At 40.7% G+C, this 103332-nt stretch carries 99 protein-coding genes and 1 pseudogene; 50 read left to right on the forward strand and 50 right to left on the reverse strand.

Going from position 1 to position 103332, the window contains the following annotated elements; translation table 11 throughout:
- Positions 1–99 precede the first annotated feature (99 nt).
- The 4 genes from minC (at position 100) to FTT92_RS11775 (ending at position 2546) form a co-directional block, all read left to right on the forward strand.
- Positions 100–819: a septum site-determining protein MinC gene (gene minC, locus FTT92_RS11760; RefSeq protein WP_078193110.1), complete on the forward strand. Its 720-nt coding sequence runs from the start codon at positions 100–102 to the stop codon at positions 817–819.
- A gap of 65 nt (positions 820–884) precedes the next feature.
- Positions 885–1697 carry a septum site-determining protein MinD gene (gene minD / locus FTT92_RS11765; RefSeq protein WP_067670152.1) on the forward strand — a complete coding sequence of 271 codons (813 nt, stop codon included), beginning with the start codon at positions 885–887 and terminating at the stop codon, positions 1695–1697.
- A 2-nt stretch (positions 1698–1699) separates the two neighbouring features.
- On the forward strand, positions 1700–1972 hold the full coding sequence (gene minE / locus FTT92_RS11770; protein WP_078190039.1) for a cell division topological specificity factor MinE: 273 nt from the start codon (positions 1700–1702) through the stop codon (positions 1970–1972).
- Positions 1973–2258: 286 nt separating this feature from the next.
- Positions 2259–2546, forward strand: a complete 288-nt coding sequence (locus FTT92_RS11775; protein WP_067766167.1) for a PA4642 family protein — start codon at positions 2259–2261, stop codon at positions 2544–2546.
- Between the two features lie 83 nt (positions 2547–2629).
- Here FTT92_RS11775 and FTT92_RS11780 read toward each other — a convergent pair whose 3' ends face one another.
- Positions 2630–3532: an AEC family transporter gene (locus FTT92_RS11780; RefSeq protein ID WP_180172202.1), complete on the reverse strand. Its 903-nt coding sequence runs from the start codon at positions 3530–3532 to the stop codon at positions 2630–2632.
- 104 nt (positions 3533–3636) lie between these two features.
- Here FTT92_RS11780 and FTT92_RS11785 point away from each other — a divergent pair, with 104 nt between their 5' ends.
- Positions 3637–4533 carry a LysR family transcriptional regulator gene (locus FTT92_RS11785; protein ID WP_180172242.1) on the forward strand — a complete coding sequence of 299 codons (897 nt, stop codon included), beginning with the start codon at positions 3637–3639 and terminating at the stop codon, positions 4531–4533.
- A 41-nt stretch (positions 4534–4574) separates the two neighbouring features.
- Here FTT92_RS11785 and FTT92_RS11790 read toward each other — a convergent pair whose 3' ends face one another.
- The gene (locus FTT92_RS11790) at positions 4575–7688 is read right to left on the reverse strand and encodes a DNA translocase FtsK 4TM domain-containing protein (protein ID WP_180172203.1); all 3114 of its coding nucleotides are present in this window, start codon (positions 7686–7688) and stop codon (positions 4575–4577) included.
- Between the two features lie 253 nt (positions 7689–7941).
- Between FTT92_RS11790 and trxB the strand changes: the two genes are divergently transcribed.
- From trxB to FTT92_RS11805, 3 genes are all read left to right on the forward strand, one after another.
- The gene (gene trxB, locus FTT92_RS11795) at positions 7942–8895 is read left to right on the forward strand and encodes a thioredoxin-disulfide reductase (RefSeq protein WP_111885274.1); all 954 of its coding nucleotides are present in this window, start codon (positions 7942–7944) and stop codon (positions 8893–8895) included.
- A gap of 111 nt (positions 8896–9006) precedes the next feature.
- On the forward strand, positions 9007–9738 hold the full coding sequence (gene aat, locus FTT92_RS11800) for a leucyl/phenylalanyl-tRNA--protein transferase (RefSeq protein ID WP_180010019.1): 732 nt from the start codon (positions 9007–9009) through the stop codon (positions 9736–9738).
- Positions 9739–9759: 21 nt separating this feature from the next.
- Positions 9760–10575: an arginyltransferase gene (locus tag FTT92_RS11805; RefSeq protein ID WP_111885276.1), complete on the forward strand. Its 816-nt coding sequence runs from the start codon at positions 9760–9762 to the stop codon at positions 10573–10575.
- A gap of 85 nt (positions 10576–10660) precedes the next feature.
- On the opposite strand, the gene rimI is transcribed toward FTT92_RS11805, so the two are convergent.
- From rimI to FTT92_RS11840, 7 genes are all read right to left on the reverse strand, one after another.
- Complete coding sequence (gene rimI, locus FTT92_RS11810; protein WP_180172204.1) at positions 10661–11119, reverse strand: ribosomal protein S18-alanine N-acetyltransferase; 459 nt, start codon at positions 11117–11119, stop codon at positions 10661–10663.
- 117 nt (positions 11120–11236) lie between these two features.
- A complete protein-coding gene (locus tag FTT92_RS11815) occupies positions 11237–12118 on the reverse strand; it encodes a metal-dependent hydrolase (RefSeq protein WP_078193116.1) in 882 nt (293 codons plus the stop codon).
- Between the two features lie 216 nt (positions 12119–12334).
- Positions 12335–13525, reverse strand: coding sequence for an elongation factor Tu (gene tuf, locus FTT92_RS11820; protein ID WP_180077405.1), 1191 nt, complete (start codon positions 13523–13525; stop codon positions 12335–12337).
- 93 nt (positions 13526–13618) lie between these two features.
- Positions 13619–15754: an elongation factor G gene (gene fusA / locus FTT92_RS11825; RefSeq protein ID WP_111885035.1), complete on the reverse strand. Its 2136-nt coding sequence runs from the start codon at positions 15752–15754 to the stop codon at positions 13619–13621.
- Positions 15755–15885: 131 nt separating this feature from the next.
- Complete coding sequence (rpsG, locus tag FTT92_RS11830; RefSeq protein ID WP_005011815.1) at positions 15886–16356, reverse strand: 30S ribosomal protein S7; 471 nt, start codon at positions 16354–16356, stop codon at positions 15886–15888.
- Between the two features lie 178 nt (positions 16357–16534).
- The gene (rpsL, locus tag FTT92_RS11835) at positions 16535–16909 is read right to left on the reverse strand and encodes a 30S ribosomal protein S12 (protein WP_000246374.1); all 375 of its coding nucleotides are present in this window, start codon (positions 16907–16909) and stop codon (positions 16535–16537) included.
- A gap of 155 nt (positions 16910–17064) precedes the next feature.
- Positions 17065–18525 carry an EcsC family protein gene (locus FTT92_RS11840; RefSeq protein WP_180172205.1) on the reverse strand — a complete coding sequence of 487 codons (1461 nt, stop codon included), beginning with the start codon at positions 18523–18525 and terminating at the stop codon, positions 17065–17067.
- A 272-nt stretch (positions 18526–18797) separates the two neighbouring features.
- Here FTT92_RS11840 and FTT92_RS11845 point away from each other — a divergent pair, with 272 nt between their 5' ends.
- Both FTT92_RS11845 and hemJ read left to right on the forward strand, forming a co-directional pair.
- Positions 18798–20027 (forward strand): beta-ketoacyl synthase N-terminal-like domain-containing protein, encoded by a 1230-nt coding sequence (locus FTT92_RS11845; RefSeq protein ID WP_111885033.1) that lies wholly within the window; start codon positions 18798–18800, stop codon positions 20025–20027.
- Positions 20028–20095: 68 nt separating this feature from the next.
- Positions 20096–20548: a protoporphyrinogen oxidase HemJ gene (gene hemJ / locus FTT92_RS11850; protein WP_180022661.1), complete on the forward strand. Its 453-nt coding sequence runs from the start codon at positions 20096–20098 to the stop codon at positions 20546–20548.
- Positions 20549–20776: 228 nt separating this feature from the next.
- Here the strand turns inward: hemJ and FTT92_RS11855 are convergent, their stop codons facing one another.
- A complete protein-coding gene (locus FTT92_RS11855; protein ID WP_078194219.1) occupies positions 20777–21487 on the reverse strand; it encodes a GntR family transcriptional regulator in 711 nt (236 codons plus the stop codon).
- Between the two features lie 22 nt (positions 21488–21509).
- On the opposite strand from FTT92_RS11855, the gene lhgO reads away from it, so the two are divergent.
- Both lhgO and FTT92_RS11865 read left to right on the forward strand, forming a co-directional pair.
- Positions 21510–22718 (forward strand): L-2-hydroxyglutarate oxidase, encoded by a 1209-nt coding sequence (gene lhgO / locus FTT92_RS11860; RefSeq protein WP_180172206.1) that lies wholly within the window; start codon positions 21510–21512, stop codon positions 22716–22718.
- 32 nt (positions 22719–22750) lie between these two features.
- Positions 22751–24058, forward strand: coding sequence for an MFS transporter (locus FTT92_RS11865; RefSeq protein ID WP_180172207.1), 1308 nt, complete (start codon positions 22751–22753; stop codon positions 24056–24058).
- Positions 24059–24167: 109 nt separating this feature from the next.
- On the opposite strand, the gene lysM is transcribed toward FTT92_RS11865, so the two are convergent.
- From lysM to FTT92_RS11895, 6 genes are all read right to left on the reverse strand, one after another.
- Positions 24168–24641: a peptidoglycan-binding protein LysM gene (lysM, locus tag FTT92_RS11870; protein ID WP_078190053.1), complete on the reverse strand. Its 474-nt coding sequence runs from the start codon at positions 24639–24641 to the stop codon at positions 24168–24170.
- A 191-nt stretch (positions 24642–24832) separates the two neighbouring features.
- Entirely contained in the window at positions 24833–25069 is a 237-nt protein-coding gene (gene acpP / locus FTT92_RS11875) for an acyl carrier protein (RefSeq protein WP_078190054.1), read from the reverse strand.
- A gap of 85 nt (positions 25070–25154) precedes the next feature.
- Positions 25155–25889, reverse strand: coding sequence for a 3-oxoacyl-ACP reductase FabG (gene fabG, locus FTT92_RS11880; RefSeq protein WP_078190055.1), 735 nt, complete (start codon positions 25887–25889; stop codon positions 25155–25157).
- Positions 25886–26866 (reverse strand): ACP S-malonyltransferase, encoded by a 981-nt coding sequence (gene fabD / locus FTT92_RS11885; RefSeq protein ID WP_078190056.1) that lies wholly within the window; start codon positions 26864–26866, stop codon positions 25886–25888. Before fabD ends, fabG begins: the two co-directional genes overlap by 4 nt.
- A 205-nt stretch (positions 26867–27071) precedes the next feature.
- Positions 27072–27254: a 50S ribosomal protein L32 gene (gene rpmF, locus FTT92_RS11890; protein ID WP_004279227.1), complete on the reverse strand. Its 183-nt coding sequence runs from the start codon at positions 27252–27254 to the stop codon at positions 27072–27074.
- 77 nt (positions 27255–27331) lie between these two features.
- Positions 27332–27889, reverse strand: coding sequence for a DUF177 domain-containing protein (locus FTT92_RS11895; protein WP_078194223.1), 558 nt, complete (start codon positions 27887–27889; stop codon positions 27332–27334).
- Between the two features lie 97 nt (positions 27890–27986).
- Here FTT92_RS11895 and FTT92_RS11900 point away from each other — a divergent pair, with 97 nt between their 5' ends.
- From FTT92_RS11900 to FTT92_RS11910, 3 genes are all read left to right on the forward strand, one after another.
- Entirely contained in the window at positions 27987–28649 is a 663-nt protein-coding gene (locus tag FTT92_RS11900; RefSeq protein WP_180129891.1) for an elongation factor P hydroxylase, read from the forward strand.
- A gap of 89 nt (positions 28650–28738) precedes the next feature.
- Positions 28739–29356, forward strand: a complete 618-nt coding sequence (locus tag FTT92_RS11905) for an L-threonylcarbamoyladenylate synthase (protein ID WP_078190059.1) — start codon at positions 28739–28741, stop codon at positions 29354–29356.
- 103 nt (positions 29357–29459) lie between these two features.
- Positions 29460–29786 (forward strand): hypothetical protein, encoded by a 327-nt coding sequence (locus FTT92_RS11910; protein ID WP_180172208.1) that lies wholly within the window; start codon positions 29460–29462, stop codon positions 29784–29786.
- Between the two features lie 14 nt (positions 29787–29800).
- Here FTT92_RS11910 and FTT92_RS11915 read toward each other — a convergent pair whose 3' ends face one another.
- Positions 29801–30520 carry a GNAT family N-acetyltransferase gene (locus tag FTT92_RS11915; protein WP_180172209.1) on the reverse strand — a complete coding sequence of 240 codons (720 nt, stop codon included), beginning with the start codon at positions 30518–30520 and terminating at the stop codon, positions 29801–29803.
- 339 nt (positions 30521–30859) lie between these two features.
- Between FTT92_RS11915 and FTT92_RS11920 the strand changes: the two genes are divergently transcribed.
- The 3 genes from FTT92_RS11920 to rluB are packed head-to-tail and all read left to right on the forward strand — an operon-like array spanning position 30860 to position 33407.
- The gene (locus FTT92_RS11920) at positions 30860–31654 is read left to right on the forward strand and encodes a ScpA family protein (RefSeq protein ID WP_180172210.1); all 795 of its coding nucleotides are present in this window, start codon (positions 30860–30862) and stop codon (positions 31652–31654) included.
- Positions 31651–32247: an SMC-Scp complex subunit ScpB gene (gene scpB / locus FTT92_RS11925; protein ID WP_180172211.1), complete on the forward strand. Its 597-nt coding sequence runs from the start codon at positions 31651–31653 to the stop codon at positions 32245–32247. The genes FTT92_RS11920 and scpB overlap by 4 nt, the downstream gene beginning before the upstream one ends.
- 41 nt (positions 32248–32288) lie before the next feature.
- The gene (rluB, locus tag FTT92_RS11930; RefSeq protein ID WP_180085370.1) at positions 32289–33407 is read left to right on the forward strand and encodes a 23S rRNA pseudouridine(2605) synthase RluB; all 1119 of its coding nucleotides are present in this window, start codon (positions 32289–32291) and stop codon (positions 33405–33407) included.
- 51 nt (positions 33408–33458) lie between these two features.
- On the opposite strand, the gene FTT92_RS11935 is transcribed toward rluB, so the two are convergent.
- The 6 genes from FTT92_RS11935 to FTT92_RS11960 all read right to left on the reverse strand — a co-directional run bounded on the left by FTT92_RS11935 (position 33459) and on the right by FTT92_RS11960 (position 42905).
- Positions 33459–35198 carry an ABC transporter ATP-binding protein gene (locus tag FTT92_RS11935; RefSeq protein WP_180172212.1) on the reverse strand — a complete coding sequence of 580 codons (1740 nt, stop codon included), beginning with the start codon at positions 35196–35198 and terminating at the stop codon, positions 33459–33461.
- A 13-nt stretch (positions 35199–35211) separates the two neighbouring features.
- The gene (locus FTT92_RS11940) at positions 35212–36351 is read right to left on the reverse strand and encodes an ABC transporter permease (protein ID WP_078194230.1); all 1140 of its coding nucleotides are present in this window, start codon (positions 36349–36351) and stop codon (positions 35212–35214) included.
- Between the two features lie 7 nt (positions 36352–36358).
- A complete protein-coding gene (locus FTT92_RS11945) occupies positions 36359–37297 on the reverse strand; it encodes an ABC transporter permease (RefSeq protein WP_078190067.1) in 939 nt (312 codons plus the stop codon).
- 10 nt (positions 37298–37307) lie between these two features.
- Complete coding sequence (locus FTT92_RS11950; RefSeq protein WP_078190068.1) at positions 37308–39323, reverse strand: M3 family metallopeptidase; 2016 nt, start codon at positions 39321–39323, stop codon at positions 37308–37310.
- Between the two features lie 23 nt (positions 39324–39346).
- On the reverse strand, positions 39347–41110 hold the full coding sequence (locus FTT92_RS11955; protein ID WP_373683697.1) for an ABC transporter substrate-binding protein: 1764 nt from the start codon (positions 41108–41110) through the stop codon (positions 39347–39349).
- A 67-nt stretch (positions 41111–41177) separates the two neighbouring features.
- Entirely contained in the window at positions 41178–42905 is a 1728-nt protein-coding gene (locus tag FTT92_RS11960; protein ID WP_180121335.1) for an ABC transporter substrate-binding protein, read from the reverse strand.
- A gap of 773 nt (positions 42906–43678) precedes the next feature.
- Between FTT92_RS11960 and FTT92_RS11965 the strand changes: the two genes are divergently transcribed.
- The 5 genes from FTT92_RS11965 (at position 43679) to FTT92_RS11985 (ending at position 49013) form a co-directional block, all read left to right on the forward strand.
- Complete coding sequence (locus FTT92_RS11965) at positions 43679–46390, forward strand: TonB-dependent receptor (protein WP_078194235.1); 2712 nt, start codon at positions 43679–43681, stop codon at positions 46388–46390.
- A gap of 148 nt (positions 46391–46538) precedes the next feature.
- Positions 46539–47249, forward strand: coding sequence for an energy transducer TonB (locus FTT92_RS11970; protein WP_180172213.1), 711 nt, complete (start codon positions 46539–46541; stop codon positions 47247–47249).
- Positions 47250–47277: 28 nt separating this feature from the next.
- Positions 47278–48141: a MotA/TolQ/ExbB proton channel family protein gene (locus FTT92_RS11975; protein WP_078194237.1), complete on the forward strand. Its 864-nt coding sequence runs from the start codon at positions 47278–47280 to the stop codon at positions 48139–48141.
- A gap of 14 nt (positions 48142–48155) precedes the next feature.
- A complete protein-coding gene (locus tag FTT92_RS11980; protein ID WP_078190074.1) occupies positions 48156–48581 on the forward strand; it encodes a biopolymer transporter ExbD in 426 nt (141 codons plus the stop codon).
- An 18-nt stretch (positions 48582–48599) separates the two neighbouring features.
- A complete protein-coding gene (locus FTT92_RS11985; protein ID WP_078190075.1) occupies positions 48600–49013 on the forward strand; it encodes a biopolymer transporter ExbD in 414 nt (137 codons plus the stop codon).
- A 103-nt stretch (positions 49014–49116) separates the two neighbouring features.
- On the opposite strand, the pseudogene FTT92_RS11990 reads toward FTT92_RS11985, so the two are convergent.
- From FTT92_RS11990 to FTT92_RS12015, 6 genes and pseudogenes are all read right to left on the reverse strand, one after another.
- A pseudogene (locus tag FTT92_RS11990) lies at positions 49117–49575 on the reverse strand (nucleoside deaminase).
- A 39-nt stretch (positions 49576–49614) separates the two neighbouring features.
- Positions 49615–50259: a dethiobiotin synthase gene (gene bioD / locus FTT92_RS11995; RefSeq protein ID WP_180172214.1), complete on the reverse strand. Its 645-nt coding sequence runs from the start codon at positions 50257–50259 to the stop codon at positions 49615–49617.
- Positions 50256–51044: a malonyl-ACP O-methyltransferase BioC gene (gene bioC, locus FTT92_RS12000; protein ID WP_180172215.1), complete on the reverse strand. Its 789-nt coding sequence runs from the start codon at positions 51042–51044 to the stop codon at positions 50256–50258. Before bioC ends, bioD begins: the two co-directional genes overlap by 4 nt.
- Positions 51045–51051: 7 nt before the next feature.
- Entirely contained in the window at positions 51052–52209 is a 1158-nt protein-coding gene (locus tag FTT92_RS12005; RefSeq protein WP_180172216.1) for an 8-amino-7-oxononanoate synthase, read from the reverse strand.
- On the reverse strand, positions 52206–53498 hold the full coding sequence (gene bioA, locus FTT92_RS12010) for an adenosylmethionine--8-amino-7-oxononanoate transaminase (RefSeq protein WP_180172217.1): 1293 nt from the start codon (positions 53496–53498) through the stop codon (positions 52206–52208). The genes FTT92_RS12005 and bioA overlap by 4 nt, the downstream gene beginning before the upstream one ends.
- An 86-nt stretch (positions 53499–53584) precedes the next feature.
- A complete protein-coding gene (locus tag FTT92_RS12015; RefSeq protein WP_180172218.1) occupies positions 53585–54316 on the reverse strand; it encodes a YqiA/YcfP family alpha/beta fold hydrolase in 732 nt (243 codons plus the stop codon).
- A 223-nt stretch (positions 54317–54539) separates the two neighbouring features.
- Between FTT92_RS12015 and FTT92_RS12020 the strand changes: the two genes are divergently transcribed.
- Positions 54540–55073, forward strand: a complete 534-nt coding sequence (locus FTT92_RS12020; protein WP_372491124.1) for a peroxiredoxin — start codon at positions 54540–54542, stop codon at positions 55071–55073.
- Between the two features lie 58 nt (positions 55074–55131).
- On the opposite strand, the gene bfr is transcribed toward FTT92_RS12020, so the two are convergent.
- The 3 genes from bfr to FTT92_RS12035 form a co-directional block, all read right to left on the reverse strand.
- Complete coding sequence (gene bfr, locus FTT92_RS12025) at positions 55132–55596, reverse strand: bacterioferritin (protein WP_067762676.1); 465 nt, start codon at positions 55594–55596, stop codon at positions 55132–55134.
- 361 nt (positions 55597–55957) lie between these two features.
- Positions 55958–56932, reverse strand: a complete 975-nt coding sequence (rlmF, locus tag FTT92_RS12030) for a 23S rRNA (adenine(1618)-N(6))-methyltransferase RlmF (RefSeq protein WP_078194245.1) — start codon at positions 56930–56932, stop codon at positions 55958–55960.
- Between the two features lie 364 nt (positions 56933–57296).
- Positions 57297–59132 (reverse strand): DUF4209 domain-containing protein, encoded by a 1836-nt coding sequence (locus tag FTT92_RS12035; protein WP_180172219.1) that lies wholly within the window; start codon positions 59130–59132, stop codon positions 57297–57299.
- Between the two features lie 427 nt (positions 59133–59559).
- Here FTT92_RS12035 and FTT92_RS12040 point away from each other — a divergent pair, with 427 nt between their 5' ends.
- On the forward strand, positions 59560–60624 hold the full coding sequence (locus FTT92_RS12040) for an aldehyde reductase (RefSeq protein WP_180172220.1): 1065 nt from the start codon (positions 59560–59562) through the stop codon (positions 60622–60624).
- Positions 60625–60689: 65 nt separating this feature from the next.
- Here the strand turns inward: FTT92_RS12040 and FTT92_RS12045 are convergent, their stop codons facing one another.
- Together FTT92_RS12045 and omp38 are read right to left on the reverse strand one after the other, a co-directional pair.
- Positions 60690–62867 (reverse strand): TonB-dependent siderophore receptor, encoded by a 2178-nt coding sequence (locus FTT92_RS12045; protein ID WP_180172221.1) that lies wholly within the window; start codon positions 62865–62867, stop codon positions 60690–60692.
- Positions 62868–63298: 431 nt separating this feature from the next.
- A complete protein-coding gene (gene omp38 / locus FTT92_RS12050; RefSeq protein ID WP_180129926.1) occupies positions 63299–64348 on the reverse strand; it encodes an outer membrane protein Omp38 in 1050 nt (349 codons plus the stop codon).
- 378 nt (positions 64349–64726) lie between these two features.
- Here omp38 and FTT92_RS12055 point away from each other — a divergent pair, with 378 nt between their 5' ends.
- The 3 genes from FTT92_RS12055 (at position 64727) to FTT92_RS12065 (ending at position 67193) form a co-directional block, all read left to right on the forward strand.
- A complete protein-coding gene (locus FTT92_RS12055) occupies positions 64727–65248 on the forward strand; it encodes a GspH/FimT family pseudopilin (RefSeq protein WP_180172222.1) in 522 nt (173 codons plus the stop codon).
- Positions 65249–65361: 113 nt separating this feature from the next.
- Positions 65362–66537, forward strand: a complete 1176-nt coding sequence (locus FTT92_RS12060) for a thiolase family protein (RefSeq protein ID WP_111885014.1) — start codon at positions 65362–65364, stop codon at positions 66535–66537.
- 206 nt (positions 66538–66743) lie between these two features.
- The gene (locus tag FTT92_RS12065) at positions 66744–67193 is read left to right on the forward strand and encodes a VOC family protein (RefSeq protein ID WP_180172223.1); all 450 of its coding nucleotides are present in this window, start codon (positions 66744–66746) and stop codon (positions 67191–67193) included.
- A 69-nt stretch (positions 67194–67262) separates the two neighbouring features.
- Here FTT92_RS12065 and FTT92_RS12070 read toward each other — a convergent pair whose 3' ends face one another.
- The 5 genes from FTT92_RS12070 to FTT92_RS12090 form a co-directional block, all read right to left on the reverse strand.
- On the reverse strand, positions 67263–67748 hold the full coding sequence (locus tag FTT92_RS12070) for a DUF934 domain-containing protein (protein WP_168379542.1): 486 nt from the start codon (positions 67746–67748) through the stop codon (positions 67263–67265).
- Entirely contained in the window at positions 67741–69384 is a 1644-nt protein-coding gene (locus FTT92_RS12075) for a nitrite/sulfite reductase (RefSeq protein WP_078190090.1), read from the reverse strand. The genes FTT92_RS12070 and FTT92_RS12075 overlap by 8 nt, the downstream gene beginning before the upstream one ends.
- A 265-nt stretch (positions 69385–69649) precedes the next feature.
- Positions 69650–72055, reverse strand: coding sequence for a glucose/quinate/shikimate family membrane-bound PQQ-dependent dehydrogenase (locus tag FTT92_RS12080; RefSeq protein ID WP_180172224.1), 2406 nt, complete (start codon positions 72053–72055; stop codon positions 69650–69652).
- Between the two features lie 171 nt (positions 72056–72226).
- Positions 72227–73465: a carbohydrate porin gene (locus FTT92_RS12085; RefSeq protein WP_257231705.1), complete on the reverse strand. Its 1239-nt coding sequence runs from the start codon at positions 73463–73465 to the stop codon at positions 72227–72229.
- A gap of 216 nt (positions 73466–73681) precedes the next feature.
- Positions 73682–74803 carry a CaiB/BaiF CoA-transferase family protein gene (locus tag FTT92_RS12090; protein WP_180172226.1) on the reverse strand — a complete coding sequence of 374 codons (1122 nt, stop codon included), beginning with the start codon at positions 74801–74803 and terminating at the stop codon, positions 73682–73684.
- A gap of 210 nt (positions 74804–75013) precedes the next feature.
- On the opposite strand from FTT92_RS12090, the gene FTT92_RS12095 reads away from it, so the two are divergent.
- Positions 75014–76024: an AraC family transcriptional regulator gene (locus FTT92_RS12095; protein ID WP_180005120.1), complete on the forward strand. Its 1011-nt coding sequence runs from the start codon at positions 75014–75016 to the stop codon at positions 76022–76024.
- A gap of 50 nt (positions 76025–76074) precedes the next feature.
- Here FTT92_RS12095 and FTT92_RS12100 read toward each other — a convergent pair whose 3' ends face one another.
- On the reverse strand, positions 76075–76344 hold the full coding sequence (locus FTT92_RS12100) for a hypothetical protein (RefSeq protein WP_180022851.1): 270 nt from the start codon (positions 76342–76344) through the stop codon (positions 76075–76077).
- 206 nt (positions 76345–76550) lie between these two features.
- Here FTT92_RS12100 and FTT92_RS12105 point away from each other — a divergent pair, with 206 nt between their 5' ends.
- The 3 genes from FTT92_RS12105 (at position 76551) to FTT92_RS12115 (ending at position 80423) form a co-directional block, all read left to right on the forward strand.
- Complete coding sequence (locus FTT92_RS12105) at positions 76551–77756, forward strand: acetyl-CoA C-acetyltransferase (protein ID WP_180172227.1); 1206 nt, start codon at positions 76551–76553, stop codon at positions 77754–77756.
- An 11-nt stretch (positions 77757–77767) separates the two neighbouring features.
- The gene (locus FTT92_RS12110; RefSeq protein ID WP_180172228.1) at positions 77768–79900 is read left to right on the forward strand and encodes a 3-hydroxyacyl-CoA dehydrogenase NAD-binding domain-containing protein; all 2133 of its coding nucleotides are present in this window, start codon (positions 77768–77770) and stop codon (positions 79898–79900) included.
- Between the two features lie 184 nt (positions 79901–80084).
- Entirely contained in the window at positions 80085–80423 is a 339-nt protein-coding gene (locus FTT92_RS12115) for a hypothetical protein (RefSeq protein ID WP_180172229.1), read from the forward strand.
- Positions 80424–80500: 77 nt separating this feature from the next.
- Here the strand turns inward: FTT92_RS12115 and FTT92_RS12120 are convergent, their stop codons facing one another.
- Entirely contained in the window at positions 80501–80926 is a 426-nt protein-coding gene (locus FTT92_RS12120) for a GNAT family N-acetyltransferase (protein ID WP_257231701.1), read from the reverse strand.
- 11 nt (positions 80927–80937) lie between these two features.
- Entirely contained in the window at positions 80938–82161 is a 1224-nt protein-coding gene (locus tag FTT92_RS12125) for an SAM-dependent methyltransferase (protein WP_180172231.1), read from the reverse strand.
- 107 nt (positions 82162–82268) lie between these two features.
- Here FTT92_RS12125 and FTT92_RS12130 point away from each other — a divergent pair, with 107 nt between their 5' ends.
- Both FTT92_RS12130 and FTT92_RS12135 read left to right on the forward strand, forming a co-directional pair.
- Positions 82269–82910, forward strand: coding sequence for a hemolysin III family protein (locus tag FTT92_RS12130; protein ID WP_180172232.1), 642 nt, complete (start codon positions 82269–82271; stop codon positions 82908–82910).
- 145 nt (positions 82911–83055) lie between these two features.
- A complete protein-coding gene (locus FTT92_RS12135) occupies positions 83056–84369 on the forward strand; it encodes an MFS transporter (RefSeq protein WP_078194265.1) in 1314 nt (437 codons plus the stop codon).
- A gap of 291 nt (positions 84370–84660) precedes the next feature.
- Here the strand turns inward: FTT92_RS12135 and FTT92_RS12140 are convergent, their stop codons facing one another.
- A complete protein-coding gene (locus tag FTT92_RS12140) occupies positions 84661–85671 on the reverse strand; it encodes a metallophosphoesterase (RefSeq protein ID WP_180011627.1) in 1011 nt (336 codons plus the stop codon).
- A 104-nt stretch (positions 85672–85775) separates the two neighbouring features.
- Between FTT92_RS12140 and FTT92_RS12145 the strand changes: the two genes are divergently transcribed.
- The gene (locus tag FTT92_RS12145; RefSeq protein ID WP_228144793.1) at positions 85776–87395 is read left to right on the forward strand and encodes a phospholipase D family protein; all 1620 of its coding nucleotides are present in this window, start codon (positions 85776–85778) and stop codon (positions 87393–87395) included.
- A 44-nt stretch (positions 87396–87439) separates the two neighbouring features.
- Here the strand turns inward: FTT92_RS12145 and FTT92_RS12150 are convergent, their stop codons facing one another.
- Positions 87440–88264, reverse strand: coding sequence for a 1-acyl-sn-glycerol-3-phosphate acyltransferase (locus tag FTT92_RS12150; protein ID WP_180050341.1), 825 nt, complete (start codon positions 88262–88264; stop codon positions 87440–87442).
- Positions 88265–88674: 410 nt separating this feature from the next.
- Here FTT92_RS12150 and hflX point away from each other — a divergent pair, with 410 nt between their 5' ends.
- From hflX to FTT92_RS12180, 6 genes are all read left to right on the forward strand, one after another.
- Positions 88675–90009, forward strand: coding sequence for a ribosome rescue GTPase HflX (gene hflX, locus FTT92_RS12155; RefSeq protein ID WP_180172233.1), 1335 nt, complete (start codon positions 88675–88677; stop codon positions 90007–90009).
- A 43-nt stretch (positions 90010–90052) separates the two neighbouring features.
- The gene (locus tag FTT92_RS12160; protein WP_180172234.1) at positions 90053–90424 is read left to right on the forward strand and encodes a hypothetical protein; all 372 of its coding nucleotides are present in this window, start codon (positions 90053–90055) and stop codon (positions 90422–90424) included.
- Between the two features lie 10 nt (positions 90425–90434).
- Positions 90435–91109 carry an LrgB family protein gene (locus FTT92_RS12165; protein WP_078190106.1) on the forward strand — a complete coding sequence of 225 codons (675 nt, stop codon included), beginning with the start codon at positions 90435–90437 and terminating at the stop codon, positions 91107–91109.
- Between the two features lie 248 nt (positions 91110–91357).
- The gene (locus tag FTT92_RS12170) at positions 91358–91810 is read left to right on the forward strand and encodes a DUF2147 domain-containing protein (protein ID WP_180116501.1); all 453 of its coding nucleotides are present in this window, start codon (positions 91358–91360) and stop codon (positions 91808–91810) included.
- 60 nt (positions 91811–91870) lie between these two features.
- Positions 91871–92320 carry a DUF2147 domain-containing protein gene (locus tag FTT92_RS12175; protein WP_078190108.1) on the forward strand — a complete coding sequence of 150 codons (450 nt, stop codon included), beginning with the start codon at positions 91871–91873 and terminating at the stop codon, positions 92318–92320.
- Between the two features lie 140 nt (positions 92321–92460).
- Positions 92461–92907: a DUF2147 domain-containing protein gene (locus FTT92_RS12180; protein ID WP_180172235.1), complete on the forward strand. Its 447-nt coding sequence runs from the start codon at positions 92461–92463 to the stop codon at positions 92905–92907.
- A gap of 57 nt (positions 92908–92964) precedes the next feature.
- On the opposite strand, the gene FTT92_RS12185 is transcribed toward FTT92_RS12180, so the two are convergent.
- From FTT92_RS12185 to FTT92_RS12205, 5 genes are all read right to left on the reverse strand, one after another.
- Positions 92965–93810 carry a symmetrical bis(5'-nucleosyl)-tetraphosphatase gene (locus FTT92_RS12185; RefSeq protein WP_180172243.1) on the reverse strand — a complete coding sequence of 282 codons (846 nt, stop codon included), beginning with the start codon at positions 93808–93810 and terminating at the stop codon, positions 92965–92967.
- Between the two features lie 6 nt (positions 93811–93816).
- On the reverse strand, positions 93817–94629 hold the full coding sequence (gene rsmA / locus FTT92_RS12190) for a 16S rRNA (adenine(1518)-N(6)/adenine(1519)-N(6))-dimethyltransferase RsmA (RefSeq protein ID WP_180024991.1): 813 nt from the start codon (positions 94627–94629) through the stop codon (positions 93817–93819).
- Positions 94630–94659: 30 nt separating this feature from the next.
- Positions 94660–95469: a pilus assembly protein PilJ gene (locus FTT92_RS12195; protein WP_180172236.1), complete on the reverse strand. Its 810-nt coding sequence runs from the start codon at positions 95467–95469 to the stop codon at positions 94660–94662.
- A gap of 69 nt (positions 95470–95538) precedes the next feature.
- Positions 95539–96522 (reverse strand): 4-hydroxythreonine-4-phosphate dehydrogenase PdxA, encoded by a 984-nt coding sequence (gene pdxA / locus FTT92_RS12200; RefSeq protein WP_180172237.1) that lies wholly within the window; start codon positions 96520–96522, stop codon positions 95539–95541.
- Positions 96523–96612: 90 nt separating this feature from the next.
- Positions 96613–96993: a hypothetical protein gene (locus FTT92_RS12205; RefSeq protein ID WP_180157875.1), complete on the reverse strand. Its 381-nt coding sequence runs from the start codon at positions 96991–96993 to the stop codon at positions 96613–96615.
- A 191-nt stretch (positions 96994–97184) separates the two neighbouring features.
- On the opposite strand from FTT92_RS12205, the gene rplM reads away from it, so the two are divergent.
- Entirely contained in the window at positions 97185–97613 is a 429-nt protein-coding gene (gene rplM / locus FTT92_RS12210) for a 50S ribosomal protein L13 (protein ID WP_004722943.1), read from the forward strand.
- A gap of 12 nt (positions 97614–97625) precedes the next feature.
- Complete coding sequence (gene rpsI / locus FTT92_RS12215) at positions 97626–98012, forward strand: 30S ribosomal protein S9 (protein ID WP_078190115.1); 387 nt, start codon at positions 97626–97628, stop codon at positions 98010–98012.
- Between the two features lie 63 nt (positions 98013–98075).
- Here the strand turns inward: rpsI and FTT92_RS12220 are convergent, their stop codons facing one another.
- The gene (locus FTT92_RS12220; protein ID WP_078194276.1) at positions 98076–98387 is read right to left on the reverse strand and encodes a hypothetical protein; all 312 of its coding nucleotides are present in this window, start codon (positions 98385–98387) and stop codon (positions 98076–98078) included.
- Between the two features lie 88 nt (positions 98388–98475).
- Between FTT92_RS12220 and FTT92_RS12225 the strand changes: the two genes are divergently transcribed.
- From FTT92_RS12225 to FTT92_RS12255, 7 genes are all read left to right on the forward strand, one after another.
- Entirely contained in the window at positions 98476–99129 is a 654-nt protein-coding gene (locus FTT92_RS12225; protein ID WP_180024986.1) for a glutathione S-transferase N-terminal domain-containing protein, read from the forward strand.
- A 27-nt stretch (positions 99130–99156) separates the two neighbouring features.
- Positions 99157–99585 carry a ClpXP protease specificity-enhancing factor gene (locus tag FTT92_RS12230; protein WP_078194278.1) on the forward strand — a complete coding sequence of 143 codons (429 nt, stop codon included), beginning with the start codon at positions 99157–99159 and terminating at the stop codon, positions 99583–99585.
- Between the two features lie 18 nt (positions 99586–99603).
- A complete protein-coding gene (locus FTT92_RS12235; protein ID WP_180172238.1) occupies positions 99604–100245 on the forward strand; it encodes a hypothetical protein in 642 nt (213 codons plus the stop codon).
- A gap of 426 nt (positions 100246–100671) precedes the next feature.
- On the forward strand, positions 100672–101031 hold the full coding sequence (locus tag FTT92_RS12240; RefSeq protein WP_180022868.1) for a roadblock/LC7 domain-containing protein: 360 nt from the start codon (positions 100672–100674) through the stop codon (positions 101029–101031).
- 86 nt (positions 101032–101117) lie between these two features.
- Complete coding sequence (locus FTT92_RS12245; RefSeq protein WP_180172239.1) at positions 101118–102092, forward strand: hypothetical protein; 975 nt, start codon at positions 101118–101120, stop codon at positions 102090–102092.
- A gap of 15 nt (positions 102093–102107) precedes the next feature.
- Positions 102108–102653 carry an ATP/GTP-binding protein gene (locus FTT92_RS12250; protein ID WP_180172240.1) on the forward strand — a complete coding sequence of 182 codons (546 nt, stop codon included), beginning with the start codon at positions 102108–102110 and terminating at the stop codon, positions 102651–102653.
- Between the two features lie 10 nt (positions 102654–102663).
- Positions 102664–103074, forward strand: a complete 411-nt coding sequence (locus tag FTT92_RS12255; protein WP_180172241.1) for a roadblock/LC7 domain-containing protein — start codon at positions 102664–102666, stop codon at positions 103072–103074.
- Positions 103075–103332: the final 258 nt, after the last annotated feature.

A 103332-nucleotide genomic window follows, 5' to 3' on the forward strand; every position in this document is an offset into this window, starting at 1 on the left:
TCCGCTAGAGTATTCATACAAATTGTTCTAGGATTTGCTCTATTTACAACATAACTACTTCGGCACAAAAGTAATAGTTAGAAGTCTCAAGGATTCAATATGGCTGATATACGGATAAAAGGCAAAATGGTCAATGCGATTCGCATTCACCTCGATACCAATGATCATGATGCGATCCGCCAGCAACTTACTCCAATGTTCCAAAAGGCTTTTCCACCCGGAACATTAGCCGTGATTGAAAGTACGGTTGATCAAGAACTAATTGCACTGATTCAACTACTTATTAGTATTGAAATTCAACCGATTGGTGTCACTGAAGGTCCGCTATCGGACCAAGCACGTGCTATCCAATTTCCCGTAGTTCCTGCAGATCGCAAACTACAACAAGTTAAACCGACACGCGAACAAGTGGTTGAAGAACCCGCGCCTGCAGAAGAAAAAACCGAAGATAAAATTGCTGCAGTCGAAGTACCGACCATTCGTCATGCTACGTCGTATCACAATGAAATCTTACGTACAGGTCAATGTTTAGTCCAAGACCATGGCGATATCATTATTAATGCTGGGATTAATAGTGGTTCAGAAGTAATTGCTTCAGGAAATATACATATTTATGGTAGTGCTCGTGGTAGAGTCATTGCCGGAGCTGGTGGGAACACGGCTGCACGTATTTTCTGCCATTCATTAGAAGCTGAATTGGTTTCAATAGCAGGGACTTACTGTGTCGCTGATGATATTCCACCTCATGTGGTCAAACAGCCAGTACATATTTATTTGAATGACCAGCAAGAGCTAGTATTTGAAGCTTTGCAATTTTAATGTATAAATAATCACCAAACCCCTAATTAAAAAAGGGGATTTAAACCATAACAGGAGTGGATTCGGTGGCGAAAATTGTTGTCGTAACATCAGGTAAAGGTGGCGTAGGTAAAACAACTACAAGCGCATCTTTTGCAACAGGTTTAGCCCTTCGCGGCCACAAAACTGTTGTGATCGACTTTGATGTGGGTTTACGTAACCTTGACTTGATCATGGGCTGTGAACGCCGCGTTGTATATGACTTTGTAAACGTTTTGAATAACGAAGCTCGATTACAACAAGCGCTTATTCGCGATAAAGATATTGAAAATCTCTACATTCTGCCAGCATCTCAAACACGTGATAAAGACGCGTTAACAGATGAAGGTGTAGCTCGTGTAATGGACGAACTTTCTCAAGAGTTTGATTACATTATTTGTGACTCACCTGCGGGTATCGAACGTGGTGCAATTTTAGCAATGTATCATGCTGATGAAGCGATCATTGTGACGAACCCAGAAATTTCTTCGGTACGTGACTCTGACCGTATTATTGGTATGCTCGACAGCAAAACCAAAAAAGTAGAACAAAACGAAGGTCGTATCCGTAAGCATCTCTGTATTACACGTTTCAATCCAGAACGTGCGGATAAGCAAGAGATGTTGACGATTGATGACATTTCAAAAGATATATTACGCGTACCGACTTTAGGTGTTATTCCTGAATGTAAAAGCGTTCTACAAGCATCAAACGAAGGTAAACCAGTGATTCTCTTTACAGAAGAAGCGGCTGGCCAAGCGTATGATGATCTTGTTGCACGTTTCCTTGGTGAAGAGCGCCCTTACCGTCATATTACGGTAAAACCTAAGGGTTGGTTAGCACGTCTATTTGGAGCGTAATCATGGCAGGATTCTGGAGCAAACTTTTTAGCAGCGACGAGAAACCGTCAAGCGCACAAACGGCAAAAGACCGTTTAAAAGTCATCGTGGCATCTGAAAATGGTTTAGGTAAACGCCTCAGCCAAGATAAGATTGACATGATGAAAAAAGAAATCATGCAAGTGGTAAACCGCTATGTTCGTGGTGTAGATGAGCAACATATTCAAATGTCTGTTCGTTCTGAAGCGAATATTGAAATGCTTGAAATGAATATCAATTTGCCTGAAGAACGTTAATCTGAATTCTGATTAGCCAAGTAAATTGAATCAAGGCAAAATGTGAGGCTGGATCAGTAAAGCGCTGCTTTACCCAGCCGCAAGATGAGAAGCTTTGCTTCGAGTGGGCTGGATTAGTTTTATTCCTGTGTTAGATCAAAAGCTTTGCTTCGAGTAAACGGGATAAAAAAATAACTTTAGATCCAACCATAAAATGAGTCGCTTAACTTAGAGATGGCGAATAAAACCATTTTACTTGCGTACTCATTTTTGCCTTTTTGTATTTTAAACCAGCAAGGAGATTGCGATGGCATTATCTCAGCCAGCAACGTTCAACGAAGAATGGTCAGATGAGCGTGTTTTTGCCTACCTTACTCAGCTTCCTCCTGAAGGAGTGAATGGCGACTTTCACGTGCTTTACCATGCTTTCAAACATATGCGTCCAAATGACTATGAGCGTCTTTTGACTCAATTCGTTGCCGATGGCCGTGATGTGAACGCAACTAATCCTGAAGGTCAGCGTATTCATGACGTGATTGCTCAATACCCACGTCAAAGCGCAGGTTTCCTCGAAGTATTGGCAAAATTTGCTTAATTTCGAGTACCGAAAAAAAAAGCCCGCATGATGTGGGCTTTTTTTATCTTATTTAAAATCAGCGTGATAGTATTTCAGCATGATTAATGCACGATCAACATGAGCAATGGAAACATCAAGCCAAAACCAATGGTTTGTACACTAATAATGGCCGCCATCAGTTGTGAATCACCTTGATAATAGCGTGTCAAAATATAAGACGATGATGCAGTTGGCAAAGCAAAAAAGACCACTAAAATCATTCGCTCAAAATCAGTCAGACCCATCCAAGTACTCAATAGATAAGCAATACATGGCATTAACATGAGACGCCCTATCGTATTGAAACTTAAACGACGTAGATCGGCACGCATTTGCTGAAACTGTAATGCTGCCCCAACAGAAAGTAGTCCGAGCGGTAAACTCATGGCTGCCAATATTTTTAATAATTCAGGTAAGCCTTTAAATAGACTCAAGCCTGATAAATTAAACAACACCCCTACAACACAGCCTAAAATTAAGGGATTTTTTGCGATTGACTGACAGGTCTGCCTCAATTGCTTCACACTTAAATTTGAGAAGGCCAATACTGAAATAATATTGACTAAGGGCACTGCAACGGCAATTAACATGGCAAACATCTGCATGCCTGTGGAGCCAAATAAAGCGCCCATAAGGGATAAACCAATATAGGTATTAAAACGGATATGACTTTGGATATACACGCCAAAACGCTGCACGGGGATATGCATAAACTGCTTGATCCCCCACAACACAATGCTGATCAAACAGGTGCCCGCAACCAGTACTGTCAACATTCGTGAAACCGTGTTCATATCCAATTGCACGGCTGATACATTCAAAAAAAGCAGCACAGGAAATAAAACGTAGTAATTGAGTTTTTCTGAATTTGCCCAAAATTCATCCTGAACAAACTGTGTGTATTTAAGCACATAGCCCATTACGATTAATGTAACGAGGGGAAACAATGCGACGACGATATTCATGCTGTACGCCTTGAAATAAACAAGCTATTTCATCTTTAACCATTTATGTAGCACAATATAATCCTCATCTAGACTCATAACAAAATGAGTAATTACTCATGGCAATGACATTTTCTCAGCTTGAAATTTTTATTAAAGTCGCAGAACAACAAAGCTTTACTCTCGCTGCTCGGCAGCTGGGAATTACTCAGTCAGCTGTCTCGCATGCCTTAAAAAGTTTAGAGCAACATTGGAATGTCAGCTTATTTAGCCGTGAACAAGGCGAAATTAGCCTGACCCACATTGGTCAGCAGTTATTGCTGCATGCCAAAGAAATCATCAATACGGCACAAATCATGCAACAAGAAGTGCATGCCGCACATGGTATTCAACAAGGAACGCTGAGAATTGGCTCTTTTGGTTCTTCTAGTTCGATTCATCTGCTTCCAGAGCTATTAAAGGCATATAGAGAGCGCTATCCACACATTGAAATCTATGTCGAAGAAGGTACCGATGCAGAAGTGTCTCGTTGGATTTCTGAACGTCAGATTGATGTTGGTTTTGCCGTACTCCCCAAGCCGCAGCTGTTCACCTTCCCCTTAATTCAAGACATTTTCATTGCCTTGATTCCAGATAGTTATTCAGTTTCCAAACACAGTCATTTAAATATCCAAGACCTACAAAACTACCCCTTTATTATGACCCGTGCAGGCAGCCAGTCCCATGTCGAAAAATTGCTTAAACAACACTACATACAACCTAAAATTACCTATCAAATGTCGCAACTGTTAACCATTTTAAACATGGTGAATTTACAGGAAGGGATTGCTATCGTTGCGGATATGGCTATGCCTGCTGAGCTGTTGGCGCTACATCCACATGTGGTTAAACGTCCACTCTTTCCAAATACCCAACGGCAGATTGGACTCGCCGTAAAAAATCAAAAACTCATGAGCCCTGCCTGCAAAGCCTTTATCGAACTGGCCCAGTCCATGTTCTACCAAGATGAGTTCTCAATCTAAAAATAAAAAAACCTGCCGAAGCAGGTTTTTTGTTTTAGAACTTAGACCAAGATATCTCGTTTACCATTTGGCCCCATACTACTTACGATACCATTTTCTTCCATTTGGTCGATGATACGTGCAGCACGGTTATAACCGAGGCTAAATTTACGTTGCAGCGAAGAAGTAGAAGCTTTACGAGTTTCCAAAACGAAACTAACACATTGATCATACAGCGCATCACGGTCTGATCCACCATCACCATCTTCAAAACCGCGAGATGTCGGCTCTTCATCATAAGGCGTTAGGATTTCATCGACATAATTCGGTTCACCGCGCTCACGCCATGCATCACAAATACGGTTCACTTCATCGTCTGAAATAAACGCGCCATGTACTCGTTCAGGCTCAATTTTACCCGGTCCGAGGAACAACATATCACCATGACCCAGTAAGTCTTCCGCACCACCAGCATCTAAGATAGTACGTGAATCCAGTTTACTGTTAACACGTAGCGCAGCACGCGTTGGAATATTGGCTTTGATCAAACCTGTGACCACATCTACGGTTGGACGCTGCGTCGCCAACAGCAAATGAATCCCTGCTGCACGTGATTTTTGTGCAAGACGGGTAATCATTTCTTCTGCTTTTTTACCCACTTGCATGATCATGTCAGCAAATTCGTCGGCAACAATTACGATCAACGGCATCGGCTGTAAACGTGGCGCACGACTTTGCGTTGCAGAGTCATCTGGCTTCCAAGTTGGATCAATGAGATCTTCACCATTGGCCATTGCTTCTTCAATTTTGCGGTTAAAGTCAGTCAGCTTACGCACTTTCATCAAAGACATCAGCTTATAACGGCGCTCCATTTCATTCACACACCAGTTCAATGCACTCACCGCATCTTTCATGTCGGTTACAACAGGCGTTAACAAATGTGGAATATCGTTATAGTTGGCAAGTTCCAACTGTTTCGGGTCAATCATGATGAGACGCAGTTGCTCAGGTGTATACTTCAATAACATCGACAACAACATGGCATTTACTGCGACTGACTTACCAGAACCCGTAGTACCTGCCACCAACATATGCGGTGCTTTCGCCAAATCTGCCAAGACAGGATTGCCGGAAATGTCTTTACCCATCGCCATACTAAGTAAGGCATTTGGATCACGGTATGCCGGCGTTTCTAACAGCTCAATAAGTCGAACCATTTCACGTGAACTATTCGGAACTTCAATCCCGATATAGGGTTTACCTGGAATCACTTCCACCACACGTACAGAGGCCATAGACATTGAACGCGCCAAGTCACGTGAAATATTGGTCACTTTTGACGCTTTTACACCGGGTGCCAAGTCTAGTTCAAAACGTGTCACGACAGGGCCCGGCTGTGCCTCTACAACTTTAGCTTTGACATTAAACTCTTGCAGCTTAATTTCTAACAGTTCAGACAAACGAGACAATTGCTCTGCAGTGAAATTAACTTTCTTATTCGGATCTACAGGATCTAATATTTCCAATCCCGGCAAAGTCGGTAAATCCAAACGTTTTTGTGCCACTTGCATCGCACGAGACATTGGACGACCAGAGGCATCGGTTAAAGGCGCATCAAAGTCAAAATCATCTTCGAGATCTAAACCAATGTCTTCAGGTTTACCCGCCGTTTCTTGCCACACTTCACGGAATGCATCTTTATTCGAGCTGATTAAGGCTTTTTCATCATCAGATACAAAAGTCTGCGGCTGTGTATTGATTTCAGCACGAACCAAAGGCGTAGATTGCGCATAACTACTGGTTGTACGAACCGGTTGTGACTGTTCAATTGCTTGCTCTGCTTCTTCAACCAGCAAATCATCGAGATCATTAAATTCAGCTTCAGCACTGATATTTTTCGGTGTGGTGAGCGTTGTCGTTTGTGCAGCTGCCACACCTAATCCTACAACAGTTGCAGCAGTAGCTGTTGCAAAATCATTTGAATGCGTTGCAGGACTTTCACTTTGTGCTGTATTAAATGGGCTATGCACATCAGTCGCTGTTTTACCATTTGGAACAGCGGCTAACAGCTCATCGAAGATCTCATCATCATCCCAATCCACTGATTTTTTAGCAGGTTGCAACGCTTCTGTCGGAGAAGTCGAATGCACATCCGCTGCTTTGTTGAAATATTCAGTTTGATTGGCAGGCTGCTCTTCTTCTGCAGCTTTCAGTAAAGCATCAATATCTTGTTTGTGCCGTTGGTCATCATTTGAATGCAAGGCACGCCAAACCTCTCCCGTCGCAACAACACGTTGTTGATCTTGCTCAAGCTGACGCACTTTCGCCAAAGTATGTTCAAAATCTTCATCGGATGGTGTAGCAGTCTCCATCGAATCTACCGTAGATAAATGCTGTACATTGCCTTCTTTGTCTGCCCATTCTTTATCAGCAATATCATCAAATAAACGCTCAGCAACACGATCGCGTACTACAGGGTCAACCTCTACAGCATGATGCTCATGGGCGGGTGTAACTGGTGCAACCACTTTTGATGCATGCGCAGCAGCACTCTCTTTTTTAGTCGTTGGTACTGTACGGTCAAATGCGGTGTCGCCTTCAGGCACATTGCGATAGAACAAATCTTGCAGATAAGCCGGTGTGGACTTCATGGTTGCCCACGTCTTATTCCACTTGATACCAAAGACCAAAGTGAACAACATGATCCAAAATGCAATGAGAAATACTGCTGCACCATAGACCGTTAAAATTTGTTCAAGACTTTGACCCAGTTCATAACCAATAATCCCGCCCGATGCATTTTCTAAAGTATCTTCGGGAACATTCCAAAACAGGAAAAGTAAACTTGAAGTTGCCAACAAAATAAAGAACTGAGCGGCATAGCGAAATGGACGGTTTAGAAAACTACGCGGCCACCATACTTGAATTGCTTCGAGAAATAAATAGACAGGTATCAGCAGACTTGCCCAACCTAAAAATCCATAGAGTAAGTCAGCTATCCATGCGCCTGCGACGCCGCTGGCATTTGAAACTTGCTGAGTATCACTGGATAAATGCATCCATCCCGGATCAAATGGCGTATATGTGACTGTTGCAAGGAACAGATATATCCCAAATGAAACAAGGAATAATGTCATTATTAAGCGCTGTGCATATGCACCCGACACCGCTGTCATATACGTTCCTGTAACCAATTCTTCATGAATGTTTTTGTCATTACCCACAACAAAAATGGGCTGAATCTAAACCTGTTATTATGCACCTGTTCAATAAAAAAGATGCAAGATAATTTAAGTATAGTTGTTAACTTTATTCTATATAGCTCAAAACGATTTCGATGATCAATAATATCGACTTTAATCTCACACAATCGTTTCAAACTTTGACGTATAATTCCACAAATTATCATATAAAAAAAGGATTCTACGGATGAGCGCTCGTCACTCACGTCTAATTATTTTAGGTTCTGGTCCTGCAGGTTATAGCGCTGCGGTATACGCTGCCCGTGCGAACCTGAAACCGACACTCATCGCAGGTATTCAATTAGGCGGTCAATTGACTACAACGACAGAAGTAGACAACTGGCCAGGTGGTGCAGAAGGTTTAACAGGCCCTGCCCTAATGGAACAAATGCAAGCGCATGCTGAACGTTTTGGCACAGAAATAGTGTATGACCATATTAACGAAGTTGACCTCAATGTTCGTCCATTCGTACTTAAAGGCGATATGGAAGAGTTCACTTGTGATGCATTGATTATTTGTACAGGTGCAACTGCGCAATACTTAGGTCTTGAATCTGAAGCTGCATTTATGGGTCAAGGTGTAAGTGCTTGCGCAACTTGTGATGGTTTCTTCTACAAAAACCAAAAAGTAATGGTTGTCGGGGGCGGTAATACTGCTGTGGAAGAAGCGCTTTATCTTTCAAACATTGCTTCTCATGTCACTCTTGTACACCGTCGCGACACTTTACGATCAGAGAAAATTCTGCAAGATCATCTTTTTGCAAAAGAAAAAGAAGGTAAAATCAGCATCATCTGGAATCACCAAGTGGATGAAGTGATTGGTGATACGACGGGTGTGACTTCTGTACGTATTAAATCTACGCAAGATGATTCAACTCAAAATGTTGATGTCACTGGTATGTTTGTGGCTATTGGTCACAAACCAAACAGCGGTATTTTTGAAGGCCAATTAAACTTACGTGACGGCTACATCCAAGTTCAAAGTGGCACCGCAGGTAACGCAACACAAACGTCTATTCCCGGTGTATTTGCTGCGGGTGATATTGCCGATAGTATCTACCGTCAAGCGATTACTTCTGCAGGTTCAGGCTGTATGGCTGCACTCGATGCTGAAAAATACCTTGATGCACTCGGCGAATAATCTTTTGCTTCATTCATTTGCTTAGCTAAATAGTTTTAAAAAATTAGCCGACCTGATGGTCGGCTTTTTTATGTATGATAAATATCCGTGTACCTCAATAAGAAGCTTGGCATGCCGATACTCCCTCCTTCTGAATTTACTTTCCCCGATCCTGTTGAATGCGATCCCGAAGGTGAAGGCTTAATTTGCATCGGTGCTGACCTCTCCCCTTCCACACTGTTTGAAGCCTATAGTCACGGTCTTTTCCCATGGTTCAGTGAAGGTGATCCGATTTGTTGGTGGTGTCCTGAACCCCGCTGCATTATTCGACCGCAGGACTATCATCCGAGCAAATCGTTATTACGCAGCATGAAAAAAATGGACTATAAGATCACCATTAATCGTGCGTTTGAAACTGTGATTCTCTCATGTTCACTGCCACGTAGTTATGCCAATGAAACATGGATTTCAGAAGATATCATTCAGGGATATTCTGCGCTATTTGAAGCAGGCTATGCTTATAGCATTGAAGTTTGGGAAAATGAGACTGTTGTCGGAGGCCTCTATGGCGTCAATATTGGCCATGGCTGCTTTGGTGAGTCTATGTTCAGTACACGAACAGATGTCTCTAAAATGGCGTTTTACACCTTAATGCTCATCGGGCAAGAGAATCAGCTCCCATGGATCGATTGCCAATTGGTCAACGATCACCTCTTAAGCTTAGGTGCGAGTACACTTTCTCGCCAACAATACCTTAATTCGTTACAAGATGTTGTGAAACAACCCTCTATCGATTGGAAAAAGTATCAGGACAGTGTATTTTCAAGTAAAACAATAGCGCAATGGGCAAGTCTCAGCGCATGACAATAAAAGAGGGATATTACGATGAATTCCTATCAACCGAAGTCCCTGTTGAACGAATTACAGTACTACATCACGCCTCCGCATGATTGTAGCTACTTAGAAAATAAATCTGCCCGGATGGTCTTTCTTGATCCTGTCCATCGTATTGATGTGGTCACGTTATCTGAACTTTCCCGCATGGGTTTTCGTCGTAGTGGGGATTTTGTCTACCGCCCTGAATGTCATCTTTGTCGTCAATGTCTATCCTCTCGCGTTCCTGTTCATGAATTTCAAATGAACAGCGTGCAAAAAAAAGCGTGGAAACGGAATCAAGATTTAACGGTGAAAATTTGCCGTCCTCAAGATGCCGATGCAATGCATTATGCCTTGTATGAACGCTACATCAATGAACGACATGCTGATGGTGATATGTACCCACCTAGCCAAGATCAATTTGAAAAATTTTTAATTAATAGCTGCACTGACAGTTTCTTTTTAGAGCTATGGTTGGATGAGCAACTGATCAGTGTATCTACCTGTGATCCACTTGATGATGGTATTTCAGCGGTATATACCTTTTTTGATCCTGATGAAAGCCGTCGCTCACTAGGTACTTTTGCCATTCTGAAACAAATTGAGCATGCACAAAAGCTTGGACTGCAATATGTCTACTTGGGCTATTGGGTACCCGATTCGCAAAAAATGAATTATAAATCTCAGTACATTCCACTGGAACTTCTGCTTGATGGACAATGGCGTCGACTCAATCGACCACTGACCCAAGAAGAAATTAGCCAACTGGGGGATTCCCTGATGACCACCTTACCTTCCGGCTGGAACAATCCTATTATTAAATAAAAGTAATCAAACAAAAGATATTCAATAAAAAAGCATCCGTTTATTCACGAATGCTTTCTTTAAATCTGATTACGCTTCACCGCTTTTATTTAAATAAAGCTGCAAAATCATCAATACAAGCCTTCACCATAATAATGGCATGTTCTCGTGTTCCATCGGCATTTGGATAATAATTCTTTCGCAAATCGATTTGGTGAAAATCCGCTTTTTCATATAAACGGATCGCTGGTTGATTACCTTCTCGCACTTCTAAGAAGATTTGAATGGGGTTATTTTTGAGTAAGGCAATAGATTCATCAAGCAATTGAAAACCTAATCCTTTGCCTTGCTGGCTCGGATCGATCGCCATTAACAATAAATTTGCTTCATCTAAAACGGGTTGTAAAATGCAAAAACCTACAACTTTTCCTTGTCGCTCAATCACCGTACTTTGATAGGCAGCAATCGATTCTTGAAATTGTTTTATGGTCCAAGGATGGCTTTGTACGCGGCGCTCGATATCGTAAACCTGCTGGACATCAGCGTCTTGCATCAAACGAATCATCTTCGTTTATCTTTCTATAGCTAGGGTATGAGCATTATAAAAAGTTTGTCTATAAAGTTGAATAAAAAAAAGAGCGATTTACATCGCCCTTCTGAAAAAGTCACCACAGCGCTGTGATTAGAGACCCAAATATGCTTTCCACGTTTTTAACAAACCAGAAGTATCTAAATCATTCGGGTGAAAACCTGGTTTAAAATACATCAGCATTTCTTTACCCATACCAGTGATGATGCCTTTTGAAGGGCTATAACCATAGGTATAAATATCTTTTAATGCTTCAAAATTAAGCTTGTTATCTTCTTTTAATAAACGAGCGACAAAATAACTTTGTACGAAGAATAATGTCACCATTGCGCCAATCAATGAACCTGTACGGAGTGCGTAGGCCTTTATTCCCTGACCAAAGACACCTTCAAATACATCATAAGCTACGGCTTTATGCTCATTTTCTTCAATCGCATGCCATAACCACATATTTTTCATGGTTTCATCAGTCATTAAGGCTTGAATATGTGGGTTTACCAATAACTGTGAAGCAATCGTTGCAGTGAAATGCTCAAGTGCCGTAGTTGCAGTAAGATCCACCATTTCTTGAGTAATACCAACAGGTTTACCAATACGTGCAAAGACTTTGCGCACACCTTGGATAACACGACCCGTTGCCTTATCAAGTGTTTCGACATCATGACCGTATTTTTGTGCAGAAGCATTAAAACCCTCATGCTCTTGCGTATGCATTGCTTCTTGACCAATGAAAGCACTAATTTCTTTTTGTAGGGCTTCATTATTTGCGATCGCGGGGTGTTTACGTACTGCACGCACACTATCAATAAAGAACATTTCACCCGCGGGAAATAAAGCAGACAATGCGGTCATAAAATGTGTCAAACCTGCTGAGCCATTCATCCAGTACTCTGGTACCGCATCAAAATCAAAATTCATGCGACGTACAGGGAAACTTGCACCTGCTCGATTAGTAATCTTTACTTTAGCGTTCATGCCTAACTCCTTTTTGAGTTATGAAATACTCAAACTTTTATTGGTTTTCTTGAGTTCATATTACGGTTTTATTGACACGTAATTATTTCAGTTAAGGACAGTGAATTATCACTAAAGGACAGCTTTAAAAAATATTGTCAGACAATTTCCCTATCACATTGAATAAGCATAAAAAAAAGCGCCTCAAAGAGGCGCTTTTTTACACACATTTAGTGATTATGCAGTTACTTTAGAAACTACACCCGCACCAACTGTACGACCACCTTCACGGATCGCAAAGCGTAAGCCAGCGTCCATTGCGATTGGGTGGATTAATTCTACTGACATTTCTACGTTGTCACCAGGCATAACCATTTCAACGCCTTCTTTAAGCGAGATCGCACCAGTTACGTCAGTTGTACGGAAGTAGAACTGTGGACGGTAACCGTTAAGGAATGGAGTATGACGGCCACCTTCGTCTTTAGAAAGTACGTATACTTCTGCGTCGAATTTAGTATGCGGTTTGATTGTACCTGGTTTAGCAAGTACTTGACCACGTTGAACGTCTTCACGTTTAGTACCACGTAGAAGAACACCACAGTTCTCGCCCGCACGACCTTCATCAAGAAGTTTACGGAACATTTCTACGCCAGTTACAGTTGTTTTAACTGTATCTTTAATACCAACGATTTCAACTTCTTCGCCTACTTTCACGATACCAGTTTCAACACGGCCAGTTACTACTGTACCACGACCTGAAATTGAGAATACGTCTTCGATTGGCATAAGGAATGCTTGGTCGATAGCACGTTCTGGTTCTGGGATGTAAGAGTCAAGAGCTTCAACAAGAGCAACTACAGCATCTTCGCCGTATTGACCAGCTTCACCATTAAGCGCTGCAAGAGCAGAACCACGGATTACTGGAGTGTCGTCGCCTGGGAAGTCATAAGTAGAAAGAAGTTCACGAACTTCCATTTCTACTAGTTCAATTAGCTCTTCATCATCAACGATGTCACATTTGTTCAAGAACACAACGATGTAAGGTACACCTACCTGACGAGAAAGCAGGATGTGTTCACGAGTTTGTGGCATAGGACCATCAGTCGCTGAACAAACCAGGATCGCACCGTCCATCTGAGCCGCACCAGTGATCATGTTTTTAACATAATCGGCGTGACCTGGACAGTCTACGTGAGCGTAGTGACGGATTGGAGAATCGTATTCTACGTGTGAAGTATTAATTGTAATACCACGTGCTTTTTCTTCTGGTGCAGAGTCGATTGCAGCGTAATCTTTCGCTTCACCACCGAATTTTTTCGCACATACAGTTGCAATTGCAGCTGTTAAAGTAGTTTTACCGTGGTCGACGTGACCAATTGTACCCACGTTAACGTGTGGCTTATTACGTTCGAACTTAGCCTTAGCCATGAGATCTTCCTTTTTAAACTACTCATGCAGGGATACTGCATGAGCATTTGGTTTTTAACTATGAATTAGTTTGGGCTTATAGTAATCGAAAGATTACTCGTCGTCACCTTTTTTACCGCCAGATTGGAACTTAGCGATGATGCCTTCGGCCACGTTACGTGGTGTTTCAGCGTATTTAGCGAATTCCATAGAATAAGTCGCACGACCTTGAGACATAGAACGCATATGTGTTGCGTAACCAAACATCTCAGAAAGTGGAACTTCTGCACGGATAGCTTTAGTACCACCAGGTAAATCGTCCATACCTTGAACAAGACCACGACGACGGTTTAAGTCACCCATGATATCGCCCATGTAGTCTTCTGGAGTTTCTACTTCAACTTTCATGATAGGCTCAAGAAGAACAGGATCTGCTTTCATGAAACCGTCACGGAATGCGTAAGAACCAGCCATTTTGAACGATAATTCGTCAGAGTCGACGTCATGGTAAGAACCATCGAACAATGTCGCTTTGATGCCAACAACTGGATAACCAGCTAGGACACCATTCTTCATACGTTCTTGGATACCTTTGTCAACCGCACCGAAGAATTCTTTAGGTACTACACCACCAACAACTTCTTCAGCGAACTCGTAGTCTTTACCAGCATCTTCAGCAAGTGGTTCTAAACGTACGTATACGTGACCAAACTTACCTTTACCACCAGTTTGACGTACGAACTTACCTTCTTGTTCAACTGACTTTTTAATAGTTTCACGATACGCAACCATTGGTTTACCAATGTTCGCTTCAACGTTGAATTCACGCTTCATACGGTCAACAATAATGTCAAGGTGAAGCTCACCCATACCAGCAATAATTGTTTGACCAGATTCTTCGTCAGTACGTACGCGGAATGAAGGGTCTTCTTTCGCCAAACGACCTAAAGCAACTGACATTTTTTCTTGGTCTGCTTTAGTTTTAGGCTCAACCGCAAGCGCAATTACTGGCTCTGGGAATTCCATACGCTCTAGTGTAATTACATTATTTTCATCACATAATGTATCACCAGTAGTAGTATCTTTAAGACCTACACATGCTGCGATATCACCCGCACGAATTTCTTCAATATCGTGACGGTCATTTGCGTGCATCTGTACGATACGGCCAACACGTTCGCGCTTCATTTTAACTGGGTTATAGCAAGGGCTACCTGCTTTAAGCACACCAGAGTAAACACGTACGAATGTTAAGTTACCTACAAATTTGTCGTTCATGATTTTGAACGCAAGCGCAGAGAACGGAGCATCATCAGACGCTTCACGAGAACCTTCAGTTTCGTCTTTGTCGTCAAGGATACCTTTAATCGCCTCGACATCAGTCGGCGCAGGTAAGAATTCAATTACAGCATCCAACATACGTTGAACACCTTTGTTTTTGAACGCTGAACCACAAAGCATTGGTTGAATTTCATTCAACAATGTACGTGCACGTAAACCTGAAACGATTTCTTCTTTAGTTAACTCACCTTCTTCAAGGTACTTGTCCATGAGTTCTTCTGATGCTTCCGCAGCAGCTTCAACCATGTTAGTACGCCATTCGTTAGCAGTATCAACTAATTCAGCAGGGATTTCGCCATATTCAAACTTCATACCTTGAGACGCTTCGTCCCAGATAATCGCTTTCATTTCGATTAGGTCAACAACACCCTGGAAGTTTTCTTCTGCACCGATTGGAACAACGATTGGCACTGGATTACCACCAAGACGTGTTTTAACTTGTTCAACAGCACGGAAGAAGTTCGCACCAGTACGGTCCATTTTGTTCACGAATGCAATACGTGGAACTTTATATTTATTTGCTTGACGCCATACAGTTTCAGACTGAGGTTGTACACCACCTACAGCACAGTAAACCATGCATGCACCGTCAAGAACACGCATAGAACGTTCAACTTCAATAGTGAAGTCTACGTGTCCTGGGGTATCAATTACGTTAATACGGTGCTGTTCGAATTGGTTACCCATCCCTTTCCAGAAGCATGTTACTGCCGCTGAGGTAATAGTAATACCACGTTCTTGCTCTTGTTCCATCCAGTCTGTAGTTGCAGAACCTTCGTGAGTTTCACCAAGTTTGTGACTCTCACCTGTGTAGAACAAAATACGTTCTGAAGTGGTAGTTTTACCAGCATCAATGTGCGCAGAGATACCAATGTTACGATAACGAGAAATTGGGGTTTGACGAGCCATGATTTCTAGCATTCCTAAATTTTGTTGTTTAAAACAGGACGCTTTAAGCTGCATAGCAACTTAAAGCGATTCGATGACAAAACAGTGACAACTGATTTGTCACCCTCCTGAATAGGGGCTGTTTTATCCGCTTAGAAACGGTAATGAGAGAAGGCTTTGTTGGCTTCAGCCATACGATGCACATCTTCACGTTTTTTGATCGCTGCGCCTTTACCTTCAGCTGCATCAAGCAACTCACCAGCAAGACGTAAAGCCATAGTTTTTTCAGAACGCTTAGCAGCAGCATCTACTAACCAACGCATAGCCAAGGCAGTACGACGGGATGGGCGTACTTCCATAGGCACTTGGTATGTAGCACCACCAACACGGCGTGCTTTTACTTCGACCATAGGACGAACTTTTTCAAGAGTAGTCTCGAAAAATTCAACTGGGTCTACTTTAGATTTTTCTTGAACGCGGTCTAAAGCACCGTAAACGATACTTTCAGCAATAGATTTTTTACCATCTTGCATTACGTGGTTCATGAATTTAGCGATTGTTTGGCTGCTGAACTTAGGATCCGGAAGGATTTCACGGGCAGCAACTACGCGACGTCTTGGCATTTTAATACACCTAATAAATATGACACTTCAGGTTACTCCAGCAGGTGCACAAAGTGTCATGTGCTTTCGCTGGCCTTACTATACGTCGCTTGGAATTTTCACAAAAAATGCAGAAATCAGACAAGCGAGACGATAAAGGATTGCAGTTCTAACGAACTAAGAAGTTAATCTTTTCAGATTATTTCTTAGGACGTTTAGCACCGTATTTAGAACGAGACTGGTTACGATCTTTAACACCAGCACAGTCTAAAGAACCACGAACGGTATGGTAACGTACACCTGGTAAATCTTTAACACGACCACCACGGATAAGAACAACACTGTGCTCTTGTAGGTTATGGCCTTCACCACCGATGTAGCTAGAAACTTCAAAACCTGAAGTTAAGCGAACACGGCAAACTTTACGCATTGCTGAGTTAGGTTTTTTAGGTGTAGTTGTGTAAACACGTGTACAAACACCACGACGTTGTGGACAAGCCTTCAACGCAGGAACTTTAGATTTTTCAACTAAAGTTGTACGACCCTTACGGATCAACTGATTTGTTGTTGCCATTTGGCAATTCTCCCGTTAATAAAAAGCCCCAAAAAATACTACTTTTTGAGGGCATGCAATTGTAAGCGAAGACTTAAAATTGGTCAACAATATACGATCATCGAAAACATTTATTCATCATGATTTGCGCAATTTTTCACCCACAAATAAATAGTTTATTTTTCAGAAGAATCTGCTGATTTTTTTGTAACTTTATCTACGGCTGCTGTTTTGGCTTTACGCGGCTTAGTTTTGGGTGCAGCTTTTTCCACTGGGACATCTTCCTGCTGTACAGATTCCAACACATCAAACTCATCTTTTTCAGCTAAAGCAGGTTTTTGCGCAGCCACGGGTGAATGAGGCTCAACAACTTTTTCCGCAAGTGCCTCCAAACCTTCTGAGACTTTTTGTTCCTGCTCTACCTCCACTTCGGCTGCATTAGCGGTTTTAAGTTGTGTTTTTTTGGTGACTTTTACTGCGCGAATACTCTCATGACCTGCAACATCTATGGTCTGATCTAGTACAGGCTCAGCCAAATCAATATCTTTTGCCTTAATGCCTTCTAGTAATTTAGGTGTTGCTTGAGCAAGCAACTCAAGAGAACGCTCATAGGCATGTAAAGGAGACAAGCTAATATCTTGATGCTGCAAAATATATTGGCGCGCATTAGAAAAGACTTGCTGTGCCTTCTGATTCACTTCATCCACCAAACGGCGACTATACACCACACTTACACCAACACTCGCCACAGGAGATAATCGTGATAGCTGATTTAACAATGAAACTTTTGGCATTTGATTGAGCCATGCCCACTTAAACTGACCATTTTCATCTAGTACATATTTTTTCAATACTGCTGCATCAGTATCTGAACCCACCAATTGCTGTAACTGATGCAAATCACTATTTTGTAGCGTACTACTCAGAGCTTTTATTGCCATAAGCAAAGTTTGTTTTTCTGCAATTAAACTCAAGTCGACCTGTTTAAAAATAAACTGAACAATATCTTGGTCACTTTCTTTGCTTAAGTCGAAACCATAAGAACGTCCAACTTGATAAATCACTCGCAGAGTCATAATCAGTGAAGCAGGGATATCAATACTTGAACCAATGACACCTGTCGCACCTGTTAAAGCCCCTTGAATCGAAGCAATCCATTTATTTTGCTCGCCCAAGGCCTGACTAATGCGACGCGAACGATCGACATCTTGTGTCAACTCTTCTAAATCACGTACCCCAGCTTCATCCAGTACAGCATCTACAGATGAAATATCCGAACTAAAATGATTAAGTCGATCAAATAAATAATCAGAAATTTTGTCACTAAATTGAGGAGCAACAAAATTAGCCACATTATTTACGGTATTAAAATGTCGACCGAATAATTGTCTAGAAACATTTGGAACGTGTTCACGCAAGATTTGCTGAGGATTATCATATTTTTTTACATCAAATACGCCCGCTTGCCTTGACTGACCCTCCAAGGTTTGACCATTTTTTTGAGGTTGAATGACCTTAGTTACGGATTCTGGTGCGACATGATTAATGATGGACACCCCAGTAGAACTGAGCTTTTTAGCCACTCCAAAGGCGTTTGAGAGTAGACCTGCCGTTGGTTTATTATTCGTTTTCACCATTCCCTACCTCATTAAAACTATTCTTGAAATTATTGATAAATACTAGGTGTAGTCAAACTTTATCACAACTTGAATATGTATCTTTAAGTTAAGTTTTTTGCTGTAAAGTTGCAAATTAGCTCAGTCAACAATAGGCATAGGATTTGCCATAAGAATTCAAAAAGCTTTCTGCTATCATTATTCCAATCAAATTATATGAGTTCGCTATTTAGAAAGTTTCCTTCGTATACTTTTAATAGCTTGCTCACACACTACCTATAAAGGATCTGTAGATGAAACGTGTTGTAATCACTGGTATGGGCATCAACTCATGCATTGGTAATACATTAGAAGATGTCACTCATTCTTTGCAAAACGGGATTTCTGGAACACGTTTCAACCCAAGTTATGCTGAACTTAATTTTAAAAGTCATGTCAGTGCGGCTGCAGAACAAAACTTTGACGGTATTGACCGCCGCTTAAAACGCTTTATGGGTGTATGCGCAATGTATGCATACAACTCAGCTTTGGCTGCGGTAGAAAATGCAGGCTTAACAGCAGAACAAATCGGTGGTAATCCACGTTACGGTATTGCGGGTGGTTCAGGTGGTGGTTCAACTGCATCTGTTGTTGAAATGAAAGAACTTCTAGACACCAAAGGTGCACGTAAAGTTGGTCCATTCTTTGTACCACGTAACATGACCAACACCATTACCGCAAACGTGGGTGTTGCATTTAAAATGCAAGGTATTGCACATACGATTACTAGCGCTTGTGCAACATCTGCAGATGCCATTGGTTATGCATACAACCTGATTCAATTAGGCAAACAAGACTTAATGCTTGCCGGTGGTGGTGAAGAAGACCATTGGTCACAAAGTCTTTTATTTGATGCAATGGGCGCACTTTGTTCAAAATACAATGACACTCCTGAAACTGCTTCCCGCCCTTACTCTGCTGACCGTGACGGTTTCGTGATCGCTGGCGGCGGTGGCTTCGTTGTACTAGAGTCACTTGAACATGCTCAAGCACGTGGTGCAAACATTTTGGCTGAAGTTGTCGGCTATGCAGCAAATTCTGACGGCGCTGACATGGTTGCACCATCGGGCGAAGGTGCGACGCGTTGTATCCTTATGGCTTTAGAAGAAGCTAAACAACATGGTGTAGATACCATCGACTATGTTAATACACACGGTACATCTACTCCGGCAGGCGATGTCACTGAACTTAAAGCGATGGAGCGTGCTTTCGGTGAAGGACAAGTTCCTCCGCTCAGCTCGACCAAATCGATGACCGGTCACAGCCTGGGTGCTGCAGGTGTACAAGAAGCGATTTATTCTATTTTGATGATGCAAAATGACTTTATTGCACCAAATATCAACGTGACTGAACTTGACGAAGGTGCAAAACCTTTTGATATCGTACTTGAAAAACGTGATGCAAAATTGAATACTGTGATGAGTAACAGTTTTGGTTTTGGCGGTGTAAACGCTTGCCTCGTTTTCAAAAAATGGGAAGCTTAATATAAAGTTTGCTGCTTTGGCGCTTCGCTGCCAAAGCACACACCCACCGCCCTTTTAAGGGTCAATATATGGATGCTCCATCAGATGCTTTCCTCTGGGTCAAAGCATTACATATCATCGCAGTTGTTTGCTGGTTCGCAGCGCTATTCTATCTCCCTCGCCTTTATGTCTACCACGCTATGAGTGATGATGCTACGAGTCATCAGCGCTTTCAAATCATGGAACGTAAGCTATACCGCGGCATTATGTGGCCCGCTATGATTGCTACATTGATCACTGCGCACTTCCTCGTCGATTGGGGTGATGCAACACGACACTACCATGAAGCGCTTTGGTTCTACTTAAAAGTGGGATTGGTTGGACTATTGGTGATTTATCATTTTGTTTGTGGTTATTACCGTAAAAAGCTTATCGAAAATGCACATTATAAGTCGCATAAATTCTGGCGTTATTTTAATGAAATGCCCACTTTGATTTTATTTGCGGTTGTTATTTTAGTTGTAGTAAAGCCAAGCTTCTAATATTTCATATTCAAAAAAACCTCCAAATGGAGGTTTTTTTGAATTCATAGACATCAAATAAGCAAATTAATTAAAATAATTAAATCTTCATTATTTCAATGTCTTACGCTTAAATAATTTTTTTTGTAGCATAAGCTTTTGAAAACTTAGACTAAAGTCTAAGCCATCTCAAGTAAAGACAAATATCTTTTCAATTTACCTGTTGCATGCAACATGCTAGTATCTATTTTATAACCAATTCAGATACTCACTTGTACTGTAGTCAGACCAACTACTGTCCCGCTTAGCTGATTCTTGGTTAATCAATAATGTCGCTGTATTGATGATATGTGTGCGCATGCAATCTGCAGCCTTTTGCGCATCACCTGCAACTACCGCACTATGTAGTTCCAAGTGATCTTCAAAAGTCTGCATGCAGTTTCTTGAAGATGGAATAGTTGCAGAACCTGCAATCAAAACCTGATTTCGCGTATTACTGATAACGTCAATTGCCTTTTGATTACCCACAATTTGCAGCAATGCCAAATGATAGTCGCGGTCCGCTTTTAAAGTTCCTGTGATGTTTTCTGATGAAGCCTGTAGCTTGAATTCTTCAAACAAAGTATTCAAGCGCTCAATATCAGCCTCTGTTCGAACCTCTGCTGCACGATGAATTAGCGGAACTTCCAGCATGAGGCGAATTTGGAAAGACTCAATCATGGTAGGAAATGAAGTGGGAATAATGCGAATGCCTTTGTTCTTTTCAATTTTTACAATTCCAATCTTTTCCAGCATTTGAGCAGCTTCGCGAACGGGTGTGCGTGAAATGCCGCCCAGCATCTGACCCAATTCGGTTGCAGAATATAAAACATTGAATTGCAAATGATTATTAATAATTGCGTCCTGCAATATTTCAAATGCTTCTTCCGTCAATGTTTTAGGTTTTTGAATCAATTTCATGCTGTTTTACAAGGGAATAAATATGACTAACAAACATTATGCCATCATCGGAGGGGGAATCAATGGATTAGCTGTTGCCCGACAACTCCTTCTCGATTTCCCTGATGCCAATGTAACAGTCTTTGAAAAAGAAACAGAAGTTGCAATGCACCAATCTAGCCACAACTCAGGCGTTGTCCATGCGGGTCTTTACTATGAGCCAGGCGGCTTAAAAGCGCGTTTGTGCCGACGCGGTGCGGAATTGGTTCAGCAATATTGCACAGAAAACAATATTCCTTATGATGAGTGCGGCAAAGTAGTTGTTGCACTTTCAAAAGAAGAAGAAAGCCGTTTAGATGCCATCTATCAAAAATCGATTGCCAATAAAGTGCCTGATGTCCGCATTTTAACAGGCAACGAAATACAAGATGTAGAGCCAAACTGTATTGGCACTAAAGCGTTGTATTCTCCACGTACAGCCATTGTGAGCTATGGCGAAATTGCACGTCATATTGCGCAAGAAATTAAACAAAAAAATGGCACATTAGTCCTTGGTCGCAAGGTAGTGAACTTAACCGAGCAGCACAACAAAATCACCGTTCACTTTGAAGGCGGCGACCATTATTCAGAAGCATTTGACTATGTTGTGACTTGTGCAGGCTTACAGTCAGATCGTTTAGCAGCAAACTCTGGTGATATTGAAACTCCCAAAATTGTGCCTTTCTTTGGACAGTACTATGTCATTGATGAGCAATTTAAAAGCCATGTCAAAGGCCTAATCTACCCAGTGCCTGATCCTAAATATCCATTTTTAGGTGTGCACTTCACCAAACGCATTGACGGTCAAATGACCATTGGGCCAAATGCATTTATTTCTTTCGGCCGTGAAAATTATACAGGCAATAAATTCAATCTTTCAGATATTTACGACTTTCTAACGTACAAGGGTTTTTGGAAATTCTCATCGAAAAATATGTCTGCAGCTATGCGTGAACTTAGAACCGTACTGAGCCAGACTAACTTCGTTTCTGAAGCAGCCAAATACGTACCCTCACTTGCCGATGTATCAGTTGAGCCTGCAACACGCGGCATCCGCGCGCAAGCCATGGAATCTGATGGCTCGCTAGTAGATGATTTCGTCATTCGTAAGCAAGGCAATATTACCCATATCCGAAATGCACCATCTCCAGGGGCAACCTCATCCCTTGCGATTGCCGAATATATTGTTCGGGAAATTATGACGCACCACTAATTCATCAGGACACTCACTTAAAGGAATATTAAATGAGCAACATCAAAGAGACAGAAATCGAAAAAAAGAAGCGGCTAAAGAAGGTAGCCACTGCAACCATCGTTGGCTCCATGCTGGAATGGTATGACTTCTACCTCTATGCAACCATGGCTTCGATTGTATTTAGTAAGGTTTTTTTCGATAATTCAGATCCGGGCAGCGCAACCCTAAAAGCTTTTGCAACTTTTGCAATCGGCTTTATTGCCCGCCCTATTGGTGGTTTATTCTTTGGCTATTTTGGCGATAAATATGGCCGTAAGAAAATGCTATTTGTCACCTTTTTATTAATGGGGCTATGCACCACTGCAATTGGATTCATTCCGACTTATGAATCCATTGGTATTTGGGCTGCGGTATTACTGGTATTCTTCCGTATTATTCAAGGTCTTGGTGCGGGTGCGGAGTTTGCAGGCGCTGCCATTACATCTTATGAACATGCCTCTGAAGATAAGCGCGGCAGCCAAGGCGCTTGGCCTGCTCTCGGTCTAAATTTAGGTTTATTGCTTTCATCTCTAACCGTATTCTTGCTGACTTTAAATGGCGATGAATTCTTGGTGAATGGCGGTTGGCGTATTCCATTTATCCTTAGTTTTGTTCTAGTCCTTGTGGGCTTATGGGTTCGGAAGAGTCTGCCAGAAACTCCTGACTATGAAGAAGCGCATGTCACTAAAGCTAAAGTGAAAAACCCATTCAAAGACATCATGAAAACCAACATGAAAGGTTTAATGGTGGTGTTTATTGCAGCCATTGGCTACAACGCTTTGAGCTACATCTTTAAGACATTCTCCTTAGCCTATTTAACGCAATTTCAAGGCGTAAGCGCGCATGTCACATCTTTATCTGTGACCATTGCCAGTTTAGTGGCAATTTTCAGTGTGCCTTTCTTCGGCTGGCTATGCGATAAGTGGAACAGCAAAAAAGTGCTGATGATGGGCGGCTTTCTATCTGTACTCTTTGCCTATCCATTTATGAAACTTTTAGAAACGGGTGACAGCACTTCTATCTATATTGCGATTGCAATTGGTACAGGTCTTTTAGCACCAATGATGTTCGCACCACAAGGATCGTTCCTCAGTCGTCAATTTGCTGTCGAAAACCGCTCTACTGGTGTAAGTTCAGGTCGTGAAATTGGAACAGCCATCGCTGGCGGTTTAGCCCCTTTAGGTGCACTTTCCATGGTAGCTGCATCGCCAACACACTCAACAACCAGTGTTATTATTATTTTGGGCATCTCTGGCATTTTGGTGGCAATTGCTGCATTCTGCGATCAGGGCTATAAGTTTTCCAAACATAAAAATTAATATGGTGTATATATAAAAAAGGCGCATAAAGCGCCTTTTTTATATTGTTCGTTTTTACATTGCTCATATCTAAGATGAGCACTGAATAACAGCCCCACCCTGCTTAATATTAGGCAGGAATACGCAGCACTTGCCCTGGGAAAATGTCATCGGCATTTTTTAACAAAGGACGGTTTGCTTCAAAAATTTTATTGTATTGATTTGCATCACCATAAAATTCTTTAGAGATTTTAGACAGGTTATCTCCCGACTTAACAGTATAGAACTTACTTTCAGGCTCAGGACTCGTCACAGTTAACTGATCATCTACTTGTGCCACATGATCAATATTCCCTACTGCTAGGATAATCTTTTCACGATCTGCTTGGCTTTGTACCTGACCTTTCACTGTTGCTAGATCTGAAGTACCGTTATAACTCACAGACAAACCAGTTACAGGCAAGCCCAGTGCTTTGATATGACCCAATAACTTATTGGCAATTTCTTGTGCAGATGGTTCAGAAGGTGTTGCTGGCGCTGCTTGAGGTTCCGCAGGCGCTGTATTTTTTTTACCAATACCTTTTACAAAATCAAAAAGACCCATATTTTTCTCCGTTGTTTTTACTGTTTTAAATCATTTAACTATTGTTCAAACTCTATTCTTATAGCTAAAAAATAACCGCTTTTGAGTTGTTGTTGGTGACAGAAACGTAAGCTAATGTAAAAACAAAATATTCGGCATAAAAAAAGCCACCGAATGGTGGCTTTTTAAATCAGCATCGCTGAAATCTAAAATTAACCTAGTTTCTTAGAAACGTAGTCAATTGCAGATTGTACAGTAGTGATTTCGTTTGAATCTTCATCAGGAATAGTGATGTCGAAATCGTTTTCGAAAGACATAACTAATTCAACTAGGTCTAGAGAGTCTGCACCTAAGTCATCCATGAAAGAAGCTTCGTTTTTGATCTCGTCTGCTTTAAGACCAAGTTGTTCAGCTACTGCTTGTTTTACGCGTTGTTCGATATCGCTCACAGGAATTCTCCTCATTGCTTGTGGCGTTTTTAATGCCGTTAGTTTAATTGAATCTAAATCGTTTTGAAAGTTTATACTTGAGCGCTTAGCTCATGTATAAACCACCATTTACATGTAATACAGTTCCGGTAATGTAACTTGCCTTTTCAGAAGCAAGAAAACTTACGGCATTTGCGATATCTTGCGGCTCACCTAAACGGTTTAAAGCCACTTGATCACTCATCTTTTTACGAATTTCTTCGCTTAACTGTTCTGTCATTTCTGTTGCAATAAAGCCCGGAGCCACTGCATTTACAGTGATTTGGCGGCTTCCCATCTCTTTTGCAAGGCTGCGACCAAAGGCCTCAATCCCTGCTTTTGCAGCAGAATAGTTTGCTTGTCCTGGGTTAGCAAAATGTGCAACCACAGAACTAATATTAATAATTCGGCCAAAACGTGCTTTGGTCATACCCTTTAAAACACGTTTAGAAAGTCGATAAACGGCTTTCAAATGAATGTTGAGAATGTCATCCCAATCATCTTCTGACATACGAAGTAACAAATTATCTTTGGTAATACCAGCATTGTTCACCAAAACCAATACAGAACCAAAGTTTTGCTCAATGTCTGATACCAATGCATCAATTGCAGTTGCATCACGTACATCTAGAACTTTACCCGCACCATTTTCAGCAAAAGCAGCAGATAATTTTTCCGCACCCGCTTCTGAAGTTGCAGTACCTACAACAAAATAACCGTCTTGAATCAATTGCTGAGCAATTGCTGCTCCAATCCCTCGGCTCGCACCTGTTACTAAAGCAACTTTGCGTTCTTGTGTCATGCAATTTTCCCTTCTGCCACTAAAATGGCATTCAGTGCATCTTCCATACGACCTTTCGTGTCGAGTGGGAATGCTTTTTCAATATTTGGCAAACGTTTTGCGAGATTCGCAAGGACATTACCCGGACCACATTCAGCAATGTACTGAATACCTTGGTCTTGCAAATACTGCATGGTCTTTGTCCACTGTACAGATTGGTATAACTGTGCAGTTAACGCCTGACGTAATTGCGCTACATCAGTCGCGATTTCAGCGCCTACATTTTGTATTACAGGTATAGTAGGCAGCTCAATGGCAGTTTGTTCCAATGCTGTCGCAAACTGTTCAGCAGCAGGTTTCATCAATGCACAATGCGATGGCACAGAAACCGGAAGTGCGATTGCCTTACCGCCATTTTCTTTAGCAGCAACCATAACCGCTTCAACCATGGCTTTATCGCCCGCAATGACAACTTGACCTTGTGCATTGTAGTTTGCAGCATCTACTGAACCTGGGCCTTCTGCTTGAGCACAAAGTTCAATGACTTTGGCATCATCTAGACCCAAAATTGCCGCCATTGCACCTTGACCTTCAGGTACAGCACTTTGCATTAACTGACCACGTAGGTTCACCAGTTTAACGGCATCACCTAGGCTCATCGCTCCCGCAGCAACCAAGGCGCTGTATTCACCTAAAGAGTGACCTGCAAGGTATTTCGGTGCAACACCACCTAACTCTAACCACACACGCCATAAAGCAATACTGGCAGTCAGTAGTACAGGTTGAGTAAATTCTGTTTGGTTTAACCCTTCACCACTTTGAGCAATTTGCCAAAGATCAAAACCAACTGCTTCTGATGCTTCTGCAAATGTTGCTTGCACACTACTAAACTGTTCTGCAAGTTCAGCGAGCATGCCGACTTTCTGTGACCCTTGACCCGGGAACACGAATGCAGTTTTAGTAGCTTGAGCTGCTTGCTCGAGTTGTTTAGCAGACATAAAAAAATCCTTTATCAAGACTGGTGAATTTATGCTATTTGGACATTTATTCAACACAATCCCATGTAAGCTTGTTTCAGGGACGGAAATTTAACACTTAATTTTTGTCTTGGTAATTGCCAAATGCAACAAAAAATCGGTACAAAAAAAGGGAGCTTAACGCTCCCATTTTTTCTACTAAGCTTGACGCTTAATACATCACCAATTATTCAGCAGATGCTTTAGCGAATAATTGACGACCACGGTAGATACCATCTTTAGATACGTGGTGACGACGGTGAGTCTCGCCAGTAGCTTGGTCTACAGTTAATGCATTCTCGGTTAAAGCGTCATGTGAACGGCGCATGTCACGGCGAGAGCGACTTTTACGGTTTTGCTGAACGGCCATGATGGCTCCTTACAAAGATCGAAAAAATGGATCAGAACAAATTCGATTGTCTTATACTCAAGAGTATAACACAAAAATTAGTTAAGTTTACCCTTCAAACCTGCCAAAACATCAAACGGGTTGTCCCGTTTTTCTTCAACAAGCTCTTCAGCGGCAGGTTGATGCTTATGTTCACAAGCGTCGTGCTTAGGTGACAAAGGCATCAACAATAACAATTCATCCTCTATCAATGAGAGTAAATCAGCAGTCGCAGGCGCATCATATGAACCTTTGGTTGTTGCTTCACTTTCACCTAAAACGATGAAATCAGCATCCTCATCCAAGCGCTCTATCAGTGACTCGTCATCTACAAGAGCTAGATGAAAACTTGAAACAAGTGGGATCTCAACAGTATCCAGACAACGCTGGCATTCCATTGGAACATTTGTTTCAACATGACCATCTAGCCATACAATGCGATGATAAGCATCCATTGATAGCTTACAGTCTATGTTAATCAATTGATCATCAATTGATCCAACAGCTTCACGAGCAATACGAACAAAGCGAGATAATGGCAGTGTTCCTGACCATTTAAAGCCCTGTTCAGCCCATTTAAACGGCTCAATCTGTGCCGGAAAGGTATTTGCTGACATAATTAAGGCGGCAATTCTACAAATTCATCAGTACTCTGTCAAAGATTAAGATACAATTTTGTACTTATTTAGACAGACCATTTGGGTAACTTAAGTTATGCATCTGTTGCAGCCGCAAACAGAAGTGAATGTTTCATCACTTATGAGCACAATTTCAACGCTTGATTCTGACATTTCAACCGACCAAGTGCAACTCTCGGCTTGGGAGAAACTTTCCACAGAAACAGAACACGTCGAATGGCTCATCTTACACTTTAATCATTGGTTTTCCCACCTGAATGTGAGCTTAGTGAAAGGTGACTGTGAGCCCGAGTACTTTCCTGCTGATTCAAACGGCCCTGCCCGTATTCAATTTGCTCATGGTTATTTCAATAGCGCTTTGCATGAAATTAGCCATTGGACTATTGCTGGCGAGCAACGCCGTTTACTTCCCGATTTAGGCTATTGGTATGCACCAGATGGTCGCAGCAAAGAGCAACAAGCCCTCTTTGAACAGGTAGAAATTAAGCCCCAAGCGATCGAATGGTTATTTGCCAAAGCCTTTGGACGTAAGTTTCGTGTATCACTCGATAACCTCACTGGTGAAGGAGGAGATGGCAGCAGCTTTAAAGATAATGTCTATGCACAATTACAGGCTTATTTTAAAGGTGAAGCCAAACTTCCACGCGATGCTTGGCGCTTTATCCAATGCATTTGCCACTGTACACGTGCTGGCAAAATGTTACAGGCGAATGAATTTCAACGTGAAATGCTTGATTAAATTATACAATTTGACTGCATTTCACGTTGCACAAAGCGAATAGACCGCGACATAATGTCTAGAGCTTTTAATAATAAGAGGAAAACGACATGTTGCATTTAAGAATACATCCGGAAAATCCTCAGCCCCGTTTAATTACGCAGGCCGTTGAACGGATTCGTGCCGGCGATGTGGTGGTTTATCCTACAGATGCCGCCTATGCCATCGGTTGCCAGATTGGGAACAAAAATGCCATGGAACGCATTGCCCAAATTCGTCAGCTCGATGCTAAACATCAATATGCGATTATTTGTGCAGATTTATCTGACATTGCCACGTATGCCAAAGTCGACAATGCCATGTATCGTTTATTGAAAAATAACACCCCTGCTGTCACCACCTTTATTTTACCTGCGACCAGTGAAGTTCCTCGCCGTTTAATGCATCCTAAAAAGAAAACCATTGGACTGCGTATTCCGAGCAACCCGATTTGCCAATTATTACTCAAAGAATTGGGTGAGCCTTTATTAACATCGACCTTAATTTTACCGGGCCAAAAAGAACCGATTGATGACCCTTACGAAATTGAACTGCAAATCGGCAAACGCATAGATGTATTAATTGATGGCGGTTTAGGTACTTTAAATACCACTAGCGTTGTAAACCTTGCAGGTGAATACCCTGAAGTGATTCGCCGTGGTGTCGGTGATGTCAGTGCCTTTGAATAGCATGTACTGTTAAATACATGCTGTTACCGATCAGAGGCACAGCATGTAAAGGTCATCTGCTCAAAACGCGGTTAAAGCACCTTTCGATAAAGGAATCGACCTGATGACTTTATTTCAAATTTTACTCAAGCTCCAAAATGCGATAGACCTCAGTGTCTCCGAGCAAAACAGTCTTAATCATCTTGCTATATATGCCACTGAGCCGTGGACTTTAGAATCCAAGGCTCAACTGAGGGCAATAGATAAGAATTTAATTTCACCAATAGCGACAACACAGCCGCAAATTTTTCGTTATTTTTTGCATGCATCAACGGTCAAATCACTGTTTAAACGTAGAGCTAATCAAAACCTCTGTTCGCAAGCGCAGTGCCAAGTCATCATCGAATTTGCACTTGAACAAAGGGTCTTACTAACAGGTTCAAAGCCTTGATCGTGTACTTTTGCTCAAGCGCAATAAAGCTGCATAAATTCTTTTAAGTGAATTTTTTGTTGTCCCTGCTCATCAAAATTATTTGTATTGAGCCAAGCTGCATATGCTTGAGACAACATTGGCCAATCCTGATCCAACATCGCAAACCAAGCAGTATCACGATTACGACCTTTCACTATCACATGTTGACGAAACAACCCTTCAAATTGAAAGCCAAAACGTAAGGCAGCATTTTTCGAAGGCGTGTTCAAGTCATCACACTTCCACTCCACCCGTCGATATCCCGCTGCAAAGCATGCTTTTAACAATAGATAAATGGTTTCAGTTGCGGCTGTTGATTGCTTCATTAAACTTGAAAAATAGACATTACCAATTTCGATGACGGCATGTGCTGGGCGTACATTGAGCAAACCAACCCATCCTACAATGGCATCACCAACTTCAATGACATAATGTATCGAACCGGCAAAATGAAAGGAATGCTGAAAATAATCAAGCAATTGCTGCATGCTTTGAATTTGAGAATAAGGCAAATACGTCCAACAGCGTTCATCAGGTTCTAGTTGTACTGTCTGCCATAGCCGCTGTAAAAGACTATCATCAAGCTGATCGGGCAACATCGGAATAAGTCGAACAAATTGCCCCACTTCGGTTTTACATCTGAACTGGCAAGGTTCAAACTGCGCCAACGTCATCCCTACGGCCTGATCCCATTGATTATATTGTTGTGGCATAGTAAATATTCTTTTAGTCAATTCATTCAAATCATTTCATGCTGGACGCCCATCACCCAGATATCACAGCTTAAATGAGTTCATTGATTAATGAGTGTATCTTTTACAATTAACACAAGATGTGATCGATATCACAGCTTTAAAATTTTACATGTGTATAAATAAAGCCTATTCCCTATAAATTTTAAGTTTTTTACCCAATTCAACCGTTCAGTAATTTCTTTAAACGCATTTTTCCATTACACTATTCCCTATAACTTTTGTGCTTTTACTTTCGATGTGAGATCGAAGCGAAAGCTGTCTGCATGCCTTTGAAAATTCGCGTGGCCTATAATTGCAATGAACCAAACTGTCCATAATTCTATGGAAGATGCTCCACACATTCGCGTTTTGGATGAGTGGCAAGAAGCTATTCCAGAAGATTTGTACATTCCACCCGCTGCATTTGAAATTCTATTAGAGCATTTCGAAGGACCACTCGACTTTCTGATTTACCTGATTCAAAAAAATGGCTTCGACTTATTACAAGTCGATATTGCCCCAATTGCATCCCAATATTTGTCCTATATGGATGCAATGAAATCTCTAGATATTGAATTAACCGCAGATTATATGGTGATGGCAGCTTTATTGGCCGATTTAAAATCGCGTCTATTATTGCCAAAACCTAAATCGACCGCAGCACATGAACAAGATCCTAAACAAGAATTGATTGACCGTTTAGAAACGTATTTTCGCATCAAACAAGCTGCGGAAAGATTAGGTCAAATGTCAGTATTGGATCGAGATACATTCGATACCAATGTCAGTTTAGGAACGATTGTCGAAACCAATGACGGTTATGACATTCAATTACTTCGCTATGCCATACTCTGTGTTTTTAATCGACCAGAACCAGTTACCCACCAAATTTTACAAGAACCTGTCTTACTCGAAGAACGTATTGCTTATATTGAAACTAAGCTTGAGTCAGGTGAAGTATTAGATTTTGCGGACTTACTCAAACCAAGCCAAGGCCGCATGGGTGTTGTCGTGACATTTATGGCCGTGTTGGAACTGACACGCCAACAAAAAGTCCAAATTGTCGCATCAGGTGTAGAAGCACCGCTTGCAATTCAGGGAGCACGTGCATGAACACTGCACTTAAACAAATGACTGCGGTGTCTTCAGAAGATAATCTGCATGAAATTTTGATGCAGCTTGAAGCCATTATTTTTGCCAGTGAAGCGGCAGTGAGTATTGCCCGTTTAAAAGAGGCTTTCCAAGACCGTTTCAGTAAAACCGAATTACGCCAATATTTGCAGCAGCTTTCAATGCTGCAACACGGCAGATCAATTGAACTTGTTGAAACCGCTCAAGGTTTCCGTTTTCAAGTACGTGCAAAATATCGTAATATTATTGCACAGACCTGGCCTGAACGACCAACTCGTTTATCGCCATCCTTGCTCGAAACTCTTTCTGTCATTGCTTACCATCAACCGGTAACCCGCGCAGATATTGAGCAAATCCGTGGGGTGACCAACAATAGTCAAATTTTACGTACGTTATTTGACTGGAACTGGATTAAAGAATCTGGTTTTCGTGAACTCCCAGGACGACCCGCGTTGTTAGTTACAACGCCTCAATTTTTAAATGCTTTTGGTCTAACCTCATTGGGCCAATTGCCTCCCCTGCAGGATGCCAAGGAAGCTTTTATGGCCCTCGATGCGAATGCACCGAAGTCATAAATAGGTGAACTGTTGATGATAATTTCTAAGGTTATGCTGTCATGAGTGAAAAATTGCAAAAGGTGCTCGCACGCGTTGGTTTGGGTTCTCGCCGTTATATGGAAGAAGTCATTGCCGCTGGTCGTGTGAGCGTAAATGGGCAAGTTGCCCAAGTGGGTGAACGTATCGAACCAGGTGATGAGCTTCGCATCGATGGTCGTAAAGTTCAGTTCCAAATTGAAGACGAAATTCGTCGCCGTGTGTTGATTTACTACAAACCAGAAGGCGAAATTTGCTCACGCAATGACCCTGAAAACCGTCCAACGGTATTTGAGCAATTACCTCAAATTACAGGTGATCGTTGGGTAATGGTAGGTCGTCTAGATATCAACTCTACAGGTCTATTGCTGTTCACGAATGACGGTGAACTGGCGAACCGTTTAATGCACCCTTCTAGCGAAATCGAACGTGAATATGCCGTTCGTGTCATGGGTGAAGTCACTCCTCAGTTAAAAAACAACATGTTACAAGGCGTTGTTTTAGATGATGGCCCTGCAAAATTTGAGTCATTCTCTGAAATTGGTGGTGACGGTATTAACCGTTGGTATCAAGTGGTTGTAAAAGAAGGTCGTAACCGCGAAGTTCGTCGTATTTTCGAATCTCAAGGCTTAAAAGTGAGCCGTCTTTTACGTACACGTTATGGTTCAGTAATTCTGCCACGCGAACTACGTACTGGTCGTTGGATCGAGCTAGATAAACAAGATATTGACAATTTAACCAAGTCGGTTGAACTTAAACCACGTCAAGGTACTGGCCTGTTTGGTATGGCGAAACGTCGTACTGAACGTATGCAAGACAAACCAATGGCAGCACGTCGTGGTGGTTACTTACGCCAACAACGTCGTGACAGTGACGAAAACCAGCCACTACAAAGCAATGGTTATCAAGACAATCGTGGCGAACGTCGTACTGGTCGTACTGAAGGTGGATTCCACGGCAATGGATTTAATCGTTCAGAGCGTCGCAACGACGGTTTCAACAATAACCGTAATGATCGCAACAGTGAAAACTTTGGTAACCGTGAACGTCGTAACGACAATTTTGGCAATCGTGAGCGTCGTAATGACTCTGTGCCAAGTCGTGCATTTAGCGGAAACAACAAAGGCTTTAAGAAATTTTAATTTCTTAAGCACAAAAAAACCGCTCATTTGAGCGGTTTTTTTATACCAACACTAAACAAACTGTTCAGTGGTTTGTGGAATCGCACTCAGCAAACGCTTGGTATATTCATGCTGTGGTGATCGATACAGCTCATCCGAGTTTGCAATTTCAACGATATCACCATGGTTCATCACCATGATTTGGTCAGAAATATATTTCACCACAGATAAATCATGTGAAATAAAGATATAGCTCAAACCAAATTCATCTTGTAAATCTTGCAATAAATTCAGAACTTGGGCTTGAACCGAAACATCTAGGGCAGAGACAGACTCATCACAGATCAAAATTTCTGGCTTTAAGGTCAAGCATCGTGCAATGGCAATACGTTGACGCTGACCACCAGAAAACTCATGTGGATAGCGATAAAATGCTTGGGCAGGCAAACTGACACGTTCAAGCAAATCAAACGCCATTTGCTCGCGTTCAGCATCATCCTTCCCTATCTGATGCACTTGCATCGGCTCCATCAAAATTTGACCCACAGTAAATCGTGGATTGAGCGAAGCATATGGGTTTTGGAAAATGATCTGTATTTTGCGCTGATATTGAGTAAATTCTTTGTCACTCATCGCCAAAATATCATGACCTTCAAACAGCGCCTGACCACCTGTCGCTTCCTGTAGACGCATCAGTAAAAGGCCAATTGTGGTTTTACCTGAGCCAGACTCTCCAACCAATCCGAGCGTTTTACCTTTCGCCAGTTGAAACGAGACACCTTTGACCGCCTGATACTCATCCTTACCAAATAAACCCTTGCGGCTATAAAACGATTTTTTCAGGTCTTTGACATCTAAAATAATCTGTTCATTACCCGTAAGACCACGCGTTCGTTGTCTACGGGTTTCCTCAGATAAATGCGCATCCTCAATCAGCTCATCACCATTTTGACGCATAAAATCACTGATCATCGGTAATTTATAAGGACGCTCTGACATCTGTGGACGACACTTAAGCAAAGCTCGAGTGTAGATATCTTTAGGATGATCCAGCACTTCATTGACCAAGCCTTGTTCACGGATTTCTCCATGACGCATGACAATCACCTGATCGGCAATTTCGCTTACCAATGCTAAATCATGCGTAATGAATAGCATCGACATCTCACGTTTCTTTTGCAAGGCTTCAAGTAAATCTAAAATTTGCTTTTGAATCGTCACATCAAGTGCTGTGGTTGGCTCATCGGCAATCAATAACTTCGGCTCACATGCAATCGCCATAGCAATCATGACCCGCTGTTGTTGGCCACCTGACATTTGGCTAGGATAGGCATCAATTTTCGTTTCAGGAGAAGGAATACCCACTTCCTTCAATAATTCCAAAGTCCGTGCTCTTGCCTGCTTACGTCCCATACCTAGATGAAGTCGTAATACTTCGGCAATTTGATCACCCACCGTAAAGACAGGATTGAGTGACGACATCGGTTCCTGAAAAATCATCGCAATATCTTTACCGCAGATATTACGCATTTCTCTTGGAGACAGACTCAGTAAATCCTGCCCTTCAAAAACAATTTTACTACTTGCATCTATACGGCTTTGATCACGTGGCAACAGCCCCATAGTTGCCAATGAGGTCACCGACTTGCCACTGCCAGATTCTCCCACAAGTGCCACAGTTGTATTGGCAGGAATGTCAAAAGATATTCCTTTGACCGTTTCGATATAGCTTTTATCTTCGGCTTTAAAGCTCACTTTCAGGTTTTGAACACTGAGGAGCGTTGGTTTAACAGTTTGATTTTGTTCCGTCATCCTTTACTCCTCCTTATTTCAATTTTGGATCTAATGCATCACGCAGTGCATCAGTAAACATCGAAAATGCCGTAACTAAAACCGCCATTGCTACAGATGCTGCTATAAGCTGCCACCATTTACCTAAAATCAATTCACTTTGTGCTTCATTAAGCATGCTACCCCATGACACAACCCCAACAGGAACACCAAATCCCAAGAAGCTCAAAATCACTTCTGACTTAATAAAGGCCACCACTAAAATCGAGATTTGCACCAATGCAATATGACTGACGTTCGGAAAGATATGCACAAAGATGCGTCGGAAATGACTAACTCCTATCGCTTTGGCAGCAAGTACATATTCACGCGAAGTATGCTTCATATACTCTGCACGAATCAGACGATATACCCCCGTCCACCCAGTAAGTCCTAGAATGAGGACAATTGACAAGATCCCCTTTTGTTGTAGTACAGCAGCAATCGCAAGAACCAAGAGCAAATACGGAATCGAGGTAAAAATGTTATAGAACCAGTTTAAAATATCATCAACCCAACCACCGAAGTAGCCAGAAATTGCCCCTAAAATTGTCCCAATCACGACAGCAAGTAATGCAGCTACCACGCCAACAATAATAGATGTTTCAGCACCCTTAATGGTTTTTTGCAGGACATCCTGCCCCCATTTATCCGCACCAAACGGTAAAGTTTGTTTTAGCTCACTTTGTTGATCTAACAAATGACCACCCAATTGCTGATCAATCGCCTTCATATCTTCTGCTAGTGGATCGACAACGCCATAGTAGTCAATTGCATTGGCACCACCTTGCTCAGTCGCAATCTCTGCATTCAGTTCAGCAATTACATCTTTTAAAGGATCAACAGGATTTTCAGGCAATGCCATATCTTCTGCTGATGCTTTGGTTTTGGCTGTTTCATTGAGTTCCGCCCCAATAAAACTTGGAGGTGCATAACTCACAGCCACTTCTTTATTCCAATTGGATGCAACCATGCCTGTCATCGACAATAACAACACCACGAAATAGCACAGTACAACGAACAACGACACCATCGCTAATTTATCGGCTTTTAGGCGTCGCATCGCCAACTTCCACAAGCCAGTCGATGCAGGTGTTGATGCCGTTGCTTTGGTCTTATTGAATATTCCTAGCATAGGCCACCTACTTCAACTGAACGCGAGGATCGACAAGTTTATAAATCAAATCCGCGATTAAGTTAAAAATCATTGTAGCCGCTGCAACGTAGACTGTAATCGCCTTAATGACAGGGAAGTCACTGCGTTCAACAGCAATAATGACTTCACGACCAATACCCGGAATACCAAAGAATCGTTCAATCAGGAAAGCGCCTATCAGCAGTGCCGGTAGACTCGACATGACATCGGTAATAATTGGAATTGAGGCGTTACGCAGTACATGTACACCTAAAATACGGCTTTCACCCACACCTTTTGCGCGCGCAGTTCGAACATAGTCTTGATTGACTTCATCCAATACAAAACTGCGGTATAAGCGCAAAGTTGGCGCAATACTCACCACCAACATAATTAAGATAGGCAGTAAACCGTATTTAAATAAGTTTTCGCTAAAGTGATCACTCCAGCCTTGAACCGGAAACCAACTCAACTGATATGCAAATACGTATTGGAAAACAATAATGTAAACCAAAATACTAATCGACATACCAATCGTACAAAGCATCATAATCATACGATCGGTTAATGTGCCACGAACTGAAGCCACAGCAAGTGCCAAACCAATTGAAATAATCGTTTGCAAAATGGTTAAAGGAATTAAAATCGTCAGTGACGGTCCTAGACGGGTCAAAATAATATCTGACACCGACTCACCTGTACTCCAACTCATTCCATAATCAAAAGTTAAAATCTGCTTAATGAAAATCCACAATTGGACATAGTAGGGTTGATCAACCCCCAACTGTTGTCGGATGTTTTCAATTTGCTCTGGGTTCGACATTTTGCCTGCTAGAATATATGCAGGGTCTCCACCTACCCAGTTAAATAAGAAGAATATGAGCAGAACAACCCCCAACATCGTTGGGATCATCTGCCATATACGCCGTATGATATATGCCAGCATAAAGTTGTCCTTACTTCACTCGTTGCCCAGTAATTTCATCAAAGAAAGCTTTGTTATCAGGTTTACGACCTAAGAAATCATGCACCAGTTTTTCGGCTTCATATTGACCACCTTGCGATAAGATCGTTTTACGGTAGCGTTGTCCCACTTCAGGGTTATTTAGGTTATCTCCGAAAGCAGACAACATATCGAGTGCCATCACTTCAGACCACATATAGCCATAATAGCCAACTTGGTAACCGCCCATGATATGGTTGAATTGTCCTGGGAATTCAGTGCTTGGGACATAGCCTAAAGCTGTCTCGCCTTCCATTTTCTTCCAGACATCTAAGGGTTTAACACTCAAAGCATCTGATGAGTGAAGTGCCATATCATATTTTGCATACAAGGCTTGACGTGCATAATGCAAACCACGTCCATAGCTATGAACTGCTTTTAATTTATTAATCAGTGCATCATCTACAGGTGGACACGCTGGATTACAGTAATTTGCGAGTGTAGATAAAGTTTCTTTACGACGCGCCCACTCTTCATACATTTGTGAAGGTGCTTCTACAAAGTCACGCTCTACAGAAGTCCCCGATTGAGATGCATAGCGTGTATTCGACAAAATACCGTGTAAGGCATGACCAAACTCATGAACAAAGGTTTCAAGTTCATCACTATTTAAACCTTTACGGTTAAAGTTGGTCACCAAAGCAGAAATCGGTTTACGCTTAGTCAAGGTACTACCACCTTTTACGCCCCAAACAGCCGCATGACCATACTTCCCTTCACGTGGGTATTTATCGATATATAAACCACCAAGCAACTCACCGGTCTTTTTATCTTTTACATCGTAATATTCAACTTCTGACTGCCAAACATCGACTTTCGCAGGCTTAAATTCAATACCATAAAGGTCAGATGAAATGGCAAAAATCCATTCTTGAGATGCTTGGGTTGGGAAATAGTCACGCAATTTTTCTTGATCGATTTGGTACTTTTCTTTGCGAAGTTTTTCACTCCAGTAACTCTCACTCCAGCGATTGATTTCAGCTTTTTCGAGTGGAATTTTCAGGCTTTTCGCTTTGAACTCACGTAAAGTCTCAACTTCTTTTTTCTCTAAAGGTGCCACCGTTTGATGAACATCGGCTAAGAACTTATTCACTGTTTCAGGGTCTTTTGCCATACGGTGTTGCAACACCCATTCGGCATAGCTTTTTTTGCCAAAGAGCTGCGCAATTTCATAACGTAAATCCATTGCTTGCTTTAACAATACTAAGTTTTTCTCAGTACCACGACGCGTGAATGCAGTTTGGTAACGCTTACGCGCATCATCGCTTTCTGCTAGTTCCATAAATGGACGGTATTCTGGGTATTCAAAACCGAGCAAATAATTGCCCTTTTCATTTTTCTTTAAGCCCGAAATATAGCTGTCTGGCAAGCCTTTCAACTCCGCCGGTGTAAACTCCAGTTTTTCTTTATTATCTCGTACATTACGCGCATATTCTTGTTCAATTTTTGCTAATTCATCAAAGATAGCTTTCAAACGAGCACGTTTTTCAGGTGTAAATTGTACCCCTGTATTTTCAAAACCATCCAAGATGTCTTGACGCATTTTTTTATCAATTTCGTCATTGGTTTTGAGTTTTTTAATTTGCTCGTAAAGTTTTGGATTTTGATAAACCGAAGTTTGAAACTCCATAATTTTAATTTCACAATCTTCCGCCGCCTTACGTAAAGCCTCATCAGGATCGACGTTACTATATAGTCCGATTGGTCCATAAAAATCTTCAAATTTGGCAAAAATTTGATCCCACTCCGCCAAAACAGGTGCTGCTTTTGCATTATTTTTTATCTTTTTTTGCTCAAATGCCGCTAAATCTGTTTTCACTTGCTGAATTTTGGCATCACACAGCGCAGGTATTTCTTTGGCTTGGAACTTTGGCAAAGTACTCCGTATTGAATCTTCGGCTTGAACGAATTGGCTAGCGCCGATCATCAACATACTGAGGGTGGTGAGTTTCAAAGCTTTATTTTTCATAATTTCTCCAGTTTTGTTCCATTTTATTTTTTCGGGTCAATATCGATGTACATCCATTCTGTTGCCAAAATTGGATGCTTTTTATAACCAATCACGCGTGGTTGCGACAACACACTACGGTAACGTGCATAATTAATTTGGACAGGCATATACACTTCTAATATGCGCGACATTTTTCGATAGATTGCATCACGCTCCGGTCCCGGTTTCATACGCTGTGTCTGTTCATATAAGCGGTCATATTCAGGTATTTTTGAACAGCCGTTGTTGGTGACATTGATATTTTTGCCATAGAACAATTGCATAAAATTGTCTGCATCTGGATAGTCTGCGATCCATGCAGATGCTTTAAACATGGTTTTACACTGTTTTTCGGCTTTTAAAGCTTCTGCAAATGGCATCGACTTTGTTGTCATTTTAATTTTGATGCTATCTAAAGTTTTCTTCCAAAATTCACCCAACTGCTGACTACGGCTACTATTGCCCGATATCGTCATTTCAATCGTTAGCGGTTTACCATTCGGTTGAGTACGCCAGCCATCTGCGCCGACTTTATAGTTATAACGATCGAGCAATAAATTTGCCGCTTTAACTGAGTATGGAATACTCGACTTATAATTCGGGTCATAGCCGACAACGCCGAGTGGAATTGGGCTTTGTAATTTTTGTGCATCACCATTCATCAAAATTTTGATTTGATTATCTGCTGAATAAGCCATCGCCATTGCACGACGTAATGCAATTTTTTCTTTACTAAAACCTCCAACCACAGGGTTTTGCATATTCCAATAGTGATAGTCGATAGAGGGGTCAGAAATCCGCGACATTTGGATGCCTTTTTTAGCCAACTCAGGCTTTAGCTCTCCATCTTTTAAGGCTTGTACCGACAAATCTCCATCTAGTACCAACAAATCCGCTTCATTTTTTGCAAAGGTCAACCAACGTGATTGTGATTCTTCCATCACCTGAATATCAATCACGCCAATTTGCGGCATTTTTTTGCCTTGCATGGCTTTTACAATCTTTTCATCTTTGGCATCTGATGCCTTGAAGTCCCAGACAAAGCCACGATAGTTTGGATTGGCCTTTAAAATAATTCGTGAGCCAGGTGTCCAGCGTGTCAAAATATATGGCCCTGTACCCACCGGTTTACCCATCACAAAACCCGCTTTGTCTCGATATTTTTCGACCACTTCACGTGCCATAGCCGATGCAGGTTGATGAGCCAATAACATTGGAAAGTTTTGATCTGGAGAATTTAAACGAATGACAAGGGTATACCGATCAGGGGTTTGTATGCCTTCAATGGGCGCATCATAATCAAACTTACCTGTTTTTTTCGCCTTTTCTAGAACCTTCTCCATGCCTAAAATGCGACCATCGAGTAGCCAACTGTTTGGTGAACGAAGTTGTGGATCGACTAAACGTCTAAAGGTATATGCATAATCAGCCGAGGTTAATTCTCTTTTTTTGCCTTTAAATACAGGATCATCAGCAAAAAAAATGCCTTTTTGCAGGCGAATGGTATAAGTCAAACCATCAGCACTGATTTCTGGCATCGCAGCAGCCGTTTTAGGAACCAACTTTGCCGGCGATGCTAAATAGTCATAGGTATATAAGGTTTCAAAGATTGATGTATTCACATGTGCAGAATACAGATCATGCACGCCAACTGGGTCAAAACCTGTTTCTGCGACAGGGAAAATATGACGTAAAACTTTATTTGGATCTGCTGGATTCTTTGCCAATGCTAATGTCGGCATCGCACTGAACAACACTCCCCCCATCAAACACGCTGTAGCAAATTTGGTTAGCGTAAAATTCGAATTTCGCTTCATTGTAATCCTGACTCAATTATTTTTTACTAGGCTGAATATCGAGATATTGCCAACTGGTGTTCATCATTGGATGTGTTTTATACCCCTGAATTTCAGGGTGAATTAACCAATTACGAATCCGTGTAGAATGGATAATCCAAGGGTTATCCGCTTCAATTTGACGGTTCATTTTTTCATAAAAAGGTTCACGATCTTTAGGTTTCAACACAATAGCTTGCTTATATAATGCGTCATAAGCTTTAGATTGATAACAACTTAAATTCCCTTGTCCTGAATTTGGCCCATATAGTAATTGAGCAAAGTTCTCCCCTTCAGGATAATCTGCAATCCACGCTCCAGACCACATCATATATTTACATTGCATTGCTTCTTTTAAATTGTCAGCAAAGTTACTGACCTTAAACTGTACCCGTATCCCAATGGCATCGAGATTTTTTTTCCATAACTCAGATTGAATCAGCGATTTAGAGCTATTTTCAGTATTTATTTTTAAGGTCAACGCTTTACCATCGGGCAAGGTTCGATAACCATCAGCACCTTTCTTATACCCAAATCGATCCAGTAATTTATTGGCCAGCAATGGGTTATATCCCAAACTACTGCGATATTTTGGATTAAAGCCACTCACGCCTTCTGGTAAAAACATTTCAGCCTTTACGGCCTGCCCTTGATATAACTGTTTAATCGATTCAGCTTGATTGTATGACATGCTGATGGCACGGCGTAAAGCGATCTTTTCAAGGCTTTGACCACCGACAAGCGGGTCTTGCATATTGAACATGCTGTAGGTGATTTCAGCATCTTTATTTGGATAATGCTTAATGCCGAGCTTTTGCATATCAGGCTTAAGTTTATTTTGAGAATCTAAGGCTTGTGGGACAGCATTTGAGGTCAATTTATCAAAATTTAGCTGCCCTGTTTTAAATGCTAACCACCGTGACTGTTCTTCTTCAATAATACTGACGGAAACCTTGCCGATTTGTGGCATTTTCTTCCCGTTCATTTCTTTAACTAACTGATTGTCCCAAGCGGTGCCTGTCGATTTAAAATTCCAGACAAAACCACGATAATTCGGGTTTGCAACCAATTCTATCTTGCTACGTGGAACATATTTACTGAGCTGATACGGTCCTGTTCCCACAGGATGCTGTGCAATTTTATTGCCATAAAATTCAACAACTTCTTTTGAAATTGCACCAAACGTAACATAGGCCAAAATATATTGAAAATTATAGTCAGGGCGCGTCAAAGTAATTTGCAAAGTATAAGGATCTATCGCTTTTAGGCCGGCAATAGCCGCATTGTAATTAAATTTTCCTGACTTCTTTGCATCCGCAACGACCGCATCCCCTCCTAAGATTTTGCCATCAATAAATGAATAGGTCGGAGAACGGTTAGCTGGATCTAAAATTCGTTGAATCGCGTAAATGTAATCTTGCGCAACTAGCTCGCGCTTTTTTCCCTTAAAGGCTGGATCATCTGAAAAATGGATGCCTCGTTTGATTTTGAAGGTATAGACTTTTCCTTCTTGTTCAATCTTTGGCATCGCTTCAATAGTATTTGGAACAAGAACAACAGGACGTGCTAGATAGTCATATTTCAATAAGGGTTCAAAAATGGCTTCCGCAATATTGCCACTATAATAATTATAGGTTTTGACCATATCAAAACCATCATCCGGTGCTTCAAATGCAATATTTAAAACTTTATTCGATTGTGCAGAAGCTTGAACCTCGGCCATCATCCCTGTTGAAATTAATAATGCAAGGAGCGCTATTTTAAATTTTCTAGTTTCCAAACCTTTTCCTTTCTGATGATTTTTTAATAATACAAAGCCGCAAGCAGACTTTAAATAAAGCCACCTTTACTAAAATAAAATGAACCAGTTTAAATTAAGTTTTAAACGTAGAACTTAATACAGTAATTAATATAAAGCGAAATTCATGCCACCACTCCTTGGTTGAAAGTTATCTGAATTAAATATCCTTTTAAATTCATTTTTTAAGATAAATTTATACTAATAGCGACTTTCCGAGTAAAGCTCGTTTTTATCAAAAATTCAACTCTTGTTGTTGAACGCATCCAAGCATATTTTGCACAAATATAATACATTCCTGATTCATAATGGATCACCTTCAGATGAAATGACAAGTCATCAGCATATAAACCAATGAATTATATGTTTTTATTTTTTATTTATTTCACTGATTAATCTTATAAATCAAACACATAAATATGAATTAATTCACACTTTTTAAGGTTTAATTTGCATCTAATCATGTTTTTAAAAAAAATTTTGATCAAAAGTTAAATTCCTGATAAAACCTAATTAAAAGATAACTTTAAAAAAAATATACTTACCGTTCATCTTAAAGTTCTCCACTTTAAACTCAATAATGTAGATATTTATCAGTATTTTATATTTGAAAATAAAATTTAAATATAAATTTGGCACTTGAATTGCTTAAAAAGAATCAAGCAATATCGCTAACTACAACAAAAAGGAATACTTTTACTATGAAAGAGAAAAAAAATGCTAAATCAGTGGGGGGCACACCATTTAGCAAAACAATACTTAAATTAAGTACTCTTAGTTTAAGTATGCTGTGTTTATCTTTAGCGCATGCAGCAGAAACAAATGAAGAAGAAACAGTAAAGCCAACGAAAGTAGCCAAAGTAACTGTGACTGGTTCATCCATTAAAGGGGTTTCTGCTCAAAGTTCTTCACCTATTACGGTGATTAAAGTTGAAGAATTAACTAAACAAGGGGTTACAACGACTGAAGAAGCCTTAACTAAAATTAGTGCGAACCAAGCGGGCTACAGTACAGCGCAAAACGTTGGTGCAAGTAATACGTCAGGCTCAACAGCGAACTTACGTGGCTTAGGATCAGATAAAACCCTCGTCTTACTTAATGGACGTCGTTTGGCTTATAGCCCATTTAGTACATCTGAGACCAACTTAAATACTATTCCGCTTGCAATGGTTGAACGTATTGAGGTTTTACGTGATGGTGCCTCTGCAATTTATGGTGCAGATGCAATCGCAGGTGTAATTAACTTTATTACAAAAAAACAATACACTGGCTTAGGTATTAGCGGTGGTTTACTCAAACCAGAAGATAAAGGCGGCGAAGAATACGATGTTTCGATTTTTGGTGGCTATGGCGACTTAGATGAACAAGGTTTTAACGTTTATGGCGCAATTGACTACCGTAAAGCCAAAGAAATTATGGCAAAAGACCGTAAAGTCAGCCGTCGTGGTGGCCTTCTACCTGAGTTAGGTATCGATGCTGGTTCAGCAAATGGCTTCCCTGCTAACTTTCTTGATCCAAACGGCGGGCCTTTAGATGCTGACGGAAATCCTGAAGGTGTATTAGCGAACCCGTATGGTGGTGCAGCCAATTGTAATAATTTAACCAATGTCACTGAAGATGGCGGACTCTGCTTCCTTAATACGCAAGCTTTAATTGGTATTCAGCCAGAAACTGAGGACTTGTCTGCAATTGGTCGTGCAACCATCAAACTTAGCGATAACTTCAACGCTATTGGTGAATATGTCTATGCAAAAAGCAAAGTGACGACATCTATTGCTCCAGACGTCTACAGCCGCTCTGTCACGATTCCTAAAAGCAGTCAATATTATCCAGGCGAGGGTATTACCCCTGGTGTTGATGGTCTAAGTGGTGATCCATTACAACTTTACTTACGCTCTCAAGCGGGCAACCGTGTTTCACAATCTATCAATGAATCTCATCGTATTTTTGCTGGACTTGAAGGTGAAGCATACGGTTGGGATATCAACGGTGGCGTAACTTACGCAAAAGGCGAAGCATCAGATAGCTTTGTTAGTGGATACTTAAATCGTAACAAACTACAAGAAGGATTAAATGACGGCACAATCAACCCATTTGGTCCATCTGCAGATGCTAACGTTTGGACCTCATTAAATGTGAGTGGTACAACAAACGAAGCAACACTTGATTCCACAACATTTGACTTTACCGTGAGCCGCCCGATTTACACCTTACCAGCTGGTGATGTTGGTTTTGCATTTGGTGGAAGTTTTACAACTCAAGATTGGGAAGCAAAAGTAAACTCTGAGTTAGTACGCCTTGTACCAGGTAGTGGTATTGACCCTGACAAACCTCTGAGTAAAGGTGACCGAGATATTACTGCCGCTTTTGCTGAGCTTCAAATTCCAATTACCAAAACAATTGAAGCTCAACTTGCAGCACGTTATGACGACTACAGCGATTTTGGCGACACTTTCAATCCAAAAGTCGGTATTCGTTGGGAACCAATGAAGCAACTTATGTTCCGTAGTACCTACAGTACTGGTTTCCGTGCTCCAAGCCTTTGGGAAATTAATGCGCAACAAAGTAAAACCTACACTGGCGCAAAATATAACGACCCTGTCCTTTGCCCAGGCGGTAAACCAACCTCAACTCAATATCAAACCGAATGTAATACTCAGTTCTACCGTATGCAAGGTGGTAACCCAGATCTTCAACCAGAAGAATCTAAAACATTTACAGCCGGCTTTGTTTACGAACCAATTAAAAACTTAGTTTTAGCTGTTGATTATTACAACATTGAAATTGACGAATTAGTTGGCCAAGTGGGTGAAACTTCAATTTTTGAAGATCCTGAGAAATATGCTTCATTATTCGTGCGTGGTGCCGATGGTCGTATTGAATACATCAATACCATTCTAATGAATACAGGGGGTATTAAAACTCAAGGTATCGACATTAGCTTAGATTATCTTTCACCATTAACCGCGACAGGTCGTTTCGGCTTTGGCATTAATGGTACCTATGTCATCAAAAATGACTATCAAGAAGAAAAAGATGGTGCTTGGGAAGGCTTAGTTGGCGTGTATGACGATCCAGCTGTTTTACGTTGGAAACACACAGCAAATCTAAACTGGAGTTATGAAAACTGGAAAATGATTTTTGAACAACAGTTCTTCCGTGGTTATGACGACCAAAACCAAACTGGGAAAGCACAGTTCGACAAACATCGTGTTCCTGACTACACCCTTTATAACATTGCAACAACTTACAGTGGATTTAAAAACTTAGAGCTCACTGGTGGTATCAAAAATATCTTTGCTGAAGAACCTGCAGCATCGAACGTTTTAGATAACTTCCAATATGGCTATGACCCACGTTATAGCGATCCTACTGGTCGTACATTCTATGTCCGCGGTACTTACAAGTTCTAAAAGCTAAATTTGCAAGTACGATTCCAATAGGAATCGTACTTGCACTATTTATTTAATTAATTAGTCAAACATAAAAAATGCAAAAAACACTTATATCTCAAGTGCCAATTTCACTATTGATTGTTTGTCTCACATTTCAGGAGTAGTAATGGGCAAAAGCTTTTCCGAATTAGAAAATAATTCCGGCAAACGCCTGATCGGAATTGGGGCAGTCATTCTTCTGCATCTCATTGTACTCTACGGATTAATTACTGGCCTGTCCAAAAAAGGTGAGAAAACTGTAGAAGAACCTGTTGAATTAATCATTATTCAAGATAAAAAACTTGAGCCAGAAAAACCGAAACCAATTGAAAAACCACCTGAATTACCAAAACTCGTTAAGGAAGTGCTCAAAACACCAGACCCTCAACCTGAACAAAAGGTCGTTGAAAAAGCTGCACCAACTCAAACAGTTAAAGCCGTATCAACACCTACGCCTACAGCTTCCCCATCTCCTAGTCCTGTGGCAGCACCAGCACCAGCACCAGCACCTGTAGCTGCAGCAGCTCCAGCACCTGCCCCTGCTCCAAAACCAGCTGGAGAAACACGTGGTGCTTCTGAAGGAAGTGTTGGATGTAAAGAACCACCATATCCACGTGAGGCCGAAATGGCTGGAGAAATAGGCACAGTCCATATTTCTGTTCTTGTTGGTACAGATGGAAGTGCAAAGCAAGTGAAGGTTAAAAAATCGAGTGGTACTAAATCTTTAGATAAATCCGCAAGTAAAGCATTCAGCTTATGTACTTTTAAACCTGCACTCAAAAATGGTGAGCCAGTTGAAGATTGGTATGAACTTGAATACGAATTTAAACTTGATTAATAAATCTACAAAAATTTGGAGAATATGAATGAATAAAATGATGAAATCTGCACGTATTTTTGCATCTGCTACAGTTTTAGTAACAAGTACATTACTCCCACTGCAAGCTGCATTTGCTGAAGAATCTGCAAATACTGCAACAACACAAGTAGAAACTACGAATACAACAAATACACCTGCACCGCCACCAATGCCTACAGCAACCAAAGAAGTCTATAACCCGTATGGCTTAGAAGCACTATGGCGTGAAGGTGACATCGTTGCTAAATCGACACTCTTTATCTTGGTCCTGATGTCGATTGGAACTTGGTACATCATGGTCACTAAATTTATTCAACAAGCTAAAATTAAACGTCAAGGCAAAGAAGCCGAAGCTAAATTTTGGGATGCTGCTTCAATTGATAGCGCTGCTGAAACGCTTGATGAGTCTAGCGCCTACCGCTTCATTGCAGAAAAAGGCATTAATTCAACTAAAAAACATGGTGGCAACCTGTTAGAACGTATCGACTTCAACACATGGGTGACTATTTCAATCCAGCGTGCTATCGATAAAATTCAAAGCCATTTAAGTGGTGGATTAGCTTTTCTCGCAACTGTCGGTTCGACTGCACCATTTGTGGGTTTGTTCGGTACAGTTTGGGGTATTTACCATGCTTTAACGGCAATTGGTATTTCAGGTCAAGCATCTATTGATAAAGTTGCAGGCCCGGTCGGTGAAGCCCTAATTATGACGGCAATTGGTTTGGCTGTAGCAGTACCTGCGGTTCTTGGCTATAACTGGTTAACGCGTCGTAATAAAGCAGTTCTAGATAATGTTCGTACCTTTGGTTCAGATCTACACACCGTACTTTTAAGCGGTGAGATCAAAAACAATAATAACGACACAAAATAAGAGAGGCATCAGCCATGGGAATGATGGTCAATTCAGATGGTGACGAAGATGATGTAATTTCAGCCATTAATACAACACCTTTGGTTGATATTATGTTGGTGCTGCTCATTATTTTCTTAATTACAGTACCTGTTGCAATCCATACAGTTCCGGTGAAGTTACCTGAGGAAAAAAACACACCTTATGAAACTAAACCGATCAATATTCAGATTGCTGTCAATAAAAATGGCGATATCTTCTGGAATGAAAAATACATTGCAGATAAAGACACGCTGATCAGTCGACTACAAGCGGAAGCTAAAAAGCGTCCGCAACCTGAAGTTCATATCCGTGGCGATCAGGTGACAAAATATGAAGCGATTGATGAAGTCATTAGTGCAACACAAGCAGCAGGAATTGGCAAAATTGCTTTTGTCACGACTCCTGTTGCCGCACCATAATCGGATGAGGGACAAGGTATGGGAATGAATGTCGGTTCCGATAAAGACGATGATGTTATGTTGGACGTCAACATGACGCCATTGATCGATGTGATGTTGGTTTTGCTCATTATGTTTATTATCACAATTCCAATTCCAAATAACTCGATCAATATTGATTTACCAAACGGTACGCCACCGCCAACCAATGAAAAGCCGCCTGAGCCAGTCACTTTACGGATTGATGCGCAGGGTAAATTATTTTGGAATGGTCAACCCGTTGCCAATAAGCAAGCTTTAGAAACACTTTTTGCTGGTGTTGCACAACAAGCAGATCAGGATACGATCAAAGTGCAACCTGACAAAATGACAGAATATAAAGATGTCGCTATGGTGATGGCAGCAGCACAACGTTTGAATGTCAAAAAAATTGGGGTCTCAGCAAATCAATAATTGCTCCCCAACAAAAAAGCCAACTGATCACCTCCGTTGGCTTTTTTAATTCTTCACAGAAATCTATACAGTTAGTGACACAGAAATAAACTCATAGTATTTATTAAGTATTTTTCTGCTTCCAAAAATCATATAGCTTATGATCACAGTTTGGCTTTAACTGACTAAAACTCAACCCTTGCTGTTCATGAGGTTCATGTCTTAATTTTTCGGCAATCTCTGCTGTAGATAAGCCATAGGCTTCTGCATCAGCATTTGAATAAGCATACACAATTTTTTCAACTCCAACCATTCGCAGAGCTGCCAAACACATTGGACACGGTTGTCCGCTCGCATAAACGACACAGTCCTTCAAAGACGTCGTATTTAAATTTTGTGCGGCTTGTCTTAATGCATTTAACTCGGCATGAGATGTCGGATCGCCCGAGATTCATATTTGATTCACCCCTGTACTCACCACAACGCCATGCTTAACGATCACAGCACCAAATGGCCGACCACCTTGCTCAATATTTTCTTTCGCAAGTTGAATCGCAAGTTCTATAAACGCATGATCCGTCATAAATACGCCCAATCATTGTTAATATAAAGAGTTAGCCCATTATGCCAATACAGGAACATCAATCCATAACGCCCCTGAAAAGTGTTTGGCTAAATATGCTTTTAAATATTCAGCAGTATCTTTAGAAATCAATGCATCTTGCGATTCATCATTTAAATTATAAGCCAGTGCATAAAGTGCCAAGCCACGACTTTTTAGTGCTTCCAAACTTAAAATCGTATGGTTAATGCTGCCCAAACGACCTGATGTCACCAAAATAACGGGATATTGTTTCTCTACAACATAGTCGATGGTTAAAAGATCCGTGGTTAATGGCACCATCAACCCACCCGCACCTTCGAGTAAAACGTTGTCATATTTTTCAGTTAAACGTTTTGTCGCGTATTCGATTTTAGCAAAATCAATGTCACGTCCATCAATTTTGGTAGCGAGATGTGGCGACGCAGGATAACTAAATATTTCAGGCATCGTGAGTTTGGTTTCATCTTCGACCAACAACCCTGTACCCATAATTTGACGATGTTGTTCAATATCTTCAGAAACATCAACATTGCCGGTTTGAATCAGCTTTTGCGTGATCGTTCGCGTGCCTTGTTCATTCCATATTTTAGCCAAATAGCCCGTGGTATATGTTTTACCGATGCCTGTATCGATCCCACTAATGAAATAAACTTGCCCTGTCATGGCATTCTCCGTGCAATACAAAAAATCGGATGATAGGTCAGTGTATAACGCATCTGCCCAGTTTCATCACGCAAAGAAAACTGTTGATATGCTGAATAAAAATCAAAGAGCGATTGTTTCGTCCAACGAAAATGTGAGGCTGTCGCAGTCACACCTGTCGCTTTTAAATGCTGCAAAACCTGCTTTGGATGATCAAAATATAATGCCGCTGTCTGCTCTGAAAGATACAGAATTTCAAAACCATTTTGACTTAATATAGCTTGAAGCATGTCGATATCGAGGTAGTCCAAACCCTGCCCAGTCAAAGCTTTTATTTCCTGTAAATTCTGCTGTCCAAAGGTCGAAAAACAAAAATATGCCTCTGGATTTAAACTTTGAAAGGCTTTTTCGACAATGCCCGCAAAGTTCCCTACCCATTGCAAAGCCGAACTCGATGCGATCAAGTCGATATGCTGTGGAAATTCAAGTTGTTCGATATCTCCAAGCCAGTAATGAATCTGCGGACTTGACTGAAAATACTGTTGAATTTCTGCATATAGATCATTTAAAACCAAACGATTGATTTGCATATTTTCCAGCATTAAATGGCTTAAATTCCCCGAGCCACATCCAATTTCAAAAAGCGTTTCCACAGGATGATTTTGCAACTTTGGACAATACTGCTGCATCAACTCAAATAAATGTTGAGCAATCTCTTTTTGTGCTACGGCATGTTCAGCATAGCTGTGCCCTGCCTGAGCAAAGCGTAACGCCACTTGGGATTTATCAATCTCAAAATTATTCACAAGTCACTCACAACAATTGAGTCAACTGATCCAAATCAGTTTGTGTAATCTGAGCAGTGAGTGAAATGCGTAAGCGCGAACTATGCTGCGGCACAGTGGGTGGACGTACAGGCATGATATAAAAACCTGCCGCTTGCAAAGCTTGAGCCTTGGCAACAGTTTTATTCGACTCGCCAATAATGACAGGCACAATATGTGATGTAGATGGACAATCAAAACCTTTGGCTTGCACAGCTTGTTGCAAATTTTGACTGATTTGCTGTAAATGGTGACGCTCTGCTTTTAAATTTAAAACATTCTTGAAAATAAAATCTGTCCACGCCATACAGATCGGGGGCTGTGCGGTACTAAAAATCAACGGTCGCATCGAGTTAATCAAATAGTCACGAATAATCGCATGACAGATGAGATATCCCCCTATTGAAGCCAGTGCTTTACCAAATGTACCGACTAAAAGATCAATATCATCCATCACCCGATATTGCTCAGCACAGCCTAAACCACGCTCACCGCGCACACCGATCGCATGTGCCTCATCGACATACAACATCACTTTAGGAAATTGTTTTTTGATCCGTACCAATTCAGCCAAATCGGTTTCATCACCATCCATACTAAAAATCGATTCAGTCACCACAATGATCCGCTCAAAAGCCTCATCTTCATGATATTTGCATAAAAGCTGAGAAAGATGCGCCAAATCATTATGGCGATAACGTACATATTTCGCACTCGATAATCGGATGCCATCAATCATACTGGCATGAATCAGCTTATCCGCCAATATCAAGGTTTTACTGTCTGCCAGTGCAGGTAAAATCCCGATATTCATGTGATAGCCGCTATTAAATAACAGTGCTGATCGGCCATGAAAGGCATCACTTAATGTTGATTCAAGTTGTTCATATTCAGGAAAGTTTCCCGTCAGTAACCGCGAAGAGGATGAACTCATCCAACGCTGTGCGTTCGGGGTTTCATCAAAAAACTGTTCACGTAGATGTAGGTTTGAAGCCAGACCTAAATAGTCATTTGACGCTAAATTCAACATATTGTGATCGTGAATACTGATGCAATGATCGTGCTGAAGATTAGAAGTGAACTGACGTAAGTTGCCTTGCTGTTTCAGTTGATCAAGTTGATCTGAAAAATGGCTAAGCAGATTCATACCGACTGCCCCATGTTTTTCACCACCTCAACCATTTGTTCTAGCAAAATTTTTAATTCATACTCAGAAATAATATAGGGTGGCATCACATAAACCAGTTTCCCAAATGGACGAATCCAAATACCACGACGAACAAACTCCTGTTGTAGCGTTTTCATATCGACATTAAAGGTCAATTCCACAACACCAATGGCACCAAGCACACGCACATCTTGCACATAATTGAGTTTAGCTAACGAACTCAAGCCCAACTTTAGCTGTTGTTCTATACGTTGAATATTACTCGCCCAGTCCTGTTGCATTAAAAGTTGAGTACTTTTCAGCGCAACTGCACACGCCAGCGGATTCGCCATAAAGGTTGGCCCATGCATAAATACACCTGCCTCACCTTGACTAATGGTTTCTGCGATATGCTTGGTAGTCAGAGTTGCTGACAAAGTCATATATCCGCCAGTCAAGCCTTTGCCAATACACATAATGTCCGGCTCAACTTCAGCCCATTCCCATGCAAATAATTTTCCTGTACGCCCGAAACCTGTCGCGATCTCATCGAAGATCAGCAAGATATTGTATTTTTCGCAGAGTAATTTAGCTTGACGCAAATATTCAGGATGGTAGAAACGCATGCCTCCCGCACCTTGCACAATCGGCTCAAGAATTAATCCCGCAATATTTTCATGCTGTTTAGAAAGAGTCATTTCTAATTCTTCAATATCCGACTGATCCCAAGCATCATAAAAGCCAACTTGAGGCGCAGGAACAAAAAATCGATTTGGCAAACTTGAACCAAAAATCTGATGCATCCCAGTCACGGGATCACACACAGACATCGCATTCCAAGTGTCGCCATGATAGCCAGAACGTGGTGTGACAAAATTGGTTTTATTCGGTTGATGCAAAGACGCCCAATACTGCACTGCCATTTTCAAGGCTACTTCGACAGCAACCGAACCTGAATCAGCAAAGAAGATTTTATCTAAACTGGGCGGTGTGATTTTTAACAGTAATTTAGCTAGTTGAATCGCGGGATCATGTGTCAATCCACCAAACATGATATGAGACATCTGTTGCAGTTGATCGGTCACAGCTTGATTTAGCTCAGGATGGTTATAACCATGAATCGCACACCACCATGAAGACATACCATCAATCAATTGATGACCATCTTCAAGCTCAATCATTACCCCTTGCGCACGTTTCACTTTAAACGTTGGAAGGGGCTGAGTCATCGATGTATAGGGATGCCAAATATGTTGCTGATCAAATTGTAGATCGGTTAAATTGGCCATCCCTCACTCCATGTATCAGGCTTAAACATCAATGAGGCAAGATGTTAACCCCACGCCAATGAAAAATAAATTGCCATAAAGCCCAGCTATTCAGAGATTTGTTCTATTTTCTTTAAATATTGGCAGATTTTGCAACTTATGACTTCAGATAGAAACAAGGGAAAGCCATGTGAGCCAGAAACCAATTCAGTCTCCAAAAACTTTACAGCTAAATTATGCAGTAAGCGTCCAACTTTGTAATTAACTAAAAAATCTTGCTTAGCAAACAAATGGTATTGATGACCAGTGTAATTTTTCAAGATACTGACATTATTAAGCTTCTCCAAACAGTTCAATCCTGCTCGAAGCACATCTAAATTTTGCGCTTGAATCAAACTTTGCAAGGTGATGAAATCTTGCTTAGTGCTATCAGTACCCTGACAAACCATATAACCAAACTTCTTTAGGGTCGAAATCGCATCCTGCTCGAAAGATTGTTTGAAGCTTTGAAAACTCGCTTGATCCATCGCAGCAGGCCACTGTTCATCAGCTACAAAACTTGGATTTGAGCCTAATGTGATCAGCACTTTCTGTTGTTGATATTTTTTTTGAATTTCATCTACCAAAATCGTCGCCAATTGACCACCAAGGGACCAGCCAATAATCACATCAAATTGCTGCGCCAATTCAACTTTCTGTTCCAGCACTGCTAGATTTAAGGCATCAAAAATATTCCATAATTCGACCTGATAACCTTGGGTGATCAATGCCTGCTGTAAAGGAGCAAGTAATTTACTACCGCCGCCCCATCCAGTAATAAGTAAAATCTGTTGTTTCAATGCAAACTCTAAAATTAAACGATTCCAAATAGTATAAAAGTTCAGAGCACGTTTGATAGTGGCATTTCAGCACATCAACCGATTTGCCAAAAGACATTCGAAATCGACTTCAATAAATATAAAATCAGCTAGCCTACAGCGCTTTAAAATTTGCTAAGATCAGATAAAGAACAATATAAACTGATGCTCTATGAAAGTTTCTTCATTGCTAAAAATCTGTTTCATGACATGTGCTTTAATAGCAACTACCCAAATCACAGTTGCTGAAACATCCATACTCAGCACCAATCAAAACAAACAAAAACAATGGGTAGGCACACCCGCACCCAACTTTAAATTGCAAGATCAAAATGAAAAATGGCACGAACTGAAGCAATATCAAGGGAAATGGCTCGTTCTGTACTTTTACCCTAAAGACAACTCACCCGGTTGTACAGAAGAAGCCAATCAATTTAAAACCCTATATCCACAATTTTTAAAAAGTAATGCTGTTGTTTTGGGCGCAAGCTTAGATGATGTTGCATCACATCAAAAATTCTCTAAATCACTCGGACTTCCCTTTCCAATTCTTGCCGATCAACAACATAAACTGGCGACACAGTTAGGTATTGTACGAAACTTAGGGATTTTGAAAGTTGCCAAACGTGAAACCTTTCTGATTGATCCGAAAGGCATTATTGTGTATCACTACAGTAGTGTGAATACACAGACACATGCGGCGCAAGTTTTGGCAGATATCAAAAAACTACAACAATAGTTTTCATGACTTAATAAAAAACCCAGCAGAAGCTGGGTTTATTTTGATATTTTTTAAATTACATTTGAGACTGAATATAGTTTGGAAGACCAATGAGTTCGATCAAACGCATTTGCTTTTCAAGCCAGTAGGTATGATCTTCTTCAGTATCTGACATTTGCTGACGGAGCATATCACGGGTCACATAGTCACCCTTTTCTTCACACAATTTTACGCCTTGAGCAAGTTTCTCACGAACATGATATTCAAGCGCCAAATCCGCTTTTAAACAAGTCACAACGTCTGTACCGACTTCAATATCATCACGATTCATATTCGGCGTTCCTTCAAGGAACAATACGCGACGAATCAATGCATCTGCATGTGAGCCTTCTTCTTGGCTTTCATGATCGATACGTTCAAAGATTTTACTTAAGCCCCAATCTTCATACATACGGGAATGAATTAAGTATTGATCACGAGCAGCCAGTTCGCCACCGATCAGCATATTTAAGTAGTCTACGACTTCTGGATTGCCACGCATTTTCTTCACTCCATACCCTTTTCAAATATTATGGACAAGTTTCAAAATGAATGCAAAATATAATTTTTGTAAGCTTATGATTTTTATATAATTTAAATGATAAACATACGCATTTGCAGTTCAATTCCGCGCATTTTTCACATATAAAAGAAGCCCTTGCAGAATATTCAAGGCATTTAGAACACGAAATAATCAAAAATCGCTGGATGCTGTTTTTTGTAACAATTAACAATACGTCTTGTTTAGCAAAAATATCTCCAGATTGATTCAACACACTGTGCTTATCGCTATAGGAAACTTTATACTGATGCCCTATGCATTGCTGTCAAAGACAAGGCGAAAATCTCCAACGAAGACGGACTTAAGCTGAAGTCCAACGTGCTTTCTTCCACGCTTGCTGTTGCCTTAAATCTAAAAAAGTCCAAGCGACAAAACGGCTTTCTTTTTGTCCCTGCGTCATTTTAATGGTTTTCACATCCACTGCACCGCTCTTCGCTAAGGCCTTTAAAAGCACTGGCAATGTTGTTTTCTTGGAAACCAGCGTACTAAACCAAAGACATTGTTCAGCAAACTGGATGCTCTCTTGTACCATTTGGCAGACAAATCGCTCTTCGCCGCCATCACACCAGAGTTCGTTCTTTTGACCGCCAAAGTTTAATACCACCTTGCTCCGATCAACTGGCTTGCCCAGTTTTCTTAATTTTTGCGTTGCTGTCGCGTTGGCTTCATCTTGCGAGGCATGAAATGGTGGATTACACATGGTCAAATCAAAACGATCTGAAGGTTTAATCACACCATTAAAAATATTGCTCGCTTTTTTTTGCAATCGAATCTGAATGCCTTTACGCAGATTCGGATTGGCCTCCACAATAAATTGAGCACTTTTAACCGATGCAGCATGTATGTCTGAGCCTACAAATTTCCAGCCATAGCTGCGATGACCAATAATCGGATAAATACAGTTCGCACCAACCCCAATATCTAAGACTTGAACGGTGTGTCCTGTTGGAATCTGCCCTTTGTTGTTGGCACTTAACAAGTCAGCCAAATAGTGAATATAGTCAGCCCTGCCCGGAATAGGCGGGCAAAGAAAATCTTTGGGAATATCCCAATATTGAATGCCATAAAAATGCTTAAGCAATGCTTTATTGAGCATTTTCACAGCGTGTGGATCAGAAAAATCTACCGATAAATCATTATATTTATTTGGGCTGACAAAAGGTGCAAGTTCCGGACAACTCTTGATGAGTTGAGGAAAATCGTAACGACTGCGATGCAGATTTCGTGCATGTAATTCCGATTTTTGCTGCGGAAAAGATTTCTTTGCTTGCGCCATGTGTATGCCAATATTCAACGGGAGAACAGAATCAACTGATAAGGCAGGATCTATACCTACAAATTAGTCAATATTGTACGTGAATTTGACCATCAATGACGCCCCAATCCTGTTATTTGTCTATCTTCAGAATGAATAACGACTTGGATAACTATTCATATTTAATCTGGACATTTTTGTTTGCTATATCATTAAACAAAACCGTGAAACATGAAGAATCAACAAAAAGCCCCATCGTTGATGATTGGGCTTTTTATATAAGTATAAGATAGTGATTTATATGAAATAAAAAATAGAATTTCGTATAAGGTGTATTATGTTAATTTTAGAAATAATGACCTATAAATAAAGTAGCTTAAAACAATCAATCTCTTTTAATTTGACCGCAAACAATTGATCTAATAACTAATCTTAGAATCATCCACCATGCATAAATACTGGCTAATGATATTGAATCATTATCATCTAATAAACCATGTGCAACATTATTGCGTAGATTAAAACCTATTGCTTCGGTAAAAATACTCTTTAATTCAAAAACCAAACTTTTACCGAAAATTTGTTCTGTTTCGGGAAGCTCCATTAACGTGCTCAATCCATTCTCGTTTTCTATACCATTTTTATCAAGATTAGTTGTTATACAACCAGCTTCCTTTAATTTTGATCTCACTATATGTTCAACTTGTGGACAAAGAAGATGTATCGCAAGACCAAATTCTTCCTCAAAACCTAACCATAAAGCATTCCCTAATAAAAAAGCTCTATCTTTGGGAACTATAGGAGATTGATTACATAGAGCAATTATTAATTCTTTGGTTACCCTATGCTCTGTAAGTAGTTGTCTCAATGCAGGAAGAATTTGGCTTTGTATAGCAAGATCAATGTGAATGGCAAATTGACTTTGCATTTGTTGATATAAAACTGCTTGATTATCTAGATCATCTGTACTCGCATTGAGATTCATACTTGGGGTCTTGGCAATAACACGGCCATCTCTACTTAAATGACGTCCGCCAAATAAACTCCCAAAAATACTATTCTGTAAAGTTTCCTGTGAATTCTTTAATAGTTGCTCATAGTTAGTGGGATGAGTAATTCCAGTAAAATATAATAAAGCATCTTGAGGAGTAGGCTTTCCTTTTACATGTTCAATAGATACTTCAACTAATTCAGAAATATCTACAGGTGGTGATTCTAAAGATACCATTTCATCTAAAGAAGCTTGCCCTGAAGATATTATCTTCGTACGAACGACTCTTATTTTATTTTCAATACTATATCTATTTCTTTCTTTGGCAGGAATTCGACGATACGCTTGAATAGCATTTTCATAGAATCCATTTGCAGCTAGATTGCTATGAGCACTTCGAATATCAGCTTCACTTTCATAACACTCAGCTATGCCAATAAGCGACTCTAAATATTTTTCCTGCTCGTTACATTGCTTATTTTTTTTTGCGGATAACTCAAAATATGAAATAGCTGAATGAAAGTCACCAGTATTTTTTAATTCTTGTGCTTTTTTATAGATATTCTGGCCTATTTGAGATCTTAGATCCTTGTCTATTCTTAATTTATCTAATAAATCTGCAAGCCATAATTGCATGTACTTACTGTTTGGATATTCCTTAAGAAAAGCTGCAAAAAGTAAGCTTTTAATCTTATCTAAACGTTCCCAATCATTACTTTGTATGGCTAAACGTGCCGCTCGTTCGAAGCACTGTCCAATATCTCTATGCCAAGATTTATCGTCAATGTCATGCATAAGATAAGTATCAATTGCTATTTTTACATGATGGATTTTTTTAGGTTTAAGCAATAACCATAATAAATCTGCAATTCTTGCCTTTAAATACGGTTCGTTTATGTCATCTAATATTTGTTCGAAAAAAGATAATTCATATTCAGTAAAGTCCTCTGGAGTTGCAGACCTTCTCCCCATTTGAAAATCTTCAAAAATAGGCTTAAATGGCTCATTTAAGCTATCTGGCACAAGCATCATTGAAGAAGCTCTAAAGAGTAATTCAAGAATCTTCTGACTATCATGTTTTTCTGCATCCAACATTTTACTCGCTAATGCTTGTAAACTCATTCTAATAGTAGAATAACCATGATGATCACCTTCAGGAATATCAAGTTCCCAATTGCATTCTAAAAACTTCTCACGATTAAGATATAAAGCTTCTTGCGTGTTATCCATTAAAATTCTCTTTTTTTTCAAAAAGACAGCATATATCTATTTTTTATTTAATATAAACCCCTTATTAAAACCTGAACTTTACAGTATTTTTCCTCTATTTAACATAATGGCGATTATACGAAATGAAGAAGCCTAGACCTAATATCTAGGCTTTAAATTAAAGGACACAAGTTAGATATGACTCTTTGTCCATTTATTTGTGAGATTTTGCGTCCATAATCATAAGAATATACATCTATCCAACATTCATCCTATATTCGCGTTTTTTAAATCAATAAAAAAGTACTTTTACAGCATTCACATGCATTTTCTGCTGAATTTAGAGCGTATTAAACCCAATCATCAACATATATTTTTTCAAATCAATCAAAGACAAAACCAAATATTCTCAATATGATAAAAAATGCGTCAATTAAAGTTGAAGAATATGAATAGTAAGACAACAACACAGATACTCGTCACAGGCGCAACAGGCTATATTGCCAGTTGGGTCATTAAAAACTTACTTGAACTTGGGCATACCGTACATGCCACAGTTCGAGATCTCAACAAAAAAGCCAGCTTCATCCATTTAGAAAACATTGCAGCAAAAACCAGTGGCACATTAAAATTATTCCAGGCCAATCTACTCGATCAAGGTGCATTCGATACAGCAATGCAGGACTGCGATATTGTCATTCACATGGCGTCCCCTTTTGTAGTGACCAACTATAAAGACGCGATTAAAGACATTATTGAGCCTGCGGTGATAGGCACTGAAAATGTACTCAATAGTGTAAATAAAACTGAATCCGTTAAGCGAGTGGTGGTAACGTCAAGCATTGCATCAACTTATGGTGATGCAATTGATATTTTACAAACCAAACATAATCAGTTTGATGAATCGCACTGGAACACTTCTAGCTCTGAGACGCATCAGCCTTATCCGTATTCAAAAGTTATGGCAGAGCGAAAAGCATGGGATATGCAAAAAGCACAACAACGCTGGGATTTGGTTTGCGTAAATCCAGCCTTAGTGATGGGCCCTTCATTAACAGCATCGACTCAGTCTGGCAGTGTTGAGGTTTTACAGCAGTTTGCCAATGGTATGACTTTGGCGGGTGTTCCACCAATGTGGAATGGAATTGTCGATGTCCGTGATGTCGCCGAAGCGCACGTACAAGCAGCATTAAACCCTAAAGCATCAGGTCGTTATATCATTAGCGGTGGTACTTTAAGTTTATTAGAAATGGGGAAAATATTACGCTCGCATTTTGGTAATAAATTTCCTTTTCCACGCAATACCTTACCGAAGTTTGCCTTTAAAGCATTTGGCCCTCTTGCAGGTTTCCCACGAAAGTTTGTTGAACTGAATATGGGTTACCCAATTTACTTTAATGCTGAAAAAAGTAAAAAAGAATTGGGCATTGAGTACCGAAATATTCAACAAAGTGTGGTTGAACATTTCCAACAATTACTCGATGACGGTGTGGTTAAGCAATATATTCCGTAAATCATTCATTTGCAAAAAAGCCACCTTGAATAGGTGGCTTTTTATATTAAAAAAACTAATCTAACTTAGAAATCAAAAGTCACGCCGACTTTATAGGTACGTGGACCACCCACTAAGGCATAACCTGAGTTGAATGTACCTTCCCAATATTTCTCATCAGTCACGTTATCAACATTGGCTAAGAATGTAGTATTTACACCACCCAAATTGGTTTTATAACGCGCACCTAAATCTAAGATTGTATAGTCTGGTAGTTTAAGACTATTAGTTTCATTTAAATATTGTTCACTCACATAATTTGCACGCGCATTCACATTTAAACCATCTACATAAGGTACCGCATAATCTAAGCCAAGCGTTGCGGTAAAGTCAGGAATACCATATACTGTATTGCCTTGATTAGTTACACCATTTTTCACCGCTGCTTTGGTATATTCCGCATCGATATAAGCCAAACTACCCATCAGATTTAGACCTGTATAAATCTCTCCTGAAAATGCCCATTCCACGCCACGTGAACTTGTTTCTGCATCATCTGTGGTAATTTGATTGATTGTACTATTGGGTTGACCATCAGAATATGAAGATACCATGGTCGATGGTTTTTCAATTTGATAAAGGGCAAATGTATTCAACCAAGAACCTGCTTGATATTTTGCACCCAATTCATATTGTTTGGTTTGGAATGGCGCAAAGGTGACATTATTGTTGGCATCTGCAACGTTATTCACCGTTATACCTTCAGAAAGACCTTCAACATAGTTTGCATAAATAGAAAGATTCTCACCAAATGGTTTAACCACAACACCTAAGCTTGGCGAAATTTTATCATCTTGATAGCCAGTCTTTCTTTGTAAATTCTTGGTATCGATATCCTGATAGCGTGCACCAACAATCAGCTGCAATTTATCATTTAACATTGAAATCTGATCAGATACCGTATAGCTGGTATATTTATTATCTAAATTCGGTTTAACCATTGGGTACGCTGAAGGCATCCCTACAGTCGTGTTAGGAGCATACAAATTGGTTGATTCAATATTCTCTTGCGTCGCTTTCACATGCTGATCTGTTTCTTTGGTCAAGTAGTCAGCTCTTACATTTAAGGCATGTTTTACAGCACCTGTATTAAACTTATATTGGAAACCTGTATTGGCTGATGTAATCGACTCAGATGACCCTGTACGATAGTACTGTGAAGTAGCATGACCATCAGCTTGCCCTACGATAAGACGCGTACCAAAAATGTGTCCGCTATAGGCCTTTTCAATATGCCCTACACCTGCATACACATTTAAATCAGGTGTAAATGCATATTCACCACTTAATCCTACAAACTCACTATCTGTATGACCTTCTAAATTACTAAAATAATTGGTATCGCCTTTAGGCGCATCAAGTACGCCATTATAGATATGACCATGTGCGTCTTTCACGCCGAACGCGACCATTGCAGGTGACCCACCATTACGATCATCACGTACCGCATAGGCATCAAAATTAAGTTTTAACTTATCCGTTGTATAGTCTGCAGCAATTGCACCTGATGCATGTTTATCTTCCATGCCTTCAATAATGTGCTCACCTTGACCATAAGCACCATTCATACGCAAACCAAACTCTTTTTCAGCACCAAAACGTCGCGAAACGTCAAAACCTGATTGGTAAAAACCACCTTCTTCCATTGAAGCTGAAACTTGAGTTTTTTCTTTATCTGCACGCTTAGTTTGAGCGATGACCACACCACCGACCCCACCAGCAGGCGACATACCTGCAACCAAGGCATTCGGGCCTTTTAAAACCGTTACCGAATCTAGAAATTCAGTCGGTACGCGTCCATAAGGCGCCATACCGTACATACCATTGAGTGCAATGTCATCGTGATTGATGTCAAAGCCACGAATATTAAAGTTTTCGTTTATATGACCTTGGTTGGTGGTAATACGGATACTCGCATCATTTTTTAAAACTTCACCAACTGTCCTAGCCTGCTGTTCTTCAATTAACTTTTCACTATATGCAGCAACGCTAAATGGCGTATCAACAATTTTTTTATTTCCCAGTGCACCAAGGTCTGTCTGCGCTTTCAATTTTCCATTTGCAAGCTGCTTTTCAGCTGGTACCTCAACTTCAATCGTTTCAAGCACGGTTCGCTCTGCTGCATTTACTACTGCAGATGTGCCCACCCCTAAGATCGCGATTGAAATCGCACGGACTAAATGAGTTTTTGGAAAATTGATCATTGTTGAACGCTTAATTTGTTTGAATAAGAATCATTATTATATTTAGAATAATTCTTAACTGCATCATGAATCTCGATGATAATATTTTTTTAATGAAAAATATAAATATTCATTTTTTATAAATTGTAGATAAGACAAATGTAAATAATTGTTTATTATTAATTTTATAAAAAATAAAAACACAAACTGTGCATGTTAAATTAAAGTTCTCAGGCAAACAAATGATTAATTAATATACAAATAGTTTGAATTATTACATGGTTAATTGCCACATGAATAGATAAATTCTTTTACATCCAACGATTATTTAAAAGTAAATAACGCTTTTGCGTTAGTGCCTTTTAGCCAAATTTAAATCTCCTTTTTTAAATTTTTAACAAAAAAAAGCGACTCAAAAGAGCCGCTTTTTTCTAACCGAAGTTAAACTCAAATTATTGAGCTTGACCAGGTTGAGCCACTACAGTACGGCTACCAGAAATCGTAGCGAATACGCGACGGTTCATAGCACGGCCTTCTTTAGTGTTGTTGTCAGCGATCGGTTGATCCCACGCGAAACCTTGAGTAGATAAACGAGCTGGGTCAACGTTGTATTCGTTAACAAGTGAAGATTTAACAGAGTTAGCACGAGCTAGTGATAAACGTTCGTTTAGAGCACGTGGACCAGTGTTATCTGTGTGACCTTCGATGTTAGCTGTAGCATTAGGGTATTCACCTAATTTTTCAGCAACTTTAGCGATTTCAGGTTTGTATTGATCTTTGATGTTAGATTTGTTTGTATCAAAGAACACACGAAGTTCCATGTTAAGATCTTCAGTCAACTCTTGAGGAGCTGGAGCAACTGGAGCAACTGGAGCTACAGGAGCAACTTCAACTACAGGAGCAGCAGGTTTCAAGTGACCGCCAAGAACTACGTTAAGACCAGCTAAAGCTGTGTAGTTCCAGAAATCTTCATCGATGTTGTAAGTAGCACGAGCTTCAGTACGTAGAGATAAAGCATCGTTTAAGCGCCAGAAAGCACCTAGACCAGCATTACCCAAAGTACCTTCTTCAGTAGTACCACGGTCAGCACCTAAACCACGAGCAGCAGCTTCGTCAAATTTGTATTTGTAGTGACCAGCACCTAACAATACATATGGCTTAACTTTGCTGTCATAGTTTTTAGTGATCAAATCAGAAGTAGCATAGAAGTTACCGTTGATTTGAGTTTGTTTGTACTCACCCCAATCAGTATCCACATCGCCTTTAACTTGGTTGTATTCAGCTTCGAAACCTAACCATGGAGTTAATTCAACACCAAGTGCTGCACCAACAAACAAGTCGTCTTGTAGCTCTGGACCTTCAGTAAGGTTGCCACGGCTGTTGTTGTGTTCAGAATCTTGGAAAGTGTAACCAAGCATTAATGGAGTAACAGTTACGCCTGCGTTTGCAGCTGCTAAAGGAGCAGCTACGAGCATTGCTAATGCAATACGACTCATTTTCATGGATTTATCCTCCAGAGATAACAATTGTTGTTCAAGCTCAAGCCGAAAAATTGGCTATCCTGAGATAGGCTTTCTTATACCCCAGTTTTTTTTTTAAGCTATTCACGCTGAATCATACAAACACTTTTTTCTTTTTCCAAGTGCTTGATTAATCTAATCAAGTAAATTATTGACAAAATTACTTACAATTTCCGTTGTAATTCGGTAAATTTTTACTCAATTTTGAGCAGTGAATCGCCTATTGTCACTTGCTATTTTCATTTTAACAGCTTTATCTAAAATTGAGTAATAAAATTCTATACTCAAAATTAATATCGCCATTAAAAACACATATAACATTAGACATATAAAAATAATATTAAATTTTGGATTAAATCAATGCTTTACAATAAAGAAACTGGCTTTACGTTATTTGAACTTTTGGTCTCAATTGCGATTATGGTCATTATCGTGACGATAGCTTTACCACATTTCAACAATTTAATGGCGCAGCGAGAAGCGAATAACATCAAATTGACTATTCAGAATCACAATGCATTCGCACGGACTCAGGCCACTATTTATCATTCCAATATTGTCATTTGTCCTAGTCTTAACTTTAAACTTTGCCAACCTAACAACTGGAACAGTGGTCTGATCATATTTATTGACAGTAATAAAAACCGTCAAGTCGACGCAAATGAAAAAATATTGCTGCAAGATAAACTCAATTTAAAATATGGCGATCTGTCTTGGCGTGGGACTTTACACATTCCGAGCCTAACCTTTCAGGCTAGCTCCGGTTTACCCAATGGTTCAAATGGTAGTTTCTACTACTGTTCGAAATCAACGCTTCAACCGATCCGAGCAGTCTTAAGTCGAATGGGACATTTACGATTTGAAAACCCAATCAGTTGCTAATTTGAGAACCGGTGAGTCCAAAGCAGCTTTTTAAATTTGCTTTATTCCTGTTCAATTTTACTTATACTGCTGACGTATTCAAAAATTAATGTATAAGAAAATGGAGACATGTAATGACTGATATCGTCATCGTGAATGGTGCCCGTACAGCAATGGGTGGTTTTCAAGGGAGTTTAGCCGCTGTCACTGCACCAGAATTAGGCGCAGTTACGATTAAAGCAGCCATCGAACGCGCGGGTATACAACCGACAGATGTTGAAGAAGTCATTATGGGCTGTGTGCTTCCGGCTGGTCTGAAACAAGGTCCTGCCCGTCAAGCGATGCGTAAAGCCGGTCTTCCAGATTCAACTGGTGCCGTAACCATCAACAAGCTGTGTGGTTCAGGTATGAAGGCCGTGATGCAAGCGGCAGATATGATTAAGGCAGGTTCGGCTCAAGTCGTGGTTGCAGGTGGTATGGAGTCAATGACCAATGCCCCTTATGTTTTAACCAAAGCACGAGCTGGCTACCGTATGGGCCACGGTGACGTTAAAGATCATATGTTCTTAGATGGTTTAGAAGATGCAGAAACGGGCCGACTCATGGGTTCTTTTGCGCAGGATATGGCAAACACAAAAGGCTATACACGTGAACAAATGGATGACTTCGCCATTCGCTCGCTTAAACGTGCTCAAACTGCAATTACTGAGGGTTATTTTGCTGACGAAATCGTGCCTGTCACTGTTTCGAGTCGTAAAGGCGATGTGATTATCGATAAAGATGAACAGCCTTTTAACGCCAATATCGAAAAAATTCCAACACTGCGCCCTGCTTTTGCTAAAGATGGAACAATTACCGCTGCCAATGCCAGTTCTATTTCTGATGGTGCGTCTGCTTTAGTATTAACATCAGCAGAACAAGCATCAGCAAAGGGCTTAAATCCACTAGCGAAAATTGTGGCTTATGCATCAAATTCACAGCATCCGTCCGAGTTTACCATTGCACCTGTAGGCGCAATTCAAAAAGTTCTAGATAAATCGGGTTGGAATGTTGCTGATGTCGATTTATGGGAAATTAATGAAGCTTTTGCCATGGTCACGATGTGTCCTATTGATGAATTTAAATTAGATGCTGAAAAAGTAAATATCAACGGGGGTGCTTGTGCGCTTGGACATCCTGTTGGTTCTACAGGTTCACGCATTATCTTAACGCTGATCCATGCATTAAAACGTACAGGCGGTAAACGTGGTATTGCAGCGCTGTGTATTGGCGGTGGTGAAGCGACTGCTGTGGCGATTGAATTGCTTTAATCCTCTGCTGACTCCCTTCACAAAGGGCGATTTAGAGGGAATATTCTTTAATCCTCCCCTAACCCCTCCTTTAATAAAGGAGGGAGACTGAAAATCCCTCTGTAAGAGGGATTTTTTATGCTTACATTTTAGACATAAATTGTTCACATACAGCTCAGCCAAGGCTCTTAAAATAAATGTCGACATAATAAAAATGGATGACCACCATGCAGCTCAATCACTACTTGAATTTTCAAGGCAATACCGAGGCAGCCTTTAATTTTTATCGTTCTGTATTTGGTGGAGAGTTCCTCAATGTGATGCGTTATGGTGATATGCCTGCTGAGGAAGGCATTTCACTATCCGATGCAGATCAGCAAAAGATTATGCATATTTCCCTACCGATCAATGAATTTACCGTGCTGATGGCCTCAGATGTCAACGAACAATTCTGTGCGCAATCCAATCAACCCTTTACCTTAGGCAGCAATCACTATATTTCGATTAATTTAGAAAGCAGTGAACAAGCTGAAGCCAAACGATTGTTTGATGCATTGTCCAAAAGTGGCTCTATAGAAATGCCTCTCGAAAAGACCTTTTGGGGTGCACTCGATGGCGCATTTACCGATCAGTTCGGTATTAAATGGATGGTCAATTGCCAGCTTAAAAATGAATAATCACTCATTAAAAGTATTTCGATCAATAAAAAAGCCTCCGAATGGAGGCTTTTTTATTGATCAAGGCACTTAAGCACCAGTTTGATAATGCGCTTGCGGCACTGCAGTTGAAGCTTGATATGGATTGGTAAAATCACCTAAGCCAGCAGCAGCTTCAGCAATATCTTTACCTTCTTTCACTACAAAAGTATCGAAACCTGAACGCTTCATGTAGTTCAACACGTCTTTGAATACATCACCTGTCGCACGTAGTTCTCCTTGGAAACCTTGGCGACGTAACAATGCAGCAAATGAGTAACCTCGACCATCGTTAAAACCGGCAAATTCGATGAAAATAGCATCTAACTGGTCAAGCGGGAATTCATTGGTTTCAGGTGAAGCATCCACCGTGACGAAAAGTGCTTTTTTACCAGACACATTCGCAAGTTGATCTAACTGCTCAACTGTTAAAACCACGTCGCCTTGTGGCAACACACCATCTTCACCAATGACTTGGTAAGTATTGTCTGCAATCGAGCCATCTTTAGAGAGGACTTGTAGTGCTGTATTAAGCATATGCACGCTCCTTAAATGGTTGGATGCCAACACGGCGGTAAGTATCAATAAACTCTTCGCCTTCAGCACGAAGGTCTAGATAAGTATTTAAGATTTCTTCAATGATGTCTGGTACAACTTCGGCTGCAAATGATGGGCCTAAGATGTCACCAATTGATGCATCATGGTCGGCATTACCACCCAAAGTGATTTGATAGAACTCAGCACCCTTTTTATCTACACCTAAAATACCGATATTACCGACATGGTGGTGACCACACGCATTCATACAACCAGAGATGTTCAGATCCAATTTACCTAAATTGTAAATGGTATCTAAGTCATCAAAACGACGAGAGATCGCTTCAGAAATTGGAATCGATTTCGCATTTGCCAATGAACAGAAATCACCACCTGGGCAGCAAATGATGTCGGTTAAGAATCCAATATGCGCACGTGCAAGATTATGTTGATCAAGGATTTTCCATAGATCAAACAAATCTTTTTGCGGTACATCAACAAGCGCAATGTTTTGCTCATGTGTGGTACGGAACTCACCAAAGGTATATTTGTCAGCCAAGTCAGCAATCAGGTTCATTTCTTCAACAGTCATATCGCCCGGTGCAATACCCGCACGTTTCAAAGAAATCGTAACGATGCGGTAACCTTTGACTTTATGTGCATTGGTGTTGATGTTGAACCATTGTTTAAATTTCGGCTCTGCGGCAAATTGCTCTGCAAAATCTTCATCCGCATAATCTTGGTAATCAAATGGTGTGAAGTTCTCATCCATTTTCGCCAAGGTATCAGCATCAATTTTTAAAGTTTTGATGGTATGTGCAAATTCAGCTTCCACTTTCTCTGCAAATACTTCTGGTGTTAATGCTTTCACCAAAATTTTGATACGCGCTTTATATTTGTTATCACGACGACCGTGTAAGTTGTATACACGAAGTACCGCTTCTAAATAAGCAATCAAATCTTCACGTGGCAAGAAGTCACGAATAAAGCTACCAATCACTGGGGTACGGCCTAAACCACCACCAACTTTGATTTTATAGCCAATCTCGCCTGCTTCATTTTTCACGATATACACACCGATATCATGGAAAGACGTTGCCGCACGATCAGTTTCTTCCAGTGCTGAAACTGCAATTTTGAACTTACGTGGCAAGAAAGCGAATTCTGGGTGGAAAGTTGACCATTGACGAATCAATTCACACGTTGGGCGTGGGTCAGCAATTTCACCCGCAACCACACCAGCATATTGGTCAGTGGTGGTGTTACGAATACAGTTACCCGAAGTTTGAATCGCATGCATTTGAACAGATGCGAGCTCTTGTAACATATCAGGCACATTTTCTAGTGCAGGCCAGTTAAACTGAATGTTTTGACGAGTAGATACGTGCGCATAACCACGGTCATAGTCCTGAGCCAATGACGCAATTTTACGTAATTGTTTAGAATTCATCAGGCCATAAGGTACTGCAATACGTAGCATCGGTGCATAACGCTGTACATAAAGGCCGTTTTGAAGACGCAGTGGACGGTATTCATCTTCCGTCAATTTACCTGCTAAATAACGTTCCGTTTGATCACGGAACTGTGCAACACGTTCATTAACCAGTTGCTGGTCAAAATCAGTATATAAATACATGGCGTACAGCTAGTAATTTCTATTATAACAATGCACAGCATAACGAGATTTTATCTATCAAGAAAATGCGTTTTTTACATATTTAATAGCGATTTTATTGATAAGACTGTCGCAATTTCACTGATATAGCGGATTTCGGTCCTTTACTTTTTATTTATTAATATATTGAATTATTTTTCTATTACTTAGCATAAATTTACATAAAGAATTTAAGCCAATAAAAAGCCCGATAAATCGGGCTTTTTATTTAGCGATGTAAAATCACTTATTTTTTATCTGGTAAAGCATACGCAACAAGGTAATCACCAAGTTTTGTACCAAATGAACCATGACCACCAGCCATGATCACAACATATTGTTTACCATTTGCTTCATAAGTCATTGGAGTCGCTTGACCACCTGCTGGTAGACGACCTTCCCACAAAGTATCACCATTCGTTACATTGATTGCACGGATATAGTTATCTTGTGTTGCGCCTACAAACATGACATTACCAGCAGTCGAGATTGATCCACCAAGACCCGGTACACCAATTTTCACAGCAGGTAATTGGAACAATTTCGGTAAACTGTCACGAATTGTACCAATACGTTTTTTCCAGACCACTTCATGTGTATTTAAATCTACACCCGCAGTAAAGCCCCATGAAGGTTGTTTACAAGGTAAGCCAAGTGGTGACAAGAATGCTTTGATTTCCACCCCATAAGGTACGCCATACATCGGTTGCACGCCTTGTTCAGTACCCGCACCTTTCGCAGTTTGCTCACGGTTTGGATCTGTAGGAATCAACTTAGTGACAAATGGCAAGCCAATTGGGTTCATCACAGCAACTTGACGGTCTTGGTTCACCGACATACCACCCCATTCGAATACCCCAAGGTTACCTGGGAATACCAATGTGCCATTTTCAGAAGGTGGTGTATAAATACCGTCGTAGTTTAATGATTTGAAATACACACGACACATCAACTGGTCAAACATAGTGGCACCCCACATTTGTTTATCAGTCAATTTATCTTTTGGTGCTAAATCAAAATCAGAGAACGGTTGAGTTGCAGAATAATGCTCACCTTTAGTTTGTGGACCACGTTTTACAGTTTGTGGAACCGCTTTTTCGGTGATTGGCACAATCGCTTTACCGGTACGACGGTCAAGGACGAATGCATTACCTGTTTTGGTTAAGACATAGATCGCAGGAACAGTATTACCTGATTTATCTTTGATATCTGCCAATGAAGGTTGTGATGGTACATCCATATCCCACAAATCATGATGTGTGGTTTGGAAGTTCCAAATCAATTTACCAGTCGATGCATTAATCGCAAGCATTGAGTTTGCATAGCGTTCATCTAATGGCGTACGGTGACCACCGAAGATATCCGGAGTACCCACACCTGTTGGAACATAGACGATATCTAATTTTTCATCATAGGCTAAAGGTGCCCATGCGTTTGGAGACGCAACAGAGAAAGTTTTTCCTTCGCCTGGCATAGCATTCGGGTCTTGTGCACCAGTATCAAATATCCACAATAATTCACCAGTATTGACATCATAACCACGGATGACACCAGATGGCTCTTTAGTCGAGAAGTTATCGGTAGTTGAACCGCCAATCACAATGGTTGTACCAGTAATCACTGGAGGTGAAGTTGGGATATAACCGCCTGGATACGGATAAGGCATATCTTTTTGTAGATCGACTTCGCCGTTATGACCAAAGTCACTACAAGCTTTACCTGTGTCAGCATTGACTGCAACCAAACGACCATCATTTACAGGCAAGATCACTTTGCGCGGACATTCAGTTGAAGTCGAGCGTTTGTTCTCTAAGCTTTTTGCAAACTGAGTGGTATTTGCTGCGTCAAAATAAGACACACCACGACATGTTAAATGTTGATAGGTATTGTCCGCTTTAAGTTTCGGATCGAATGCCCATTTTTGTTTACCTGTCGCAGGATCAAGTGCAATTAAACGTTGGTGAGTTGTACACATAAACATGTCATTGCCGACTTTAATCGGAGTGACTTGGTTTGTGGTTTCACCTGAGTCATTTTCTGTTGGTAATTCACCTGTACGGAAAGTCCACGCCACTTCTAAATCTTTCACGTTGTCGCTATTGATTTGAGCAAGTGGAGAATAACGTACACCACCTTGTGTACGACCATAGGCAGGCCAATCTTCAGGAGCAATGCCCTCAATCGCTTTGGCTGTTTGAGGTTGTGCATTTTTAATTTCACCGTTAATTTCTTGCGGATCATTAAAAATTGAATAGATCATCACGATAATCGCAATCACCAGTGTGCCTGATAATGCAATTTTCGCAGTTTTGCCATTTTCCATACCGCGTGTCACGGCAGGAATCAGTAACCAAAGGCCCAATAAGCCTAAAATATCAAAACGCGGTGCAAGTGCCCAAAAATCAGAACCTGCTTCCCAAAGTCCCCAAATCACTGTACCCAGCATCAACGCTGCATAAATGTATAAAGAACTGTTTTGAATTTTTCTTAAGTATATTGCTGAAGCCAGCATTAACAGGCCGGCGATTATGTAGTACCAAGAACCGCCAAGGACTGCCAGCCAGATACCACCAATCAATAGAACTAAGGCGAAAATTGCCATCACAACGACGGTAAATGTTCGCATCCCAGTTCCAGTAGATGGGTTGCTCATGTTGACCACCTCTATTGTCGAATGTTGTATTTGGTGCGTGAAATACATTCAACGCACCACCGTTTTTATGTCGCAAAGAGAAGTTGTTACAAAAACAATTCAAGGGGGAAATATCGTAATTCTTCTCAGAATTACCGAATTGCTTTTATAAGAACTCTAATTGGACATCAATTAAAATGCTGTTTGAAATTTGATACCGCCGACCCACGCATTCTCACCATTTTTGTAAGCACCGACGTGACGGATATATTGAATATTTGGACGAATAGTTAGCCAGTTTGCCGCATGAATACCGTAGTAAATTTCTGCGTCATACTCTTCACTTTGTAGACCGCGTGCATCAACGCTGTTATTGGCAATATTGGCGTCATTCACATCATCATTAATGCTGATACGACCTAAGCCAATCGCGATTTCATCCTGAGGACGTGCATCGAATGCGCCTTTGTATACCAAGCCAATGTTTTGCATATCACTCACATTGTTGGTGTCTGAGTCATGCACAGTAACATTCACAAAACCGCTTAAACCACGTGAGGCATCGTCTTTGTGTGCTGTCAGTTGTTGTTTCGCCACAATCCAACCACCTTGATGGTGATCTTTTTCATTTATTGGGCTATCAATGACATCGGCATCAGCGGTACTGTAGTAGTAACCTGCACGGTATTCACCCGGAAGCTTTTGTGTCCCCACTTTTGGAGTCCACACTACTTCAGCAGGAATAATCGCACCTTTTGAACCATCGGTACTCAAGTTCCAACCTTTACCACGTTTTAGATTTTCAGGGTTGTATTCATAAACCCCGACTTGTGCATAGAGTTCAGGCTGAATGTTATATTTCACGCGAGCAGCCCATTGGCTGACTGGCCAGTTGTACCATTGGTCACCGACCCAGTTACCCACTTGTGAACCACAAAGTGCTAAGTTTTGAAAGTCACAGTCAAAGCTGTTGAAATCTTCACCTTCACCAAAACGACCGACTTTAATATCTAATTTTTGGTCTAAGAATTTTTTCTTGATCCAAAAATCAGTCAAACGCCAAGTTTGACCACGACCCCACACTTCTTGTGTTGCACTTAAATGACCATTTAATGCATCTGAAGTTTGAGACAATGAACGACCATTACGTTCAGTGATATTGATTTGCGCTTCAGTATCTTTCCAACCCGCAATTTTTTCTAAATCGAGATGTGCCCCGATCGCGAATTGGTCCGCATATTCAGTGCCATGACCAGAAGCATGCTTTGCATCTAATAAAGTGGCTAATTCGCCACCATAACTAAAACTAAAATCGTAACCTTTCTGTTGGAGAGCTGTTCGTTGACCGTTCCAATCACCGAACATCCATGGGCTTTCAGAACTGAAAGCATCTGCAGCAGTTGCCGCTTGGGTTGCTGAACCCGCAAGCATTATTCCGAGACTAAGATATAAAGATCCAAGTTTACTCACAGCTATTTTCATTTGGAGACCTATATACCAATTGTGTTAATAGTTCACATAATACTCTCACATTTGTATAATTTATTTATTTTTTTGTTAATAGCACTCAATGTTTATATGGATATTTATCTAATTAAGAGATTTTAAAGGTTTTATTGCTCAACTTATCACCTTTTTTTATGCTATTCATAACCAACTATCTGCACCTAAAGTTTTACCCACATGGGTATAAATCAGTGCTGATCTTGAAAACTTAATCGGGCATGCCAGTTGAGTTTGTGTCATTGTGTCGCCTTCTTGTAGCGGAACTTCAACACGCCAATGCCGCTCTTGGGCCAATTGTGAATTTAGAGCTTCGTCCAAACTTAAAACTGGTTCCACACAGACATCTTGAGAGGCAAAAATCTTTTTCCACTCAGCCCATGTTTTGGTTAGTATTTTTCGGGTAATTGCATGCTTAATTTCAGTCTGGTCTTGCGGATCAAATGACATGCCTTGCGTTGCTAAAGCGGGTAAATCTAGAATTTGCGCCAATCCATGTAAAAACTGTGGCTCCAAACCACCTATAGACAGATAGCGACCATCTTGGGTTCGATAATAGTCATAGAAACTTCCGCCATTCAGATACGCCGTCTCTGCTGCGGTTACCGCATTGGCAGCCAATACGCCAGCTGCAGCCATATTGTTCAATGCGACGGCACAATCGGTCATGGAAATATCAATATATTGTCCTAAACCGCTACGGTAACGCTCAATCACCGCAGCTAAGATGCCAGTAATCGCATGCATTGATCCGCCTGCGACATCGGCGATTTGAATCCCTATTGGTGGCGGGCCACTATCTTGGCGTCCGCTATGACCTGAAATGCCCGATAAAGCCAAGTAATTGATGTCATGCCCTGCACGGTCTTTGTAATGTCCGGTTTGACCATAACCCGTAATCGAGCAATAAATAAGTCGCGGATTAATTTCGGCCAAAACTGCATAATCCAAACCCAAGCGTTGCATGACACCTGGACGAAATTGTTCTACCACAATATCAAAATCTGAAATTTTGGCTTTGATCAATTCAATACTTTTCGGATCTTTTAAATCTAATGTGATGGATTGTTTATTGCGATTTAAATAACTATGCGCTGTGGCTTGCCCATTGGCATAAGGTGGCATCAAACGAACTAGATCGGGACGCGTCGGTGACTCAATATGCACAACTTCCGCACCCATGTCAGCCAAATACAAGGTCGCAAATGGCCCTGGGAGTAATGTCGAAAAGTCGAGTACTTTCAATCCTTTTAAAGCAGCTTCCATGGATATTTTTCTCTAATTGTGTAGATTTTTTATCCATGGTAGAAATATAAAATGATTAAAACAATGTCATGTTCAGCCATTTACCTTGATAGTTTCGGCAATTTACCATGTAAAAATGGCAAAACCGCTGTTGTAAATTGCCATGATTTCTTTTTTTAGCGTCATTTAGGTCAAACATTTGTGAACATTAAAGAGACTGAAGGATTAAACATGAGTCGTGATACGATCAGTATCCATTTCGTCAACGCAGCCTTAACTGGTGTGAGACGTCTCGGCATGGATGTCGAAACTTTATTGTCTCATGTTGGCATTGAGGCTGAACTTCTACGCCAACCCAAAGCGCGTATTTCACCTGAACAATACACACGTTTTATTAAAATGTTGTGGATGGTGACTCAAGACGAACACGTCGGTTTTGATATTCAACCGCGCCGCTTGGGTACTTTTGCCATTATGTGCCAATTGATTATTCATGCAAAAACCCTCGGTGATGCACTTGAATTGTCTTCGCAGTTCTACAAACTGTTTGGTGATGAATGGTCGGTAACACTAGAACGTGATAAACACGAAGCACGTTTAGTTCCACAAATTCCAAAATCTATGGACCCAGACCATTTCATTACAGAAAGTATGCTGATGATTTGGCATGGTCTCGCTTCTTGGTTGATTGAACGTCGTCTGCCTTTAGAGCGTGTTCACTTCGGTTATGAACGTCCTGAACATGCTGACGAATATGATGCCTTGTTTTTTGCACCTGTCATGCAGTTTGATACACCACGAACTGAAATTACATTTGCAGCGGATTATTTAGATTTACCCATTCGTCAAAACGAAGAAACGCTTGAAGAATTCTTAAAAGCGGCTCCTGCACAGTTATTGGTTAAATTTAAAAATACCAATTCATTAACATCTCGTATCCGTGATGTGCTGAAGAGTCAAATTGGCGAAGAAATGCCAACCTTGAACGATGTTGCTTCAATGCTGTATCTATCGCCGCAAACACTACGTCGTCGTTTAGCCGCTGAAGGTAAGAGCTACCAAGGTGTGAAAGATGCCTTACGTCGTGATGCTGCAATTCACTTATTGCTTAATCCAGACTTAACGCTTGAAGATGTTGCACAGCAAGTCGGTTTTAGTGAAACCAGTACTTTCCACCGTGCCTTTAAAAAGTGGACCGGTGTAACACCAGGCCTATATCGCCAATTACATGGTTATCACTAAGCAATATTCAAAAATAGCATTCTCTAAAACCTGATCTCGATCAGGTTTTTTTATTTCGGAAAATCTGCACGTTGTTTTTGACAAAGCAATGGATCGACGGGCGTGATCACGCGTTTGCCATCCTGTATCCGATACATTTCTGCCTTGGTCACATGATCATTTCGATCATACTCACAGGCTAAACCGCCCGTCCCTTCATCTGAAGGATGAATCCCATAGATCATATAAATATAAAAACCGATCAAGCATACAAAACCTAAGCAGCCTGCAAAAACAAGCCAAGCCAGACCTTTCAACACTCGCTTCACATTTTTATGCATAAGCAGATCTTCAATATGTACTGAATCGATAGCAACTGATCTTAACCGATCCTCGCTTTCAATATGCAGGTTGATTTTTATCTTATTCAGCAGCAAGCGTTGACCAAAAATATCAAACGACTCGCCCGTTCTCATCATTGCACTAGGTTGATTAATCCGTACACTCAAAAAACCAATAAAAATTTATAGATCATAGGGACAGGATTATGAGCGAGGCTTACATCATTGATGCCATTCGCACACCGCGCGGCAAAGGAAAAAAAGACGGTTCACTACATGCCGTTAAACCGATTAGCCTACTGACCGGTTTATTGAACGAATTACAAAACCGCCATCAGTTTGACACCGCGGCAGTTGACGACATTGTACTGGGCTGTGTAACCCCCATTGGTGACCAAGGTGCGGACATTGCCAAAACCGCAGCGATTGCGGCCGGATGGGATAATGATGTGGCAGGTGTTCAGATCAACCGTTTTTGCGCCTCAGGTTTAGAAGCAGTCAATATGGCTGCGCAAAAGGTCCGCTCTGGCTGGGAAGACCTTGTGGTGGCTGGCGGTGTAGAGTCGATGTCTCGTGTGCCGATGGGCTCAGATGGCGGTCCTTGGGCGCTTGACCCTGAAACCAATATGGCCTGTGACTTTATTCCACAAGGCATTGGAGCCGATTTAATTGCCACCATTGACGGTTACAGCCGAGCAGATGTGGATGCCTTTGCAGCCAACTCTCAACAAAAAGCCGCAGCAGCTCAAGCCAATGGTTATTTTGACCAATCTGTCGTTCCTGTTAAAGACAAAGCAGGCGTGACAGTTTTAGCCAAAGATGAATTTATTAAACCAACGACCACAGCAGAAGGCTTAGGCAAGCTCAACCCAAGTTTTGCCATGATGGGGCAAATGGGCTTTGATGCCATTGCCTTGCAAAAATATCCTGAAGTCGGCGCAGTCAACCATGTACACCATGCAGGGAACTCATCGGGCATCGTTGATGGTGCTGCCGTAGTATTGCTTGCCTCTGAAAAAGCGATCAAAGAACAAGGCCTAAAACCGCGCGCCAAAGTGCTTGCCACTGCATTGGTGGGTGCAGACCCGACGATTATGCTGACTGGCCCTGCACCTGCTGCACGTAAAGCCTTAGCCAAAGCTGGCTTAACCATTGATGATATTGACCTATTTGAAGTGAACGAAGCTTTTGCAGCAGTCGTGATACGTTTTATTACCGAACTCAAGGTTGATCCTACCAAAGTCAATGTGAATGGCGGTGCAATTGCATTAGGACATCCGCTGGGTGCAACAGGCGCCATGATTTTAGGCACCCTGATGGATGAACTAGAACGCCAAGGTAAAAAACGCGGTTTAGCAACCTTGTGTGTGGGCGGTGGTATGGGCATCGCAACGATTATTGAGTTGGTATAAGGAGAATAAAAATGAGCGCAATTCAATTTGAAAAAAATGCCGACAATATCGTCATTTTAACTTTAGATTCTCCAAACCAATCTGCCAACACCATGAATGCAGATTTCCGTGCTGCACTGGCTGAAACGGTAGACAAACTGCAAGCAGATGAAAATATTGCAGGGATTATTTTTCGTTCCGCAAAAAAAACCTTTTTTGCCGGCGGCGACTTAGACGAACTGATTCAAGCTACACCTGAGCATGCGACAGAATTCTTCAATATGATTGAAGAGATGAAAGCCAAACTGCGTTATATCGAAACCCGTGGCATTCCTGTTGTAGCAGCCTTAAATGGTACAGCGCTTGGCGGTGGCTGGGAGTTAGCTCTTGGCTGTCATTATCGAATCGCACTGAATGATGCTAAGGCAAAATTTGGCTTACCTGAAGTAACTTTAGGCTTACTGCCAGGCGGTGGCGGTATTGTACGTATAGTGCGTTTATTGGGTCTGCAAAATGCATTTCCACTCTTAATGGAAGGCAAGCAAATTGGTGTCGAAAAAGCCAAATCATTGGGGCTGATTCAAGATACTGTAGATAGCCTTGAAGACCTGATAGACAAAGCCATTGCGTGGGTGAAAGCCAATCCAAAATCACAGCAGCCCTTTGATGTAAAAGGCTATAAAATTCCGGGCGGTACGCCATCGACTCCTGCTGTGGCGCAAATGCTCGCCATTGCCCCCGCTATGCTACGTGACAAAACCAAGGGCTGTTACCCTGCGCCTGAAGCCATTATGTCGGCTGCTGTTGAAGGCGCTCAGGTCGATGTTGATACGGCGCTCACGATTGAATCACGTTACTTTACTTACCTTGCAACCGGTCAAATTTCTAAAAATATGATCGGCACCTTCTGGCATGGTCTCAACGCTATTAAGTCTGGTGCAAGTCGTCCAAAAGACGTCGCGAAATGGCAAGCCACCAAAGTTGGTATTTTAGGCGCAGGCATGATGGGTGCAGGCATCGCTTATGCCACAGCATCAAAAGGCATTGCAGTTGTACTTAAAGATATCTCTGTAGAAGCTGCTGAAAAAGGCAAAGCCTATAGCCAAAAACTGCTGGATAAAAAAGTAACTCAAGGCCGTTTAAGTGCAGAAAAACGTGATCAAGTCTTAGGCCTGATACATGCCACTGCAGATGCTGCCGACCTACAAGGCTGTGACTTGATCATTGAAGCTGTGTTTGAAAATGTCGAACTCAAAGCCAAAGTGACGCAAGAAACAGAAAACTATTTGGCAGAGGGCGGTATTTTTGCATCCAATACCTCAACTTTGCCAATTTCAGGCTTAGCCAATGCATCTCAAGATAAAGCTAAATTTATCGGTCTACATTTCTTTAGTCCTGTCGACAAAATGCAGTTGGTGGAAATTATTAAAGGCAAAAACACATCAGCTGAAACCTTAGCCAAAGCCTATGACTATGTGCAGCAAATTGGTAAAACGCCAATTGTAGTCAATGACAGCCGCGGTTTCTTTACCAGCCGTGTCTTCGGCACCTTTGTGCAAGAAGGTTTACGTCTGCTGTCTGAAGGCGTACACCCTGCCCGCATTGAAATGGCTGCACTAAAAGCCGGCATGCCTGTAGGCCCATTGGCGATTCAAGATGAAGTGTCTTTAACGTTGTCTGAGCATGTTGCTTCTGAGGCCCGTAAAGCCCTACAAGCTGAAGGCAAAGACCTACCACGTTCAGGTGCGGATGAGGTGATTCAAACGATGATTCATGAGTTCGGACGTAAAGGCAAAGCTGCCGGCGCAGGTTTTTATGAATACCCTGAAGGCGGTAAAAAGCACCTCTGGGATGGCTTGAGCAAATGGCAGAAAGATAATGCTATTTCTGAACAGGAAATGATTGACCGCTTCCTGTTTGTACAGTCACTCGATACCTTACGCTGCCTAGAAGAAGGTGTTTTGGAATCGACTGTTGATGGCAATGTCGGATCAATCTTCGGGATTGGTTTTGCCCCTTGGACAGGTGGTGCACTTCAATTTTTAAACCAATATGGTTTGGAAAAAGCGCTATTACGTGCCAATACACTAGAAGCAAAATATGGCGAACGCTTCAAAGCACCGAAATTACTGAAAGACAAAGTGGCGAAAGCTGAGCAGATTTAATTATTCATTTTGAGCATGCAAATTTTGCTGTTCAATCACATCAAAAGGAGCTTCGGCTCCTTTTATTTTTCCTTCGCATTCGCGTGTTTGCAAACAAGTCTAGATTTTACGCGAACTCTCATCTGTTTTATGTTATAAAGTAACAAGTTTTTTGATTTCTTTTTATCCGATTGAGTAGCTTGTTATGACTGATCATACTTCTCCTGAAAAATCACCGTGGGGCTGGAAGGCACTGATTATCTTCTGTATTTTAGGTGCGCTATTCATGGGTATTTTCTGGCTTGCTGTGACCAATGAACCAGACTATATGCCGAGCCAACAGAAAAAAGACAATACTCAACAGCATGCATTTAAAAATGCCCCTGTGATGTCAGAAGAAGCCTTGAAAAAGGCGCAAGCTGATCAAGCAGCTCGTGAAGCTTCTGCGCCGACTGCAGCAGATATGCATATGACTGAAGAACAACATGCACATATGAATGACATGAGCCCTGAACCTACTGCATCGAATGATCATGGTCACTAAGCTTTGACCTCATCTAAATAAAAAAACGCTTAAAATATTAAGCGTTTTTTTATTTATAGCTGTCCAATTTTACGTATTTAAGCCAAAGCCATGTACATATCTTGATGCGGAATACCACAATCTAAATATTCATCACCTTCAACAACAAAACCTAAAGCTGCATAAAACGGTATAGCATGCACTTGTGATGATAGTTTTAAATATTCACGTTGCTCTAATTTCGCTTGTTCGATGATAGCTTGCATCAAGATTTTACCAATACCCTGACCGCGATAGGCCTTTAAAACAGCAACACGACCTATACTGTTATTTTTCAACAAACGTGCAGTTGCAACGGCTTTCATCCCATCATGAACAATAAAATGCAGTGAAATCGCATCTTCTGCATCCCATTCATCTTCGGGCGATATCTGCTGTTCTAAAATAAAGACCTGTTCACGTATCGGCCGAGCTGCAGATGCCAGTTGCTCCCACGGACCAAATTGAATATTTAACTGCTGCATCCCTTCATCCTTTAGCATTTACAGCCAATATCTTGCTGGTCCCATTGATCATTCAACAATAATTCTAACGAATGCTTTTGAATACCATACATCTGCTTTAAAGCTTGAATCTGTGCCAATACCGCTTGATCAGGTTCGACATAATCTGCACGTTTGGTTGCCAAGATCATTTTATTTTTACTGGTATGCTCAAGTGCCACAAATTCGAAAACTTTGGTTTCATAACCATATGCTTTCAATAAAAGTGCACGAATCGTGTCAGTGAGCATCTCTGCTTGCTGGCCGGCATGAATGCCAAATTGCAACATCGGTGCAAGTACTTGTGGCGCTTTCAATTGCGGACGCAGTTCTTTATGACAACACGGCGCACACATGATCATTTGCGCATTTAATCGAATACCGGTATGAATCGCAAAGTCCGTTGCCACATCACAGGCGTGCAGCGCAATCATGACATCTAAGCGCTCAGGCGCATACGTACGAACATCGCCTTGGAAAAAATCCAGTTGGCTAAAATTCGACTGCTGCGCAACGCTTTGGCAAAATTCCACCATTTTCGGGTTCAGCTCAACCCCTGTCACTTTAGGCACTTGTTGGTGTTTTGCTAAATAATCATATAATGCAAAAGTCAGATAGCCTTTACCTGAACCAAAATCCACGACATTTAGAGATTGATCGGTCTCTTTGATCTGGCTTAAAGCGCCTGAAAAAATTTCTACAAATTTATTAATTTGTTTCCATTTACGTGCCATGCTCGGAATAATTTGTGCTTTTGCATCCGTAATACCGAGTGGCTGTAAGAAATAACTGTTTTGATCGACATAGCGGTGTTTCGCTCGATCATGTCCTTGCTGCTCCATAGGATTTTTCCCTAAGGCTGGCTGCTTTTTGCTGATGCTTAGCATGGCTTTCTTTTTATTTTTCTTAAGCTGAATTTCTTCATCTAAGGTCATCAGGTTGGCTTGCTTACAACAACTCAATAAACTTTCGACTTGTTGATATGCAGCTGCCATTGGATAGTTTTTGGTGATGTCTTGGGTTTTATAACGATATAAACAACTGAGAAATGACTCACCTTGCAGCGAAATGACTCGCAAGGTCATTTTTTCTAATTGGTCTAATTCACCTTTATACTGACTCAAAATCATGCGATCAAAACGCTGTGTTTCAATGGCTTGCAGAAAGGCTGCTAAAAATTGCTGCTCTTGCGTAGAGGGAGAAGCCAAAGATGACATAATATAAACCTAGATAAATTTGCAAAACAATTTTAAATCTTCTTACACCAAAAGCAAAATTAAATTACTATACATATGTATATTTAAATTATTATAAAAGATACGTTATGAATCCTCCCCATCTTTTAGCTTATGACCCAGCTGAAGAAAGACTGAATTTCTATACCCATGCTTTCGGTGCAGCGTTGTCGGCCATCGCAGGTATCCTACTGATTTTAAAAGGATCATATCTTCCAACTGGAAAATGGCTTGCACTTTGGGTGTATGCATTCAGTATGCTGTTATTGTTTTCAGCATCGAGTCTATATCACTTCGCAGAATCTCCTGAGCGCCGTGGTTGGTACAAAAAACTCGACCATACCGCAATCTATTATTTAATTGCAGGCACTTATACCCCGTTTCTGGCAATCGCACTACCTACCGCAAAAGCGCATTATTTACTCATTGCACTGTGGGTTATTGCCGCTATTGGAACACTATTCAAATTAATTTTCATTCATCGTTTTCAAAAGATTTCGTTGATTGCTTATTTGGTGATGGGATGGCTTGCAGTACTGGTAATGGATGATATGCAACGCTTTTTATCTGATCAAGCTTTAACCTACCTGATCATTGGCGGGCTATCTTATACAATCGGTGCATTGTTTTATGCCTTAAAAAAGGTAAGATATACACACGCTATCTGGCATATTTTTGTATTGATAGGTGCAGGATCACATTTCCTGTCGATTTATCTCTACGTGATATAACCCACTGACACTGCATTCTTTAGTGACCCTAATTCCGCAGTCCGTAAGTTGGTATTTCGTATTTTTTTAAGAAATTACGCCTTTTTTAAAAAGATTACGCTTTTAAAACTAAGTTCAATTATTTTTAGTAAGTGTAAGGTCCACCATGGCGTCTTCAAGTGCTGCTGCCACTGAACAGCAACCAACAAATTCAAAATTCCGCGTACTTACAGCAAGTCTTGTAGGTACCACAATCGAATTCTTCGATTTCTACATCTATGCAACTGCGGCTGTAATTATCTTCCCGCATCTGTTCTTCCCTGCAAGTACAGATCCAACAACCGCAACAATTCAATCTTTAGCAACGTTTGCGATTGCCTTTATTGCTCGCCCGATTGGTGCAACATTCTTTGGCCATTTAGGTGACCGTATCGGTCGTAAAGCCACATTAGTTGCTGCTCTCCTCACCATGGGGATTTCTACAGTATGTATCGGCTTGCTTCCAACCTATGCTCAAATTGGTATCGCTGCTCCGCTCATGCTTGCACTTTGTCGCTTAGGTCAAGGTCTTGGTTTAGGTGGTGAATGGTCAGGTGCCGTGCTGCTTGCAACTGAAAATGCGCCAGAAGGCAAACGTGCTTGGTATGGTATGTTCCCTCAATTGGGCGCGCCAATCGGCTTTATTCTTGCAACAGGCTCATTCTTGACCTTAGGTCACTTCATGTCTGAAGCTGAGTTTATGCAATGGGGCTGGCGTATTCCATTCATTGCAAGTGCGCTATTGGTTATTGTTGGTCTGTGGATTCGTTTAAAATTACATGAAACACCAGCGTTCCAAAAAGTTTTGGATAAGCAAAAAGAAGTAAATATTCCGTTCAAAGAAGTGATCACTAAGCACTGGGGGATGTTAATTCTCGGTACGATTGCCGCGATTTGTACATTCGTTGTGTTCTACTTAACCACAGTATTCGCTTTACAATGGGGTACAACCCAGCTTGGTTACACACGTGAAGAATTTTTAAAACTTCAACTGGTTGCCACACTTTGTTTCGCTGCCTTCATTCCACTTTCTGCTGTATTTGCTGAAAAATTTGGTCGTAAAACGACTTCGATTGCGGTATGTGTTGTATCTGCATTGTTTGGCTTAGTCTTCTCAAGCATGCTTGAGTCTGGCAGTACTGCGATGGTGTTCTTATTCCTATGTATCGGTCTTGCGATCATGGGTTTAACCTATGGTCCAATTGGTACGGTATTGTCTGAAATCTTCCCAACGTCTGTACGTTACACAGGTTCAGCTTTAACCTTTAACATGGCTGGTATTTTTGGTGCATCTTTCGCGCCATTGATCGCAACTAAACTTGCAACTGGCTATGGTTTATATGCAGTAGGTTACTACCTAACTGCGGCATCAATCCTTTCATTGATCGCGTTCTTAATGATTCGCGAAACTAAAAATGATGATGTGAATAATCAGGTTTAATCTGCACATAATAAAAAAGCCAGCACCTATTGCTGGCTTTTTTATGTCTCAAATTGAGTCAATGACCTGATTAGCTACTCTATAGTTGACATCATTTCGATTTTATTCATGAATGCAGCTTAGATCCAACTGAGCAATACACATCATCTGTTCCAATACACGGTCATTCACTTAATTTCAAACAGCAAATGAATGGCACGATTCAATTTTATTAACCAAACAAGGCCTGTAGCTCTACATCAAGAAGAACATTCACCAAACCGTTTAGCAATAATGAACGGTAGTTTTTGATTAAACCAACTCGATAATATCAATGGTCGGTGGCACAAGAAAACGGAAAGGTACCCCAACCATGCCCGTACCAACAGTGACAAAGACGTCTGCATTGTCATGCTGATATAGCCCTTTTTTATGACCTAAAATCGACACTTTTTTCATTACATAATCGGTCAACCATGGCAATTCCACTTGTCCACCATGCGTATGACCCGACAACATCAATGGTCGTCCTGGCAGTTTAGGTACCATATCAACGGTATCTGGATTATGCGACAAAATGATCCAAGGCTTATCTTGTGGCAATTCTGGCAAATAGCGCATATCGGCTTTACCTGCCCACAAATCCCCAACACCTAATAAACGAAACTCATTAAACTCCACCACTTGCCCTTCGATATCCACCACATGATTACTTTCTAATGCATGTTTTAACAGCGCTTGAATAGGCGGACCGGGATATTGCTCATCATGATTACCATTCACCGAATAAATCGGAGCAATAATTTTTTTCAGTACAGCCAGTTCTTCAGCCAACTTATTTTCAGGTTCATAAGTCCAATCCCCTGCAACCACGACCAAATCAGGATTTTGCGCATTGATTTTATCGACGATCATTTTTAACTGACGTTCATGACCTGAAAATAAACCAATGTGTAAATCACCAATTAAAGCAATGCGTACAGGCTTTAATAACTGTCGTGTTTCATGCAATTGATATTGACATTTTTTCACCTGAATCATGTGCGGCTCGATAAATCGGGCATAGCACAAAAGCCCCGTAACAGCACCGACAAAAATCGCTTCATGTAGTGAATAATAGCCACTCCAGCCTGCATAAAAGCTAAAGAAGAATAAAGGGATAAGTAAATACGAGAGATAAAATGCCAACAAATGTACGAAGGCTTTAAACGGATGAATCGTTTCCGTGCGTGACTGGCTTAACCAAGCTTGGGATATTGCCCAAACGCCCAGCACAGCCAACCCGATATAAAAATACATCACTACGGAATCTAATTCCCACATACATTTGCTCTACAATTTGCCTAACGAGAAAACTCGATCACTATATTTATCTTTTCACAGCTGACACTTATACTCAAATCAAATTTTTTAGTATGTCTAACAGTATGAACTCAGCTACACCGAAACAGCAAAATTTGCCCTTCATACACAACCACACTAAGGCGGTTTTGCTGAGTTGTAGCCTTGTTTTGACTTTATCTGCATGTAGTACCTTGCCTAAACAGCAAACTCAACCTGTGGAATATGCTTTTAATACCCCGACAGACGATACTAGCCTTGCTAAAATTGTGCTGCCGCTACGTGAACAAAATCCTAATTTAACTGGTTACCACGTACTTTATGACCCATTAGAAGCCTTAGCAGCTCGAATCGAGCTAATCAATAAGGCCGAAAAAAGTTTAGATCTACAATACTATATTTGGGATAACGACAAAATTGGTGCTTTGGCCCTACATGCCATGATCAAAGCTGCAGATCGTGGGGTGAAAATTCGTTTATTGGTCGATGACAATAATGCAAAAAAAATGGAAGGCATTTATATGGCACTCGACCAACATGCTAATATTGATGTCAAACTGTATAACCCATACCGCTTCCGACATTTCCGCCCTGTCGATATGGTGCTGGATCTAAAACGCATAAACCGTCGTATGCACAACAAAAGCTTTATTGCAGACAATCAAATTGCTCTGATTGGTGGTCGCAATATGAGTAACCAATACTATAACGTCAGTGATAATTATCAATTTTCCGATGTCGACGTCATGTTGGTCGGTGCGGCATCCGATGAAATCATTCATTCTTTTGACGAATATTGGAATGATGACTATGCCTTTCCAGTACGCCAATTGGTCAATCCACGCCACTATAGCTTGCGCTTTGACAGTCTCAAACAACAACTCGATGACTATAACCAAGAAGCCACTGTAGTCAATTATTTGGACTTAGCTAACCGTTCACATGCCTTTGATGACTGGCTCAATAATAAAATCCAATTTGACTGGGTCAAAGCCGAAGTAGTCAAAGACTCCCCGAGCAAAATCAAATCTAAAGCCAAAAAAGAAGAGCACCTCAACTTTCAGCTCCTCAACCGTTTAGATAAACCTGAACAAAGTGTCGATATCGTTTCAGCCTACTTTGTCCCAGAAAAAAAAGGGGCTGAACGCCTAAAAAACCTTCGTGCAGATGGCGTAAAAGTCAGAGTCTTGACCAACTCATTCCAGGCCAATGACGTACCATTGGTTCATGCTTTTTATAGCAAATATCGTCAAGATCTCTTGGAACACGACGTTCAACTCTATGAATTTCTCTCTAGACCTGATGCAGAAAACCTCAACACCAATACCAAAGAGTTGGCGGAAAAATCTAAAGTTAGTCTAAAAGGTTTAAGCCGTTCAAGCCTGCATGCCAAACTGATGGCAATTGATGAAAAACAAGTCTTTATCGGCTCATTTAACTTTGATCCACGTTCAGCATATTTAAATACTGAAATTGGGGTATTACTGAATAGCCCACGCTTAGCCAAAGCAGTCCACTACACCATGGATGAAAATTTGAGTAAATATGCCTATAAGTTGGTGCTCAATGCAGACCAACAAATCAATTGGAAAATTAAGTTGTCAAATGGTCAAACGCGTATTTATCCACGTGAACCGAAAATCAAGTGGTGGCAAAAAGCAGGAGTGAAATTTATCTCTTGGTTGCCGCTCGAAGGCTTTATGTAAGGATTATGCTGCAAAGGCATCCCCTTGCAGCCTGTATCATTAAATTATTTAGCTTCAACTGGAACTGGCGCTTTAAGGACTTTGGCTTGAAGCTCTGCCAATCCCTGATTCATTTTTTGCTGCACTTCTTGTGTCAGACTGTCAACAGTATGACCTGCCGAATCAATTGCGGGCAATGTCATGAGATGCGCAGTGACATTCGGCATTTCTAAGACATTTTTGACATGTCGATCAAAGCTAATGTCTCCGACGTAGGGCGCAATATTATCGAGTTCACCGTCCTGATTCACATAGCAAATTAAGCAAATTTGGACTGGACGTTCGGCTTCAATTGCCGCACCTAAAATACGACCATGAATTTTTTTAATTTTGCTGCCATCTGAAGTGGTGGCTTCTGGGAAAAAGAGTACCGGCGTATCTTGTTTTAAGAAGCCCGTAATTTGTTCTTTAATTTTAATCGAGTCGCCAGAGCCACGCTTAATAAATAAGGTGCCACCGCCTTTCGCCAAATTACCCAGCACTGGCCATTTTTCAATCTCAGCTTTCGCCAAAAAGAAAACACGTGCGCCAGAACCCAAAACTGCCACATCTAACCATGAAATATGATTACTTACCCAAAGGGCTGGTTGACGTGGAATTTCGCCATGCACTTTGACTTCAAGATTAAATACTTTGCATAACTTGCGACAAAAATACTGCACATAGCGGGTATTTTGCGGGTTATTCGGGTCTTTATACAATTGATGACGATAAACCAAATAAAAACCCTGCGTCACGGCAACAGCTGCTGCACCGACTTTTTTACAATACAAATAAAATTTTGAAAACACATTAATTTGCGGTGTATTGACGATTTGAGGTTGATTCATAAACGGTTCACTAAAAGGACACGGTGCCACAATTTGGCGTAAATTTTCATCATCATATACCGAAGACAGTTTTTTTGCATTGATCATAAAAACCGAAGTCGAAGATAATATTTTCCCATTTTAATCGTTTTTAAAAATCAAATATTATTTTTATATCGGTTTTAAAGGTTAAAATTATGAATCATTCATATTCAGACAATCCCCCTATTTCTTCATGGCAAGCGTTAAAAGCCATTGCTGGTTTTTCATTGATATATGTGAGTGTGCTTTTCTTATTGGCGCTGAGCTTTCGAAGCTTTCTCTAATTGAATAGCACAACATACAGAACTTAGCCATTAATCCCTCACTTAGATTAACCCTCGCACTGCATTTTCGCCTAAAATGAATCTTTAAACAGGAGTGTGTGCTGAGTGGAAAATTTAAATCAACATCAAGCGAGCGGTGAACGCGTAATTTTAGTCAGTGTGGCAGTACAAATGCTTGCAGACCTTGATGCCGAAGAATTCCACTTACTTGCTCAATCTGCAGGTGCCAATATTCTGCAACATGTGCATGCTCAGCGTATTAAGCCTGATGCCAAAATATTTATCGGCTCAGGGAAAGCTGAAGAAATTGCAGAAGTAGTCGCAGAATATGAAGCCGAATTGGTCATCTTTGACCATGCTCTCACCCCTGCCCAAGCACGTAATCTTGAACGCATCATGCGTTGTCGTGTGGTCGATCGTACAGAATTAATTTTAGATATTTTTGCCCAACGCGCACGTACCTATGAAGGTAAATTGCAAGTTGAGTTGGCTCAATTACAACATATGGCTTCACGGCTGATTCGTAGTCGTGGCGATCTCGATAGCCAAAAAGGTGGGATCGGCCTACGTGGACCGGGTGAAACGCTGCTGGAAACTGACCGTCGTCTACTCAAGCTCCGTATGGGACAACTCAAAGCGAAACTTGAGAAAGTCCGCCAAACACGTATGCAAGGTCGTGTGGCACGTCAAAAAGCTGCTGTTCCAACCGTGTCATTGGTGGGTTATACCAATGCTGGTAAATCGACCTTATTTAATAATTTAGCAAAAAGTGATGTCTATGCAGCAGACCAACTTTTTGCGACACTTGACCCAACTTTACGCCGTCTACATTGGGATGGTATCGGCAACTTAGTTCTCGCAGATACTGTAGGTTTTGTGCGTAATTTATCGCACTCACTGGTCGAGTCGTTTAAAGCCACCTTAGAAGAAACGTTAGAGGCGACCTTATTGTTACATGTCATTGACTCCAGCAGTCCTGACATGATGGAACAAATCGAGGCTGTCGAAAAAGTACTGAAAGAAATTGGTGTCGATGTTCCGATTCTGCGCGTCTATAACAAAATTGATGTCAGTGGCGAAGATCCTAAAATCATCTATGGTAAGCCACATCAGCCGGAACGTGTCTATGTCTCAGCACATAGTGGTAAAGGTCTTCCCTTATTACGCCAAGCGGTTCAAGAATGCTTGATGGGACAGATTCAAAGCTTTGAAGTCCATCTAAAACCAGCTTATGGCAAATTAAGAACACAACTGTATGCGCTCAATGTGATCCAAAATGAAAGTTATGATGAACAAGGCAACTTAATTTTGCATGTCATCATCGCCCCGCATAAGTTAGAACAACTGATTAAACAGGCGCATTTACCCATCGAAGAAATTTTGGGAACGCGTGCGCAACAATTTCAACGTCCACTTGAAGAATTTGAAATTAAAGACTAAATCGGTTAAAACTTGATTAGTATAATTTTAACGAAAGACAAAAATGGACTGGATCAAGCGCATCGATTGGAAAGCCTGGATAGGCACTATTGCATTAATTATTATTTTCCGTGAAGGCGCGGTCTGGGTCATGAAGCAATTCAATCACCCAGAATTAGGCAATCTAGTCGGTCTGATTAGCTTACTGATGGTGCTTTCATTTTGGAGAAAATTCAACAAAATTCCAGCCAGTTTGGTCGATACCAATAATAAGATTATGAAAGAAAGTGCCTTTGCCTTCCTACCTATTAGTGCAGGCTCATTGCTAATGATGATGCATTTAGGCGATGAAATTCCGATGTTTTTGATTGTTCTCTTTGTCAGCACCCTCATACCGCTGTGGGTCTACGCAAAAATGTCTAAGAAATGGCTATAGGAGAATCAACATGCTTTCAATCATCTCTGGATTCATCATTACCCTGATCGCCTATCTTGTCGCAAAACCTATTAATAAAAAATTACCGCAAATCCCCGTGATTGTGATTGGGATGTTTTTCGTCATTGGTATGCTCTATCTTTTTGGCATTTCCTATGAAAGTTATATGGCACAGGTCAATCCACTGTTCAATAACTTACTCGGCTATGTCACAGTGGCCTTGGCCATTCCTTTAGCAGCGATGCGCTACGATGACTTGCCATTAAAAGCCGTGGGCGGGATTTTAGTCTTTGCCAGTATCAGTGCCGTTGCCCTCCCTATGGGGCTGGCTTATTTGCTGCATTTGTCAGATCCAACCATTATGGCTTTTGCTACACGGGCAGTGACCACCCCTATTGCCATCAACATTGCCACGCTGTTGCATTCCCCGATTCCTTTGGTGATTTTGATTGTGATTTTATCAGGGGTGATTGGTGCAGCATTTTCACCCATCATACTTAAAAATATTCATGATGAACGTGCATCAGGACTCGCCTTAGGACTTGCTGCACATGCGATTGGCACAGCTCAAGCTTGGCAGCGCGGCAGCATTGCTGGGCGCTATGCGGCATTTGGCATGGCGGTAAATGCAGTATTCACAGCAATCTGGTTGCCAACTTTCATACTCTATCTACAAAATATGTGACTGAGCAATCACTTTTAAATGATTGTTTCGTATAAAAAATAAACTTAATATAAATTCTAGGGTACACCACAACACATTGAATGATGTGCTGTGGATGTTACATTTTTGGTAAAGGCACTTTTGTGCAACATGTCAACTTTCCCGAATAAAATGTAAATATTTATGCTTAGAGTAGTTGCTCTAAGTTTAAATATTACCTAGTATGATCAATAAACCCTCACAAAGTGTATTGATAAAGGATTATTAATATGATCGGAAAAAGTTTGAAATGGGCTGCATTATTCGGTGCTGTAGTAACAAGCTCTGCACTTTATGCTCAAGATCTTACAGGGACTTGGCAACAAATTGACGATAAAACCGGTTCGCCTAAAGCACTGATCGAAATTCGAAAAGATGCCAAAGACACCTATACCGGAAAAATTGTCAAAGTGACGCCACGTCCGGGTTATACACCAAAGGAAAAATGTGTGAATTGCCCTGCACCTTATACCAACCAGCCTATTTTAGGGATGGATGTATTTAAGGGGCTGAAACTTGAAAGTGAAAATACCTACTCTCAAGGAAAAATTATTGATCCTTTAGCAGGCAAAATTTACAGCTTAAAAGGCAAAATTTCTGCCAATGGTAAGCGCTTACATTTACGTGGATATCTGGGGATTTCCGCGATTGGTCGTACACAGACATGGATTCGCGTTGAATAAATTTTAAATTTATTCAGTAAATTGATTTGATATAGGTGAACCACCTACAGGGAATATCTGATGAAAAAATTAAAAGTGAGCCTCTTATTCTTAGCTGCTGTAATGAGTGGTTCAGCTTTTGCTCAAGACCTTTCAGGGACTTGGCAACAAATTGATGATAAAACAGGTTCACAAAAAGCCATTATTGAAATCCGTAAAGAAAGTAATGGAACATTCGTGGGTAAAATCATTAAAGTGACGCCGCGTCCGGGTTATACGCCACGTGACACCTGCGTAAACTGCCCTGCACCTTATAAAAACAAACCGATTTTAGGCCTTGATGTGTTAACTGGTTTAAAACATGTTGAAGGGACCAATAATTACGACAAAGGCCGTATTATTGACCCACTTTCTGGCAAAATTTACGACACAAAAGTTCGCTTAAATGCCAGTGGAAAACGTCTTACGCTACGTGGCTATATGGGTGTATCAGCACTTGGTCGTAGTCAAACTTGGATTCGCCAAGAATAAGCTTAGTGTCATAAAAACCGCCGCCATGGCGGTTTTTTTATGCCTAAGGTATTCAAATTATTTTAAAAATAAAGTTGACTATTCTCGTAAACTTTCTAACATACGTGCTCATAAATCACGCTTCTAGGGGAAAAGCGATTATGTTTAAAAAAATATTATTCAGCCTATGCACATTCGGTTTGATGAATGTCGCATTTGCAAATGACATTACTGGCACGTGGCAACAAATTGACGATAAAACAGGAGCGGCCAAAGCGATTATTTCGATTCACAAAGAATCCAATAATACCTATACCGGTAAAATTATTAAAATTACGCCACGTCCGGGCTATACACCGCAAAAAAACTGTAATAAGTGCCCAGCACCTTATACCAACCAACCAATTCTCGGTATGGAGATTATTAAAGGTTTAAAACAAGTAAATGACACCAATAATTATGAAAAAGGCCGTGTTATCGACCCATTGGCAGGTAAACTTTACGATGCAAAAATTCGTTTGAATAGCACGGGGAAACGTCTCACTTTACGTGCAAGTATCGGTGTTTCAGTACTTGGCCGTAACCAAACATGGATTCGCGTTGATTAATTCATACGGATCAATAAAAAAAGGCCACATCGATGTGGCTTTTTTATTTTTAAATACTTACATCACTGGATTATCGACCGCAAACATGTGCTGATCTTCTAAACGATAGGCCATCAACTGATTGCCCCAGACACATCCGCCATCCACATTTTGGATTTTTGCTGAAATGCTTTTTCCTTGCAAAGCCGCCCAATGACCAAACAAAATTTGATGGCTTTGCGCTGCCTGTGACTCATACTCAAACCATGGCTGAAAACCCTTCGGCATAGGGTCATCGAGTGAATCCTTAAAACTGAACTCTAAACGACCTTCTGCATCGGTTAAGCGCATGCGGGTCAAATAGTTAGTAATACAGCGTAAGCGCGCATGACCAGACAAATCATCCGACCATAGGTTCGGCTCTTTACCGTACATCACTTGAAGAAACGCATCGACCACATCAAAGTCGTCATGACCAATCACCGCTTCCACTTCTTTTGCCAAATCAGCGGTTTGCTGCGCAGTCCAATTCAAAGGAATACCCGCATGAGTCAAAATGGTTTGCTCATTCGGAAATAGACACAGCGGCTGCTTGCGTAACCAATCAATCAAATCATCACTTTCTAAAGCGTGAATCACATCATCGATATTGTCTTTAGGATTGATATCCTTAATACCGCGAGCGCATGCCAGCAAAGTCAGATCATGATTGCCCAGTACCGTCGCCGCAACTTCACTATCCACTAATTTTTTGATGAACCGCAAAGCGCCTACCGAGTTTTCACCCCGTGCGACGAGATCACCGGCAAACCATATAAAATCTTGGTCTGCATCAAACTTGATCTCTTTCAGTAAAGCTTTTAATGCTTCAAAACAGCCTTGAACATCACCAATGACATAGTTATAGCGAATATTGCGAGTCATCATTATTTAAGCCACCATTTGATCTGCTAATGCGACAAATTCTGCAAGTGTTAGGGTTTCAGGACGCGCCATTGGATCAACCCCTGCATTTTCAAAACCATCTTCAACCAACATGCCTTTTAAGCTGTTGCGTAACGTCTTACGGCGTTGAGTAAAGACATGTGAAACCAAACGCGCAAGCGCTTTTTCATTTTTCGCCACAATCGGTTTAACGGCATAAGGCTCTAAACGGAATACCGCAGAGGTGACTTTTGGCGGCGGATTAAACGAACCCGGCGGCACTTCAAATAAAAACGTCGGTTTACAGAAGTATTGGATCATCACCGATAAACGGCCGTATTCTTTAGTATTCGGTGAAGCGGTAATACGGTCCACGACTTCTTTTTGCAGCATGAAGTGCATGTCTTTGACTTTGTCGCCAAACTCCAAGAGATGAAACAGCAGCGGAGTCGAGATGTTATACGGCAAGTTGCCAACCACGCGCAGAGGACGGCCTTCGGCAAACAGCTCGGTAAAGTCATATTTCAGCGCGTCGGTTTCAACAATGGTCAAGCGCTCAGGATGCGGCACACGGCCCGGCAAACCTGCAGCTAAGTCACGGTCCAGCTCAACCACAGTTAGAGCATCACATTCACCAATTAAAGGCGATGTAAGCGCAGCAAGACCGGGACCAATTTCGACAATATTGTCACCAGTACGCGGATTTACCGAACGTACAATTTTAGCAATAACACGTTGATCATGTAAGAAATTCTGTCCAAACCGCTTACGCGTGTGATGCCCTTCATCTTTTGGGTTTAGGGCATTAATTTGATACATAAAATTCTCCGCATAGGTTTATTACAACGATTACTGACTTGATTCAAATTCACTCAAGCGAGCAAAAATTTCTTCGGACTTGGTCATATTATCCCGAGCCGCTTTAATTACACTGAGCAATGGCTCTCTTTGTTTCAACAAAGCCATTGTTTCAGATTTCATCATTTCTTCAGTTTCAGCCTGAATGGAGAGCAAACTTTCACGCATTTCAGCATTGTTTACGCGCTCTACACCGAGTTCGGGATTACCATTCAGTTGAGCCTTCAAAAAATTATTGAAAGTTTCAAAATCTGCTAAAAAGTCATCTAAATCGTCTGGATGAATAGAATTCACATCAGTTAACTTCAGCAAAGAACTCAACATTCGTCCCGCAATATAGACTTGATTTTTGGCAATCATTGCTTGAATAGCTGAATTGTTTGCTCTAGCCATCATATCAGCCAGAATGTTATATTCAGCTTGAATACCCGGAATGGTTTCACTTACAAGAAGTTGATATTCATATAGCGCACTCAGGCTATTTTGATGCTGTACAAGCAGATCAATATTAGCATTGATTGCCTGTCCATCTTGAAGCATTTTATCAGCACCATCACGATTCGCATATTTTTTATGCACCGCGGTCAGCGCTTGATTAAATTTTTGCTGATTATGTTTAAAGCCATCCACAGCACCCGGTAATGCAAAACGTATAAATCCTTCCGTCTGTTTTGGAATTTGCAGCGATAATACTTTTAATTCACAAAAATGATGATCTGTAGCAAGCGTTGAACATGCTGACAGCATCAACGCTAACACAATCCCAAAAAATGGGCGAATGTTCGATTTCGCCCCAAGCATCTTGTTATTTTCCTGTTTTGTTTTTGATAATTTTTTTCTATTATTCATATAAAATTCAAACCCTTATTATTAATTTTCGTTATTTTTCGCACGTGCTAATTCTAAAGCCAAATCAACCGCCACCTGTAAACTCGAACTTTTAGCAAGACCGGTTCCAGCCAGTGACAGTGCTGTGCCGTGATCCACTGAAGTCCGAATAAACGGCAAGCCCAAAGTGATATTGATGGCTTCGCCAAAGCCCTGCGACTTTAACACAGGCAAGCCCTGATCGTGATACATCGCCAAAACCGCATCCGCATCTTTTAAATTTTCAGGGGTAAATAAGGTATCAGCAGGTAAGCTCAGGCTCATATTCACCCCTTGAGCACGATAACGCTCTAGCACCGGATTGATCACTTCAATCTCCTCCATGCCCAAATAGCCATCTTCACCCGCATGTGGGTTTAGACCGCACACCAAAATATGCGGATGATCTTTTTTAAATTTGGTTTTTAAATCATGAATTAAAATATCAATGACTTGATGCAAACGTTCTTGAGTAATGGCATCTGCAACATCACGAAGCGGTAAATGTGTTGTTGCTAATGCGACACGGAGCGTTTTTGTAGCAAGCATCATCACGACACGGTCAACGCCTGCAAATTCTTGATAAAACTCCGTATGTCCGCTGAAATGGATACCGGCATCATTAATAATTGACTTTTGCACAGGTGCAGTTGCAACACCTACACTTTTGCCAGACATCGCATAATCTGCAGAACGACGTAATTGTTCCAACACATAGGCTGCATTATTCACATCTAACTGACCTGCGATGACAGGTTTAGTCACAGGCACATGTTCTACATAAAGCTGACCTAGAGCTGCCGACTCCTCCTGCCCAACATAGTCAATCAGTTCAACTTCGAACTTTAACTGTTGAGCACGCTTGAGCAGCAAATCTTTATCAATAAGAACCACAAGTGGCCTTTCATCTATTCGATTGGCTAAGCTCAAACAAATATCAGGTCCGATACCTGCGGGTTCACCGCTCGTGATATATAAAGGCAGCATGAGTCTATCCTGTGTGTGCAATAGCATTATTATACTGTGTGATGCACATGACAGACCTAATTTTATTGACTAAAAATATCGGACTAAAACTCAAAAATAAGCGCGTTGTGCGACATTGTATGGAATGAAATCGAAAGCAAAACCTGAAATGCCAATGATCCAAATCAATGCAATAAGAATTACAATGCCGCGCTGAACGGCTGACACATGTTGCGGGTACTTCGTTATCAGCCAAAAAGACATACCACCCAGAAGCAATAATCCAATCAACAGATAAACCAATAAATAACTAAGGAAAAATAAAGTGAGCATCATTAACAAAACGATGATCGCACCATCCGCCCCGTGCAAATACACCAAATACAAAAAAGTTGGGCTTAAAACTAAGGCGCTATATAAGCCCATTAATTGCAACCATTGCCGCCAGAATGAGGGTTCAGATGTGTTTTTTAACAGATTAGAATTCGACATGATTTACTTTCATCCGCTTTTCTTATAATTTCTGGATTATCTGCTGTTTATTGCTGAAGAAATATACTACAATACAGCGCTTGAAATTTTATATTTTCATTTGTGATTCTTCACGTATTCGTATAGAATCGCGTCTCCTTTTGTTTGGACAGTTTCCATAGTCCAAACCAACTATAATAGGTAGTGGTTTAATGAAAACTCTCAGCGCTAAGCCAGCTGAAGTTCAACACGACTGGTACGTTGTTGATGCTTCTGGCAAAACTTTAGGTCGCCTTGCGACTGAAATCGCTCGTCGTTTACGCGGTAAGCACAAAACTTCTTATACTCCTCACGTTGACACTGGTGACTACATCGTTGTTATCAATGCTGAGCAAGTTCAAGTGACTGGTAAAAAATCACTTGATAAGAAATATTATCGCCACACTGGTTTCCCTGGTGGTATTCGTGAAACTAATTTCGAAAAATTAGTTGCTCACAAACCAGAAGAAATCTTCGAACGTGCTGTAAAAGGCATGTTGCCAAAAGGTCCTCTTGGTTATGCAATGATCAAGAAAATGAAAGTGTACGCTGGTACTGAGCATCCACATACTGCTCAACAGCCACAAGTTTTGGACATCTAAGGGATACAGCACATGGCTACTAACTATGGTACAGGTCGCCGTAAGACCGCAACTGCACGTGTTTTCCTATCAGCTGGTACTGGTAAACTCGTAATCAACAACCGTTCTTTAGAACAATATTTCGGTCGTGAAACTGCTCGTATGGTTGTTAACCAACCACTTGAGCTTTTAGAAGCTACTGAGAAATATGACCTTTACATCACTGTTGCTGGTGGTGGTATCGGTGGTCAAGCAGGCGCTATCCGTCACGGTATTACTCGTGCATTGATCGCTTCTGACGAAACTCTTAAACCTGCTCTTCGTCAAGCTGGTTTCGTTACTCGTGATGCTCGTGAAGTTGAACGTAAGAAACTTGGTTTACGTAAAGCTCGTAAACGTCCTCAATTCTCTAAACGTTAATTCGTTTACCGAATCGGACAAAAAACCTTGGCTTATGCCAAGGTTTTTTTATGTCTTAATTTTTTATGAAGATGATGCAAATAGAATAACGATCCGATAAACAAAGAGACTCAAACTCGCAATTAAGCATATAACCGACAATGTTAGTGTAATTGTAGAGATGGTCATTTTGCTTTTTTGTTCTGGGCTATCATCCTCTGCTCCATAATCAGAGGCATAACCTCCAGCGAGTGCCGTATAAAAGCCAATGCCCATAAAAATAACAGCAGCTAAAAATAATAATTTTTGTACAAGTACAATGGTCATCATGCGGTGACAATCAGGTAAATGAATGACATGAAAAGCTATCAAATAAAACAAAACTGTAATTTTCACTGTAGCTGCATTGATATTGCTAAAGTCCCCGTGATTTTACTGTCTAATTTTAGTATCCTATCTTATTCATTTCTCATCGTCTCGGATTATGTCAGTCGAAAATGCACCTCTCCAAGGGATTACGCTTTACAGTCATGCGGATGACTTTCGCTCACACTGGATACGCTATGTACTTGCAGAGAAGCAAATCAAACATAATTTAATTATTGCTGATGATGAAGACGAAGATCTTGCGAGTTTAAATCCCTACAATCAACTTCCGATGATGATTGAAAATGGCCTAAAACTCTATAACAGCAGTATTATTGCCGAATATCTGGATGACCGATATCGTCAAAATAAACTGTATGCAGATGCACCCATGCCTCGTGCAGAGCAACGTCAATATGTATGGCGCTTCGAACAAGATTGGTTAAGACTTGCCGATATTATGCTTCGCCATCCCGATACCCTCAATGAAAAAGCCAAGCAAAAAGCACAAAAACAATTGCGTGATACACTCATTTCACTAACCCCCTTGTTTCAGCATTATCCTTATTTTATGTCTGAACAATTTAGCATGTTAGACTGTATGCTCGCACCTGTATTTCTGCGCCTAAAAGCCATGGGGATTGAGCTTCCCAAACAGCAATGCCGCCCTATATTTCTCTATTGCCAACGCATCTTTAGCCGTCCTGCATTTATCAAATCGATGACATTGCAGGAAAAAAATCGCTATAGCGAGCTTTTAGCAAAAAATTAATTTCCCATTAATATTCGAGTAAGCATTATGTCTGAACAAGAACTACAACTCACTCCAACGCGTCCATACTTAACACGGGCACTTTATGAATGGATTTGTGACAATCAACTTACACCGTACCTACTTGTCGATGCGACACAGAATGGTACGATGGTGCCAGTTCAATATATCCAAGATGGTCAAATTGTCCTGAATATCGCACCTCATGCAACGCATGCGCTACACATGAGCAATGAGACGATTACTTTCTCTGCACGCTTTGGTGGCGTTTCGCAAAACCTCTATATCCCCTTTTCTGCTGTTCTAGGTATCTATGCACGTGAAAATGGTCAAGGCATGTTCTTCGATCCTCAAGAATATGAAGGTATTCAGAATGATCAAAATGCTTTAAAATCAAACGACCAAGAACAACAAGAGCAGCCGAAGAAAAAACCAGGTTTAAGGTTGCTCGATTAAAGAATAAGGAAGCGAATAATGGCTTTTGATTTAGTACAATATTTTGTCGAACAAATAGAATCTCAAAAGCCTACGCTTTTAAGTCATTTAAATCGTGAAGAAAAACGTCAACATATACGTGAAATTAATGCATTAACTTTAGGTGAATTGATTCATCAGCTCCGCAATAATGCTCAAAAGGTTTATCAAGAAATTACTCATCCAGATGAACTCTATATTCAAGAAGTTTCACGCCATCTGACCACCAATCCATCGAATGCATCAATATTAGAACGCTCTGAACTTGAACACCTAACAACTGAAATTTTTCATTTACAATTAAATGAATTAAAGCAACTTCATGATACCGGCTCACACTCACCACAAAGCATTCAAGAATTACTCAATGGACAAATTGAGCACCTTTCTGGTCAAGCGGATGATTGGGTTTGGTCAACAAACAACCTAACAGAGCTTCTTGGTTCTAAACCAAATCTGCAAGAAGAGATATCATTAGAAACATCAATGAAGGAGTTCAATCAAATGGTTAATCAACAACATACTCAAGAAGATGTGACAACTGAAGTACAAGTGCCAACTTGGTCAAAAATTGTAGAGCCTATCGTTGCAGTGGTGATTTTATGGATTCTGGCATCTGCAGCTTGTAATATTTTTGCTTAAGTGGCTTCATTTGTCTAAAACAATGACCTGCTTCTTAAGCAGGTTTTTTTAAATCGAATATTTTAAATTACACGCCTTTAGATCACTTTTTGTTTTCTTTATGTAAATCACTCAGCTTTATTCTGCAAAAATTGAGTTTTGTCACACCATTTACAAAATATTACATTTGAATTTTTGGTAAATTTTATATCAAAAATAAAGTTCTAAAATACATAAAAAATATATATAGCAAATTAAATCACATTTTTTAAATCCTAAAACTTAACGCTATATTTAGAAAATATTATCCTTTTAAAGCAAAAAATTAATTTTATTGCAAAGCCCCATACGCTTCCTATAATTAAATTATGTAGTTAAAAACGCTAGTTTAATTACCTAAATATCTACAAATAATAATCATGTATAACCTAAAAGAGGGGCATAAAAATGGCTAAAGTTTCATTAGAATCACTCACAACAATCGACGGTTTTCATGCAGCGGCACTGGTAGACGGTGAAAGTGGCCTAGCTATGGCGACACAAGGCGGTGGAGATATTGATTTAGAATTAGCAGCTGCTGGAAATACTGAAGTGGTTCGCTCCAAAAGACGTGTTGCTCAGTCACTCAATTTAGATGATCACATTGTCGATATTTTAATTACCTTAGGAAAGCAGTATCACTTGATTCGTCCACTGGAAAATAATGAATCCGTGTTCTTATATTTAGTACTTGATCGTGCCAAAGCAAACCTAGCCATGGCTCGACACGAATTAAAAACCTATGAAAAAAATTTAGATTTTGCTTAATTTCACCCAACCCTCTTATGCCAATAAGAGGGTTTTTTATTCCCAAAATGTTTTACAGGTTTGAATAAAATTAGTCGAGGAACACCATGAATAAGCAATATATCAATATCGGCATTGTTGGATTAAGTATTCATGATTCAGATCAACTCAAACATCAGCTTTACGCAATTTTTCCACAGCACTTTAATATCCAATGGAAAAGTGCATCTGATATGAATCTCGATTGCTTATTTATTCATGAGCGTTTTTTTGATACCGAAGGAATTCAAAAAATATTAACGCGCCGCGCTTTACCTTGGCTCAAGATCTCGAAAGACAACCAACAATCAGGGCGTGTCAGAAACAATACGCTGTTCCTTCCCGTAGACGACAATCAAGAGCTCAATCAATGGATTGATAAACATCTCGTCAGCCATAATGACCTTAACGAATCCATTGAGCATGCTCAACATGATCAAATCCAGAGCTTTAGCGATTTTAATTTGGAGGATGATTACTTCAAAAAAATGTATGCAGAAGATAACCATGAAAAATTACACCTATATGATGATCTAGGTACAATAGCGGTAATCGATACCGCGCAAAATATAGCTTGGCTCAACCTCGAGCGTCAACTTCAACACACAGATGCTAGTTTTAAATATGATTTCGCATCAATTGAAGATATGACCCATGTAAGTCGAAAGCACCCCGTCATCCTTCAAGACTGGATATGGAATCTATTTTGGCAAACTCCGAATTTTTACCAAACAGTTCCTGAAGATGGTCATTTTCGAATTTTAAGCTGGCCAAAACCTGCTGAAAATTTATCTCATAAACAAATTTTTCAACTTTCTGCATGCTTTATCCAGGGCGCAAAGATATCAGCGATCGCAGAACAATATGATATACCCCTCAGCACCGTTCGACAGTTCATTGCTGCGAATATGGCATCACTGAATATTAAAAAAATAAATCTTTGGGATAAACATTACACGCCACCTGAAACACATGAACCAACAGAAGAAAAGAACTTTGTGCAAAACTTCTTTCATAAATTACGCCGTAAATTTGGATTTTAGAATAGGACATCAAACATGATTCTTCAGCAATATAAAATTGTCTTTGCTGGTTCTATGGGTGCTGGAAAAACTGAAGCGATCCGTTCACTTTCTGATATCCCAGTTTTACTGACCGAGGCGTTTAATACAGATCAAACCAGCCATCAAAAACTTGAAACTACGGTGGGTATCGACTACGGAGAAGTGACCTTAGAAGATGGTTTAAAAATAGGTTTATATGGTACCCCTGGACAAAGTCGTTTTGATTTTATTTGGCCAGTGATTTGTCAAGGCGCAATTGGGGCGATTATTCTGATTGATCATAATGTTAATAACCCCTTAAGTGAACTCGAAAGCTATTTAGAAACCTTCCAAAACTATACAGATAACATAGCCATTGGAATTACCCATACAGACGAAATCACAAGTTCAACGAATACTGCTATCTACAAAGATTGGCTGATTAGTCAGGACTTATATTCGCCCCTATTCTTTATCGACTGTCGCAAAAAATCTGACGTTTTACTGCTACTTGAAGCTTTAATTACCTCAATCGAAGTAAATCACTATATCACTGCATAAGGAGCTACTAATGTTTAATGTCACAAAACGCACCGCTTCGAATGAGTTAATACAACATACCCGTAAACAAATAAATAATATTATTAACAATGCACGCGGGGTTCATTTCATCATGGTGTGTTCAACAGATGGATTTGAGCTGACGAGTGTTTACAAACGTGGGCAATATAACAATAGCAAGTTAGCAGCGGTTAGCAGCTCTATCCTTGCAATGGTGTCAGCATTTATCAAAGAAATTCATTTAGTTGGTTGTCAGAATATAACCTTAGATGCAGAAAATGGAAAAGCAATACTAACATCTGTTGCTGCGCAAAATCACCCCATGATTATTGTGGCATTGACTGATAAGGACATTTTATTAGGCCAAGTCTTATATATGCTTAAAGCTGCAACGCAATCAATTATTTCAGCGGATCAATAAACTTTATAGAAATATTGAAGACTATTAACTTTATATTTGATTCAGAAATATTCATTTATTCGTCACTTTAACTTATTCATTTTCCTATTCTATTCTTCTGCTTTTCTTCTTATTTTTCCCTTTTCTCCGCACATAAAAAAACACCCCCTGCACGAGTCAGGGGGTGTTTCGAATAATGAGCTGGCGATGACTTACTCTCACATGGGTAACCCCACACTACCATCAGCGCTAAGAGGTTTCACTTCTGAGTTCGGGAAG

Origin of the sequence: Acinetobacter sp. YH12023 (assembly GCF_013420135.1) — a bacterium.
Lineage (GTDB): Bacteria > Pseudomonadota > Gammaproteobacteria > Pseudomonadales > Moraxellaceae > Acinetobacter > Acinetobacter amyesii.

What these genes read in the sequence shown, in the direction of transcription:
- FTT92_RS12040 (WP_180172220.1), top strand. Translation starts at nt 59,560, where the DNA reads ATGAATAGTAAGACAACAACACAGATACTCGTCACAGGCGCAACAGGC.
- omp38 (WP_180129926.1), bottom strand. Translation starts at nt 64,348, where the DNA reads ATGAAAATGAGTCGTATTGCATTAGCAATGCTCGTAGCTGCTCCTTTA.
- FTT92_RS11965 (WP_078194235.1), top strand. Translation starts at nt 43,679, where the DNA reads ATGAAAGAGAAAAAAAATGCTAAATCAGTGGGGGGCACACCATTTAGC.
- rlmF (WP_078194245.1), bottom strand. Translation starts at nt 56,932, where the DNA reads ATGGCGCAAGCAAAGAAATCTTTTCCGCAGCAAAAATCGGAATTACAT.
- FTT92_RS12110 (WP_180172228.1), top strand. Translation starts at nt 77,768, where the DNA reads ATGAGCGCAATTCAATTTGAAAAAAATGCCGACAATATCGTCATTTTA.
- FTT92_RS12065 (WP_180172223.1), top strand. Translation starts at nt 66,744, where the DNA reads ATGCAGCTCAATCACTACTTGAATTTTCAAGGCAATACCGAGGCAGCC.
- FTT92_RS12125 (WP_180172231.1), bottom strand. Translation starts at nt 82,161, where the DNA reads ATGTCATCTTTGGCTTCTCCCTCTACGCAAGAGCAGCAATTTTTAGCA.
- rpsG (WP_005011815.1), bottom strand. Translation starts at nt 16,356, where the DNA reads ATGCCAAGACGTCGCGTAGTTGCTGCCCGTGAAATCCTTCCGGATCCT.
- FTT92_RS11960 (WP_180121335.1), bottom strand. Translation starts at nt 42,905, where the DNA reads ATGATGGCCGAGGTTCAAGCTTCTGCACAATCGAATAAAGTTTTAAAT.
- FTT92_RS11775 (WP_067766167.1), top strand. Translation starts at nt 2,259, where the DNA reads ATGGCATTATCTCAGCCAGCAACGTTCAACGAAGAATGGTCAGATGAG.
- FTT92_RS12005 (WP_180172216.1), bottom strand. Translation starts at nt 52,209, where the DNA reads ATGAATCTGCTTAGCCATTTTTCAGATCAACTTGATCAACTGAAACAG.
- FTT92_RS11895 (WP_078194223.1), bottom strand. Translation starts at nt 27,889, where the DNA reads ATGTCAGCAAATACCTTTCCGGCACAGATTGAGCCGTTTAAATGGGCT.
- FTT92_RS12140 (WP_180011627.1), bottom strand. Translation starts at nt 85,671, where the DNA reads ATGTGGGAATTAGATTCCGTAGTGATGTATTTTTATATCGGGTTGGCT.
- scpB (WP_180172211.1), top strand. Translation starts at nt 31,651, where the DNA reads ATGAACACTGCACTTAAACAAATGACTGCGGTGTCTTCAGAAGATAAT.
- FTT92_RS12235 (WP_180172238.1), top strand. Translation starts at nt 99,604, where the DNA reads ATGGCTTTTGATTTAGTACAATATTTTGTCGAACAAATAGAATCTCAA.
- FTT92_RS12165 (WP_078190106.1), top strand. Translation starts at nt 90,435, where the DNA reads ATGCTTTCAATCATCTCTGGATTCATCATTACCCTGATCGCCTATCTT.
- FTT92_RS11970 (WP_180172213.1), top strand. Translation starts at nt 46,539, where the DNA reads ATGGGCAAAAGCTTTTCCGAATTAGAAAATAATTCCGGCAAACGCCTG.
- fusA (WP_111885035.1), bottom strand. Translation starts at nt 15,754, where the DNA reads ATGGCTCGTCAAACCCCAATTTCTCGTTATCGTAACATTGGTATCTCT.
- FTT92_RS12150 (WP_180050341.1), bottom strand. Translation starts at nt 88,264, where the DNA reads ATGAATCAACCTCAAATCGTCAATACACCGCAAATTAATGTGTTTTCA.
- FTT92_RS11980 (WP_078190074.1), top strand. Translation starts at nt 48,156, where the DNA reads ATGGGAATGATGGTCAATTCAGATGGTGACGAAGATGATGTAATTTCA.
- FTT92_RS12175 (WP_078190108.1), top strand. Translation starts at nt 91,871, where the DNA reads ATGAAAAAATTAAAAGTGAGCCTCTTATTCTTAGCTGCTGTAATGAGT.
- FTT92_RS11790 (WP_180172203.1), bottom strand. Translation starts at nt 7,688, where the DNA reads ATGACAGCGGTGTCGGGTGCATATGCACAGCGCTTAATAATGACATTA.
- fabD (WP_078190056.1), bottom strand. Translation starts at nt 26,866, where the DNA reads ATGTCTGCTAAACAACTCGAGCAAGCAGCTCAAGCTACTAAAACTGCA.
- FTT92_RS12035 (WP_180172219.1), bottom strand. Translation starts at nt 59,132, where the DNA reads ATGGATAACACGCAAGAAGCTTTATATCTTAATCGTGAGAAGTTTTTA.
- FTT92_RS11920 (WP_180172210.1), top strand. Translation starts at nt 30,860, where the DNA reads ATGAACCAAACTGTCCATAATTCTATGGAAGATGCTCCACACATTCGC.
- FTT92_RS12145 (WP_228144793.1), top strand. Translation starts at nt 85,776, where the DNA reads ATGAACTCAGCTACACCGAAACAGCAAAATTTGCCCTTCATACACAAC.
- FTT92_RS12045 (WP_180172221.1), bottom strand. Translation starts at nt 62,867, where the DNA reads ATGATCAATTTTCCAAAAACTCATTTAGTCCGTGCGATTTCAATCGCG.
- FTT92_RS12115 (WP_180172229.1), top strand. Translation starts at nt 80,085, where the DNA reads ATGACTGATCATACTTCTCCTGAAAAATCACCGTGGGGCTGGAAGGCA.
- FTT92_RS11845 (WP_111885033.1), top strand. Translation starts at nt 18,798, where the DNA reads ATGAAACGTGTTGTAATCACTGGTATGGGCATCAACTCATGCATTGGT.
- aat (WP_180010019.1), top strand. Translation starts at nt 9,007, where the DNA reads ATGCCGATACTCCCTCCTTCTGAATTTACTTTCCCCGATCCTGTTGAA.
- FTT92_RS12075 (WP_078190090.1), bottom strand. Translation starts at nt 69,384, where the DNA reads ATGTATTTATATACTGATTTTGACCAGCAACTGGTTAATGAACGTGTT.
- FTT92_RS12230 (WP_078194278.1), top strand. Translation starts at nt 99,157, where the DNA reads ATGTCTGAACAAGAACTACAACTCACTCCAACGCGTCCATACTTAACA.
- FTT92_RS12055 (WP_180172222.1), top strand. Translation starts at nt 64,727, where the DNA reads ATGCTTTACAATAAAGAAACTGGCTTTACGTTATTTGAACTTTTGGTC.
- hemJ (WP_180022661.1), top strand. Translation starts at nt 20,096, where the DNA reads ATGGATGCTCCATCAGATGCTTTCCTCTGGGTCAAAGCATTACATATC.
- FTT92_RS12255 (WP_180172241.1), top strand. Translation starts at nt 102,664, where the DNA reads ATGTTTAATGTCACAAAACGCACCGCTTCGAATGAGTTAATACAACAT.
- FTT92_RS11910 (WP_180172208.1), top strand. Translation starts at nt 29,460, where the DNA reads ATGACTTTATTTCAAATTTTACTCAAGCTCCAAAATGCGATAGACCTC.
- FTT92_RS11950 (WP_078190068.1), bottom strand. Translation starts at nt 39,323, where the DNA reads ATGAAAAATAAAGCTTTGAAACTCACCACCCTCAGTATGTTGATGATC.
- FTT92_RS11840 (WP_180172205.1), bottom strand. Translation starts at nt 18,525, where the DNA reads ATGGTGAAAACGAATAATAAACCAACGGCAGGTCTACTCTCAAACGCC.
- FTT92_RS12205 (WP_180157875.1), bottom strand. Translation starts at nt 96,993, where the DNA reads ATGTCGAATTCTAATCTGTTAAAAAACACATCTGAACCCTCATTCTGG.
- pdxA (WP_180172237.1), bottom strand. Translation starts at nt 96,522, where the DNA reads ATGCTGCCTTTATATATCACGAGCGGTGAACCCGCAGGTATCGGACCT.
- FTT92_RS12185 (WP_180172243.1), bottom strand. Translation starts at nt 93,810, where the DNA reads ATGACTCGCAATATTCGCTATAACTATGTCATTGGTGATGTTCAAGGC.
- lysM (WP_078190053.1), bottom strand. Translation starts at nt 24,641, where the DNA reads ATGGGTCTTTTTGATTTTGTAAAAGGTATTGGTAAAAAAAATACAGCG.
- FTT92_RS12170 (WP_180116501.1), top strand. Translation starts at nt 91,358, where the DNA reads ATGATCGGAAAAAGTTTGAAATGGGCTGCATTATTCGGTGCTGTAGTA.
- minC (WP_078193110.1), top strand. Translation starts at nt 100, where the DNA reads ATGGCTGATATACGGATAAAAGGCAAAATGGTCAATGCGATTCGCATT.
- FTT92_RS12250 (WP_180172240.1), top strand. Translation starts at nt 102,108, where the DNA reads ATGATTCTTCAGCAATATAAAATTGTCTTTGCTGGTTCTATGGGTGCT.
- fabG (WP_078190055.1), bottom strand. Translation starts at nt 25,889, where the DNA reads ATGACACAAGAACGCAAAGTTGCTTTAGTAACAGGTGCGAGCCGAGGG.
- FTT92_RS12130 (WP_180172232.1), top strand. Translation starts at nt 82,269, where the DNA reads ATGAATCCTCCCCATCTTTTAGCTTATGACCCAGCTGAAGAAAGACTG.
- FTT92_RS12080 (WP_180172224.1), bottom strand. Translation starts at nt 72,055, where the DNA reads ATGAGCAACCCATCTACTGGAACTGGGATGCGAACATTTACCGTCGTT.
- FTT92_RS11940 (WP_078194230.1), bottom strand. Translation starts at nt 36,351, where the DNA reads ATGCTAGGAATATTCAATAAGACCAAAGCAACGGCATCAACACCTGCA.
- FTT92_RS11785 (WP_180172242.1), top strand. Translation starts at nt 3,637, where the DNA reads ATGACATTTTCTCAGCTTGAAATTTTTATTAAAGTCGCAGAACAACAA.
- FTT92_RS11955 (WP_373683697.1), bottom strand. Translation starts at nt 41,110, where the DNA reads ATGGGGGGAGTGTTGTTCAGTGCGATGCCGACATTAGCATTGGCAAAG.
- bioA (WP_180172217.1), bottom strand. Translation starts at nt 53,498, where the DNA reads ATGGCCAATTTAACCGATCTACAATTTGATCAGCAACATATTTGGCAT.
- FTT92_RS11780 (WP_180172202.1), bottom strand. Translation starts at nt 3,532, where the DNA reads ATGAATATCGTCGTCGCATTGTTTCCCCTCGTTACATTAATCGTAATG.
- rpmF (WP_004279227.1), bottom strand. Translation starts at nt 27,254, where the DNA reads ATGGCCGTTCAGCAAAACCGTAAAAGTCGCTCTCGCCGTGACATGCGC.
- FTT92_RS11915 (WP_180172209.1), bottom strand. Translation starts at nt 30,520, where the DNA reads ATGCCACAACAATATAATCAATGGGATCAGGCCGTAGGGATGACGTTG.
- FTT92_RS11805 (WP_111885276.1), top strand. Translation starts at nt 9,760, where the DNA reads ATGAATTCCTATCAACCGAAGTCCCTGTTGAACGAATTACAGTACTAC.
- FTT92_RS12020 (WP_372491124.1), top strand. Translation starts at nt 54,540, where the DNA reads ATGACATGTGCTTTAATAGCAACTACCCAAATCACAGTTGCTGAAACA.
- FTT92_RS11865 (WP_180172207.1), top strand. Translation starts at nt 22,751, where the DNA reads ATGAGCAACATCAAAGAGACAGAAATCGAAAAAAAGAAGCGGCTAAAG.
- trxB (WP_111885274.1), top strand. Translation starts at nt 7,942, where the DNA reads ATGAGCGCTCGTCACTCACGTCTAATTATTTTAGGTTCTGGTCCTGCA.
- FTT92_RS12100 (WP_180022851.1), bottom strand. Translation starts at nt 76,344, where the DNA reads ATGCATAAAAATGTGAAGCGAGTGTTGAAAGGTCTGGCTTGGCTTGTT.
- rluB (WP_180085370.1), top strand. Translation starts at nt 32,289, where the DNA reads ATGAGTGAAAAATTGCAAAAGGTGCTCGCACGCGTTGGTTTGGGTTCT.
- tuf (WP_180077405.1), bottom strand. Translation starts at nt 13,525, where the DNA reads ATGGCTAAGGCTAAGTTCGAACGTAATAAGCCACACGTTAACGTGGGT.
- FTT92_RS12240 (WP_180022868.1), top strand. Translation starts at nt 100,672, where the DNA reads ATGGCTAAAGTTTCATTAGAATCACTCACAACAATCGACGGTTTTCAT.
- FTT92_RS12225 (WP_180024986.1), top strand. Translation starts at nt 98,476, where the DNA reads ATGTCAGTCGAAAATGCACCTCTCCAAGGGATTACGCTTTACAGTCAT.
- FTT92_RS11985 (WP_078190075.1), top strand. Translation starts at nt 48,600, where the DNA reads ATGGGAATGAATGTCGGTTCCGATAAAGACGATGATGTTATGTTGGAC.
- bioD (WP_180172214.1), bottom strand. Translation starts at nt 50,259, where the DNA reads ATGACAGGGCAAGTTTATTTCATTAGTGGGATCGATACAGGCATCGGT.
- FTT92_RS12160 (WP_180172234.1), top strand. Translation starts at nt 90,053, where the DNA reads ATGGACTGGATCAAGCGCATCGATTGGAAAGCCTGGATAGGCACTATT.
- FTT92_RS11975 (WP_078194237.1), top strand. Translation starts at nt 47,278, where the DNA reads ATGAATAAAATGATGAAATCTGCACGTATTTTTGCATCTGCTACAGTT.
- FTT92_RS12120 (WP_257231701.1), bottom strand. Translation starts at nt 80,926, where the DNA reads ATGCAGCAGTTAAATATTCAATTTGGTCCGTGGGAGCAACTGGCATCT.
- minE (WP_078190039.1), top strand. Translation starts at nt 1,700, where the DNA reads ATGGCAGGATTCTGGAGCAAACTTTTTAGCAGCGACGAGAAACCGTCA.
- FTT92_RS12105 (WP_180172227.1), top strand. Translation starts at nt 76,551, where the DNA reads ATGAGCGAGGCTTACATCATTGATGCCATTCGCACACCGCGCGGCAAA.
- FTT92_RS11935 (WP_180172212.1), bottom strand. Translation starts at nt 35,198, where the DNA reads ATGACGGAACAAAATCAAACTGTTAAACCAACGCTCCTCAGTGTTCAA.
- FTT92_RS12195 (WP_180172236.1), bottom strand. Translation starts at nt 95,469, where the DNA reads ATGCTTGGGGCGAAATCGAACATTCGCCCATTTTTTGGGATTGTGTTA.
- lhgO (WP_180172206.1), top strand. Translation starts at nt 21,510, where the DNA reads ATGACTAACAAACATTATGCCATCATCGGAGGGGGAATCAATGGATTA.
- FTT92_RS12085 (WP_257231705.1), bottom strand. Translation starts at nt 73,465, where the DNA reads ATGCTTGCGGGTTCAGCAACCCAAGCGGCAACTGCTGCAGATGCTTTC.
- FTT92_RS12070 (WP_168379542.1), bottom strand. Translation starts at nt 67,748, where the DNA reads ATGCTTAATACAGCACTACAAGTCCTCTCTAAAGATGGCTCGATTGCA.
- rpsL (WP_000246374.1), bottom strand. Translation starts at nt 16,909, where the DNA reads ATGGCAACAACAAATCAGTTGATCCGTAAGGGTCGTACAACTTTAGTT.
- FTT92_RS12180 (WP_180172235.1), top strand. Translation starts at nt 92,461, where the DNA reads ATGTTTAAAAAAATATTATTCAGCCTATGCACATTCGGTTTGATGAAT.
- bfr (WP_067762676.1), bottom strand. Translation starts at nt 55,596, where the DNA reads ATGCGTGGCAATCCAGAAGTCGTAGACTACTTAAATATGCTGATCGGT.
- rplM (WP_004722943.1), top strand. Translation starts at nt 97,185, where the DNA reads ATGAAAACTCTCAGCGCTAAGCCAGCTGAAGTTCAACACGACTGGTAC.
- FTT92_RS12090 (WP_180172226.1), bottom strand. Translation starts at nt 74,803, where the DNA reads ATGGAAGCTGCTTTAAAAGGATTGAAAGTACTCGACTTTTCGACATTA.
- rimI (WP_180172204.1), bottom strand. Translation starts at nt 11,119, where the DNA reads ATGATTCGTTTGATGCAAGACGCTGATGTCCAGCAGGTTTACGATATC.
- FTT92_RS12135 (WP_078194265.1), top strand. Translation starts at nt 83,056, where the DNA reads ATGGCGTCTTCAAGTGCTGCTGCCACTGAACAGCAACCAACAAATTCA.
- FTT92_RS12060 (WP_111885014.1), top strand. Translation starts at nt 65,362, where the DNA reads ATGACTGATATCGTCATCGTGAATGGTGCCCGTACAGCAATGGGTGGT.
- rsmA (WP_180024991.1), bottom strand. Translation starts at nt 94,629, where the DNA reads ATGTATCAAATTAATGCCCTAAACCCAAAAGATGAAGGGCATCACACG.
- FTT92_RS11945 (WP_078190067.1), bottom strand. Translation starts at nt 37,297, where the DNA reads ATGCTGGCATATATCATACGGCGTATATGGCAGATGATCCCAACGATG.
- FTT92_RS11900 (WP_180129891.1), top strand. Translation starts at nt 27,987, where the DNA reads ATGCATCTGTTGCAGCCGCAAACAGAAGTGAATGTTTCATCACTTATG.
- FTT92_RS11855 (WP_078194219.1), bottom strand. Translation starts at nt 21,487, where the DNA reads ATGAAATTGATTCAAAAACCTAAAACATTGACGGAAGAAGCATTTGAA.
- FTT92_RS11905 (WP_078190059.1), top strand. Translation starts at nt 28,739, where the DNA reads ATGTTGCATTTAAGAATACATCCGGAAAATCCTCAGCCCCGTTTAATT.
- FTT92_RS11815 (WP_078193116.1), bottom strand. Translation starts at nt 12,118, where the DNA reads ATGAACGCTAAAGTAAAGATTACTAATCGAGCAGGTGCAAGTTTCCCT.
- rpsI (WP_078190115.1), top strand. Translation starts at nt 97,626, where the DNA reads ATGGCTACTAACTATGGTACAGGTCGCCGTAAGACCGCAACTGCACGT.
- FTT92_RS12095 (WP_180005120.1), top strand. Translation starts at nt 75,014, where the DNA reads ATGAGTCGTGATACGATCAGTATCCATTTCGTCAACGCAGCCTTAACT.
- FTT92_RS12245 (WP_180172239.1), top strand. Translation starts at nt 101,118, where the DNA reads ATGAATAAGCAATATATCAATATCGGCATTGTTGGATTAAGTATTCAT.